At 45.1% G+C, this 115,343-nt stretch carries 104 protein-coding genes, 11 tRNA genes, 3 rRNA genes and 4 pseudogenes (2 of these 122 running past the window's edge); 24 read left to right on the plus strand and 98 right to left on the minus strand.

The window, feature by feature from the left end:
• On the plus strand, window positions 1-5 hold the final stretch of the coding sequence (gnpA, locus tag MWG26_RS17975) for a 1,3-beta-galactosyl-N-acetylhexosamine phosphorylase (protein ID WP_025656217.1). 2,149 nt of this gene lie to the left of the window's left edge; the window shows 5 of its 2,154 coding nt (coding positions 2,150-2,154); its start codon lies beyond the left edge, outside the window; the stop codon is at window positions 3-5.
• Between the two features lie 195 nt (window positions 6-200).
• On the opposite strand, the gene MWG26_RS17980 is transcribed toward gnpA, so the two are convergent.
• From MWG26_RS17980 to hypB, 7 genes are all read right to left on the minus strand, one after another.
• Window positions 201-1,325, minus strand: a complete 1,125-nt coding sequence (locus tag MWG26_RS17980) for an aldo/keto reductase (RefSeq protein ID WP_025656216.1) — start codon at window positions 1,323-1,325, stop codon at window positions 201-203.
• A 90-nt stretch (window positions 1,326-1,415) separates the two neighbouring features.
• Entirely contained in the window at window positions 1,416-1,796 is a 381-nt protein-coding gene (locus MWG26_RS17985; protein ID WP_025656215.1) for a hypothetical protein, read from the minus strand.
• A 347-nt stretch (window positions 1,797-2,143) separates the two neighbouring features.
• Window positions 2,144-2,983: a tyrosine-type recombinase/integrase gene (locus tag MWG26_RS17990; RefSeq protein WP_055155178.1), complete on the minus strand. Its 840-nt coding sequence runs from the start codon at window positions 2,981-2,983 to the stop codon at window positions 2,144-2,146.
• 110 nt (window positions 2,984-3,093) lie between these two features.
• Complete coding sequence (locus MWG26_RS17995) at window positions 3,094-4,146, minus strand: DUF5692 family protein (protein WP_025656213.1); 1,053 nt, start codon at window positions 4,144-4,146, stop codon at window positions 3,094-3,096.
• Between the two features lie 27 nt (window positions 4,147-4,173).
• The gene (locus MWG26_RS18000) at window positions 4,174-4,518 is read right to left on the minus strand and encodes a hydrogenase maturation nickel metallochaperone HypA (protein WP_055155177.1); all 345 of its coding nucleotides are present in this window, start codon (window positions 4,516-4,518) and stop codon (window positions 4,174-4,176) included.
• 28 nt (window positions 4,519-4,546) lie between these two features.
• Complete coding sequence (locus tag MWG26_RS18005; protein WP_025656212.1) at window positions 4,547-7,246, minus strand: FAD-dependent oxidoreductase; 2,700 nt, start codon at window positions 7,244-7,246, stop codon at window positions 4,547-4,549.
• A 2-nt stretch (window positions 7,247-7,248) separates the two neighbouring features.
• Entirely contained in the window at window positions 7,249-7,929 is a 681-nt protein-coding gene (gene hypB, locus MWG26_RS18010) for a hydrogenase nickel incorporation protein HypB (protein ID WP_025656211.1), read from the minus strand.
• A gap of 335 nt (window positions 7,930-8,264) precedes the next feature.
• On the opposite strand from hypB, the gene MWG26_RS18015 reads away from it, so the two are divergent.
• From MWG26_RS18015 to MWG26_RS18025, 3 genes are read left to right on the plus strand one after another with little or no spacing between them, the layout of a single operon-like run.
• Window positions 8,265-8,648, plus strand: coding sequence for a GntR family transcriptional regulator (locus MWG26_RS18015; protein WP_025656210.1), 384 nt, complete (start codon window positions 8,265-8,267; stop codon window positions 8,646-8,648).
• Window positions 8,629-9,489, plus strand: a complete 861-nt coding sequence (locus MWG26_RS18020) for an ABC transporter ATP-binding protein (protein WP_025656209.1) — start codon at window positions 8,629-8,631, stop codon at window positions 9,487-9,489. Before MWG26_RS18015 ends, MWG26_RS18020 begins: the two co-directional genes overlap by 20 nt.
• Before the next feature lies 1 nt (window position 9,490).
• On the plus strand, window positions 9,491-10,222 hold the full coding sequence (locus MWG26_RS18025; protein WP_025656208.1) for a hypothetical protein: 732 nt from the start codon (window positions 9,491-9,493) through the stop codon (window positions 10,220-10,222).
• A gap of 117 nt (window positions 10,223-10,339) precedes the next feature.
• Here MWG26_RS18025 and MWG26_RS18030 read toward each other — a convergent pair whose 3' ends face one another.
• From MWG26_RS18030 to MWG26_RS23070, 7 genes and pseudogenes are all read right to left on the minus strand, one after another.
• Window positions 10,340-11,377 (minus strand): uroporphyrinogen decarboxylase family protein, encoded by a 1,038-nt coding sequence (locus tag MWG26_RS18030; RefSeq protein WP_025656207.1) that lies wholly within the window; start codon window positions 11,375-11,377, stop codon window positions 10,340-10,342.
• 348 nt (window positions 11,378-11,725) lie between these two features.
• Window positions 11,726-12,352: a flavin reductase gene (locus MWG26_RS18035; RefSeq protein ID WP_055155175.1), complete on the minus strand. Its 627-nt coding sequence runs from the start codon at window positions 12,350-12,352 to the stop codon at window positions 11,726-11,728.
• Window positions 12,353-12,739: 387 nt separating this feature from the next.
• Window positions 12,740-14,335 (minus strand): hydroxylamine reductase, encoded by a 1,596-nt coding sequence (gene hcp, locus MWG26_RS18040; RefSeq protein WP_025656205.1) that lies wholly within the window; start codon window positions 14,333-14,335, stop codon window positions 12,740-12,742.
• Between the two features lie 25 nt (window positions 14,336-14,360).
• Entirely contained in the window at window positions 14,361-14,705 is a 345-nt protein-coding gene (locus MWG26_RS18045; protein WP_025656204.1) for a cupin domain-containing protein, read from the minus strand.
• A 383-nt stretch (window positions 14,706-15,088) separates the two neighbouring features.
• Window positions 15,089-18,589 (minus strand): ABC transporter ATP-binding protein, encoded by a 3,501-nt coding sequence (locus MWG26_RS18050; protein ID WP_240285504.1) that lies wholly within the window; start codon window positions 18,587-18,589, stop codon window positions 15,089-15,091.
• 443 nt (window positions 18,590-19,032) lie between these two features.
• On the minus strand, window positions 19,033-19,455 hold the full coding sequence (locus tag MWG26_RS18055) for a hypothetical protein (RefSeq protein WP_240285879.1): 423 nt from the start codon (window positions 19,453-19,455) through the stop codon (window positions 19,033-19,035).
• 692 nt (window positions 19,456-20,147) lie between these two features.
• Window positions 20,148-20,675 (minus strand): annotated as a pseudogene (locus tag MWG26_RS23070) (thioester domain-containing protein); the annotation flags it as partial.
• Between the two features lie 631 nt (window positions 20,676-21,306).
• Here MWG26_RS23070 and MWG26_RS18065 point away from each other — a divergent pair.
• Together MWG26_RS18065 and MWG26_RS18070 are read left to right on the plus strand one after the other, a co-directional pair.
• The gene (locus MWG26_RS18065) at window positions 21,307-23,124 is read left to right on the plus strand and encodes a reverse transcriptase domain-containing protein (protein ID WP_003504504.1); all 1,818 of its coding nucleotides are present in this window, start codon (window positions 21,307-21,309) and stop codon (window positions 23,122-23,124) included.
• Between the two features lie 224 nt (window positions 23,125-23,348).
• Entirely contained in the window at window positions 23,349-23,906 is a 558-nt protein-coding gene (locus MWG26_RS18070; protein ID WP_081733103.1) for a biotin transporter BioY, read from the plus strand.
• A gap of 457 nt (window positions 23,907-24,363) precedes the next feature.
• Here MWG26_RS18070 and MWG26_RS18075 read toward each other — a convergent pair whose 3' ends face one another.
• Complete coding sequence (locus tag MWG26_RS18075) at window positions 24,364-26,517, minus strand: Tex family protein (RefSeq protein WP_025656200.1); 2,154 nt, start codon at window positions 26,515-26,517, stop codon at window positions 24,364-24,366.
• 292 nt (window positions 26,518-26,809) lie between these two features.
• On the opposite strand from MWG26_RS18075, the gene MWG26_RS18080 reads away from it, so the two are divergent.
• Window positions 26,810-28,645 (plus strand): GBS Bsp-like repeat-containing protein, encoded by a 1,836-nt coding sequence (locus MWG26_RS18080; RefSeq protein ID WP_025656199.1) that lies wholly within the window; start codon window positions 26,810-26,812, stop codon window positions 28,643-28,645.
• A 100-nt stretch (window positions 28,646-28,745) separates the two neighbouring features.
• On the opposite strand, the gene MWG26_RS18085 is transcribed toward MWG26_RS18080, so the two are convergent.
• Window positions 28,746-29,105 (minus strand): YccF domain-containing protein, encoded by a 360-nt coding sequence (locus MWG26_RS18085; RefSeq protein ID WP_025656198.1) that lies wholly within the window; start codon window positions 29,103-29,105, stop codon window positions 28,746-28,748.
• Window positions 29,105-29,563 (minus strand): hypothetical protein, encoded by a 459-nt coding sequence (locus MWG26_RS18090; protein ID WP_025656197.1) that lies wholly within the window; start codon window positions 29,561-29,563, stop codon window positions 29,105-29,107. The genes MWG26_RS18085 and MWG26_RS18090 overlap by 1 nt, the downstream gene beginning before the upstream one ends.
• A gap of 1,311 nt (window positions 29,564-30,874) precedes the next feature.
• Between MWG26_RS18090 and MWG26_RS18095 the strand changes: the two genes are divergently transcribed.
• Complete coding sequence (locus MWG26_RS18095; protein WP_025656196.1) at window positions 30,875-31,801, plus strand: RluA family pseudouridine synthase; 927 nt, start codon at window positions 30,875-30,877, stop codon at window positions 31,799-31,801.
• On the opposite strand, the gene MWG26_RS18100 is transcribed toward MWG26_RS18095, so the two are convergent.
• Entirely contained in the window at window positions 31,698-32,636 is a 939-nt protein-coding gene (locus tag MWG26_RS18100) for an AraC family transcriptional regulator (RefSeq protein WP_025656195.1), read from the minus strand. The two genes, MWG26_RS18095 and MWG26_RS18100, sit on opposite strands and share 104 nt — an antisense overlap.
• 144 nt (window positions 32,637-32,780) lie before the next feature.
• Here MWG26_RS18100 and MWG26_RS18105 point away from each other — a divergent pair, with 144 nt between their 5' ends.
• Window positions 32,781-33,785: a uroporphyrinogen decarboxylase family protein gene (locus tag MWG26_RS18105; RefSeq protein WP_025656194.1), complete on the plus strand. Its 1,005-nt coding sequence runs from the start codon at window positions 32,781-32,783 to the stop codon at window positions 33,783-33,785.
• Window positions 33,786-33,880: 95 nt separating this feature from the next.
• Here MWG26_RS18105 and MWG26_RS18110 read toward each other — a convergent pair whose 3' ends face one another.
• The 4 genes from MWG26_RS18110 to MWG26_RS18130 form a co-directional block, all read right to left on the minus strand.
• A complete protein-coding gene (locus MWG26_RS18110; RefSeq protein WP_330639586.1) occupies window positions 33,881-34,948 on the minus strand; it encodes an ABC transporter permease in 1,068 nt (355 codons plus the stop codon).
• A gap of 73 nt (window positions 34,949-35,021) precedes the next feature.
• On the minus strand, window positions 35,022-35,891 hold the full coding sequence (locus MWG26_RS18120; protein WP_117441357.1) for a helix-turn-helix transcriptional regulator: 870 nt from the start codon (window positions 35,889-35,891) through the stop codon (window positions 35,022-35,024).
• A 4-nt stretch (window positions 35,892-35,895) separates the two neighbouring features.
• Entirely contained in the window at window positions 35,896-38,259 is a 2,364-nt protein-coding gene (locus MWG26_RS18125; RefSeq protein ID WP_049915669.1) for a hypothetical protein, read from the minus strand.
• Window positions 38,260-38,708: 449 nt separating this feature from the next.
• The gene (locus MWG26_RS18130) at window positions 38,709-38,930 is read right to left on the minus strand and encodes a hypothetical protein (protein ID WP_025656190.1); all 222 of its coding nucleotides are present in this window, start codon (window positions 38,928-38,930) and stop codon (window positions 38,709-38,711) included.
• 399 nt (window positions 38,931-39,329) lie between these two features.
• Here MWG26_RS18130 and MWG26_RS18135 point away from each other — a divergent pair, with 399 nt between their 5' ends.
• The gene (locus tag MWG26_RS18135; protein WP_025656189.1) at window positions 39,330-39,593 is read left to right on the plus strand and encodes a site-specific integrase; all 264 of its coding nucleotides are present in this window, start codon (window positions 39,330-39,332) and stop codon (window positions 39,591-39,593) included.
• A gap of 390 nt (window positions 39,594-39,983) precedes the next feature.
• On the opposite strand, the gene ltrA is transcribed toward MWG26_RS18135, so the two are convergent.
• The 6 genes and pseudogenes from ltrA to MWG26_RS18170 form a co-directional block, all read right to left on the minus strand.
• Window positions 39,984-41,279: a group II intron reverse transcriptase/maturase gene (gene ltrA, locus MWG26_RS18140; RefSeq protein ID WP_117441356.1), complete on the minus strand. Its 1,296-nt coding sequence runs from the start codon at window positions 41,277-41,279 to the stop codon at window positions 39,984-39,986.
• A gap of 491 nt (window positions 41,280-41,770) precedes the next feature.
• A pseudogene (locus MWG26_RS18145) lies at window positions 41,771-41,992 on the minus strand (GNAT family N-acetyltransferase); the annotation flags it as partial.
• Between the two features lie 83 nt (window positions 41,993-42,075).
• On the minus strand, window positions 42,076-42,570 hold the full coding sequence (locus MWG26_RS18150; RefSeq protein WP_008981870.1) for an HD domain-containing protein: 495 nt from the start codon (window positions 42,568-42,570) through the stop codon (window positions 42,076-42,078).
• A 162-nt stretch (window positions 42,571-42,732) separates the two neighbouring features.
• Window positions 42,733-43,428 carry a class I SAM-dependent methyltransferase gene (locus MWG26_RS18160; RefSeq protein ID WP_117441355.1) on the minus strand — a complete coding sequence of 232 codons (696 nt, stop codon included), beginning with the start codon at window positions 43,426-43,428 and terminating at the stop codon, window positions 42,733-42,735.
• 78 nt (window positions 43,429-43,506) lie between these two features.
• On the minus strand, window positions 43,507-43,830 hold the full coding sequence (locus MWG26_RS18165) for a hypothetical protein (protein WP_004613237.1): 324 nt from the start codon (window positions 43,828-43,830) through the stop codon (window positions 43,507-43,509).
• A gap of 153 nt (window positions 43,831-43,983) precedes the next feature.
• A complete protein-coding gene (locus MWG26_RS18170) occupies window positions 43,984-44,199 on the minus strand; it encodes a helix-turn-helix domain-containing protein (RefSeq protein ID WP_025656187.1) in 216 nt (71 codons plus the stop codon).
• A 111-nt stretch (window positions 44,200-44,310) separates the two neighbouring features.
• On the opposite strand from MWG26_RS18170, the gene MWG26_RS18175 reads away from it, so the two are divergent.
• Complete coding sequence (locus tag MWG26_RS18175) at window positions 44,311-44,628, plus strand: hypothetical protein (RefSeq protein ID WP_025656186.1); 318 nt, start codon at window positions 44,311-44,313, stop codon at window positions 44,626-44,628.
• Window positions 44,629-44,786: 158 nt separating this feature from the next.
• Here MWG26_RS18175 and MWG26_RS18180 read toward each other — a convergent pair whose 3' ends face one another.
• The gene (locus MWG26_RS18180) at window positions 44,787-45,203 is read right to left on the minus strand and encodes a helix-turn-helix domain-containing protein (protein WP_005424130.1); all 417 of its coding nucleotides are present in this window, start codon (window positions 45,201-45,203) and stop codon (window positions 44,787-44,789) included.
• 159 nt (window positions 45,204-45,362) lie between these two features.
• Here MWG26_RS18180 and MWG26_RS18185 point away from each other — a divergent pair, with 159 nt between their 5' ends.
• The 4 genes from MWG26_RS18185 (at window position 45,363) to MWG26_RS18200 (ending at window position 47,908) form a co-directional block, all read left to right on the plus strand.
• Window positions 45,363-45,683, plus strand: a complete 321-nt coding sequence (locus MWG26_RS18185) for a hypothetical protein (RefSeq protein WP_117441354.1) — start codon at window positions 45,363-45,365, stop codon at window positions 45,681-45,683.
• Between the two features lie 142 nt (window positions 45,684-45,825).
• Window positions 45,826-46,659 (plus strand): rolling circle replication-associated protein, encoded by an 834-nt coding sequence (locus MWG26_RS18190; RefSeq protein WP_181969616.1) that lies wholly within the window; start codon window positions 45,826-45,828, stop codon window positions 46,657-46,659.
• 125 nt (window positions 46,660-46,784) lie between these two features.
• Entirely contained in the window at window positions 46,785-47,009 is a 225-nt protein-coding gene (locus tag MWG26_RS18195) for a hypothetical protein (RefSeq protein ID WP_240285505.1), read from the plus strand.
• A 68-nt stretch (window positions 47,010-47,077) separates the two neighbouring features.
• Window positions 47,078-47,908 (plus strand): tyrosine-type recombinase/integrase, encoded by an 831-nt coding sequence (locus tag MWG26_RS18200; protein ID WP_009243745.1) that lies wholly within the window; start codon window positions 47,078-47,080, stop codon window positions 47,906-47,908.
• Window positions 47,909-47,991: 83 nt separating this feature from the next.
• Here MWG26_RS18200 and MWG26_RS18205 read toward each other — a convergent pair.
• The 19 genes from MWG26_RS18205 to MWG26_RS18295 form a co-directional block, all read right to left on the minus strand.
• A tRNA-Leu gene (locus tag MWG26_RS18205) sits at window positions 47,992-48,077 on the minus strand.
• Window positions 48,078-48,085: 8 nt separating this feature from the next.
• Window positions 48,086-48,158, minus strand: a tRNA-Val gene (locus tag MWG26_RS18210).
• Between the two features lie 56 nt (window positions 48,159-48,214).
• Window positions 48,215-48,288, minus strand: a tRNA-Asp gene (locus MWG26_RS18215).
• A gap of 21 nt (window positions 48,289-48,309) precedes the next feature.
• Window positions 48,310-48,383 (minus strand) — tRNA-Ile (locus tag MWG26_RS18220).
• A 28-nt stretch (window positions 48,384-48,411) separates the two neighbouring features.
• Window positions 48,412-48,484: transfer RNA gene (locus MWG26_RS18225), tRNA-Thr, on the minus strand.
• A gap of 42 nt (window positions 48,485-48,526) precedes the next feature.
• Window positions 48,527-48,598, minus strand: a tRNA-Glu gene (locus tag MWG26_RS18230).
• Between the two features lie 56 nt (window positions 48,599-48,654).
• Window positions 48,655-48,726, minus strand: a tRNA-Asn gene (locus MWG26_RS18235).
• Window positions 48,727-48,800: 74 nt separating this feature from the next.
• Window positions 48,801-51,697: ribosomal RNA gene (locus MWG26_RS18240) — 23S ribosomal RNA — on the minus strand.
• A 327-nt stretch (window positions 51,698-52,024) separates the two neighbouring features.
• A tRNA-Ala gene (locus MWG26_RS18245) sits at window positions 52,025-52,097 on the minus strand.
• 33 nt (window positions 52,098-52,130) lie between these two features.
• Window positions 52,131-52,204, minus strand: a tRNA-Ile gene (locus MWG26_RS18250).
• Window positions 52,205-52,217: 13 nt separating this feature from the next.
• Window positions 52,218-52,335 (minus strand): 5S ribosomal RNA (gene rrf, locus MWG26_RS18255).
• A gap of 87 nt (window positions 52,336-52,422) precedes the next feature.
• Window positions 52,423-53,955, minus strand: a 16S ribosomal RNA gene (locus MWG26_RS18260).
• Together the 16S, 23S and 5S rRNA genes with 10 tRNA genes alongside form the textbook arrangement of a ribosomal RNA operon.
• Before the next feature lie 421 nt (window positions 53,956-54,376).
• Window positions 54,377-54,466 (minus strand) — tRNA-Ser (locus MWG26_RS18265).
• A 319-nt stretch (window positions 54,467-54,785) separates the two neighbouring features.
• Window positions 54,786-55,364, minus strand: coding sequence for an isopentenyl-diphosphate Delta-isomerase (gene idi, locus MWG26_RS18270; RefSeq protein WP_044926910.1), 579 nt, complete (start codon window positions 55,362-55,364; stop codon window positions 54,786-54,788).
• A 102-nt stretch (window positions 55,365-55,466) separates the two neighbouring features.
• Window positions 55,467-55,844 (minus strand): prenylated flavin chaperone LpdD, encoded by a 378-nt coding sequence (gene lpdD, locus MWG26_RS18275; protein ID WP_025656184.1) that lies wholly within the window; start codon window positions 55,842-55,844, stop codon window positions 55,467-55,469.
• Window positions 55,837-56,415, minus strand: a complete 579-nt coding sequence (locus MWG26_RS18280) for a UbiX family flavin prenyltransferase (protein WP_025656183.1) — start codon at window positions 56,413-56,415, stop codon at window positions 55,837-55,839. The genes lpdD and MWG26_RS18280 overlap by 8 nt, the downstream gene beginning before the upstream one ends.
• Window positions 56,416-56,570: 155 nt before the next feature.
• Window positions 56,571-57,953 carry an SLC13 family permease gene (locus tag MWG26_RS18285; RefSeq protein ID WP_025656182.1) on the minus strand — a complete coding sequence of 461 codons (1,383 nt, stop codon included), beginning with the start codon at window positions 57,951-57,953 and terminating at the stop codon, window positions 56,571-56,573.
• Window positions 57,954-58,090: 137 nt separating this feature from the next.
• On the minus strand, window positions 58,091-58,324 hold the full coding sequence (locus tag MWG26_RS18290) for a non-oxidative hydroxyarylic acid decarboxylases subunit D (protein WP_275891926.1): 234 nt from the start codon (window positions 58,322-58,324) through the stop codon (window positions 58,091-58,093).
• Window positions 58,325-58,357: 33 nt separating this feature from the next.
• The gene (locus MWG26_RS18295) at window positions 58,358-59,785 is read right to left on the minus strand and encodes a non-oxidative hydroxyarylic acid decarboxylases subunit C (RefSeq protein ID WP_025656180.1); all 1,428 of its coding nucleotides are present in this window, start codon (window positions 59,783-59,785) and stop codon (window positions 58,358-58,360) included.
• A 302-nt stretch (window positions 59,786-60,087) separates the two neighbouring features.
• Here MWG26_RS18295 and MWG26_RS18300 point away from each other — a divergent pair, with 302 nt between their 5' ends.
• Window positions 60,088-60,993: a LysR family transcriptional regulator gene (locus MWG26_RS18300; RefSeq protein ID WP_117441332.1), complete on the plus strand. Its 906-nt coding sequence runs from the start codon at window positions 60,088-60,090 to the stop codon at window positions 60,991-60,993.
• 183 nt (window positions 60,994-61,176) lie between these two features.
• Here the strand turns inward: MWG26_RS18300 and MWG26_RS18305 are convergent.
• The 15 genes from MWG26_RS18305 to MWG26_RS18375 all read right to left on the minus strand — a co-directional run bounded on the left by MWG26_RS18305 (window position 61,177) and on the right by MWG26_RS18375 (window position 74,189).
• Window positions 61,177-61,262, minus strand: a tRNA-Ser gene (locus MWG26_RS18305).
• 100 nt (window positions 61,263-61,362) lie between these two features.
• Entirely contained in the window at window positions 61,363-62,073 is a 711-nt protein-coding gene (ispD, locus tag MWG26_RS18310) for a 2-C-methyl-D-erythritol 4-phosphate cytidylyltransferase (protein WP_025656178.1), read from the minus strand.
• Between the two features lie 58 nt (window positions 62,074-62,131).
• Complete coding sequence (gene tsaD / locus MWG26_RS18315) at window positions 62,132-63,160, minus strand: tRNA (adenosine(37)-N6)-threonylcarbamoyltransferase complex transferase subunit TsaD (protein ID WP_025656177.1); 1,029 nt, start codon at window positions 63,158-63,160, stop codon at window positions 62,132-62,134.
• A 23-nt stretch (window positions 63,161-63,183) separates the two neighbouring features.
• Window positions 63,184-64,101: a ribonuclease Z gene (locus tag MWG26_RS18320; protein ID WP_025656176.1), complete on the minus strand. Its 918-nt coding sequence runs from the start codon at window positions 64,099-64,101 to the stop codon at window positions 63,184-63,186.
• 1 nt (window position 64,102) lies between these two features.
• Window positions 64,103-64,336 (minus strand): hypothetical protein, encoded by a 234-nt coding sequence (locus tag MWG26_RS18325; protein WP_025656175.1) that lies wholly within the window; start codon window positions 64,334-64,336, stop codon window positions 64,103-64,105.
• Window positions 64,337-64,584: 248 nt separating this feature from the next.
• Window positions 64,585-65,769, minus strand: a complete 1,185-nt coding sequence (locus MWG26_RS18330) for a bifunctional tRNA (adenosine(37)-N6)-threonylcarbamoyltransferase complex dimerization subunit type 1 TsaB/ribosomal protein alanine acetyltransferase RimI (protein ID WP_025656174.1) — start codon at window positions 65,767-65,769, stop codon at window positions 64,585-64,587.
• A gap of 98 nt (window positions 65,770-65,867) precedes the next feature.
• Window positions 65,868-66,293, minus strand: coding sequence for a tRNA (adenosine(37)-N6)-threonylcarbamoyltransferase complex ATPase subunit type 1 TsaE (gene tsaE / locus MWG26_RS18335; protein WP_025656173.1), 426 nt, complete (start codon window positions 66,291-66,293; stop codon window positions 65,868-65,870).
• Window positions 66,294-66,312: 19 nt separating this feature from the next.
• Window positions 66,313-66,819 carry a YcxB family protein gene (locus MWG26_RS18340; RefSeq protein WP_025656172.1) on the minus strand — a complete coding sequence of 169 codons (507 nt, stop codon included), beginning with the start codon at window positions 66,817-66,819 and terminating at the stop codon, window positions 66,313-66,315.
• 21 nt (window positions 66,820-66,840) lie between these two features.
• The gene (locus MWG26_RS18345; RefSeq protein ID WP_025656171.1) at window positions 66,841-68,019 is read right to left on the minus strand and encodes a phosphoribosylaminoimidazolecarboxamide formyltransferase; all 1,179 of its coding nucleotides are present in this window, start codon (window positions 68,017-68,019) and stop codon (window positions 66,841-66,843) included.
• Between the two features lie 15 nt (window positions 68,020-68,034).
• On the minus strand, window positions 68,035-68,748 hold the full coding sequence (locus MWG26_RS18350; RefSeq protein WP_117441333.1) for an IMP cyclohydrolase: 714 nt from the start codon (window positions 68,746-68,748) through the stop codon (window positions 68,035-68,037).
• 81 nt (window positions 68,749-68,829) lie between these two features.
• Window positions 68,830-70,146 (minus strand): hemolysin family protein, encoded by a 1,317-nt coding sequence (locus MWG26_RS18355; RefSeq protein WP_025656169.1) that lies wholly within the window; start codon window positions 70,144-70,146, stop codon window positions 68,830-68,832.
• A 216-nt stretch (window positions 70,147-70,362) separates the two neighbouring features.
• Window positions 70,363-71,763, minus strand: a complete 1,401-nt coding sequence (locus tag MWG26_RS18360) for a hypothetical protein (RefSeq protein ID WP_025656168.1) — start codon at window positions 71,761-71,763, stop codon at window positions 70,363-70,365.
• Window positions 71,764-71,784: 21 nt separating this feature from the next.
• The gene (locus MWG26_RS18365; RefSeq protein WP_025656167.1) at window positions 71,785-72,186 is read right to left on the minus strand and encodes a GntR family transcriptional regulator; all 402 of its coding nucleotides are present in this window, start codon (window positions 72,184-72,186) and stop codon (window positions 71,785-71,787) included.
• Window positions 72,187-72,444: 258 nt separating this feature from the next.
• Window positions 72,445-72,942: a CarD family transcriptional regulator gene (locus MWG26_RS18370; protein ID WP_025656166.1), complete on the minus strand. Its 498-nt coding sequence runs from the start codon at window positions 72,940-72,942 to the stop codon at window positions 72,445-72,447.
• A 257-nt stretch (window positions 72,943-73,199) separates the two neighbouring features.
• Window positions 73,200-74,189, minus strand: coding sequence for an AraC family transcriptional regulator (locus tag MWG26_RS18375; RefSeq protein WP_025656165.1), 990 nt, complete (start codon window positions 74,187-74,189; stop codon window positions 73,200-73,202).
• A gap of 160 nt (window positions 74,190-74,349) precedes the next feature.
• Between MWG26_RS18375 and MWG26_RS18380 the strand changes: the two genes are divergently transcribed.
• Entirely contained in the window at window positions 74,350-74,610 is a 261-nt protein-coding gene (locus MWG26_RS18380) for a hypothetical protein (protein WP_025656164.1), read from the plus strand.
• A gap of 199 nt (window positions 74,611-74,809) precedes the next feature.
• Here MWG26_RS18380 and rpsI read toward each other — a convergent pair whose 3' ends face one another.
• Both rpsI and rplM read right to left on the minus strand, forming a co-directional pair.
• A complete protein-coding gene (gene rpsI / locus MWG26_RS18385; RefSeq protein ID WP_025656163.1) occupies window positions 74,810-75,202 on the minus strand; it encodes a 30S ribosomal protein S9 in 393 nt (130 codons plus the stop codon).
• A gap of 26 nt (window positions 75,203-75,228) precedes the next feature.
• A complete protein-coding gene (gene rplM / locus MWG26_RS18390; protein ID WP_025656162.1) occupies window positions 75,229-75,657 on the minus strand; it encodes a 50S ribosomal protein L13 in 429 nt (142 codons plus the stop codon).
• A gap of 413 nt (window positions 75,658-76,070) precedes the next feature.
• Here rplM and MWG26_RS18395 point away from each other — a divergent pair, with 413 nt between their 5' ends.
• Window positions 76,071-77,381 (plus strand): alpha-amylase family glycosyl hydrolase, encoded by a 1,311-nt coding sequence (locus tag MWG26_RS18395; RefSeq protein WP_025656161.1) that lies wholly within the window; start codon window positions 76,071-76,073, stop codon window positions 77,379-77,381.
• A gap of 243 nt (window positions 77,382-77,624) precedes the next feature.
• Here MWG26_RS18395 and MWG26_RS18400 read toward each other — a convergent pair whose 3' ends face one another.
• From MWG26_RS18400 to MWG26_RS18515, 25 genes and pseudogenes are all read right to left on the minus strand, one after another.
• Window positions 77,625-78,134: a flavin reductase family protein gene (locus tag MWG26_RS18400; protein ID WP_025656159.1), complete on the minus strand. Its 510-nt coding sequence runs from the start codon at window positions 78,132-78,134 to the stop codon at window positions 77,625-77,627.
• 50 nt (window positions 78,135-78,184) lie between these two features.
• Complete coding sequence (gene tyrS / locus MWG26_RS18405) at window positions 78,185-79,408, minus strand: tyrosine--tRNA ligase (RefSeq protein ID WP_117441093.1); 1,224 nt, start codon at window positions 79,406-79,408, stop codon at window positions 78,185-78,187.
• 561 nt (window positions 79,409-79,969) lie between these two features.
• A pseudogene (locus MWG26_RS18410) lies at window positions 79,970-80,898 on the minus strand (2-hydroxyacyl-CoA dehydratase); the annotation flags it as partial.
• Between the two features lies 1 nt (window position 80,899).
• Window positions 80,900-81,232, minus strand: a pseudogene (locus MWG26_RS18415) (BadF/BadG/BcrA/BcrD ATPase family protein); the annotation flags it as partial.
• Between the two features lie 36 nt (window positions 81,233-81,268).
• Window positions 81,269-81,502, minus strand: coding sequence for a group II intron maturase-specific domain-containing protein (locus tag MWG26_RS23080; RefSeq protein WP_081733100.1), 234 nt, complete (start codon window positions 81,500-81,502; stop codon window positions 81,269-81,271).
• Window positions 81,503-81,553: 51 nt separating this feature from the next.
• Window positions 81,554-83,335, minus strand: coding sequence for a glycoside hydrolase family 2 protein (locus MWG26_RS18425; RefSeq protein WP_117441094.1), 1,782 nt, complete (start codon window positions 83,333-83,335; stop codon window positions 81,554-81,556).
• Between the two features lie 22 nt (window positions 83,336-83,357).
• Entirely contained in the window at window positions 83,358-85,997 is a 2,640-nt protein-coding gene (locus MWG26_RS18430; RefSeq protein WP_117441095.1) for a GH116 family glycosyl-hydrolase, read from the minus strand.
• A 22-nt stretch (window positions 85,998-86,019) separates the two neighbouring features.
• On the minus strand, window positions 86,020-86,862 hold the full coding sequence (locus MWG26_RS18435) for a carbohydrate ABC transporter permease (RefSeq protein WP_025656156.1): 843 nt from the start codon (window positions 86,860-86,862) through the stop codon (window positions 86,020-86,022).
• A gap of 12 nt (window positions 86,863-86,874) precedes the next feature.
• Window positions 86,875-87,786, minus strand: coding sequence for a carbohydrate ABC transporter permease (locus MWG26_RS18440; protein WP_025656155.1), 912 nt, complete (start codon window positions 87,784-87,786; stop codon window positions 86,875-86,877).
• 151 nt (window positions 87,787-87,937) lie between these two features.
• Entirely contained in the window at window positions 87,938-89,242 is a 1,305-nt protein-coding gene (locus MWG26_RS18445) for an extracellular solute-binding protein (protein ID WP_025656154.1), read from the minus strand.
• A 454-nt stretch (window positions 89,243-89,696) separates the two neighbouring features.
• Complete coding sequence (locus MWG26_RS18450) at window positions 89,697-90,617, minus strand: ArsR/SmtB family transcription factor (protein WP_025656153.1); 921 nt, start codon at window positions 90,615-90,617, stop codon at window positions 89,697-89,699.
• 93 nt (window positions 90,618-90,710) lie between these two features.
• Complete coding sequence (locus tag MWG26_RS22950) at window positions 90,711-90,923, minus strand: hypothetical protein (RefSeq protein ID WP_330641670.1); 213 nt, start codon at window positions 90,921-90,923, stop codon at window positions 90,711-90,713.
• Complete coding sequence (locus MWG26_RS23085; RefSeq protein WP_081733095.1) at window positions 90,895-91,287, minus strand: transposase; 393 nt, start codon at window positions 91,285-91,287, stop codon at window positions 90,895-90,897. The genes MWG26_RS22950 and MWG26_RS23085 overlap by 29 nt, the downstream gene beginning before the upstream one ends.
• A 269-nt stretch (window positions 91,288-91,556) precedes the next feature.
• A complete protein-coding gene (nagE, locus tag MWG26_RS18460) occupies window positions 91,557-92,996 on the minus strand; it encodes an N-acetylglucosamine-specific PTS transporter subunit IIBC (RefSeq protein ID WP_025656152.1) in 1,440 nt (479 codons plus the stop codon).
• Window positions 92,997-93,088: 92 nt separating this feature from the next.
• Window positions 93,089-93,574, minus strand: a complete 486-nt coding sequence (locus MWG26_RS18465; RefSeq protein WP_025656151.1) for a PTS sugar transporter subunit IIA — start codon at window positions 93,572-93,574, stop codon at window positions 93,089-93,091.
• Window positions 93,575-93,588: 14 nt separating this feature from the next.
• Window positions 93,589-94,425, minus strand: coding sequence for a BglG family transcription antiterminator LicT (licT, locus tag MWG26_RS18470; RefSeq protein WP_025656150.1), 837 nt, complete (start codon window positions 94,423-94,425; stop codon window positions 93,589-93,591).
• A gap of 371 nt (window positions 94,426-94,796) precedes the next feature.
• Window positions 94,797-95,837 carry a hypothetical protein gene (locus MWG26_RS18475; RefSeq protein ID WP_025656149.1) on the minus strand — a complete coding sequence of 347 codons (1,041 nt, stop codon included), beginning with the start codon at window positions 95,835-95,837 and terminating at the stop codon, window positions 94,797-94,799.
• Complete coding sequence (gene nagA / locus MWG26_RS18480; protein ID WP_025656148.1) at window positions 95,834-96,952, minus strand: N-acetylglucosamine-6-phosphate deacetylase; 1,119 nt, start codon at window positions 96,950-96,952, stop codon at window positions 95,834-95,836. Before nagA ends, MWG26_RS18475 begins: the two co-directional genes overlap by 4 nt.
• 91 nt (window positions 96,953-97,043) lie before the next feature.
• Entirely contained in the window at window positions 97,044-97,775 is a 732-nt protein-coding gene (gene nagB / locus MWG26_RS18485; RefSeq protein WP_025656147.1) for a glucosamine-6-phosphate deaminase, read from the minus strand.
• Window positions 97,776-98,224: 449 nt separating this feature from the next.
• Complete coding sequence (locus tag MWG26_RS18490; protein WP_025656145.1) at window positions 98,225-99,118, minus strand: ROK family protein; 894 nt, start codon at window positions 99,116-99,118, stop codon at window positions 98,225-98,227.
• Window positions 99,119-99,165: 47 nt separating this feature from the next.
• Window positions 99,166-99,864 carry an N-acetylmannosamine-6-phosphate 2-epimerase gene (locus MWG26_RS18495; RefSeq protein ID WP_025656144.1) on the minus strand — a complete coding sequence of 233 codons (699 nt, stop codon included), beginning with the start codon at window positions 99,862-99,864 and terminating at the stop codon, window positions 99,166-99,168.
• 2 nt (window positions 99,865-99,866) lie between these two features.
• Window positions 99,867-100,496 (minus strand): SGNH/GDSL hydrolase family protein, encoded by a 630-nt coding sequence (locus MWG26_RS18500; RefSeq protein ID WP_117441096.1) that lies wholly within the window; start codon window positions 100,494-100,496, stop codon window positions 99,867-99,869.
• Between the two features lie 21 nt (window positions 100,497-100,517).
• Window positions 100,518-101,393, minus strand: a complete 876-nt coding sequence (locus MWG26_RS18505) for a carbohydrate ABC transporter permease (RefSeq protein WP_025656143.1) — start codon at window positions 101,391-101,393, stop codon at window positions 100,518-100,520.
• The gene (locus MWG26_RS18510) at window positions 101,393-102,307 is read right to left on the minus strand and encodes a carbohydrate ABC transporter permease (protein WP_025656142.1); all 915 of its coding nucleotides are present in this window, start codon (window positions 102,305-102,307) and stop codon (window positions 101,393-101,395) included. Before MWG26_RS18510 ends, MWG26_RS18505 begins: the two co-directional genes overlap by 1 nt.
• Before the next feature lie 92 nt (window positions 102,308-102,399).
• Window positions 102,400-103,713, minus strand: coding sequence for an ABC transporter substrate-binding protein (locus tag MWG26_RS18515; protein WP_025656141.1), 1,314 nt, complete (start codon window positions 103,711-103,713; stop codon window positions 102,400-102,402).
• A gap of 499 nt (window positions 103,714-104,212) precedes the next feature.
• Here MWG26_RS18515 and MWG26_RS18520 point away from each other — a divergent pair, with 499 nt between their 5' ends.
• Entirely contained in the window at window positions 104,213-105,070 is an 858-nt protein-coding gene (locus MWG26_RS18520; RefSeq protein WP_025656140.1) for a MurR/RpiR family transcriptional regulator, read from the plus strand.
• 35 nt (window positions 105,071-105,105) lie between these two features.
• Here the strand turns inward: MWG26_RS18520 and truA are convergent, their stop codons facing one another.
• The 4 genes from truA to MWG26_RS18540 form a co-directional block, all read right to left on the minus strand.
• Window positions 105,106-105,882, minus strand: coding sequence for a tRNA pseudouridine(38-40) synthase TruA (truA, locus tag MWG26_RS18525; RefSeq protein WP_025656139.1), 777 nt, complete (start codon window positions 105,880-105,882; stop codon window positions 105,106-105,108).
• 130 nt (window positions 105,883-106,012) lie between these two features.
• Window positions 106,013-106,837 (minus strand): energy-coupling factor transporter transmembrane component T family protein, encoded by an 825-nt coding sequence (locus MWG26_RS18530; protein ID WP_117441097.1) that lies wholly within the window; start codon window positions 106,835-106,837, stop codon window positions 106,013-106,015.
• Window positions 106,830-107,678 carry an energy-coupling factor transporter ATPase gene (locus MWG26_RS18535; protein ID WP_025656137.1) on the minus strand — a complete coding sequence of 283 codons (849 nt, stop codon included), beginning with the start codon at window positions 107,676-107,678 and terminating at the stop codon, window positions 106,830-106,832. The genes MWG26_RS18530 and MWG26_RS18535 overlap by 8 nt, the downstream gene beginning before the upstream one ends.
• Entirely contained in the window at window positions 107,663-108,514 is an 852-nt protein-coding gene (locus MWG26_RS18540; protein ID WP_117441098.1) for an energy-coupling factor transporter ATPase, read from the minus strand. Before MWG26_RS18540 ends, MWG26_RS18535 begins: the two co-directional genes overlap by 16 nt.
• Window positions 108,515-108,724: 210 nt before the next feature.
• Between MWG26_RS18540 and MWG26_RS18545 the strand changes: the two genes are divergently transcribed.
• Entirely contained in the window at window positions 108,725-109,432 is a 708-nt protein-coding gene (locus MWG26_RS18545; protein ID WP_117441099.1) for a FadR/GntR family transcriptional regulator, read from the plus strand.
• Here MWG26_RS18545 and MWG26_RS18550 read toward each other — a convergent pair.
• The 4 genes from MWG26_RS18550 to MWG26_RS18565 all read right to left on the minus strand — a co-directional run bounded on the left by MWG26_RS18550 (window position 109,389) and on the right by MWG26_RS18565 (window position 112,476).
• Window positions 109,389-110,354 carry a DMT family transporter gene (locus MWG26_RS18550; RefSeq protein ID WP_025656136.1) on the minus strand — a complete coding sequence of 322 codons (966 nt, stop codon included), beginning with the start codon at window positions 110,352-110,354 and terminating at the stop codon, window positions 109,389-109,391. The two genes, MWG26_RS18545 and MWG26_RS18550, sit on opposite strands and share 44 nt — an antisense overlap.
• 6 nt (window positions 110,355-110,360) lie before the next feature.
• Window positions 110,361-110,879, minus strand: coding sequence for a peptidylprolyl isomerase (locus MWG26_RS18555; RefSeq protein ID WP_025656135.1), 519 nt, complete (start codon window positions 110,877-110,879; stop codon window positions 110,361-110,363).
• An 84-nt stretch (window positions 110,880-110,963) separates the two neighbouring features.
• Window positions 110,964-111,563 (minus strand): hypothetical protein, encoded by a 600-nt coding sequence (locus MWG26_RS18560; RefSeq protein WP_025656134.1) that lies wholly within the window; start codon window positions 111,561-111,563, stop codon window positions 110,964-110,966.
• 46 nt (window positions 111,564-111,609) lie between these two features.
• On the minus strand, window positions 111,610-112,476 hold the full coding sequence (locus MWG26_RS18565) for a DMT family transporter (RefSeq protein WP_025656133.1): 867 nt from the start codon (window positions 112,474-112,476) through the stop codon (window positions 111,610-111,612).
• A 220-nt stretch (window positions 112,477-112,696) separates the two neighbouring features.
• On the opposite strand from MWG26_RS18565, the gene MWG26_RS18570 reads away from it, so the two are divergent.
• The 4 genes from MWG26_RS18570 to MWG26_RS18585 all read left to right on the plus strand — a co-directional run.
• Entirely contained in the window at window positions 112,697-113,581 is an 885-nt protein-coding gene (locus MWG26_RS18570) for a hypothetical protein (protein ID WP_025656132.1), read from the plus strand.
• A 36-nt stretch (window positions 113,582-113,617) separates the two neighbouring features.
• Complete coding sequence (locus MWG26_RS18575; protein ID WP_025656131.1) at window positions 113,618-113,872, plus strand: helix-turn-helix domain-containing protein; 255 nt, start codon at window positions 113,618-113,620, stop codon at window positions 113,870-113,872.
• 216 nt (window positions 113,873-114,088) lie between these two features.
• The gene (locus tag MWG26_RS18580; protein ID WP_025656130.1) at window positions 114,089-115,201 is read left to right on the plus strand and encodes an ABC transporter ATP-binding protein; all 1,113 of its coding nucleotides are present in this window, start codon (window positions 114,089-114,091) and stop codon (window positions 115,199-115,201) included.
• Between the two features lie 87 nt (window positions 115,202-115,288).
• Window positions 115,289-115,343 carry the 5' end (the start) of a PucR family transcriptional regulator gene (locus MWG26_RS18585; protein WP_044926905.1) on the plus strand. Its footprint extends 854 nt past the window's final position, so the window shows 55 of its 909 coding nt (coding positions 1-55); the start codon lies at window positions 115,289-115,291; the stop codon falls past the right edge of the window.

Genomic DNA, 115,343 nt, shown 5'->3' on the forward strand with positions numbered 1-115,343 from the left:
TTTAAAATGCGGGGGATGTAGTACGCCTGACAGCAGCGGGGAGCGGGACCGGCCCTCAGCCGGGGGACGGTCCCGCTCCCCGCTGCTGTCAGGCTGGGCTTCTTCCAGACGGATGAGAAACCGCTTACGGAGGGGAAATTTGGTGGGAAAGGGGGATGGGATTGGGCTGTGGGGAAGCTTCTCTATCTCCTAATGTTTTTTTATGACTCAAATATGGCGGCGGCTTTTTTTAGTTCTTCTCGGATTTGGATGTGCTGCGGACAGACTTCTTCGCATTTTCCGCATTGGATGCATGCGGATGCTTTATTCCAGCCGTGGCCTTCTGTGCTCCATTGATAGGTACCTCCGGCGCTTTCTTTGTTGCCATAGGTTTTCAATAGATTTACTGCCTGGAATATTCCGTATATGGCGATATTCTCCGGGCAGCCTTTCATGCAGTATGCGCAGGCAGTACAGGGGACGGTTGGCAGCTTGCTAAGACCTTTTTGTACTTTCTGCACTGCTTCTCTTTCTTCCTCTGACAGCGGCCTGAACGCTTTCATGTATGAGAGGTTATCCTGCATCTGGCTGATGTTGGACATTCCGCTCAAGACTGTTATGATGCCTTCCAGAGACGCGGCATAGCGGATTGCCCATGAGGATACTGACGCGTCGGGATCGGCCGCCTTGAATATGTTCTCCAGATTTTCAGGAAGCGCTGACAGATTACCGCCTTTTACAGGCTCCATGATGATGATTTCTTTGCCGTGTTTTCTGGCTGTTTCATAGCACAGCCTTGATTCGATGGTCGGATTGTCCCAGTCCGCATAATTAATCTGAAGCTGTACAAAATCCATTTCCGGATGAGCCGTCAGGATCTCGTCCAGCAACGCCGCTTTATCGTGGAAAGAAAATCCGAGATTGCGGATCAGCCCCTGCGCTTTCTTTTCTGCAAGGAAATCCCAGATTCCAAAGTCATCAAAGGCCTGTGATCTATGTTCTCCCAGATTGTGGAGCAGGTAAAAGTCAAAATATCCTGCCCCGGTTCTCTTCAGAGAGGTGTCAAACATTGCTTTTGCCTCGTCTGCGTCCTTTGCATCCCAGGCCGGAAGCTTTGTCGCCAAAAGGAACTTATCTCTTGGATAGCGGTCAACGAGAGCCTCCTTGATTGCTGCTTCACTCTTGCCGTCCACGTATCCATAGGCTGTATCAAAATATGTAAATCCCGCCTCTAAAAACATATCCACCATCTGCTTCGTCTGTTCAATATCCACGTCCTCACCAATCATCGGAAGGCGCATCAGCCCAAAACCCAGTTTTGGTATATTGCCGTATCGGTTTTCCATTCCATGTTCCTCCATTTTGCTATTATTTTTTATACTTAGGCTATGGAAGAATTATATAATAATTCCATGAAAAAAAACAGACCCTCAGGCTCACTTTTGAAAAAGAACTGCTTCTTCGAAAAACTCCAGCCGTATCTCCTCAATCCACGGCTCATAACCAAATAGCCCCTGCCCGGCGTGTTCCGCCATCCCGATAAACAATTCCCCCGCAGTCTTGTTTGTCTTATATGTATGCAGCTCATAGTCCATCTCGGCGCCATATATTATAATGTATCCGTCCATGTCCGCCGTAACCTCAGTAATACAGGGCATGTAGATTTCTCCGGTACTCCCATTTTTTGCTGCCAGATAAACAACAATAAGTTCTGTATATTGTATTTCCGTTTTATGATCATCCTCAAAGAGGAGAAGCAGCGATTGATCCTGAAAAATAATGCTCAGAGGGGCTGCAATCAGTGTTCTTTTATTCATACCGGATCCTCCATCTCATCTTTCCCCATTACCTCAGAATCTATATTCTGTGGTAATTCATCCGCAATTAGGAACAGATTCTCTCCGATATGTCAAATGAAATGTGCTTCTTTTGAATTAAACAAGCATTTTAGACACACTGAAACAGACCTGTAGTAAGTGAATAATCACAGGTCTTGTTGTGGTTCAAACTACTTTTATCCAAGGCAGTTTATGATAAATTTTTTCGATATACTGTGCGTCTATAGATTATAATTGAATATTCAAGATTTTTCATATATAATAAAACCAACCAAATTTATGTAAACTTTTTTCTTTTTTACCACAGAATATAGATTCTGTGGTTTTTATATAATCAGCTGCATGCTGTCAAATATCCTGTCAAAATTTCTATAACTGGACGCAATATAAATCCTTGTTGTCTCAATAGAGGAATGCCCCAGAATATCAGCGAGATGGGAAAGATTCTTTTCCACCGCATAAAAACTTCTGGCAAACAGATGCCTTAAATTGTGGGGATATACTTTTTTCGGCTTTACGCCAGCATAGGCCGACAGGCGTTTCATCTCATGAAAAATATTAGAGCGGTCGACAGGTTTTCCATTTCTTGTTATAAACACACTTCCTGTACGGATATTCTGCTGATCCATATAGTCTTTCAGCTTGTTTTTCAATTCATTCGGGAGCAGAATCACCCGGTGTTTCCCTTTCATATCAATCTCCGCCCTCCCCTGCTGGACAGCATCTGCGGTAATATACTTCAGCTCACTGATTCTGATTCCGGTTGAGCATAAAGTAAGCAGAATATGGTACAGACGGATTTTGCCCCTTTCACGTGCGGACAACAGCAATGTTCTATACTCTTCCTCTCTTAATTCTTTTTCCTCCTCCACAAACGACTTTTTCTGTACTTTTATAAATCTCACACGGCATTCCGGCCTCCCTATGAAATCCAGAAAAGCATTCACCGCTGACAGCTTCACATTAATGGTCTGTGCCTTGTACTCCGGCTGCATTGCGGCCCGGTATTGCATCACCCTGCTTTTGGTAATATCACCGCCGTCCAGATAATCAAGAAAATTTCGGATTTCCTTGATATATTTTTTAATCGTAGCCAAAGATTTTTCATTCATCATTAAATTATTTTCGAATTCCCCTACTTTTTTAATAGATATTTTTTCTGTCATATGTTTTCCTCCTTTTTATATATTAAAATACATTTTTGACAGAAAAATATACATATAAAAAGCACCTGGAATAAAACTTCATCCAGGTGCCCTCTTTGGCTGATCTGTTTTTACTCGGCCAGCGCTTTTACCTCTTGATATTTTACTAAGTCTGAATACATTTCCCCTTTGTAAGGATTTTTCTTTGTCTTCTTAATCCGGTACAGCATATATACGAATACTGCCGCATTGGCAAGCAGAGCCAGCAGGCTCATAACAAATAAAAATGTGGTATTAGGCGCAGCGCTGGCTACCTGATAAATCCCCGCATCCTTTAATACCGTGAACCCGTCTGCGGCCAGAACCCCCTCCTGGATCGCCGCATCTGCAATCGCCTTGCTGGATGCGGAATGAACCAGCCATTTACTCGCATCCTGGAACGCCGGAAATGTCTGGGCAAACATGCACCACAGTGCCAGCGTATGTGCGCGGTGCTGCAGCCAGGCCCCTTTTCCCAGTGTAAAAGCACATACAGTGGGGGCCAGCAGCAGCGCAAATCCACAGTACCATGCATGGGTCGGCAGGCAATTGTATGTATAGGCAAAATTCCATAAATCATAGGCCACAATCCAGAACCACATCATATCCGGCCAGAGCATGTCGCGGCTGTTATCATTTGCCGTTTTCCTGCGGATACAAATCCCAAACCAGCCGGAAATTGTGATAATATTCAGTATACCCGCTATTCCGTTCATGATATTCCAGGAACCGCCGACATAATACTGTACCTGATTATTCATGTATTCAACCACCGGAGTTGCATACTGGCTGACCTGAAAATCTCTGGAACACGCCTCCAGAATATTGATCGCCAGAATCAACGGCGGAAAACAAAGCGCGATCTTGTTGTGCTGCAGCTTCTTTATATGGCGTATGCACCAGAATCCTATACATCCTGCCGTGGATGAATATACCTTTGCCAGATGGAACCAGTCCATATAGGAGGTATCTTTGAGCGCCGTCAGCCAGAGTACGGTCAGCACCACCGGCAGGATCACAAAGCATCCGAACCCCACCCATTTAAAGCGGCGGCTTAATTCATTTGCCGCAAACAGCGATATAAATACACCAATCCATACGAGCCAGACCAATATTGTCGGCACACTTTCTGTAAATACAAACATCATGAACTCTCCTTCCCTCTCATCGCCTTAACAGGCGGTAATTTCCTTTATATTAAATTCATTTCCGGCAGTCAGCCAGGTATCTTCTCCGCCGCAGTGCGGACACTGTTTTTTATATTTCAGTGTAGAAAAAGTCTTCTGGCAATCCCCGCAGATCGTTACCGCCGGTATTGTTTCTATTTTTAGCTCCGCTTCCTTCAGAAGTTCTGACCTTGCCCGAAAATATTTCCAGCAGTCCTCCAGATAATCCGGAATAACACCGCTCACTTCCCCGATCTCCAGTGTCACCGAAGCTACTTCCGTCAGTTTTTCTTCTTTGCCAATCTCCTCGATCGCGCGGACTACATGCGTGACAAGCCCCAGTTCGTGCATATCTCATCCCCTTCTTTCCATTATGCAGCTATTTCCTGTTGCGGATAATCTTAATCTGTCTTTTCGCCGCGTAGGGCAGAATTGCCTTCATCTTATCTTCACTCTTCATCATCCGGCTTGCCTCGGGAATTTCTCTGCTCAAATGGATCGCATCAAATTCACATTTTGTCGTACAGACACCACAGCCAATACACCGGTTCTCATCTACTATTGTGGCGCCGCATCCCAGGCACCGCGCAGTCTCTGCTTTTACCTGTTCTTCTGTAAACACAAGGCGCGTATCCCGGAAGGTAGATGCTGCTTTAACTCCGGCCTTATGCCCCGGCGCCTGGCGGCTGGCATGGTCATAGCTTTCCTCCGGAATATCCAGGTTTTTCTTATCCAGTTCTATAAATTCACGCCGATTCCGGCCGATTGTCAGACTCTGTCCGTCATGTACAAAACGGTGGATGGAGACCGCGCCTTCTTTTCCGGCCGCTATCGCATCGATTGCAAACTTTGGCCCGGTATACACATCTCCGCCAACAAAGATATCAGGCTCCGCTGTCTGATAGGTCAAAGGATCTGCCACAGCGCCGTTTCCACGTCCCAGTTCCACTTTAGTTCCGTCCAGAAGGCCTCCCCAGATAATGCTCTGCCCGATACTCAGCAGCACATTGTCACATTCTACTGTCATGCAGTCGTCCTCATCATATTGTGGATGAAAACGTCCTTCTGCATCTGTCACAGCCACGCATTTTTTGAAGACCACTCCGGTAACTTTTCCGTTCTCACCAAGTATTTCTTTTGGTCCCCAGCCGCAATTTACCGTGATTCCTTCTTCCTGTGCCTCTGCCACTTCATCTTCAGCGGCAGGCATGGAATCCCTTGCTTCCAGACAATACATCTGCGTTATAGATGCTCCTGCGCGCACTGCACTCCGCGCCACATCAACGGCTACATTGCCGCCGCCGACCACAACGGTCCGCCCGGACAACTGTACCTTTTCATCCGTATTAACCCTGTGAAGGAAATCCACACCCGTCAAAACGCCTCTAAACTCTTCGCCCGGGATGCCGGCCCTGCGTCCTCCCTGACATCCAATGGCAAGGTAAAACGCCTGGTAGTCCTGTGCCCGCAGCTCTTCCAGTGTAATATCTTTTCCTACTTCTATACCGCATTTAAACTCGATTCCCATCTCATGCAGCACCGAGATCTCCGCATCTACCACCTCTTTTTCCAGCCTGAAGCCTGGGATTCCATGAGTCAGCATCCCTCCCGGCTGTCTGTGCTTTTCAAAGATGGTCACCGGATACCCCTTCTGAGCCAGGAAAAAAGCGCAGCTCATCCCGGCCGGTCCGGCGCCCACAACCGCGATCTTCTGCGGGTATGGCTTCCCGATCTGATTGACCATCGGCGGAATATAACGGGACTCTGCATTCAGTTCCTGCATGGCAATAAACTTCTTGACCTCATCGATTGCCACCGCCTGGTCGATCTCCCCGCGGGTGCAAGCATCTTCACAGCGGCGGTTGCAGATACTTCCGCATACTGCTGGGAATGGATTTTCTTTCTTAATCAGCTTAAGTGCATCCAGATACCTTCCCTGGGAAGCCATATTAATATAACCCTGCACGGCAATATGCGCCGGACAGTTCGTCTTGCACGGCGCTGTCCCCGTATCATAGCAGTTCATCTGATTATCATCTCTGTAATTTTCATTCCATTTCTCCGGCCCCCACTTCACCGCATCCGGCAGTTCCTGCATCGGATAGGATACCGGCCCGCTCTTTGTACAGAGTTTCTGCCCCAGCCTGGCTGCACCGGACGGGCAATATTCCACACACTGGCCGCATGCCACACAGTTTTCGGTATTCACCCTGGCAATATAAGCGGAGCGGGACATATTCGGCGTGTTAAACAGCTGAGAGGTACGCAGCGCATAGCAGGAACAGACACAGCAGTTACAGATTGCAAAGATCTTATCTTCCCCATCGATATTAGTAATCTGGTGCACCAGGCCATTGTCCTCCGCCCTCTGCAGAATCTCCATGACCTCTGCTTCGTCAATATAGCGGCCCTTCCCTGTCTCTACAATGTAATCGGCCATATCTCCGACCCCAATGCACATATCATCCTCCAGGTGTCCGCAGCCTTCTCCCTGAATTCTGCGGGAACGGCGGCAGGAACAGGCGCCCACCGCATATTTCCCTTTATACTTCTGTACCCAGTGGGAAATATGTTCGACACTGACGGACTTCTGTTCCGTTGGTATGGCCTTTTCAACCGGAATGACGTGCATCCCAATTCCGGCGCCTCCCGGGGGCACCATAGGGGTTACCTTTTCCAGCGGCAGCCGGCTCATCTGCTCAAAAAATCTGGCGACCTCATGATGTTTCTCCACCTGCTCCAGATTCATGTTCATGAATTCCGCACAGCCAGGCACGAACATCGGCAGTATGTATTGTTTATGGCGGTCCGCATTTTCCCAGTTATACTCCAGCAGACCGATCACGCTCATCTCCTGCAGCAATTCTTCCGTCCGCTTTAGCGGTTTACCGCATTTCTTCGCAATCTCCTGTGCACTGGCCGGCTTTCTTACCTTCATCGCCAGAGCCACTTCCGCCATCTCATCCGTTACAACACAGGCGAGCCCCCAGTATTCTGGATCATCCACGGTCACTTTGTGGCCGATCCTGTCCGTTATCTTCTGACCTAATTTTAAGATCAATGCTCTCTCTTCCGCCATTGCTAACTCCTTTCCGCCTTCTGCCATGCCTTTACTTCTTCCCTGAGCCAATCGGCCCACGCCTCTGTTCCCTCCCCGGTGCGGGCACAAATTGGTATAATGATTGCATTCGGGTTTCTCTTTAAAATGTTCTTTCTGCATTGTTCCATATCAAAATCAAAATAGGGAAGCACATCTATCTTGTTGATCAGAACGACGTCGCAGATAGAAAACATCAGCGGATATTTCAACGGTTTGTCGTCTCCCTCAGGTACGCTTAGAATCATGGCATTCTTCACCGCTCCGGTATCAAATTCTGCCGGACAGACAAGATTCCCCACATTCTCAAGTACAACAAGGTCCAATTCGCCGCACTCAAGGCCCTCCAGCCCCTGTCGGGTCATATCTGCATCCAGATGGCACATCCCCCCTGTATGGAGCTGGATTGCTTTAACCCCAAGCTCAGAAATCGTTTCTGCATCTACATCAGAATCAATATCCGCCTCCATCACTCCGATCTTTAATTCGTTTTTCAGCTGTTCAATCGTCCTGCTAAGTGTAGTCGTCTTACCGGACCCCGGTGAAGACATCAGGTTTAGCAAAAACACCTTTTTTTCCTTCAGTTCTTTCCTCAATTGGGTTGCCCGTTTCTCATTATCCGCAAAAACACTCTGCTTAATTTCCAGAACCCTGAAATCTCCCATTCTCTTCTCTCCTTCGTTCATAATTGGTTGTACCACAATTTGTTATCTTTTTAACATTGTATCATCCCATATAATACATGTCAATTATACCCTTTATTTTTGTGCAATAAGCAACATATTCCCATTCATTTTAGTGCACATTCACCTAGGTTCACGCCTTTGGAATCTGGTATGACCACAGCCACTTTTTTTTATCCTTTGTACTCGCAGTTACTCTGTACTTTTTGTATTTTCAGTTTTTTTAAAATCTATTGACAGAAATTGCTTATTAGTATATATTAAAGATGCAAGGTAGTTTGTTACTCAAGTAACTAACTAATAAGGTGGTGATATTATTGAACATAAATCCAAATATAGATAAACCCATATTTGTTCAAATTGCAGAACAGTTAGAAGATTCCATATTTACAGGCGTGTTCCCAGAGGAAACAAAGATTCCTTCAACCAATGAAATCTCGGCACTTTTGAACATTAATCCACATACGGTTCTCAAAGGAATGAACATGCTGGTAGACGAAGAGATTATTTATAAAAGGAGAGGTCTTGGAATGTATGTAAAAGCAGGCGCAGTTAAAAACATCCGCAGAAAAAGGCAGGATCAATTTTACACGCAGTATATTGAGGCATTAATTAACGAGGCTGTCAAACTGCAGATGTCAAAAGAAGAAATTATCACATTGGTAGAAAAGGGGTATGAGAATGAATGCAATTCAAATTAAGGATGTCGTAAAACGATACAACAATGTCAACGCACTGGATCGGGTTTCTTTGTCCTTTGAATATGGTAAAATTTACGGATTTTTAGGAAGAAACGGAGCCGGCAAATCCACATTAATTAACATTATTTCCAACCGCATCTTCGCTGATGAGGGGGAAATTCTGATTGACGGTCTCCGTGCAAAAGAAAACATGGAAGTTCACGAAAAGATTTTTTGTATGAGTGAGATGGACTTATACGACACCAGCCTGAAAGTAATAGAACATTTTAAGTGGATAGACCGTTTTTATGATAGTTTTGACCTGGATCAGGCACGTCAGATTGCCGAAAAGTTTGGTCTTGATATTAATAAAAGATACAAAGCACTGTCGAAAGGTTATCAGTCCATCTTTAAACTTACGATTGCCCTTTCCCTCCATGTACCTTATGTGGTTTTTGATGAGCCTGTGCTGGGTCTGGACGCGAATCACCGGGAGTTGTTTTATGAATTATTACTGCAGGATTATGAAAACTATCAGAGAACGATTATTATAGCTACCCATCTTATAGAAGAGGTGGCAAACATCATCGAAGAAGTGGTACTAATCGACAAGGGCAGAGTGCTTCTGCAGGAAACCGTTGAAACTCTGATGAATAAAGGGTACTGTATTTCCGGCCTCGCCGGTGAAGTCGATGACTACTGTAAAGACAAAAACGTGATAGGATACGATGAACTTGGTAATTTGAAACTCGCTTATATACTGGGCGAAAAAGAACAGCTTCCTAAAAACAGTCACTTACAGATATCTAATATGAACCTGCAAAAACTATTCGTAAAGTTAACAGAGAAAGGGGGCCGATGATATGAAAAAATTAGGCACTGTTATCCGTTATGAATGTATGACATCGTTTAAATATATTTGGATCTTCTACGCAATTGAATATGCAGTTGTCGCGGCCGTTTTTGTCCTTTCTTATATTACAAACGGAAGCAGCGGCAAAATTGGTACGAACGGCTTAGAGTTTAATTCTTTTATCTATGTGGGTATCTTAGGGATCCTGGGGTTTAAAGAAGATTTTAAAATGCTGATACAGAATGGATTTACCAGAAAATATATATTTCTATCCACGTTTTCCCTGTTCGCTTTTATCTCGGGAATCATGTCGCTGGTTGATACAATCCTGGGAAATGCGCTTCATCACTGGTTTCATGATTATCACTCATTATTTGGCGGACTGTACGGATACGGGCATTCATACTTTTTGGGCTGGGTTTGGCTGTTTTTCGTATATATGCTTATCTGCTGTCTGTTTTACCTGGTAATCCTTATTATAAACAAGATCGGTAAAAAAATATCAGTATATGCTGGGATTACCCTCGGCCTCACAATTATTTTAATCATACCTGCTTTGATAAAATTTGTACTTCCAAAAGATTTAACTGACAGGATTGCCGCATTTGGCTTAAAGGCTTTTGGATTCATGACCGACGGTACAATAAACTTTATGTATCCTGTATTTATCTTTGTACTGGCAGCGTGTATTTTAAACCTCTGTTCATACTGTGTCATACGCAGAACAGAGCTTAAAGCATAAGCATCCTCTCATGCAACATGCAGTAATTGGGGAATAATATAGCCCATGACTGCTTAGACAGCCGCTATGGACGAATCCATAACGGCTGTTTTATATGCCACTCTCCCAGACCTTATTCTAGTATCTTCCATAGTCCTTTGCAATTTCTACCATTCTGTGCGCCCTTGCAAAATCGGCATTTGCAGGGTATTCACATCCCGTTGCAAGTATGAAGCCCCCTCCGGCTGACATTACGTCAATCGAATCTCTGCATTCCTGGTCCCAGTTTTCGTCAGTGCCGATTGCTGCACTTGCCGGAGTAACACACCCGATCAGGGTTGTTAGATTTCCGTATTTCTCTTTACATTCTTTAAAATCTTTACAATCATCCGGCGGATATAAGAAGGAAATCGCCGCGGGCTGCATACGCTCGATCTGAACATCAAAGTAGATTTTCTGCCCGCAATTGTGTATCATCACCAGCCCATTTTTATCTCTTACCACCTGGGCAAGCTCTTCCACCAGATCTCCCTCCAGCTCATTCCACATTTCCTTGCTCATGATAGAGCCTGAGGCAAAAAGGGTGTCTAACATGATGCCGTTCACTCCCGTATCCATCAGCGCCCTGCAGTAATCCTTTAAGGTCTCATTAATCTCGCCCGCGGCTTCATGCACCGCAGCCGGATCATCATAAAAATCCATATACATTTCCTGCTGGCTCCGCAGCATGGAGAGCGTACCCAGGGGACCAAATACAAATGCTATAATGGGGAATTCTCCTTTAGAGGCTTCTACCAATTTTCTGCATGTATCAATGTGCATCATCATACGTCTGGAGCTGTGGTAATCCACTTTCTTAATCCTGGCATAATCCTCAATCTCTTTCACTACGCAATGCTCAAAATCCGGATGCGCAGCTTCATTTTCCGGATAAATCAATTCCTGCCCCCATGCATCGCATTCAACGGAAAGATCAATCAACGTTACGATACAATCCAGATCAAACTCCTCTCTCGCTTTCAAGAGAGCATCCGCGCACAGCTGTGCATCGTTAGCCCATTCTCGGTAACTTACTCCTGTCAGTCTCCGGGAAGCCCCGCTGATGATAGGGTATACCGGCACCCTGTCTGCCTCCTCGTGATTCAAAGCTTTTACTACCCGTTCCATTGCATTCATTATAATTCCCTCCTGAAAGAATACTGTTCAATATACTGCTGTGTCATTGGCGCCCTGTTAATTCATACCAAAATTATAATATACTTCCGGATTTGTTTTTGTATTTTTTTAATATTTTTTATACTTTTTTAGTAGGAATTAAAAAATCTTATCTTAATGTTAATGCAAAATAGTAAGCCCATAGAATCCGGCTGTATAAATTCCAATGTTTTTTTAGTACTCCTTTTATAAGACAAAAATGGATGCCGCGTTTTCTCCCGCAGCATCCATTTTTTGTCTTATTCAGAATGTTTCTTTCAATTTCCAGATAAACGGGTGTCCGCCCTTGGTTTTAAGCTTAACTTTCTCTCACAGCTTCTCTAATTCTTCTTTCCCTCTCCCGCAGATTGGGCATTTGAAGTCTTCCGGTATGGTATCTGATTCCAGGATATACCCGCAGATTTTACAGCGGTATCCCTTTGCTTTTTCAGGCTCAGGGATATAACTGGATGCCTTTGGAGGTGTAACACCATTTTTCACAGTATGATAATATGCGTATGTCATAGGCTCTTCCGCACTCAGCACTTCTGCATCTACTACTTCTCCCAGGAATACAATATGTGTTCCCACGTCCATCGTATTTTTTACTTTGCAGCTGAACCTTGCCGCTGCCTGGCTGCACACATAAGGAATGCCATTGAGATCCGTCTTCGTCTCAAATTCCTCAAATTTATCCTTATCTTTGCCGCTCTGGAATCCGAATGCTCCAATCAGCTCCATTGTGGCTGATTGTGCAAGCGCGATCCCTGTAAAATACCCCGACTCCTGTATTAAACCGGCAGTATAATTTTCTTTGTTAATTGTCACCGTAACCTGCAGCGGTTCTGAAGTCACCTGGATCATTGTATTTACAACACAACCTCCGGCTTTTTCCCCATTTTTTGCCGAGATAATATAAAGGCCATAACTCATCTTCCAAAATGCTTTTGTATCCATAAACGCCCTCCTTTAATAATAGTAATTATTATTGATATTTAAAATATAACATATCTGCTAATATTTTACAATCCTTAAATGTAATTAATAATCTGCAAAAAACGGAGTAACATAATGATCGGAAATCCAAACGGATAAATTAAGAAATAAAAAAGGAGAGGCCGGAATCGCTTCCGGCCAAGGAAAATTATGAAAAAGAAAATTTATAATAAAAAGGTTATTGTCCCTTTACAATTAATAATATACCGCCTAAATGTGATAGTTATGTGAGGGATAATTTAACAAATTATGTACTTTTTTCGAAAAAATTATTAACAAGTTCAAAGAGGGCAGCTCAAAGGGGTCAGACCCCTTTGCATCGGGGTCTGACCCTTTTGTTTCTTTTGCTTATTCCCCCAAAATATCCTTCAAGTCGTTCTCCGGCGTAGTAATTGGAGCAATATTGTAGTGTTCCACCAGGTAATTCAGCACATTAGGAGATACAAAGGCCGGCAGCGTTGGTCCCAGCTTAATGTTCTGAATCCCCAGATGCAGCAGAGTCAGCAGGATACAAACCGCCTTCTGTTCATACCAGGAAAGCACCATCGAGAGCGGCAGCTCATTCACCTGGCATCCAAAAGCCTCTGACAAGGCCACCGCAACCTTAATCGCACTATAAGCATCGTTACACTGCCCCATATCCATCATTCTTGGCAGGCCCCCTATTGTTCCTAGGTCCAGGTCGTTAAACCGGTATTTGCCGCAGGCGAGTGTCAGGATCACCGTGTCCGCCGGAGTCTGCTTTACAAATTCAGTATAATAATTGCGTCCAGGACGTGCGCCGTCACAGCCGCCCACAAGGAAGAAGTGGCGGATGGCTCCGGCTTTTACGGCGTCAATTACCTGTCCTGCCACACTGAGCACCGTACCGTGGCCAAATCCAGTGGTCACACTCTTACCGCCGTTTATTCCTGTAAACTCCGTATCTGCCTCATATCCGCCAAGCGCCAGCGCTTTTTCGATCACAGGTGTAAAATCTTTATCGCTGCCAATATGAACCATTTCAGGATAAGACACGACTTCTGTTGTAAACACTCTGTCTGCATAACTTTCTTTTACCGGCATCAGACAGTTTGTAGTGTACAAGATCGGAGCCGGGATATCTGCAAATTCTTTCTGCTGGTTCTGCCATGCTGTGCCGAAGTTTCCTTTCAAATGAGGATACTTTTTCAGTTCCGGATATGCATGAGCCGGAAGCATTTCCCCGTGGGTATAAATGTGAATGCCCTTACCTGCAGTCTGTTCCAGCAGAAGCTTCAGATCCCAGAGGTCATGACCGGTAATCACGATGAACGGTCCTTTCTCCACTTTCATTGTCACCTCAACCGGCTGCGGTGTCCCAAAGGTCTCCGTATTGGCACGGTCAAGCAGCTCCATACAGGTCAGATTTACTTTGCCTGTCTCCATCACAACAGGGAGCAGTTCCTCCATGCCCCAGTCCTCACCCAGGATAGAAAGCGCTTTGATCATAAATTCGTTCACTTCCGCGTTCTCATATCCCAGAACCATCGCATGATAAGCATAGGCCGCCATTCCCCGGATCCCGAACAGAATCAGTGATTTGAGGGAACGGATATCCTCCTCTGCGTTCCAGATGCGGGACATATTAAAGCGGTCCGTATTACCGCACGGGGAACCGCAGGATGCGCATCCGGGCACAATCCGCCTTTTCTCTTCTTCTATACGGTCAATCATCTCCTGCAGAGTCTCGTCGTTAAAATTCACATTCGTTACCGTCGTAAAAAGCCCTTCCAGAATCAGACGGTCCGTCTGCTGTGTCTTGGGGTTATTTGAACAGGCACGCGCCAGAGCGATCAGTGCACCCGTCAGTTCGTCCTGCAGCTTCGCAGATGAAGCTGATTTGCCGCATACACCTGCCTTACCTGTACATCCTGTGCATCCTGCCGTCTGCTCACATTGAAAACAAAACATTTGATTATCCATTTTATATCCTCCTTTATATGGCTTTCTATATGGTCTTTTCGGGAAATACAACAGTCAAAAGCATCTTAAATGCTTCCGCAGCATAAACAGCATGCGGCTTATTTGCCGGCATAATCAGTGTCTCACCACCCTTACAGAAGTGTTCGCGCCCGTCTACCGTAAAGCGCCCTTCTCCTTCCAGCACCTGCACCATAGCATCTCCTTTAGATTCATGGGTGCTGATTTCCTCGCCTTTATCAAATGCAAACAATGTAACGCTGACATAATCATTCTGGGCCAGCGTTTTACTGACTATCTGCCCAGGCTGGGCATCCACCAGTTCCGTCAGTGACAATACAGTTTCATGGTCAATGTTTTTGATATGTTGCATTTTCTCTCCTTTCCGCTGCATCACAGCAGCAATACCCGATTCTTGATCTGTCCGGCAGCGCATGTTCCAAGGAACATACTCTGTCTCTTTCTGCAATGGAATGAATCTGAATCTTTACAGCATCCTTCCGGCTGTTCTGACCGGACGAACTTAATTCTAATCAATCACTCCTCCGCTGCTAAGTACAGTATAATGCAGGTATGCATTCAAGTATGTTGTTAAAACAACAAAAAAAAGAAAAGGCTGAATTTAATAAAAATGGTAACAGTTCAGGCCTGTCTGAACTGTTACCATAAATGGACAATCTGTCCTTCGCGCGCCTCGATTAAATATGCAGATCAACTGTATTTACTGCTGACCGCGCAATCTGCTTCAGTTAGGTTTTACTTCGCTAAACAAATTTCCCGCCCTCCGCGCTGCTCGTACAGTCTGTGGGATATGGAAATTACCGTTCTGTTTGTCGACGCTGCCCGGAGAGCCTCCAGTACTTTCTCTTCTGTGGCCGAATCCAGATTTGCAGTAATTTCATCCAACAGCAGAATTCTTGGATTGGCGGCTACGGCTCTGGCGATCGAAAGCAGCTGCATCTGTCCCTGCGAAAACAGGCCGGCGGTACACAGGGTATCATATCCGTTTTCCAGATCCATAACCGCCTCATGCATTCCCACCATATTAACCGCCCGCTCTATTTTCTCGCTGGTTATCCTGCTGTCTTTCAGGCTTATCTGCTCTGCCACGGTCCCCGGGATCAGCCGGAATGACTGCTCCACATAGCCAAAAATCCCCCTCTTTTGGGCATCCGAAATCTGGTCTGACGGTACCCCGTAGATGCGTACGTTTCCGTTCCACGGAAGGTACAATCCCAGCAGCAGCTTGAATACCGTGCTCTTTCCCACCCCGGTTCTTCCGGTCAATGTCACATTTTCTCCTGTATGAATCTCAAAACTATACTGGCGGAGAATTTCCCGCCCGTCCCCATACCCAAAGCTGACCGAATGAAACGCGGCTGCCGGGCTGCCTTCATCCAGAGACGCCGTCTTATTTTCCGGCATCCTGCGCCCCGGCTCATTTAGAAATTCATGAATGCGGCATACCCCTGCCACGGCAGACTGAATGTTCTGAATCTCCATCCCAATACTCTCCAACGGCTCAAATACCTTGCTGACATATGCAATCACTGCCACTGCTGTTCCAACAGACATTCCAAAAAGCTCCTGCATATTTCCGCCCATTGCAGCCAGAACCATCATAACCGCAATCAGAGCTGCCCTGATTGTAATGATAATCGGAGAATAAATGGAATCATAAAAATTGGATTTTTCTAATGCCTGGTATCCGGCCAGGATATATCTTCCATAACATATTTCCATATATTTTTCTTTGTGAAATGTATGGATCATCCTTATATTCCTGATCGTTTCCGGCACATGGCTGTTTGCCCTGCCCACCGCGGCCCTGTTGGCTAGCTGGGACTTCAGCATTCTTTTTTGAAATGCATGTGTAATTAAATATAAAATCGGTGACGCAAGCACCATAAGCATCCCAAGCCCCCGGCTCTTTATGAATATGACTGCCAGAATACTGACCACCCTGCAAATATCCACAACCATGCTGATAATGCCGGATGTAAACAAGGATTCCACCGTATCTACATCGTTTACAAATCTTGATGCCGTCACTCCCGGTTCTGTGTCTATAAGGTAGGATGCCGGCAGTATTGACAGCTTTCTGCACATCACACTTCTAAGTCCGTGGGTAACCTTCTGGCCGAAAACCGTGATCAGGCTTTCCTTTGCCGAATCAAAGATGCCTGCCGCCGCCAGCAGAAGAAAGTAAGCCGCCGCCAGCCCCGGCAGAACATCTGCGCCTCCTGCCAGCCGGTTTACAATCCGTTCCAGAAGCAGCGGGGGAAGGATGCCCGCAATGACAGTACCTGCCACTGCAAACACCAGTCCAATGGACAAAAACACGTGTTCCTTCACAATCCTTTTTACCGCCGAAAGGATATAATTCTGCTTCCCGCCATTCTTTTTCCCGGTCTGCCCCTCCTGAACCGGAGTCCCGTCCTTTTGCGCATCATTTAAGTTGTCTGTGCATTCTGCCTGTCTCTCTTCTCCTTCTATGAACGGCACGCTCTGTCCACTCTGCATTTGAAACAGATGCGCGTACTCCTCATTGGTCCGCATCAGAAGCCTGTGGTCAGAAACCGTACTTCTGCCCTCCCCGAGCCAGATTACCTGGTCCATCTGCGGAAACAGAGTCAGCCTGTGGGATAAAATCAATACGATACTATCCTTAGTGAGCGCCTTTAAATTCTGCATAATCTCACATTCCGTTTTTCTGTCAACCGCGGAAAACGGATCATCCAGTATAATGACCGGCTTTTTATGAAAAAGTGTCCGCGCAAGTGCAATCCGTGCCTGCTGCCCTCCGGAAAGCCTGACTCCGCCGCTACCCACCATGGTGTGAATCCCATCCGGCATCTTCGATACTTCCTGGTCCATACACACCGCCTTCAGGCAGCCACTGACATCCCCGGATTCTCCAAGCAGTATATTGTCCTCCACGGAAGCGCTCAAAAGTTCCGGCTCATGCCCCATATAAGCGGTCATCTTTCTTCCAGCCCTGGCAAGAGCCGACAGTTCCTTTCCATCCAGCCTGATACTTCCCTCATATGGATATTCACATAGAAACACTTTTCCCAGCGTGGACTTTCCACATGCCACGGATCCTGTTACCCCTATTATCTCGCCCGGGCATGCGGAAAAACTAATATCCTCCAGCACATATTTCCCATCCGGGTATGCAAATTTCATCCCCGAAACACAAAGCCGTACCGGCGATTCCGGCTCTGGTTCTATCTCATCCGGGATATCCTGCATATACGGTTTAATCCGTATCCATGATACCTGTGCCTTCTGAACCGCATTAAACAGCTTTGCCGCCCTCGAGGATTTAGATGCCAGTCTGGTGAAACAGGATAAAAATGTAGAAAATGCCGCAATATCCCAGGATGTCCATCCGCTGCCCAGCACATTTTTTGCGCCGAACCAGATAATGAAAATAATCCCTGCCATAGAAATGATTTTATAGAGGGGCTGCATCGCATTTTCCCATATATTGGCATACACTGCTTTCTTCTCGTAATCTCCCAGCCGATCCTCATACTCTGTATCCCTGCTTTTTTCCTGCCCATAAACCCTGTAAAGCACTGCATTGGATATCCGGTCAAGCGTTGCACCGTTCAGAACGCCCGCACTTTCCTTATATGCCGCTGCACTCCTTGATACCGTCTGTTTTAATGTTCCGGCCAGCCAGTATGCCGCCGGTGGAAACAAAATGGATATTATAGTCAGCCTCCAGTCGTATGAAAAAAGCATCGTCAGATAGGCAATCATGACAACACCGGTATCAAAAACCTCTGTCGTAAACTTTCGCATCCCTTCCACGCAAGTGTCCACATCTGCAATGGCCTTGGTCATAACAGCTCCCACATCCTCAGTGTCCAGTTCCGGCTTGCCCCTGTGCACAAGATTATGGTACAGCACCTGCTTCATATTCCGATTCACATGGTTAGCAAATCGTCTCACATAAAGCCGTTTGAGATAGCGCATTCCCTCCACCAGTAAAATAGAAGCAATATAGGACAAGGCCAGCATAACCATATCCTGAAACACCCGTTTCCCGCCGAGAATATCGCACAGATACTGCGCCAGCATTCCCTCAAACCAGGGGCCTGCAACCATCCCTGCATTGTAAATAATCCCGGATACGGCAACGGCAGCAAGAGTCCGCTTCTCCATTTTAAAATAGGATACAATACGCTCCGGCTTGTTGACCTTAAGCGCCTTATCTTCCATCTCTGTCCCACCTCTTTTTCTCAATCACGTTCCCTTCCTGTCTAACATTCAATGTGGCTTAGATGATACTACAACTGCCACGAAAAGGCAATATCAACCGGGTCCTTTATCTGCATTATATCCCGTTATATGACTAATTTAAACACTTCTGGCAAAACAGGGCAAGTTAAGCAGTTTCCAAGGGGGTGCCCACACTACAGTCGTCAGTGCCAGGCTGGCCTGACTACAGCTCGTTGCCCGCAAAAATAAAAGATCCGTATGCTTATTTTCTGAAGCCCGGCACTTAGCCGGTAAGCATACGGATCTCCATATTTTCTTTTCCTTTTACTAATACCGGTTATTCTTAATCATTTTTTCTTAGTTGAATCCTGCAAATCAGCCATATAGCGGCCCAGTTTTGTTTCCCCGGAAAGTAATTATCCTGACTGTTATATTCGCAGTCTCACTATTCTGCATTATGACCGTTTTTACTTGAACACTCTGATTTCAGCTGGCAGCACGGCGGACACAGAGGACATGACGGCTTCGGCGGGCATGGCGGCTCCGGCGGGCATGGCGGCTTCGGCGGGCATGGCGGCTTCGGCGGACATGGCGGCTCTGGCGGGCATGGCGGCTTCGGCGGGCATGGCGGCTCTGGCGGGCATGGCGGCTTCGGCGGGCATGGCGGCTCTGGCGGGCATGGCGGCTTCGGCGGACATGGCGGCTTCGGCGGACATGGCGGCTCTGGCGGGCATGGCGGCTTCGGCGGGCATGGCGGCTCTGGCGGGCATGGCGGCTTCGGCGGACATGGCGGCTCTGGCGGGCATGGCGGCTCCGGTGGATATGGCGGCCTGGATGGCCAGTATGGGTACCACCCCGGCGGCGGACACATAATTATATAGTTTGGCCATGGATACATGCCTCCCTGCCATAATCCGCTATTGCTGTTACTATTATTATTGTTGTTATTGTTATTATTATTGTTGTTATTAATACTAATGCCCGTCTGAGAGTGGGACTTCTTCTCCTTACTACGTGGTACAGAGGCACATACGCAGACAGATGCCTCTAAGTTTACCTGGACATCTTCGAACGTCGTACCTATAGGCTGGTAATTTTGCCCCGTACCCGTTGGATTCATCGTAACAACTCTTGTGACAGTTCCCGTAAATGAGGCGTGAACGGTAAAACATATATAGTCTCTAATAGTTCGGACTGCAATATAAAATTCCTCTCCAATTGAAGGTGCATCCATTTTATTCCCGCAAAAATCCATAAAAGATGCAGAGAATCCTTCCTGACAAACACAGATCGGCTCTACTGTTATCACCGGTTTTCCGGTAAATCCCGACTGCAGTATAAATGGGCCGATAAGAAGGCGCCCGCATACAGTTCTGACTTCATCCGGGCAGCCTTTAAAAACGAGATATGGTTCGTTAGAAACAGTCGGGATTGTCCCTGTATTGCAGCAGTCTATAGGATTATCCGTGCAGCATCCAGCTGTATTTGCGCTGACAGGCGGAGCCGGATTTGCCACAGCGTCTGCAAACTTCCCGGCCAGTTCCAGGAGCCGGAGCACTGCGGCACGAAGCCTGGCTGACTTCGGATGCTGTTCCGTGGATGAACATTCCAGAAAATTCACTTCATCCGGAGCAATCTGCCCCAAGAGCACCCATAGCGCCACCTGAACCGCCGCATAGGCATCATTATCATCGAGGACCGGACTTGCAGCATAATCTGTTCCCGTTAACTCAAAAGTCGCCTGTGCGCTCACAGCAGGATAGTTATTTGCCAGAATCCAAGCCAGCATCTGCTTTTGGCGCTCGGTAGCTGAAGTGAAAATAGTTTCAAATGGTGCGCTCCTATAAGGTACATCATTATATGGACCATCCGCAAATTTATCAAGGCAGTACGCCTTTTCCGTAACTCCATTAATAGTCCTTCGAAATTGAAAAATATTATTATGATCGGGTCTGTCCAACTGATATCTGGATGCGGAAGTGTACGGCAGTGCACAATAATTGCGCACCTCAGCGTCCCCAGTCGCAGTCCCTGTTAAGTCCGTACCTGAATAAATTATAAATGGACGTGATACAAGACGATTCGTTTCAGCATTATTACTTAAAGCCATGTTTCATTCTCCAGTAAAATCATTCTCACAATACAGTATGCTAAACCAGGTGCGCCCGTAAGGGCGGTATAAATCCTACCTTGAGCAAGTAGTAGGTAAAAGTATCAAGCGGCATTGTGCCGCAACCTATCATTCCCCGTCTTACCCCAAAAGGGAAACCGGAGGGCGACCATAGCATGACGGAGGACACGGGGCGCTGAAGCCTCAGAAGCGCCGGCGTGACGGAATGAAAATCCACGTATGAGGATGGAAGCTAGACTGCTTGAATGACAGCCTGAAATCGGGACCAAGAGCGTACCCCTGACGTAGAGAGGTTGTACTCGTCAGTGTTCCTGACAGTCGCATTGTTTGGCTATGCGGCTGCTGATACTCGGAGCAGGTTCAGCCACGGGAAAGTGGAAAAAGGCGAACGTCACATACCGACAACGTGGAACGCTTGTTTATACCGTACTAAACGGGGATTGCCTAAAGTGAAATGCCGAAAGGCTATGAAAACGCTGAAATGCGGGGTTCTGAATATTCACCATGGCAACAGAGTTCCCATAGTAGTCTGCGGACGGGAAAGCCGTCTACATGGCAAAGGGGAACAGTGAATCATTTTCAAAACAGAAAGGATGGTGTGTGAGACACTATGAGAAATCCGATTCATGTCTTGAAAAGCCTTGAAGAAAAGGCAAGTGTAAGTAACTACAAATATGAAAGATTATATCGCAACCTATACAATCCAGAGTTCTATCTCCTTGCATATGCGAACATTGCGAAATCGCAGGGGAGCATGACGCAGGGGGTAGACGGGCAGACGCTGGACAACATGAGCCTGCCGAGAATTAACCGGATTATTGAATCCATACGCAACAGGACATATCAGCCAAAGCCTGCAAAAAGAAAGTACATTCCTAAAAAGAACGGGAAACTTCGCCCGTTGGGAATCACTTCTACTGATGATAAGTTAGTGCAGGAAGTGGTCAGAATGATTCTTGAAGCAATCTATGAGCCGACATTCAGCAACAATTCACACGGTTTCAGACCAAAAAGAAGCTGTCACACGGCACTTACGCAAGTGAAGAAAAACTTCACAGGTGTTACATGGATTGTCGAGGGAGACATTAAGGCGTGCTTTGATAACTTCGACCATCATGTGTTGGTTGAATTACTGCGGAAAAGGATTTCAGACGAGGCTTTTATCGGTCTAATCTGGAAGTTCCTGAAAGCCGGATATATGGAACAATGGCAGTACAACTGCACCTACTCCGGTGTTCCGCAGGGCAGCGGTATCAGTCCGATATGTGCAAACATCTACCTCAGCGAACTGGACAACTATATGCAGGAATACAAAGAAAAGTATGATTGCGAGCCAGAACGCAGAAGGACGACCAGAGAATACGAGCGGGCGTCCCGGAGATACAGAAAGGCACGTAAAGCGTTAATGGGCGCAGAAAAATCAACTCCTGAACTGGTAAAAGAATTTAAGGATTCCAGAAGGAAGAAGATGAATCAGCACTATTACAATCCGTTTGAGGAAGGCTTCAAGAAAATCCAGTACAACCGTTACGCCGATGATTTTGTAATCGGCGTTATCGGCTCCAAAAAGGACGCAGAAAAAATCAAGGAAGATGTAAAAATCTTTCTCCAAGAAAAACTGCATTTGGAAATGTCCGAGGAAAAGACGAAAGTCACCCATTCCAGTAAGCCGGTACGCTATCTGGGGTACGATTTCAAAGTAATCCATTCCAAGAACATGAAGCGTTGTAAAAACGGCGACATGAAACGGGTGTGGTATGGAAAAGTATTCCTGTATATGCCGAAAGAAAAATGGATTAAAAAAGCGATGGAACGGGGAGCGATACAGGTGAAACGCAACAATGACACAGGCAAAGAAATGTGGCGGCCTATGCCAAGGAAAGACCTGATGAACCGCAGCGACGCAGAGATTGTGTCTACTTTCAATTCCGAAATTCGAGGGTTATATAACTTCTATCGGATAGCAGAAAACGTAGGCGCATTGCACAAGTATTACTACATGGTGCGGTACAGCATGTTAAAAACTCTGGCAGGAAAGCACAGAACGAATGTCAGTGTTATTAAGAAGCGGCACATGGTAAACGGAGTACTGAGAATCCCATACGATACAACTAAGGGACGTAAATACTGCGAATTTTACCATGATGGATTCAGAAAGCACAGCGACGGCTATGACAATGTGGCAGACGTTATGCCGAGTTATAGGAAATATGACAGCAGGCACACGATAGTAAACCGCATAAAAGCCGGAGTATGCGAGATTTGCGGGGAACATGCAGACTATTTATGTATGCACCACGTAAGAACGCTGAAATCGCTGAAAGGCAGGGATATATTTGAGCAGAAAATGCTGAAAATGAGAAGAAAATCTCTGGCTCTCTGCCCTGACTGCTTTGAACTCTTACACGAAACCAAAGAATCAAGGTGATTCATGGAAAGCCGGATACGCTGAGAGGTGTACGTCCGGTTTGGGAGGCGGCTCCCTGAAACCTACTGATGAAAGTCAGCAAGGCGCAGGGTGCCTACCTCATACAAAATGTTTCGCAAAATAAGACACTGTCCATATTGTTAACTATTTCATATTCTAAGTTGACATTCTATATAATTTCTTTTATACTAACAACATAAAATACAAAACGAGAGGAAAACATCATGGAAAATGCACCCATCCAAAAAACATTTATCACAACTAAACAGCTTACCCTCATCGGGGTAATGACAGCCGTAACATGCATACTGGGCCCCTTCACCATCCCTCTTCCCTTCAGTCCGGTTCCGATCTCCTTCACCAACCTGGCCGTCTATCTCACCGTCTACGTCCTCGGCATGAAATTTGGAACCATCAGCTTCATCACCTACCTCCTCCTGGGAGCAGTGGGCCTCCCCGTATTCTCCGCTTTCACCGGAGGAATCGGAAAGCTCGCCGGCCCCACCGGAGGCTACCTGATAGGCTTCATCTTCCTTGCCCTCATAGCCGGCTTCTTCATAGATCACTTCGCAGCCCGTCTCTCCTTCGCCCTCCTCGGAATGGTACTAGGAACCCTGGTCTGCTACGTCTTCGGAACCACCTGGCTTGCCCACCAAATGAACCTCGACTTTCCCGCCGCACTAGCCGCCGGAGTCATCCCCTACCTCCCCGGGGACCTGGTCAAAATCATAATAGCAACCCTCCTGGGCCCCAAACTAAGAGCCGCCACACTGCGCCAATAAATCCAATAACTGCCGTAAAACTCCCACTTATATTAAGAAATCAACTCTACATGTATCACCCCCGCCTTTAATCGGAAGCCTGTCCCAGGCGCCCGATTAAAGTCTCCCCGCCAATACCGTCCCCCATCTCATTCTCCGACAGCCTCCCGACTTGTTTCACCAGCGCAGTAAACGGATAACGGACTGGCTGGGGGAATGTATATGCTCTTTTGATATGCGGGCGTCTGCCTGAATGATTCTAAGAAAAAATACCACCGGGAATGTGGGAGGAAACATGATTCCGAATCATGTTTCCGGATGACCCAGCACGAGAAATTATCAAATTTCTCGCGCTGTGTCACCCGTGCCCACATTCCCGGCGGTATTTTTTCTTAGAATCACTCAGGCAGACGCCCACATATCAAAAGAGCATATACATTCCCCCAGCCAGCCCGTCTATCCATTTACGAAGCGTCCCTTAAGCCAGCCCCCGCATGGTAAGCTGTATCCTTTTTTTCTTTAGATCTACGCTCATCACCTTCACATCAACGATGTCTCCCACACTGACCGCTTCCAACGGATGTTTGATAAACCTGTCCGTGATCTGGGATATATGCACCAATCCGTCCTGATGTACTCCAATATCCACAAACACCCCAAAATCAATGACATTCCGAACAGTCCCTTTTAAAATCATTCCTTCTTTTAAGTCTTTCATATCCAGTACATCCGTGCGCAGAATCGGCTTTGGCATTTCTTCACGTGGATCGCGGGCCGGTTTTTCCAGCTCCTTCACAATATCCCGCAGTGTAATCTCTCCGATCCCCAGCTCATCAGCCAGTTGCTTATAGTCTTTGATTGTAAGAGAAAGCCCTGTCAGATTACCTCCGGTAATATCCTCCGGTTTAAATCCCTGTCTGGATAGCAGCTTTTCTGCGGCCGCATAGGATTCTGGATGAACCCCGGTCGCATCCAGGGGATTCCGCCCCTCCATAATACGCATAAATCCTGCGCACTGCTCATAAGCCTTGGGCCCCAGCTTCGCCACCTTGAGAAGCTCCTTCCGGTCCTTAAACCGGCCATTTTCTTCCCTGTAAACCACAATATTTTTCGCAGTGGCTGCTGTAATGCCAGATATATATGAAAGCAGCGGAGCAGATGCTGTATTCAAATCCACTCCCACCTTATTTACACAGTCTTCTACAACTCCATTCAGGGATTCGCCAAGCTTCTTCTGATTCATGTCATGCTGGTACTGCCCGACACCAATGGACTTAGGATCTATTTTTACCAGTTCCGCAAGGGGATCCTGGAGCCGCCTTGCTATAGACGCTGCACTTCTCTGGCCCACATCGAATTTTGGGAACTCTTCGGAAGCCAGTTTGCTCGCAGAATAAACCGAAGCACCTGCTTCATTTACAATAACATACTGCACGTTCTGCGGGATTTCCTTTAACAGCTCTACAATAAACTGTTCCGATTCCCTGGATGCCGTTCCGTTCCCTACGGAGATCAATGTAATATGATACTTTGCAATAATTTTTTTCAGTAAATCTTTGGATGCCTTAATCTTCTGCGGCGTTGTAGGAGCCGTCGGATAAATGACGGTTGTCCCAAGCACTTTCCCAGTCTCATCCACTACAGCCAGCTTGCATCCTGTACGGAAAGCAGGATCCCATCCCAGTACAACATGACCAGCAATCGGCGGCTGCATCAGAAGTTGATGGAGATTCTTTCCGAATACCTCTATCGCACCGTCCTCCGCCTTCTCTGTCAGCTCATTGCGGATCTCCCGTTCAATGGCCGGCGCAATCAGACGCTTATAGCTGTCTTCCACCGCATCCTTCAGCACCGGTGAGGTGTAAGGATTATTCTGGCGGATTGTTTTCTTTTCCAGATAGCGGATAATGTCTTCCTCTGGAGCTTCTATTTTCACTGTCAGTATTTTTTCTTTCTCACCGCGGTTTAATGCGAGTATGCGGTGTCCCACCAGTTTCGAAACCGGCTCCTCAAATTCATAATACATCTCATAGACTGACTCCGCCTCGGGATCCTTGGCCGAAGAAACCAGCTTTCCTTTCTGTGCCGTGATTTTTCGGATCCAGCTCCTGTAATCTGCTTCATCAGATATGGATTCCGCAATAATATCCTTTGCCCCTGCGATAGCTTCCTCTGCGGAGATGACTCCTTTCTCCTCAGAAATATATTTCTCGGCTGCCTTTTCCAGAGGTTCCTTAGCCTGCTGCAGCATAATCACTGCTGCCAGCGGCTCCAGCCCCTTCTCCTTTGCTATCGTGGCACGTGTTCTTCTCTTTGGCCGATACGGGCGGTACAAATCTTCCACTACCACCAGCGTCTCTGCCGCCAATATCTGCGCTTTTAGTTCCGCCGTCAGTTTTCCCTGCTCCTCTATACTGGATAGCACCTGTTCCTTTTTCTCTTCCAGATTCCGAAGATAAATCAATCTTTCGTGCAGCTTTCGCAGCTGCTCATCATCCAGCGAACCTGTTGCCTCTTTCCTGTATCTTGAAATAAAGGGAATGGTGTTTCCCTCATCAATTAAGTTAACCGCCGCATCCACCTGCCAGCGTTTTACTCCTAATTCCTCTGTCAGTTTCTGATTAATATCCATATAGTCCGTACCTCTCTTTTTACTCCTGCAGTTTGGCCTCAAAGAACCACAACTCTTTTTATTATACAGGAAAGACCGCCTTTTTTACAACATTTTCTCTTTCTTTTCACACCTTATTATGGAAAACTTCCGTAACAGTTCAGGACTTCCTGAACTGTTACAAACTTCCGGCAAAAACCACCAAAATTGGATATAATTTTTTAGCATTACTCCCCCACTAAATATCTTGCAACAAAATAGTTTACGCATTATAATAATAGAGGTTAATTTAAAAAGACAGAGGATGTGTAAAATGAAAAAAATACTATCAACGATAAAAAACTTCTTCCGTGGATTCGGAACACTGCTGGCAGTCATATTAAGCACGACTGCCACACTGCTTTGCTTCAGTATTATATGGATGTTCCAGACCTGGAGCAACCTGTCAATGGATGAACTCATGTACCATTTGACAGCCCCTCTGGAGGGTACTAATGAGAGTATGATTCAGGAGTACTTAAACTCCTGCGCAGTCCCTGCAATTCTAATTCTATTTCTCGTCGTAATTCTTTTTACCGGATTCAGAAAAAAGAAAAAAGTATACAATATCATCATGGCAATCTGTATTATTGTACCTCTGCTCGCAGCAGGAACGTCTGTCAGCTATGCCTGGGACAATCTGGATGTTGGAACCTATGTAGCGGATCAAGGGGTTTACTCCTCATTTATCGATGACAACTACATCGATCCCAGAGATACGGAGATTACTTTTCCTGAGCAAAAAAGGAATTTGATATACATATTTTTGGAATCTATGGAAACAACCTATGCAGACAAAGAAAATGGGGGGGCATTTGAACAAAATGTAATTCCTGAATTAACGTCACTGGCACAGGAAAACGAAGATTTTTCGGGAATTTCATCTGAGTTAAACGGCGGATATGCAATGCCTGGCGCTACATGGACTATTGCGGCGATGTTCTCACAGTCATCAGGTATCCCACTAAGTATATCTATTGAGTCTAATTCCATGGACACACAGAACTCATTTTTTGCTAATACAATAACTCTGGGGGACATTTTGGAACAGGAGGGCTATTCTCAGACCTTAATGATAGGCTCTGATGCCGTTTTTGGGGGCAGGCAGCTGTACTATACCGAACATGGCAATTTCGACATTCTAGATTATGAATATGCAAAAAAAGCCGGCTGGATTCCCGAAGATTACCGTGTATGGTGGGGATATGAAGATCATAAACTATTTCAGTTCGCAGAGGATAAACTGCTGGAACTTTCAGAGCAGGATACTCCTTTTAATTTAACACTGCTAACTGTTGACACCCATTTTGAAGATGGTTTTCCATGTGAAGTCTGCCCAGATACATTTGGTGACGATCAATATGCAAATGTTATGGCCTGCTCCAGCAAACAGGTAGCTGATTTTGTTTCCTGGATTCAGAATCAAAGTTTTTACGAAAATACAACAATCGTGATTGCCGGTGACCATCCTACAATGGACAGTGATTTCTGCCAGGATATTGACGACAGTTATACCCGTAAGGTCTATACAACCTATATTAACCCCGCAGTACAGAATACGACTTCAGATACACGCAACTACACTACATTTGATAATTTTCCAACGACCCTTGCCAGCATAGGTGCTACAATTAACGGAGACCGTTTAGGCCTTGGTACAAATCTTTTCTCCGAAAAGCCGACATTGACCGAACGCTTCGGAGTTGATACCATGAAAAAAGAGCTTTCCCGTAAGTCTCAGTTAATGGAAGAACTTGCTGACCTGGATGAAAGCAAACCCGAACTCCTGATCAGAGAAGGAAAGGCTCCAAAAGCCGCAGTCAGTATCGGCGAGTATGATTATAATTTAAATACCTTCCCCGTCAATGTAAGCAATCTTGAGAATGTTCCAGATGGCGTCGAATCCATGCTGGCTGCCATATGGACTGAGGAAGACCAAAACGATCTGCAGTGGATTCCAATGGATCAACAAGAGGACGGAAGCTATCATATCGATGTGGACATATCAACATACAACTATAAAACTGGCGACTACCAGGTACATATATATATGAGAGATGTTCATGGCGATCTGTACTTTATGACTCAGACAACTGCATTTATTAACTAAGAAAAGTGGGCAAGTGTCTCATCCCTGAGGCCTCTTGCCCACTTTTCGTACCACCGCAATGAGGATTAGCCCTATTATTAGGCCCTATCACGGTCTTTTCTTAATAAACTTCCGATCCGAACGGCATCAGCGCCAGCTTTGCAAGTTTAAATTGCTGCATGCCAAACGGAATTCCTACAATTGTCACACAGAGCAGTGCCCCGATCACCGCGGACTCAATGGCCAGCGGAATCCCTGATACAATCATCCAGATAATATTTAAAAGCATAGATCCTGCGCCGCCGCCATAGTGTACTTCTTTCCCAAATGGGAAAAAGCTCAGAGCCGCGAACTTAAAGCACTGCATTCCAACAGGCATTCCCACAATCGTAATGCACCACAGGCATCCTGCAAACGCCCAGCTCAGACCACTGATAAATCCTCCAAATATAAACCATAATACATTTCCTATACATCCCATTAACGTTCGGCCTCCTTTCCAAGCATCAGCTGTTTTTCCCATTTCTGCAGGTTTTCTACCATTCCTTCCACCTGCGGAATTGCGTTCTCTAATTCTTCCTTTGCATCGTTTATCCTCGACTGGACCAGCCAGTCAGCGATAATACCATCGAAGAAGAAGTCGGCAAATGTAAGGAAATCCGAGATTTCTACGCCCAGATGATATGGTAGCTCCACATCTTTCAATTCACACTGGAATATCTGAAGCTGAAACTTTGCATCCTGTAGTTTTTCCTGGGCGTCATCCAGCTTGGAGTGTTTGATCATATCTACAAAAAGACCTCCACCAAGCATATCCCATACTCCCCAGTTTCCGGCGCTGCTTAAAGTCTCTTTAGCCGCCTTCATGCTGTTCAGAGCCTTCTTTCCTGCGATAATCGCCTCATTCATCTCCACTACATTTTCCTTTTCTCTCATCATTAGAATCTCCTTTCTGGTGCCCTTTTTATGCAGCAGATAGTTCATCATCTATAACGGTCCACGGGAACAGCGGATTGTATCCTTGAAACCTTATGTCTTATAAAAGTAAAAAAGACCTTTATATACGACATATCTGCCGCAATAAAAGTCTTGCACATCTCATTTGATACGGATACCTCTCGATATCGTGTGACGATTTCAAACCCACCTCTCGGTGTTCGGCTACTCCCTTTTACTTGCTTGTTAAGAATATAACATGTTTCCCTAATATTGTCAACGAAGCACCTAAATTCTTTTCTTAAGATTTCTTTAGAAATCGGAATTTAGTCGGCAAGCTTTAGACTTGTCGACGGACGGGGACGCTTCATGACAGGGAGGCCGGGAAGGCGCTGGGGCTGTATATGCCGTTGCGATATGCACCCATGCTGCTAAGTGATTCTAGAACAGCCGATGCCGGATAGACGGGTACGCTGAACACATCACGGGAAATCTGATGATTTCCCGCGCTGGGTTCAGCAAAAACTTGATTTGGAGATCAAGTTTTTCCCCGCCTATCCGGAATCGGCTGTTCAAGAATCACTAAGCGCACTCCAGCATATCGCAACGGCATATACAGCCCCAGCACCTCCCCGGCCTCCCTGTCATAAAGCTGGCTCATCCAATCGGCAGGAAAGCTCGCCAACCGGGTGGGATCCCGGACCGGAGCAGCGGATGTGGATTGGCTATGCGTATCTTTTCATCTTCAAGATGTGTATTGAATTATTTTGATACTGGAACCGTATCCCATTGTTTATGTACACCTACTGGGGACATAATAGTCCCACCAATTCAATACCATACGCTGCCCCCGTTTGAGGCCCCACCTTAGAAACGAGCTTTTTCCTGCCGGTTGGATGCGCCAGCTCCATGAAGGGATAGCTGAAAGCCTCCCGGAGAACATCCATGTCCTTTCAAAAACGCTCAAAGCGGACCTTAGAAATTCTTGGTGGGAAACAGCCCTGAAAATGGAGAGATTTTTGGATTCCGAATCCAAAAATCAGCTGACCCAGCGCGAGAAATCATCGGATTTCTCGTGATGTGTCAGTGGTGCTCCATTTTCAGGGCTGTTTCCCGCCTAGAATTTCTTAGGTCCGCGGCCGCGTTTTTGAAAGGACATGGATGTTCTCCGGGAGGCTTTCGGCTATCCCTTTATGGAGCATCCCCATCCGCGCCGAGACTAAAGCTCGCCACTAAATCCTGATTTATAGTGCATTTTTCTTTCGGACTTGCTATACTATATCGGTAAGCTTAAAGATAAACAGGAGTACATCTATGGACAGAATGTTAAACTATACCATTCAGAAAGACGAAGACGGTCTCCGCGTGGAACAATTTCTCCGCAGACGTGGATATTCCAGGCAGAATCTGGTCGAATTAAAGAAAATGCCCCGGAGTATTCTTGTCAATGGCGGCCCGCGCCGCCTGAATGAGATACTTACTGATATGGATACACTAACCGTGCATATCCAGGAACACATCTCCTCCCTGCAGATCCCTCCTGTTCGACTTCCCCTGGATATTATTTACGAGGATGAGGATATCATTGTCATTAATAAACCGGCCGGCATGCCTGTACACCCGTCAATCAATAACTATACCAATACTCTGGCAAACGGGCTGGCGTGGTATTATCAGGAACAAGGGAAACCTTTTATCTTCCGCTGCACCAATCGGCTTGACAGAGATACTTCGGGACTGACCATTATAGCAAAGCATATGCTCAGCTCTAATATCTTATCCAGAATGACCGTCCGCCATGAAATCAGGCGGGAATACCTGGCTATTGTACGTGGGAGCGTACAGCCGGCGGAGGGAACGATCTCCGCGCCTCTTTCCAGAAAGCCTGGTTCTGTTATTGAAAGAACCGTTGATTTTGATCATGGCGAAAGAGCAGTTACCCATTATCATGTGGTGGAAGAAACAAATGGGCACAGCCTCGTCTCACTTTTATTAGAGACAGGCCGTACCCATCAGATCCGCATTCATATGAAGTATCTTGGTTTTCCTCTTATAGGCGACTATTTGTATAATCCCGATATGGAGTATATGCAAAGGCAGGCCCTGCATTCCTGCCGTCTGGCCTTAAACCATCCGATTACCGGGGAAAAACTGGAGTTTCGTGCACCGCTTCCTGAGGACATGCAGAGTGTGTTTCCTCTATTTCGCTCCGGATTCTCTTCCTGTACACCAGTGGTGTGATCCCATAGCGTTTTGCAAACACACGTATAAAGTATGAAACATCCTGGTATCCGGTCCGCTCGCTAATCTCAGAAATGCTCCAATCCTGCTCAGCCAGCATGCGGGCCGCGTATTCAGTCCGCTTCAGATTCAGATACTGTGTAACCGTGTACCCTGTATGCATTTTAAAGTAATGCATAAAATAATACCTATTGTATCCCGTAAACTGTGCCAGCCGCTCGACTGACAGCGGTTCACTGTAATGCTCTTCAATAAACCGGATCAGCCTTTTCATCTGTTCTATCTCTTTGATTGTGCTGCAGCCTGCCGATTCCCGGTAATGCTTCGCTTCAAACAATGCCGCCAGCATCTGTGTCAGATACCCCTTGATATATAATTCATATCCATCGTCCTGTTTGTTCCACTTCTCCAGAACTTGATCAAATAAGATCGCCGTTTCCCTGTAAAGCGGAGTGCCTGGTTCGATAATTGGTATGATCTTTATTGTCTGATTAAGCATGGGGGAAAGATAACGTTTGGCAATTTTATCTTTCAAACTTCCCATCATCATTTCGACATCCGCCAGTATCACTTTACAAATCAACGGATTCGTTTCTGCTCCGATACCACCGTGAAGGCTGCTGGGAGAAACTACAATTAAATCCCCTTTTACCGTTTTATAGTCCTTCAGGTCTATAGTCAGTACCCCCTCCCCCTCCAACACATAGATAAACTCTATATACTGATGCCAGTGCAGGAGCAGACGGTGTTCCTGTATATCTACCGTATTATCAAGAACTGATACTGCCAGTTCGAAAGAATTATAATTTCGTTCCTCTTTTATTGCCCCCCTCATTGCTTCGCCCCTCCGCACATTTATCTGATTTTTAGCCACTTTAATACGAGAATTTTCTCTTGAACACTATTATAATCAAATTATACCGGTAATGCAATTTGATTCCCTTTTTTCTGTATTCTATTTCCTATATTGGAGGCTGTTATGAACTCATATGAACGTGTATTTGCAAGATTAAATGGAGAACCTGTTGACCGTATTCCCAACCTCTGCCTTGTCATGACTTTCGCGGCGCACGAGATTGAGGTTCCGTACAGACAGTTTATAACGGACTACCGGCTTCTCGCTGAAGGAATGCTCAGATGCTGTGAAAAATACCATTTGGACGTGTTGAGTGTCTGCTCCGATCCCATGCGTGAAGCAAGCGGATTCGGTGCAGAGGTTGTCTACCCCGAAAACGATGTGCCATACAGCCCGGTTCCTCTGCTCTCAGGCTGTCAGGATATCTCCCGTCTGAAAGTAAAAGCTCCTGCTTCCAGCAGACGTATGAATGACCGGTTGGAGGCGGTGCGGCTTCTAAAACACCGCAGCGGAGGCGAGATCCCAATTGTAGGCTGGGTGGAGGGTGCACTTGCAGAAAGTTGTGATTTGATGGAAATCTCCAGCTGCCTGTGCGAAATGCTGGATGAACCGGAAGCAATGCATGAGCTTCTGGCAATCTGCCTGGAGCAGAGCATCCTGTTTGCCCTGGAGCAGTTGAATGCGGGAGCCGACATCATTGGCATCGGTGATGCCGCATCGTCTCTCATTGGCCCTGATCTCTATCGCGAATTTGCCCTTCCATATCAACAGAAACTTATTTCTGAGATTCACAGGGCAGGGGGAAAGGCAAAACTGCATATCTGCGGGGACATTACCCCTGTACTGCATCTGGCTGCACAGACAGGGGCCGATATTATTGACCTCGATCATATGGTAGATCTTAAAAAAGCGTGTGGCATATTTCCTGAAACCAGCTGCCCAAACGGCAACTTTGACCCTGTGCAGATCCTGCTTCAGGGAGATATCAATTCAGTAGGCCATGCGGTAAGGGAATGTCTGGCGTGTGCCGGCATGCACCGCACAATGATTTCCGCCGGATGTGAGGTGCCTGCCTTTACACCGCCTGATAATTTGAGAGAAGTCCATCATGTACTTTCCACATACTAATAAGATCCCCCGAAAGAATTTTATGATTGTTTTATACTAGTATAAGACAAGCTAAATACCTAACTGTTTCGCTGGCCTGATTTTTATGATAATTCTTATGCATTTTTTCTCTGATATACGGAAAGCCCCGCATATAGTAAAAACCATGCTGTACAATGGATTGTTAGGATTAGTATATCGTTCATCACTGTTGTTGTTTTCCCAATTGACCAATTCATAATCCCCTCAAAAGCAGCCTGTGAGGGCATGATATAGCAAACTGCGGTTAGAGCCGGATCGCTGATTCCGAGAAGAAAGTGCAGGATGGGTATGGCGATAAATAGCAGCATTACGATTTTAATATAAACTACGCCAACCATCAGCCCATCCGAAAACCGGCCGATAAACAGGCCGATAAGTGCAGCCACAAACGAGGAGAGGACAATCAGCACCAGCATGAGAACTGCATTTTGCAGGGAAAGCCGAAAGCAAATACAGGCAGTAATGATTGAGGATAAGCAGCCACAAATAAATCCAACCGTAACCTTCTGCATAATATAACGGCTTCGGGCCATGGGTAAGATTTCGTTGACAAGTGCCACGCCATCCTCTTTTTCAGAAATCATATTCATAGCATTGAAGGTACATCCCATAAACATTGCGACAATTAATATCGTGGTGATAAACATGTCCTGATACCCAGCCATGATATCGGGGCGTTCTAAGATCTGTATCTCTGCCTGGCCTGCTGATTCCCGCAATTTGATCAGTGCCGGAAGTGTTTCAGCGGTTTGCCGGAATATATCCAGTTCGTCACCGGATAGTAATGTTTTGATGCTATTTCCCGCTGCTTCCACACCAATCAGGTTTGTAGAGGGCTCATTGACCCCCTGAATCAGCTCTTCCTCAGTCGGATAAACTGTCACTGCGCCATACCGTTCCAGCGGGCTAAAAGGCTTCGTCATATAATCATCTGCGCCAAACTCATACCCCCTTAGCTTATCATCATCGCTGCTCTTTGCCGTAAGCATGATAATCGGCAGGCTGCTCATCTGTCTGGCTGTCCTGCAGACGGAAAATCCATCCAGATGGGGAATCATCACATCTAATATCATAAGATCCACTGCCTGATTCTTTAAGACTACCAGGGCATCTACGTCTATCTTTCCCTGAAGACCGTGAATAGTAAATCAAAGCAGTAAATCAAAGAAGACATCGGCAGACCATTTTAGTTCCTGTTTTTGTGTAACTCCTGTCTTATGTCTTCTCCTCATACTTCTTTCTATAATTCCTTGGAGACATTCCCATATGTTTCTTAAAGCAATTAGAAAAATATATCTCCGAACTGAAACCGACCAGTTTTGAAATCTTCTTGATGTCATAATCTGACCGGATCAGATACTGTCTGGCATATTCCATCCGTATCTCCAGTAAAACATCCAAAGGAGTTTTTCCGAATGTTTCTTTCATTGCCTTAGCAAGATAATTGCTGTGCAGATGGAACTGTTCCTCCAGGTGTTGGTTGGTGATCGGCTGCTCTATGTTATTTTCCAAGTAGATCTGAATCTGTTCCGCCAACAGCGTCAGCCGGTCTTTATGGATCCCGGTATTCTCAACAAATCTTAAAAACCGTAAAAACCGTTCTTCTGTTTTCCATATGTCATTTCCATGTTCCTGGATAGTACTGTCCAGGATGTTCTGAAACAGTTCAAACAGAAGACCGGGTTCTTTGATCGCTGCATATTTGGGCAGGTGTAATGTGTATGAGCATTGGTGGTAATGCTGGTCGGGGATTGGCAGCCTTGAAACGAATCTGCTGGCCCTCTGTCCCTGCTTCCACTGCGCAGTGGTATAAAAATGCAGCCAGTAAAACCCGGTCTCCTCCTGGCATGGCTGCCATGAATAATGGTGCCTGTCCGGCAGCAAAATAAACATTTCATTTTCCCTGATCTCATACCGCTCATTCTCTTCTGCCAGAAACAGACAGCCCTTTTCTACAACGATCAGATCAAAATAGCCCAGGTTCCTCCTGTCTACATGGCTCTGCCCTTTCCTCATGGTGCGGTAGTTTCCCTCTATAAAGTCCGGAAATGGTGGAATTGAAATGGAAATAATGTCGCCGGCCATATGCTTATCCCCTTTCTTTTTTCAAAATAATGCTTCTCAGGTCTTTTTTATCCTCTATCTGGATTATACCATTTCCTGAGATAAAATAAAATTCTTTACTGTATGGGGCAAAGCTTGTAATCTGATACTCGGTTTCGTTCTCTTCATAACTTCCATTGATTACGTGGATGGAGTTTCCTTTTTCCATAATGAAAGTCTTATCCCCGAAATTCTCCAGATATGCGGCCATTTCTTCGCCCATATCCCAGTCCGGGGACTGGCTGTCATTTTCAAAAAGCCTGGAAAAAATACCGCCGTTCTTATAAAATGTGGATTGGCCGAACCGTGCCCTGGAAAGATCCGGGCGGTTGATATGAGGGCCTGCCACTGCATATGTGGAAGCCGCCATTCCTTTTTCTAATGGAGAAGTTGCCGTGGCGTGCGTGTCATAACAGTACAGGATGCCTGCCGTGGCCCTATAGCTTGCTTCCAGATATCTTGTATCCTTCAGATACAAAAAAACTTTATATGCTGCCGCAGCTGTAACCCCACCCCAAAGGGAATGGATCATATACGTCAGCGCTTCCCACCAGCGATCCGGGTTCTGGGCCCTGAAATCATTGGAATAGCCAATATTGGCCAAAAGGAGTTCCCCATAGCGCCTGGTACTCTCCCCTCTGTTGCTTTCACATAGAGCGCCTGCTGTCGGACCAAAGCCTGCGTTATCATAAAAGTGCTCCGTGATTGCGGCTTTATAAGTTACCGCCTCCTTTTCCACCCTGTCCATGACCTGTTCCCATAAAGATTGTATCTTTGCATATTTCTCTGTCATGCCTTTTACTTTCAGTTTATCCAGCAATTGATTGGAATACAGGAAATATACGCCTAACATCTGTGATTCTTCTTTTCCACGCTCCTCCTGATGCAGATCGGGGTTCACCCTTAACTCAAAAACGTCCGCCGCCCATTCCAGGTACGTACCTGCATCATGCAGTGCAAGAACCTCATCCCCAAACTCGGATAACAGATAAAACAGATGGCTAATATATTCAAAATCCATACAGCGGTAAAAATCACCATAAAGTTTACGAGGTTTTCTAAAATTTCCGTCTACAAACCATTTTTTACGGACATAATTTACCGCGCAGTTTTCCACTTTCCTAACCTGTCCAACATCCGGCGTACCGAACAGATTTTTCTTCAGAACCAGATTTGCTTTTCCAAGAGATTCCCCTTGATTGGAAATCGGCTCGAAAGCATAAGGAGGTTGCCCATTTTCGTCATGGTAAAGGCTGCTGCAAATATATTCCACGCGTTCTTCAATCACCGTTTCTATCCTGTCCATCACATTCATTACCACAAAGTCTTCTGTACCGTCAGAAAGCGTTATAACTACTTTGTGCTCCCCCATTGCCTCAGGCTTGAAAAAAAGACCGTATTGCCTCTTTTTCTCCGTTTCCCGTATCGGGATTGTAAGTTTCTTTACGATTCCATCATTTTTGTAAAGAGCATCTGCTGCTATTACATCCACCCCCTCTGGTACTCTTACGGATACCCTTGCGTTTTCTCCAATAATATTTAGGGGCGTGTACTCCAGCTTGGGATGTTTCCATTTCAGCCCTTTGTTATAAAAATCCTCGGGACTTTGATTCGTATCGATCACGTACTCCCATACCTTATTTTCGCCTGCTTCAAGGACAAATCCGTCCTTTTCGTATATCCAGTCATGATTTTCAAACTTATCCGGATATCCGCCTGCAAGATACAATTTATGGAACAACATGCCGTCTAAAGAAGGGGACACATTTTCGAAAAACAAATTCCGATAATCACAATAAGTACCGATTGATTTTGCCCTTCCCTTTACCTGATAAAATCCGAGATTCTCTCCCAATCCATCCCTTCGCACTGCACTTAGTTTCGTATAGTCCGTTGAAACAGACGGGAAGACTGCGGCAGAATTATGTATATTCCTAAGCACATTTTTATCCCGAAACATCACATAGGCAAAGGATACCCATACACCGAACTCTTCGATCTTAATCTCTTTTTCCGTCAGGTTCTTTAGCTGTATGGACCAGAAAAGCGCCTCCTTATCCTTTCCCAGGTCATAAGCCATCTTCACCTGAAATCCTTTGGCATTAAAGGTAACTGTTATCTTATCTTTTTCTTCCTCTATGATGGACATGAGCGCGTTACTGCCCTCCTTTTTACCATCCACAACAATGTCAAAATAACCAAACAGTTTGTCCGCATCCTGATAATCTGCCTGCTGTAAATAACTGTCTTCTATCACCCAGTTCATCTGATGTGGATCATCTTTTATGACTAATGCAGATACATAACCTTCTTTTTCCACTGACATCCTCAGTTTTTTATTTTCTATCATAAGTAATCCGCTCCTTTCTTATGTAAATTTAACACTTCAGTTCTTGCCTTTCTACATGAAATCCCAATCAAAACTTAATAAATTTCACACTCTTTGTTCCTGATGATTCTCTCATAAAAATAATATGTGCACATTCGACAAAAAGCATTTGACATATTTACCTTGTATTTATATCCTGTCTGCGATCTTATTTTTCTAAACACTTTCATTCCATTTTAAGCTTCTATTCTCCTATTTATCAGTTAGTATATATCCAATCTAGAAAGCAAAAGGCACCTCAATCCTGCTACTTACAAAGGATTGAGGTGCCTTACACAAATGCCGCAGACCGGAATTGAACCGTTTCAAATAATCACAAATACTGATAGAAAGGGGCTTTGAAGACTTCATCACGGTCTCGATGTTCAAAAAGTGTTCAAATATTTCCACCCTCAAACTGGGATTTGTATTTAACCTTCTATGGTACCATCACAATCATCTTCATCAGAATCAATTGTTTCTCCACAGTTAGTACATGCCCATTCATCATCCCAATACATAACACCACCACAGTTTGGACAATTCTTAAACGGTCTTTCGCTCGTATCTCTTACTAATTCGCCAGAACAATATGGACATTTTGAGTATTCGGATTCATCGTAAACTTCATCACACCAAGGACACATTTGCATGGTTATCACCTCCTATACATACAAAAATTATATCATGCGTTATAAAAATACAATAGAGAAATGTGATTTACCAAATATACAAATTCTAGTTTGTCCAGTTTCCACTACTCACAGTATAATTCTATTTTATAAAAATGCACAAGCAAAAAAGGCATGAGAGACTTCCTTATCTCTGCATACCCCTTTATTCACTCCATGCCATTAACAGCAACACTCCACTATTCTTTTACATAGATAATTAATTCTCCCTTTTATCTGTTTATCCGTGTAGGCGAGACTAAGGCAATACGCTGGGAAGATATTGATTATGACAACAGAATCGTTTATTTACATAGACAGGCCACCTGTGAACGTACACTAAACGATGATTTATCCTTTTCCTAAAGAAAAGTAAAAGTAGTGAATCAGATGAAAGGGAATACTTCTCATGGTTTTCGCAAGCAATACCTGACAGATGAAGCAATAAAAATTTTTCACAAAGTAAAAGAATTAAACCCAAACGGAGCATATGTTTTTGAACCAGACGGCAAAATTATGACTACAGATAGCTTTAACCGTCGTTTAAAGAAGCTGGCGTTCTTTATCATTCGAGTCATAAAATCCGCTTCTACAACGCTTCAACTGCTTTTGAAGGAAACAATCTCACAACCCTCAGTTATTTAATGGGGCATAGTGAAACAGCGCCAACACTTCACTACCTACGGAACGTCAACAAAGGGAAAAATGATGTACTTGCTTTTCAAAAACTTGGTATTTCATCATAAAGTGTTCAAAGGTGTTCAAACTTTTAGACACAAAAAAATAAGAGAAACTCTGTAAATCCAACATTTCTCTCACTTTTACTTAATGCCGCAGACCGGAATCGAACCGTTTTACTTAATCTCAAATACTGATAGAAAGGGGCTTTGAAGACTTCATCACGGTTGCGGTGTTCAAAAAGTGTTCAAACGTTTGTTGCATACAGTCGAGTAGACTAAGACCTCTCAATCTTAGCCCCTCACAGATCCGTACGTGCGGCTTTCCCGCATACGGCTCCTCATAGTAACATTCACTTTAATATAAGCAATAGTACGTTTTAGGCTTTGCTAATGGATAATACTTGAGCATTTCCACAAATCCATTCCATGTGTATGCCCGTCTACAACCTCTCCGATTCATGGCTTTGAATAGAAACTGTTGTACTCTATGCAGGAATGTTGTTATCTTCCGAAAATTCCATGTAACACCATAATACCGATAGTGTCCGATTAGCTTCACATTCAATTCCTTGATTATCTCTCGCATCGGTCGATTTCGATTATCATAAATCCAATTCTTATAGGCTCTGACCTTTTGCTCAAACTTCTTTCTTGAAGTCTGTACTTTTGGTGCGAAACCTCCTTTTCGGTTTTTGCTACAGTAGAAAGTAAATCCCAGAAAGTCAAATGTTTCCGGTTTATGTTCTCCTCTTGCCCTGCGATTCTGCTCTGCAAATCTTCCAAATTCAATCAGTCTGCTTTTACTACTCTCAAGTTCCAGACCAAACTTTTCCATTCGTTCTTTTAACTCTTTATAGTATCTTTCAGCTTCTGACTTATATTGAAATCCTGCAACGAAATCATCCGCAAAGTTGACAAGAAAACACTCTCCCTGCATTTCCTTCTTCACTACAAGTTTGAACCACAGCGTCAGCACATGATGCATGTATATATTCGCAAGCATCGGACTCATTACGGAGCCTTGTGCCGAACCTTCCTCTGTTGGTTCAAATTTACCTTGTTCCATTATTCCCGCTTTAAGATATTTACGTATCAGCCACAGTAAGTTCTTATCCTGTATGTTCCATTCGAGAAACTTCATCATCCACTCATGGTCGATATGGTCAAAGAACCCTTTGATGTCAGCATCTACGATATAACTGATTTTCCCATAACTTATCCGTTGATATACCTCTTTTATCGCTTCGTGACAACCTCTGTTCGGTCTGAATCCATACATACAGTTTAGGAATCTTGGCTCATAAATAGTACCCAATATTTTCTTCACTGCCATTTGTACAATCTTATCCTCATAAGAAGCTATCCCTAATGGTCTTTTCTTTCCATTTGCTTTGGGAATGTATACCCTCAGCGATGGAAGTGGATTAAAGGATTTGTTTTTCAGCCTTTGTACTAAATCCTTGATATTTCTGTCAAGGTTCTTCCCATACTCATCTTTGGTTACCTTGTCGATTCCGACTGCTTTGCTCCCATCTAATTCCTTATGACATTGCTTTAGCATATCTTCATTTATCAAATGGTACACTGATGTAAATATAGGATGTTTTGATTTTGCCGATATCTCAGCTATTCTTACTAATTTCGTTTCCATTATTTCCTCCGTCCCTGAGTACGGATAATGTGTCCTCAGTAAGACCTTTACTATGCAATCCCCTTCCCTCCATCGGCATTACCCGATTTCTACAGTACTATGAGATTGTCCGACTACCTGCCATTCATTTGAAGTCCTCCGTTTTCAGTTGTGACTTCATACTCTTTTTCGAGAAACGGCAGGTTCTCCCCAGTTGATGTGTATTCACAATGTAAAACATGATTGGTTCTCTGACTCCGCAGTGCCACATAACACTCGCCATATCGCATTACATGATATTGTCTTCCGCACCAGTTAAGACGTCGACCGACTGAAGTTAACATTTCGAAGCTCAATCACTATTCAACCCTGCTTTCTTGCTGTCTACGCTTGTCAGATGCGTTACCGACATCATCCCAAGACTCGCTATTATCTGGTTGGCTAAACCTTGGATAAACCGGATTCCCACCGGCTTGACTACACACCCTTAGCTGGGCGCACAACTGGAATTTCTATTTGTGTTGCCATGTCATTACATAATCTTTTTCTCCGGTAGCCTCATCTAAGCCACTATGCTGAATCTCAAATCCTTCTCTCTTATAAAAAGATATTGCCCGTGCGTTCTTTTGGTATACGTTCAAGTACAACTTATTCCTTTTATCCTTTGCATAATTCAGCAGAATTTTACCTATACCCTGCGATTGCATTTCACCAGAAACAAAAATGCCCTCAACATATTCATCATTTAACCCTAGGGTTAAACTTAACTACTATTTTTTCTTTGCGATATAAAATACATAACTGTAATAATCTACTACTAATCTAAAATAAAGCGATTATAAGCTATCCTTTTTCCTGTGTTTGTTTTAAAGTTTTCATCTATACACTTTTTTATCTTTTCCTGTTCTTTTTCTTTATCCATAACCGTTAAATTTTCAAGCAAATCAGCTTCCCATTGTATTTGAAAATCAAGTCCATCAATTTTAGATGGAGTATGATGATTGCCTATTATAAAGCATATTCTATCAATATTTTTGTTATAACCTACCTTTTTTAATATTTCTTTCGCTACTTCTGGTCCTTCCTTTTCTTGATAGACACCATCAATAGAACCGTATTTTTTTTGTGCTTCAACCGCACCAATATCATGTAGTATAGCAATAATACTGATGAATTCTTTTTCTTCCTCTCCGATATTTTCTCCTTTCATTATATCTTCTGCATTTTTCAAAACTTTGAGAGTATGCTCTATGCCAAAAGGAATTTCTTTGAATACTTCTTTCATCTCTATAATAATTTTTTCTTTAAACATAAATTACCTCCATTTATACCTTATAGGTGTTTTAGTTCTATCTATCCACTTTTTTGTTCGCCGATACAATCAGCATCATGGGACGGCGCATTTCATCCTGCATCCCCGGAATATCCATCATTTAAGTTTTTTTACAATTACAGGAAATGGCAAATCTACTATCTACTTCTCAATTTTTATGGCTCTGACAATGATAATATCCGGGATTTCTTTATTAAAATAGCATTCTTCGTAAAATCCGTCTATGACAAATCCGGTATCAAAACACAGATTAAAAATATCCTGTAAAGAACGATGATAATAACATTGTTTTTGCGGCTGTCCTTCAATCGCAATATCGTAATAGCTGTGCGGCGTCATATATTTTTCTGTGAGCGTTACAAAACAGGGGTGCTGTGTCGCAAATACAAATACTCCGTTATCCTCAAGCAATTTATAAACAGAGGTAAAAAGCGGCTTAATATCGGTAATATCCATGACCGCCATATTGGAGACTGCTTTTGTAAACGGCCTATTTCTTTTTAATGCCATCAGACTTGTTTCATTCGTGGCGTCTGCTACACAAAACTCAATGTGATCAGCATACCGTTTTTGGCGCTTTTTTGCCAGTTCCACCATTTTCTCACTATAATCAAAAGCCAAAACAGAGACAGCTTTTTCTGCAAGATATGCAGAATAATTTCCATTTCCACAGGCAACATCTAAAATATAGTCTGTTGGATCAGGATTTAGAAGCTCTGTTACTTTGAGGCGGACAACTTCTCTGTGAAAATCATTTGATTCATCCCCCATTGCACAATCCCAAAATTCAGCGTTTTGATTCCAAATTGCTTTACTTTCTTCCTTTGAATACTGCATAATATCCTCTTTCACCTCGCTGTAAACTTCCGATTTTTCGTTCTCTGCGACTTCCCAATAAAAGGGAATTTGACTTGCCTATTTTCTTAAAATCTCATGTGGAGCTTCTATTTCATTTGCCAAGGTATGCTCTGTTAATTCTGACATCAATTTCAATTTTTTATTAATCAATGGTCGCATACAATTAGGAACATGTTCCTGATGCGCTCTGTGGATTGCTACACATTCCTTACAGTTTCCGTGATAACGACAGGCTTTCAGGCAAGGACAGTGATCTTTGTCTTTATACTCCTTACGAAATTCCGCTGCAAATTCTTCTTGCAGTCTCAGCCCCTCGACACGGTTTCCCTTATGAAATTCTACCATTGCATCCAGTTCTTTCTGGTTCCCTTCAATCTTCATGTTATTATAGCGCCTCCATTTCAACTATTCCTCATTTTCTGATAAATACCGATTTGTCTGTTTCATGTTATACACAGTATAATTCCATTTTATAAAATATTCAATTAAAAAGGTATGCGAATATTTTTTATTTCCGCATACCCATTTATCACTTTATTCTTTTACATATCGAATTAACTCACCAATTTCACATTCAAAATAGTTGCATAGTTTACAGATTAAATTTGCGTCCAGTCTTTGAAATTCATTTCTGCAATATCTATTGAAATTTGACCTCGGTATGTCAAGTTCCTTACAAATCGTATTCTTACTGATACCTTTTTCTTGTAACAGTTCTTCTATCCTTAATTCTAAATGTCCATAGTTCATGTTCTGCACCTCTACATAAAGTATATTTATTAAATCTTTATGTAGTAATTCACTATATAGTGAGGTACTATATAGTTATCCCTCTACTAATAACACGAAAGAGGTATGTACATGAAAAAGAAAATCATAGCACCAATCACAATACTCTGTTTACTGACCATTCTCTACAATTATCTCAGACTGCCGGACTACCATATTACTAACAGCATGTCCTTTAGCAGTGCAGATACCAGAGATACTGAATTGACTGTAATTGTTTACAAATGTTGGGGAATTGATGGAGTAATCAAAGACATTGAAAACGAACATAACAAAATTAACGGTACACCTACCACCTTGGAAATCAACCTCTATTATCCAACTTATTACTTGCACAATAATAGCAAGCCGTTCCGAACTGTAACCATTGAATATAATAAAAAGGAATAGCACTCTATTACTGCTTTTGAAGTAGTATCGGCTATTCCCTCTCCTTATATTCTTTTGTTCGTATTTTCGCAAACTAACGTTCCGCAAGGATGCCCAGTGCGACGGTTCCTAACAGGGCGGCGGGTCGACTGGGCAAGTGGTCGGCTGAGAAGCATTTTCTACTCAACGACATATTTAACGTTTGATTCTCTCCGTCCCTCATATTTCTCCTGTGCCAACAGTTTATCAAGAAATTCTGACACTTCTTCCATGTCTTCACTGTCTATCAAATCCAGTTTTATCAATACATCAAGGTCTGTCTGATTCTTCGGTTGTATTGAGATCGGCTGAGATGTATCCACAACCACTTTCAACTGTTTTGTCTTATTTGCTGTTTCAATATCCGTAGTTAATCCCATAACGTGGCTTTTACTCACGCCGAATATCTGTGATAATTTTTCCCATATAGATTCATCTCTCGGCGTTCCGTTTCCATTTTCATAGTTCGTAAGCATACTTTGTGAAATGCCTAATTCTTTTGCAAGTTCCGCAACGGTTATATTCTTTTCTTTCCGCAATTCTTTTATTTTATTCATAGCGAACCTCCTTTATAAGCACATTATATTTCATCAAATTTTCTCTGTCAATCTTTTTATCGGATATTCAGATATTTTCTATTGACATTCTGCAATGCTTGTTTTATCATAAGATTATCTTAATATCTGATAATCAGATATTTATAAGGAGGTGAAACGATGATTAGAGGAAATGACTTTATTTTAAATCCAGACAAACTGCAAGAGGAATTTCAGTTAGTAGAAGTTTCTGACTGGGTAGACTTTTCTACAAAAGAAAAATTAGGATTCTACTATACAGTTCTTCTTCCAAAATTAAAGTTTGAAAAAGTCAAAGTAGGCATTAAAGCTAACACAGCGATTGTTACCAACGAAGAACTTGAACAAAAAGGGCAGATTCCAGTCTCATTTGATGGATTACATACTTGGGCTAGTCTCTATAATGGACGTCTTTCTGTCAAAGCAGAAGCTTCCAATATCAGAAAAGTGGGAATAAAATAATTTCCCTATTATGTCAGCCAGTCAGTACCGGACAATGTCATAGGTGCTGAACTGGCTGACCTCTATACTTGATATATAAAACAACATCTTCCGAAAATAATCGGAACATTCATTACAAAAATTGGGATATGAGGTGAGATTCGTGAGCAAAACAAAAGAGTGTTTTGCATACAATACGAAAATCATTGAAACTCCTACTACAAAAGAAGTATATATTTACGAAAACCCTATTTTTATTCACTCGAAAGAAAAGGCAGATTTAACAGACACAAGTAACCGAAAAAAATTTGATGAAATGTCAGCTCATAAGCAATATGACAGTTTAAAACGCAAGCAGAAGCATTACGAACAGGCTCGTTGGGATATTGCCCGTATTGTTGACTGCAACTTTGATAACAGAACAAAATTTGTAACGCTGACATTTAAAGAAAACATTCAGGAAATCCTGATAACTAACCGAGAATTTAAGTATTTTATCCAGCGATTAAATTATTATTTGTACCATACCAAAACCCAGTTATTAAAATACCTTGCAACGTGGGAGAAACAGAAGCGTGGAGCAATCCATTATCATGTTATTTTCTTTGATTTTCCGTATATAGCAAAAGAAAAATTACAGAATTTATGGTCACATGGATTTATTAAAATCAATCGCATTGATGTAGACAGCAAAGAAAACAGAGGTCGTTATCTTAGCAAGTATTTTGGAAAAGACCTTGATTTGAAAGAACATAAGAAAAAAGCCTTTTTTAAATCTCAAAATCTGAAAGTTCCACACGAAACAAAAGTCATGCTGACCGAAGACATTTTACATGACTTACAAAAAGAAAATATCGTCTTTCAGAAAGAATACACAAGGCAAATTTACGATACCAACGCTTTCTTATCTACTGGTTCATGCTTAAAGGACAGCAGTGTTATCTACATCAAAATTAAAAAAGAAAATCCTTGCGTAAAGGGGGAATCTTATGGATAATCCCGTTACGTTTTCAGATATAACATTATTGAATACGTTAGCCACCTGTGCTAACATGACCACAGATGAAGTCTTCAAAGATTTTAAAATTATGGCAAATAAAAAAATCTTGGAGAATCACAAATATGAAATTTATTACTAGGAATCAGAAAAAAGCTGGCGTACTTATTTACCCGATGAAACCAAACCTAACAAACGCCGTCCTGTCAAGAGGAAGAGTAAAGAGAACCTTGAAAAAGAAATCATCAGATTTTATATCGAAAAGCAGAAAGCTGAAAACCGTCAGAATGTCACACTGGAAGAATTATACGCTGAATGGCTTTTGTATAAAAGAGACTATACTTCCGTAAAAGCAAAGACAATTCAAGAATATGTATCTGAATGGAATAGATTTTTCAAAGATACAGAACTTGTTAAAATGAAGATAGGCGAAATCAAACCAATCACGCTTATCCGCTTTTTCAGAGAAGCTACAAAAGACCGACAGTTCACGCACAAGCGAGTCAGTAATGCCCGTTCTGTTTTGAATGGAATCATGAGTTATGCGATCGAAGAAGAAATTATATCACATAATCCTGTCTCTGATGTGAATTTCAAACAGTTTACCTATAAGCCAGTAGAAGTACAAAGTGACAATGTATTTTCCCGTGATGATACGCATAAGTTATTAAATTATCTTCGGTGTATCATAGAGCCATATTCTCTTGCAATACAGTTATCTTTCTATCTGTTTATCCGTGTTGGAGAAACAAAAGCTATCCGTTGGGAAGATATTGACTACAATAATAGGCTTGTATATCTTCACAGACAGGCGACCTGTGAACGTACATTGAATGATGATTTAACATTCTCAAGCCGAAAAGTAAAAGTAGTAAATCAAATGAAAGGAAATACTTCTCATGGATTCCGTAAACAGTTCCTTACAGACGAAGCACTTAAAATTCTTCACAAAGCAAAGGAATTAAATCCAAATGGAATATATGTCTTTGAACCCAACGGCGAGATTATGACAACAGACAGCTTTAACCGCCGTTTGAAGAAATATTGCAAAGAAGCCGGTGTTCCTTATCATTCCAGTCATAAAATCCGCTTTTACAATGCTTCAACAGCTTTTGACGGAAATAATCTTACAACCCTTAGTTATTTAATGGGACATAGTGAGACAGCTACAACATTGCATTACTTGCGGAATGTCAATAAGAGGAAGAATGACAGGCTTGCTTTTCAGAATCTTGGTATTTCATCATAAAGTGTTCAAAGGTGTTCAAACTTTTAGAAACAAAAAAATAAGAGAAACGCTGTAAATTCAACGTTTCTCCTACTTTTCACTAATGCCGCAGACCGGAATCGAACCGGTACGGGTATCACTACCCACGGGATTTTAAGTCCCGGGCGTCTGCCAGTTCCGCCACTGCGGCATAATATATGGGACCTATAGGGCTCGAACCTATGACCCTCTGCTTGTAAGGCAGATGCTCTCCCAGCTGAGCTAAGATCCCATAATATTTACTTGTACATCGGAGATAATTATAACTCTTTTTCACTCTAATGTCAACGACCCAGAAGAGACTCGAACTCTCGACCTCCGCCGTGACAGGGCGGCGCTCTAACCAACTGAGCCACTGGGCCTTATTAATTTCTTTAAAATAGTGGACCTTCGGGGACTCGAACCCAGGACCGATCGGTTATGAGCCGATTGCTCTAACCAACTGAGCTAAAGGTCCACGTGTATTATGTCCCAAAAAGGAACAAAGCCGATGATCGGACTCGAACCGATAACCTGCTGATTACAAATCAGCTGCTCTGCCAATTGAGCCACATCGGCATAAATAAAATACTGACCAAACATTAAATGTCCGGTATAAAATGACTCCTACGGGAATCGAACCCGTGTTACCGCCGTGAAAGGGCGATGTCTTAACCGCTTGACCAAGGAGCCGCATAAAATCATATATAAAATTTTATAGACCGTAAGTAGTGCTCACGGTCTACAAGCTCCCCGAGTTGGGCTCGAACCAACGACCCTTCGGTTAACAGCCGAATGCTCTACCACTGAGCTATCGAGGAATATGATACTATATCTGTGTACCTTCAAAACTGCATACAAAGAATTAAATCCATCCATTATCCTATCACCTTGCTTGGTTATGCCCTCGACCTATTAGTAACAGTCAGCTCCATGTGTTGCCACACTTCCACCTCTGCCCTATCTACCTCGTCGTCTTCAAGGGGTCTTACTAACTTGACGTTATGGGATATCTCATCTTGAGGGGGGCTTCACGCTTAGATGCCTTCAGCGTTTATCCCTTCCCGGCTTGGCTACTCTGCTATGCTCTTGGCAGAACAACAGATACACCAGCGGCCAGTCCAACCCGGTCCTCTCGTACTAAGGTCAGCTCCTCTCAAATATCCTACGCCCACGCCGGATAGGGACCGAACTGTCTCACGACGTTCTGAACCCAGCTCGCGTACCGCTTTAATGGGCGAACAGCCCAACCCTTGGGACCTACTTCAGCCCCAGGATGCGATGAGCCGACATCGAGGTGCCAAACCACTCCGTCGATGTGAACTCTTGGGAGTGATAAGCCTGTTATCCCCAGGGTAGCTTTTATCCGTTGAGCGATGGCAATCCCACTTTATACCACCGGATCACTAAGTCCTACTTTCGTACCTGCTCCACCCGTCGGTGTCGCAGTCAAGCCTTCTTCTGCCTTTGCACTCTGCGAATGGTTTCCAACCATTCTGAGAAGACCTTTGAGCGCCTCCGATACCCTTTCGGAGGCGACCGCCCCAGTCAAACTCCCCACCTGACATTGTCCCCCAGCCGGATCACGGCTGATGGTTAGAAACCCAATACTGCAAGGGTGGTATCCCAACAGCGGCTCCCTTACGACTGGCGTCATAAGTTCTCAGCCTCCCACCTATCCTGTACATGCAATACCGAATCCCAGTATCAAGCTGGAGTAAAGCTCCATGGGGTCTTTCCGTCCTGGCGCAGGTAACCAGCATCTTCACTGGTACTTCAATTTCACCGGGTGCATTGTTGAGACAGTGCCCAAATCATTACGCCTTTCGTGCGGGTCGGAACTTACCCGACAAGGAATTTCGCTACCTTAGGACCGTTATAGTTACGGCCGCCGTTTACTGGGGCTTAAGTTCAAAGCTTCGCTTGCGCTAACCTCTCCCCTTAACCTTCCAGCACCGGGCAGGCGTCAGCCCATATACCTCACCTTTCGGTTTTGCATAGACCTGTGTTTTTGCTAAACAGTTGCTTGGGCCAATTCTCTGCGGCCTCTCGCGAGGCACCCCTTCTCCCGAAGTTACGGGGTCATTTTGCCGAGTTCCTTAACAATGCTTCTCCCGTCGGCCTTAGGATTCTCTCCTCATCCACCTGTGTCGGTTTACGGTACGGGTTTTAACTGAACAATAGCGGCTTTTCTTGGCAGCTAGCTCACGCACTTCGCTACTTTAGTTCGCTCCGCATCACGTCTTCGGATTGCATACCGGATTTGCCTGATATGCTCCTACCACGCTTGCACCGGATTTTCCACTTCCGGCTTGCGCTTTCTCTCTGCGTCCCCACAGTTCTGTCAGTTAAAAGTACAGGAATTTCAACCTGTTGTCCATCGACTACGTCTTTCGACCTCGCCTTAGGCCCCGACTTACCCAGAGCAGATCAGCTTTACTCTGGAAACCTTAGATATTCGGCCGGAAGGATTCCCACCTTCCTCTCGCTACTCATTCCGGCATTCTCTCTTCTTAACACTCCACTGCTCCTTACGGTACAGCTTCGCCGCAGTTAAGAATGCTCCTCTACCAATTGACATTCATCAATTCCTAAGCTTCGGCAGTGTGTTTCAGCCCCGGACATTTTCGGCGCAGGACCTCTCGACTAGTGAGCTATTACGCACTCTTTCAATGGATGGCTGCTTCTGAGCCAACATCCTAGTTGTCTTCGAAATCCCACATCCTTTTCCACTTAACACACATTTTGGGACCTTAGCTGTAGGTCTGGGCTCTTTCCCTTTTGACCATCCAACTTATCTCGGACAGTCTGACTCCCATACATCATCTACACGGCATTCGGAGTTTGATATTCTTTGGTAAGCTTTGACGCCCCCTAGGAAATTCAGTGCTCTACCTCCGCAAGACTTGAGTATGAGGCTAGCCCTAAAGCTATTTCGAGGAGAACCAGCTATCTCCGGGTTCGATTGGAATTTCTCCCCTATCCACACCTCATCCCCACCCTTTTCAACGGATGTGGGTTCGGTCCTCCATTGCCTTTTACGGCAACTTCAACCTGGACATGGATAGATCACCCGGTTTCGGGTCTACTCCGACTGACTATATTCGCCCTATTCAGACTTGGTTTCCCTTCGGCTCCGGGCCTTCGGCCCTTAACCTCGCCAGCCAGCGTAACTCGCCGGACCGTTCTACAAAAAGTACGCGGTTGCACATATAAAGTGCTCCCACAGTTTGTAAACATATGGTTTCAGGTTCTCTTTCACTCCCCTCCCGGGGTCCTTTTCACCTTTCCTTCACAGTACTATGCGCTATCGGTCACTAAGGAGTATTTAGCCTTACGGGGTGGTCCCCGCTTCTTCCCACAAGGTTTCTCGTGTCTCGTGGTACTCTGGATACCGCCATGTCATGTTGGATTTTGCTTACGGGGCTTTCACCCTCTCTGGCCAGCTTTCCCAAAACTGTTCTGCTATCTTCCATGAATCAATTATGCGGTCCGAACCCCAGGGTGCACGCACCCTGGTTTGGGCTCTTCCGGTTTCGCTCGCCGCTACTTCCGGAATCACATGTTGTTTTCTCTTCCTCCGGCTACTTAGATGTTTCAGTTCACCGGGTTCCCTTCCTTAACTTATGGATTGGGTTAAGGATACTGGAGGTCTGCTCCAGTGGGTTTCCCCATTCAGAAATCTCCGGATCGATGGGTATTTGCCCCTCCCCGAAGCTTATCGCAGCTTATCACGTCTTTCATCGGCTCTTAGTGCCAAGGCATCCACCATACGCTCTTATTAGCATAACCAACTTGCCTTCTCTCACGGGTTGGAGATCGGGCGACACATATCTAGCGTGATATGCGTTGGCAATAGGTTCCTCTTATTGAACTGCTAATGTTCAATAAAATTCAATTTTTTCCGTTCGTTTTTTTCGAACTAGTTAATGTTGTTAACATTAACTCGGATGTCTTGATTAATATCTTATCGAATGACATTTAATATGAATATCTTATTGAATGTCTTTCAATAAGCATAAGATATTTAATCTGTTATATTATCGCTTATCTGTAATAATATAACTTTTCTTTGTATGCAATTTTCAAGGTACACATTTGATTCTTTGCAGAATCAAGTGGAGAATACGAGATTCGAACTCGTGACCTCCTGCTTGCAAGGCAGGCGCTCTCCCAACTGAGCTAATCCCCCATAATTTCAATACCATATTTTATTGTTTAGATATGGGCTTAAGTGGACTCGAACCACCGACCTCACGCTTATCAGGCGTGCGCTCTAACCGGCTGAGCTATAAGCCCATATTCTTTTTAAATTTGGCGGCCACCTACTCTCCCACATCGTCTCCAATGCAGTACCATCGGCCGTCTGGGTCTTAACCATCGTGTTCGGGATGGGAACGGGTGTTTCCCCCAGGCGCATCGCCACCAAAATATTTCGTTATGTGAGCATGCCCTTGCAGGCACTCTCTTGATAACTAAACAATAGACAACATACTCTTTACTTCTTTCTTCCTTAGAAAGGAGGTGATCCAGCCGCACCTTCCGATACGGCTACCTTGTTACGACTTCACCCCAGTTATCGGTCCCACCTTCGGCAGCTCCCTCCTTACGGTTGGGTCACTGACTTCGGGCGTTACCAACTCCCATGGTGTGACGGGCGGTGTGTACAAGACCCGGGAACGTATTCACCGCGACATTCTGATTCGCGATTACTAGCGATTCCAGCTTCATGTAGTCGAGTTGCAGACTACAATCCGAACTGAGACGTTATTTTTGGGATTTGCTCCACCTCGCGGCTTCGCCTCCCTTTGTTTACGCCATTGTAGCACGTGTGTAGCCCTGCTCATAAGGGGCATGATGATTTGACGTCATCCCCACCTTCCTCCAGGTTATCCCTGGCAGTCTCTCTAGAGTGCCCGGCCAAACCGCTGGCTACTAAAGATAAGGGTTGCGCTCGTTGCGGGACTTAACCCAACATCTCACGACACGAGCTGACGACAACCATGCACCACCTGTCTCCCCTGTCCCGAAGGAAAGGCACCATTACGCGCCGGTCAGGGGGATGTCAAGAGCAGGTAAGGTTCTTCGCGTTGCTTCGAATTAAACCACATGCTCCACCGCTTGTGCGGGTCCCCGTCAATTCCTTTGAGTTTCATTCTTGCGAACGTACTCCCCAGGTGGCATACTTATTGCGTTTGCTGCGGCACCGAATGGCTTTGCCACCCGACACCTAGTATGCATCGTTTACGGCGTGGACTACCAGGGTATCTAATCCTGTTTGCTCCCCACGCTTTCGAGCCTCAACGTCAGTCATCGTCCAGTAAGCCGCCTTCGCCACTGGTGTTCCTCCTAATATCTACGCATTTCACCGCTACACTAGGAATTCCACTTACCTCTCCGACACTCTAGTTACATAGTTTCCAATGCAGTCCCGGGGTTGAGCCCCGGGTTTTCACATCAGACTTACATAACCGTCTACGCTCCCTTTACACCCAGTAAATCCGGATAACGCTTGCCCCCTACGTATTACCGCGGCTGCTGGCACGTAGTTAGCCGGGGCTTCTTAGTCAGGTACCGTCATTTTCTTCCCTGCTGATAGAAGTTTACATACCGAAATACTTCATCCTTCACGCGGCGTCGCTGCATCAGGGTTTCCCCCATTGTGCAATATTCCCCACTGCTGCCTCCCGTAGGAGTTTGGGCCGTGTCTCAGTCCCAATGTGGCCGGTCACCCTCTCAGGTCGGCTACTGATCGTCGCCTTGGTAAGCCGTTACCTTACCAACTAGCTAATCAGACGCGGGTCCATCTCATACCACCGGAGTTTTTCCCACTGTACCATGCGGTACCGTGGTCTTATGCGGTATTAGCAGTCATTTCTAACTGTTATCCCCCTGTATGAGGCAGGTTACCCACGCGTTACTCACCCGTCCGCCGCTCAGTCACAAAACCTTTCATTCCGAAGAAATCAAAGTAAAGTGCTTCGCTCGACTTGCATGTGTTAAGCACGCCGCCAGCGTTCATCCTGAGCCAGGATCAAACTCTCGTTAAAAGTGTTTGTATCCGGGTCAGAATTAACTACTAGCTAATTCTATCCCTTTTTACTGTTCTTACCACCGAGATTAATCTCAGTGATGGGTGCATCATTATGATGCTGTTCTTAAAAATTTTCTCTATAAGAAATTTTCAAGGGTTTGTTGTCTATTGTTTAATTATCAAGGTGCTTTGTTCTTTTTAAGCGAACTTCCATATTTTACCATGTCCGTCTTGCTTTGTCAAGAACTTTTTTATTTTTCTTTATTTCTGTTTGCCTGTCCTCTCTCGAGTCAGCTTAAATATATTAGCATTTTCTGTACCAGTTTGTCAAGACATTTTTTAAAACTTTTTTACAAAATTTTCATTCTTTCTTAACATACTCAGATATGCCGTTCTGTAACTGCCGAAACCATGTTTCGCCATGTAAACAGAACAAACGGAGAAGGAGGGATTTGAACCCTCGCGCCGCTACTAACGACCTACTCCCTTTCCAGGGGAGCCCCTTCGGCCAGCTTGGGTACTTCTCCAAAACGTCCGCTATTAAATATACACGAAACCAGCCCTCTTGTCTAGTCCTTTTCTATCTTTTTTTAATTTTCTTCTTTTTACATTTTATGCGATAATTTTCAGACATTTTATGTCATATATATTGAGGCTCTCGCCGTCATACTCTTTTAGCCGAAATTCTGGCCGGACGTTTGATTAAATACACAAACCGTGAGTACACCTCCTTCTAAATCAGGGCATTTTCGTAAGATGTTCCTAACAGCCGGACGTTCAGCTATATATAGAACCCGTGGACAACAGGGCATGATTTTGCTCCTGCTTATATGCCGCCTCTGCCTGTCATTGCTTATTCACGTATTCCATGACCGCTTTCAGCGCAATCATAAACCAGGGCGTATAAAGCTCCGGATTTTCTTGGATATCAGACATGAGATCTTTCATTTTCACCCATCTTACCGTTTCCACTTCCTCTGGATTTTCTGTCCAGCCGCCCCTGTACTCTCCTGCCAGCACATGGTCAAATTCAAACTCAGTCAATCCGTTTTCAAATGTATAGCGATAGACAAAGGACTGGATTTCCTCCAGATCCGCGGTTTTTATTCCCAGCTCTTCCTGAAGACGCCTGCAGGCTGCCTGATATACACTCTCCCCCATTCTCGGATGTGAACAGCAGGTATTGGTCCATAAACCGCCGCAGTGATATTTTTCTTTTGCACGCTTCTGCAGCAATATTTCGTCATCCTTAAACAGAAATACGGAAAACGCCCGGTGAAGACGCCCCTCTTCATGGGCTCTCATTTTTTCCATACATCCAAGTTTTTGGTCATTCATGTCCACCAGGATAACCTGTTCCTGCAGGATTTCGTCCTGAGCCCGCTCCGTTCCTTCCTGTAATCTGATCCGCTGTTTCCCTTCCATAAGCCTCTCCATTCCACCGCTTCTATAATGGCGGTTCATTATCGTAAAATATTTTATCTATATCTTATCACATTACAATGGCTGGTGCCAGTCAGCTATTTCTTAAAAACAGATCTTCTTTAACAATTTTTCAAGGAGTACACCACAGTTTTTCTTCACTAGGCTGATCTGATCCGGAGTGATGTCGTCTACATGAATTCCGCATCCGCAGATCACAGTGCAGCTCTTTCTTTTTGCCAGGCTCTCGGCAAACCATCTGGCTATGTCTTCATCTTTATGCCCGGTTCCATTGATTACACTGGAGGTAACTCCAATGCCCTCACCGGTCAGACTCGGCCTAGCTATCGCCATAACCACGCTTCCGATGTGCGGTGTGTCTCCGCCATAAACCGCCAGTGAGTAATCTTTTCCCATCTCAACCACATCACAATGCACATAATATCCGTTAAATAACTCTTGTCTGAGTACGCTGTCATTCATCCTGCATTCCTACCTTTCCTTTCCACGGAACAAATTTATCATAGGAAATCCCAAACTGTGCCAAAATCTTACCTACGATATGGTTGATCTGGTCATCAATCGTCTTTGGCCCATTATAAAAAGTCAGCACCGGGGGAACAATTGTGCATCCTGCATCCGCCGCTTCTTTCATATTCCTTAGCTGAATGCGGTTCAGCGGCATTTCCCTCGGAACCAATATAACTTTGCGCCCCTCTTTCAAGCAGACATCTGCTGCACGGATAATCAGCGTATCCGCATAGCCAGCTGCAATTCCCGCAAGTGTCTTCATACTGCAGGGCATGACAATCATGCCTTCTGTAACAAAAGAACCGCTGGATATAGATGCTGCCATATTTCTTTCATCGTGAACTACATCAGCAAGGGCAAGCAGCTTCTCCATGCGGATTTCGCTCTCCAGTTCCCATGTTGCTTTTGCACCGCTGCTCAATACTAAATGTATCTTACATCCCTCTACACTTTTCAGCGCCTGCATCAAATAGTAACTCATCTCTACACCTGTTGCACCTGTTACTCCAACAATGATTCTCATACCTCTACTTCCTCCCTTTTTTAATATCCTGCTTCTTTTATAGAAATAGGTCGGAAACTTTTCAAGAAGTTCCGGCCTATATCATATTTATAAAATTTATCCCTTTAGTTCCGGCTCTTTTTTTTGAACACGGATTTCCAGCGCAGGTTCCTGTCTTATACCAGGCCGACTATATTCCACCAGAGTACTTCCACTAATACAAGAATAAATACCACTACGGTCAGCGGAACGCCAAGCCGGATTGTTTCCTTTTGTGTATACATTCCGTTTTCTTCCCCCTGTCCTACTAACATGTTCAGGTGATGGAACGGAAGTATATAGTGTGATGCGATTGCCATATACACGATCAGGGCTGTCACAAGCGGCGGAATTCCCATAGGCTGTGTAAAGATCAGCACAGATGGGATCACAACACCCATAACTGCGATAACCGACCCCATAAACATATGTACCACCATGGAGATCAGCGCAATCAGCAATGCTAATACGAAAAGGTTGCTTGGCAGATGCTCAGGCAAAATGGTGTTTGCGATCCATGTATTCATACCGGTCGCTCCGCCCACCGTGCCGATTGCCATAGCAGATGTAAGGAATACCAACACATGTACCGGAACCTGTCCCCAGGACTTCACGGTTAGAACTTCTCCGATAAGCGGGAGGCTCATGCACATTGCAACGCCCATTGTTACCCAGCCGATGTCGATTCCGTGAATCGAGTCAGTCATCCACAGTATAATTGCAATTACCAGCCATATTGCAGTCCTTTTCTCCAGCTTGCTCATTGGACCCTGAGCCTTTTGTTTTTCTTCAATTTCCTGGAGATTTATCGTTACCGGCTGTGATGGTTTGAATAAAATCAGAATCAGAACCAGTGTAATTACAGATGCGACAATCGCCGGAATCCCCATATACTGGAACCATCCAATCCAGCCCACACTTACACTATCGCCTGCATAGGAGGCTGCCAGTGGATTGATGACACTGTCACCGGTCAGGAAGATCAAAGATACCGGCACCGATGCCGCGAATACAGTGAAACCGATTTTAACTGCATCTACTTTCGGGATCTTAGCACTTTGAATCACAACTGCCATAACTGACATAATCAGGAACGCTCTCGGCCATGGATGTGGTATCAGTACACTCATGATAAACGTCAGCACAAAAATCGAAATAATAATACCGTTGTAAGACCGCACAAATTTCTTGATAAATGCATACGCAATACGTTCGCCAAGACCGGAGTCCTTTACCGCTCCCGCAATCATATATGCCCCCATAACAAGCCACATGGTAGAGGAACCATACCATGATTTAAACACAAGATCGGGTGTCGCAACCTTGCACACAATCAGCATAATCAGATAAAAACCACCTACAAAGCCCGACTGCGCTACATTTGTTGCCCACCATACTACGGTCATTAAACTTAATGCCAGACATCTCTGACCTTCTGGTTCAATTCCGGATAATGGTAAAAGCATAATTACAACCGCTACTGCAATACCCGCCAGAAAGCCTATGACTTTCTTGTTCATTAGTAGACCCCCTTTTACTCATTTAATTTTTTATTTAACTATTCTTGTAACTTTATATCATGTTCAGCCATATTTACCAGAAGGCCTGTTCTGGTAATGGAACAGGCCCTCTCGTCATTTGATCTCAAAACACTTTATTAATCAAGCGGTGGTACCGGCGGAATAACCTGTAATTCCGGGATCTCTTCCGGATTTAATTTGAATTTTTCATGAATATCAGGATTTTCTGTTGATCTCCATGAATAGACACAAGTTTCACACACGTATACTTCCCATGCATCTCCAACCGGAGATTTTACCATTACTCTTATTTTGTCACTACCACAACGTGGACAAGTCATATCTTCTACCTCCTTCAATATTGCAGACATCCGCTCCTGCAGATGATTTGCATGCCTTTTGTCTTATTTGAATAATTCGCGAAGTTTTTCTTCCCACTCACCTGTTTTTGCCGGCGGCTCAAGAAGCTCTACCGCACGCGGATTCGGCTCTGGTGCTACTGGTGTTGTCGCATCAATAATCATCTTTGTGTGCATACCTGCCGGATAAGACGAAGGATCAAGAGGCATACCAGGACAATTCGGTATGATGGCAACATCTTTGTCTGGTTTTACTCTCGATGCCATTGCCCACATAACCTGCTCCAGATTAAATGGATCCACATATTCATCTACAACAATTACAATTTTTGTATAAGGCATGCCATGCGGTGTAGATAACAGACGGAATGCAATACCTTTTCCATATCCTCCATAACGGCATTTGGTAGAAATAATTGCGATATGACCATGCATATACATTGCGTTTAATGCGACCAGTTCCGGGAATCCTTCTTTAATCTGTTTATATAAAGGTACGGAAGTATTCAGTGCCATCAGATAATCTATTTCTGTCCAAGGGATACCAAGATACAGATTCTCAAAAATCGGATCCGTTCGGTGTGTAATATGCTCAATCTTTACAACACACTGATTACGTGCTCCTGAGTATGAGCCGGGGAACTCACCGAATGGTCCTTCCACTTCACGTACGCGGGGTTCAATATAACCTTCCAGAATGACCTCACTTCCTGCCGGAACATAGAGGTGATCACTCAAATCAGCTTTTACAATGTCGATCGGCACTCCATCCTGAAGCGCACCTACAAACTCATATTCATTTTGCGTATATCCTACCGGTGTGGAAGCCATAAAGGTTACCAGCGGGTTATTGCCAAGCGCAATTGCAATCGGCACTTTCTCATTTTTACGCTCAGCCTTTTCCAGCTGCACTGCGATATCATGCATAGCCAGGGCCTGAATGCCAATTCTGTCTTTATCTTTCACCTGAATACGGTATGTACCTACATTCATCTTGTCGAAATTGCCCGGATCTTCCGGATCAGCAGTTACAACCGATGCCTTGGAGATAAAGAAACCGCTGTCCTGATCATTGATTCTGTAAAGTGGGAGGACTTCAAACAGGTTAATATCTTTATCCACTACATTTTCCTTACATGGAGCCGCGTCTCTTTCTACAATATTGGGCGGTACCGGGAATTTATCCCATCTGCGGTTCAGTTCAAAAAACTGTTCCTTAACCGGTGTGTCTTTTGGCATGCCCATCATTAAAGCATGATTTGGCCATGAACCGTGAACGTTTGTTACTACCTTCCCTTTATAACCATTGATGTTTTCGAATAATACAGCCGGCCCGTTTTTGATATTTGCTGCCGCACGTCCTGCAGATGCAATATCTGGCTCAGGCATCACTTCTTCTTTCACTCGTACCAGTTGACCTTCTTCCTCCAGGGTCGCCAGAAATTCCCTTAAGTCTTTGTATACTTTTGCCACGCCTTTTCCTCCTTACCTATTCGCTGATTAATTTAGAAGCCTCTTGTTACATTTTGTTAATTTAGTCCAACAAAGCGCTTTTGTTTACGAGTTAATTATAGGTTTTTTCAACTGCAAAACGCAATTCACATTTCTCCCGAGTATTATTCCATAATGGAATTGCAGGTTCATCAACGCATTTAGTATAATATTTAACAAATGAGATGTGCTCTGGATTACCCAACCTATAATTCAGGAATATCATGTCGAAATCCGAATAGACTATAAAATAAAATCCCGCATGAATCACGGAGGTGTGGTATATGACCCTTTCACAGATCATGTATTTTCTCGCAGTTGTAAAGTATAAAACCTTTACACAGGCAAGCGACGAACTGTACATATCCCAATCTTCTTTGTCCAAACAAATTAAAGCTCTGGAATTGGAACTTGGACACACCCTTTTTATTAGAGAGGCCAAAGAAAACTCTTTGACTCCCGCGGGTGAACGCTTTTTGGAATATGCAACTAAATTTTCTAAAGATTATTCCTCCATGATGTCTGACCTAAATCAGATGAATGGCAATTTGTCCAAGACGGCTTTAATTTTAGGGGTACTCCCCATTATCAACGAATATAGCCTGAACAACGATATTGTTTTTTTCCAAAAGCTCATTGGCTCCTCCAATATCTATATAAATCTGCTGGAACGGGAACAGGAAGAATTGCAGAATATGATGCAGTTCGGGCAGATTGATGCTGCGATCCTCCGCACAGACTCTTTTGACTTGTCCAAATATGAATATGTCACCTATTTGGAGGAAGAACTGGTTCTTATATATCCTGATAAGATGGAGCACTTGAATAAAGAGTATGTTACATTAGAGGAGATCGCCGACCATCCGCTCATTTCCTTTGATGAGTCTTCCTCACTCCACACCACCATCAAGCAATTATTCCATGAAAGAAACCTATATCCTAGATTTTCTTACCTTTATAAGCATCATGAACAGATCCTGTCTATGGTAAATGCGAATTTTGGCGTTGCCGTTATACCGGGCAATTTAGTGTCCGCCACAGTGTTTCCAAACATCAGGGTGGCTCATTTTAAGAAACCTATCAAATCGAAGATCTGCCTTGTACGTCCAAAAAAAGTGCCGTCATCGGAGCCTTTGAATCTGCTCTTCAAGTATTTTGAATCTACTTATCAAGATATGGACAAGGATTAATTTTCTAAAATATCATACATGCAATGCCGTCTTACATAAAAAAGCCCCTGCATCAATAACCGTTCCGTCTCGAACCGTTCATTGATGCAGAGTCTTCTTTTATTTTTATCTTAACCGACAGTTTTTATGAAAAAAAATAGCAGAACCGATAACCTTACCGGATTCCACTACCCTTAGCTAAAACGGAGAGGGTGGGATTCGAACCCACGCGCCCTTGCGGACAAACGGTTTTCAAGACCGCCTCGTTATGACCACTTCGATACCTCTCCAGTCTCTTACCTGCACCTGCAGAATAAGTTCAATTGTATTGTCAGCTTTCGCGACATTGGATATTGTAGCATATTTATGAAATATATGTCAATAACTTTTTTATAATTTTTCACTGCGTCTTTTCAGAAACACCTCAGCCATCTCCAGGTCTTCAGGAGTTGTGATCTTTATGTTCTCATAGGAACCATAAACCAACCTGATGGGATACCGCAGCATCTGCTCCACAACCATAGCATCATCCGTCACATTGATATAGCTTTCCCTCATCAGCATAGAATATGCACCTCTTACTAAATGATTTTCAAAAACCTGGGGAGTCTGCACCATCCACAGCTTGCTTCTGTCCGGCGTCGTTTCTACATTACCGTGTTCATCTGCCATCTTGATGGTATCTTTTACAGGCATGCCGACTACACAGGCCTTGTGCTCCTGTACTTCCTCGTAAGCCCTCTCGATGATTCCACGGTCCACAAACGGACGGGCTCCGTCGTGAATAAAGACATAACCATGTTCCTCCAGTTCCTGAAGGCCGTTCCAGACAGAATGATAGCGTTCCGCGCCTCCGTGCATGATCCTGCTTACTTTTGTAAAATGATACGGATTGACGATGTTCTCCCTGCAGTATTCTTCTTCCCCTGCTCCCGTTATCAGAAAAACCTCGTCAATAAGCGGTGAATCTTCGAAAGCTTTCAGAGAATAATAGAGTACCGGACGGTCCCCAAGCAGCAGATACTGCTTGTGTACTTTTGTTCCCATTCTCTTTCCCTGCCCTGCCGCCAGTACAATGGCGGTACAATGTGTTTTCCCCATATACACCTCATTCGTTACCGCGTACCCTTTTTGGGTGTGCACATGAATCCTCTCTCCCCTAACGTTCCCCCAGTTTCAGATTCGGCACCGCATTCAAATCCCAGCCATGCCTGGTCCCCGCCAGATATTCATAATAGGCGGCGGCCCCAATCATAGCGGCATTATCCGTACAGTAGATCGGGGAGGGATAATAAAATTCGATTCCCCGCTTATCACAGGCTTCCTTCATTCCTTCCCTGAGGGCGCTGTTGGATGCCACACCGCCGGCAATAGCAAACTTGTTCATGCTGTATTCTTCCACCGCGTTCATAGAGTTTTCCACCAGCACATCCACGACAGCTTTCTGGAAAGAGGCCGCAATATCTGCCGGATTGTAGGTCTGTCCTTTCATCTGGCAGCCATTGATATAATTCAGAACCGCGGATTTCAGGCCGCTGAAACTGAAATCATAAGGTGCGCCCTCTATATGAGCTCTTGGAAATTTAACTGCATCCGGATCCCCTTCTTTTGCCAGCCGGTCAATCTTCGGCCCTCCCGGGTAACCCAGGCCGATGGCCCTCGCTACCTTATCATAGGCCTCTCCTGCCGCATCGTCCCTCGTACGTCCTAAAATATTATATTTACCATATTCTTTTACGCAGACAAGATGCGTATGCCCGCCCGACACAACCAGGCATAAAAACGGCGGTTCCAGGCTGTGATGTTCAATATAATTCGCAGAAATATGCCCTTCTATATGGTGTACGCCGATCAGAGGAAGCTTCTTTGCATAGGCGATTGCCTTAGCCTCCGCCACTCCCACCAGAAGAGCGCCCACAAGTCCAGGGCCGTATGTCACTCCAACCGCATCGATATCATCCAGCGTCATATTGGCGTCCTTCAAAGCCTGTTCTATTACCTGATTGATCTTCTCAATATGCTTTCTGGATGCAATCTCGGGCACCACACCGCCATACAGCTTATGAAGCTCAATCTGGGATGAAATCACATTCGACAGCACTTCACGGCCATTGTTTACAACCGCAGCCGCAGTTTCATCGCAAGAACTCTCAATTGCAAGTATATTAATATTTCGAATTTCTTTCATAAATATGCCTCCTATTACCCGCTTCAAGGCTGATTCTCAGAAAATGCCAGTTCCGCAGACATTCTGTCCTTACCGGGCTTCGCCGCCGGAAAGATCTTTCTTACATCATCCATATACTCTTCCGGCCTGGTAAGGGATGGACTGTAGTGCGTCAGCCAAAGTTCCCTCACCTGCGCTTCCCTGGCCAGTTGTGCCGCCTCATAGAAGGTCATATGCTTATATTCTATCGCTTTTGCAGCTTTATCTTTTTCTCCGTACATCCCTTCACATATAAACAGATCCGAATCCTTTGCATTTTCCCGGATGGACTCCGTCGGTCTTGTATCTGTTGTATAAGTAACTTTAATCCCTTTACGCGGAGCGCCCAGAACCATATCGGGCGTCAGAATCCTTCCGTCCAGTTCCACGGTCTCTCCCTTTTGCAGCGGATTCCAGCATTGCATCGGTATACCCTGCGCCTTCGCTCTTTCTATGTCAAACTTTCCGGCCCTGTCGATCTCCAGTGTATATCCGTAGCAGAGTACATTATGGTTCACACGGAATGCCTTCAGACGATAACCGTTCATCTCAAATATCTGCTGTGTCCCTTCTATTTCTAAAAAACGAATCGGAAACGGAAGCTCAGGCGCTATGACTCTCAGCGCATTCACAACCCTTTCCAGTCCTTTAGGGCCAATCAGAGTAAGGGGTTCCCTCCGGTCTGCATTTCCCATCGTGAGAAGCAGTCCCGGAAGCCCGCTGATATGGTCGCCGTGATAATGTGTAAAACAAATGACGTCAATCGGCTTAAAACTCCAGCCTTTTTCTTTGATCGCAATCTGTGTCCCTTCTCCGCAGTCTATCAGCAGGCTGCTGCCGTTAAATCTCGTCATCAGGGCAGTCAGCCACCGATAAGGAAGCGGCATCATGCCGCCGCTCCCGAGTAAACATACATCTAACATATTATCCCTCTATTTCTGCCGGTATCTGAAATGATGCAAGGAGCTCATCATAGCAGGATTCACATAAATCAAAAGAATGTCTCTCTCCATCCTTATTCGAAAAGTATCCCCATGTATGATCAACACTCAGGATGCCTTCCTCCGCATGCCCATTTACGACCGGTATTTCTTTTCCACATTTATTGCAGATAATTTTATTTACTTCTTTTGTCTCTTTTACTTGATACTGGCGCATACAAATTCCTCCTGTGCTGTGTAAATTCCACTTTTGTTACGCCTTCATTATATCGGCTTTTGAGCTAATTTCATACTGGGAAGTGCTTCCTCAATTACCGTTACTGTACACACTCTTCGTGTGCGCACAGTAACGGCATCTGCACATTAAAAGTCGCCTGCGGCGAGGTGCAGATGCCCCGGCCTCATCACTTTATAGGCTCCGATGCCGTGCAGCAAGGTGCACGGCACGGTCTGAACACCGACCAATTACCTGCCAAGTTTCCTGCTCATCAATACAGCATCTTCCTTCGGGGCATCGTAAAAATTCTGCCTGATGCCATCCTCCACAAACCCCTCCTCTTCATAGAAGGAGCGTGCCGCCGCGTTGCTCTCCCGCACATCCAGAAGTATTTTATTGATTTTTCTTTCTTCACATATATTTTCCAATTTCAGCATCAGATGGCTGCCTGCCCCTTGCCGCCTGGATTCTTTCTCCACTGCAATGCGGACAATCTCCGCTTCTCCCGCAGCCTCGTAAACCAGCATATATCCTATAAGCCTTCCCGCCTTTTCTGCTGCTATACAGATTGTCTGCGGTTGATTGATGGTGTCCAGCACACTTGTCTCACTCCAGGGATCCGAAAATATCTGCCGCTCCATCTCAGCTGCAGCAGCCGCATCCTCTGCTCTAAGATACCGGACGATCAGCTCGGCCTGTTTTTCCCGCTCTGCACGTTCCCGTTCGGCCTGCGATACCCGGAGATACTCCGGCTGATGCTCCCCGGCAGTCTCCATCTTTCCGGCCTTGTAATACTGGATCCCCAGGGCCCCTACTGCTGCTGCACGCTGGCGGCTCATATAGGGCGGTGCAAAGGAATACGGCACCTGAATATACTTATCGATCACATCTCTGTGCACAGGTACACCGTCCCCCAGGAACACCACCGGCCTTCCATACGCATTCAGACGGCGCAGTAGTTCGTCTATCGATACAGCCATCTGCATCTTAAGCACCTGAAAGCAGGGTTCCACCCAATTGGTGCCCTCTTTCCTGCCCGCTTTTTTTGAAAATGTATAGATTCCGGTATATACCTGATTTCTGCGCGCGTCCATAATCGGACATATGAGGTCCTCACATCCGTAGACCTGATATGCCAGGCCGTCCACCGTAGGAATGTGCAGCAAGGGTTTGTCCAGTGCAAGCCCCAGCCCTTTCGCCGTTGCGGATCCGATACGCAGGCCCGTAAAAGAGCCCGGCCCGCCCGCCACTGCGATTGCATCTATGGAAGCAAGATCCAGTTCCACCATCTTTACCACTTCATCAATCATAGGCAGAAGCGTCTGTGAATGGGTCTTTTTATAATCAATCGTATATTCCGCTATGGTCCTGTCCTCCTCCACTACCGCCACCGTGGCGGTCAGCCCGGAGCTGTCAATTGCCAATACCCGCATGTCATACTTCCTCTCTATTCTATAAAGGGGTAACAGTTCAGGCAGGCCTGAACTGTTACATAAAGGGGCCAGCACCCGTCTGCCCCCGTTTGTTATCCCTACATCTCTTCGATCGTTATTCTGCGATATTCAAATCCCTGTTCCAGATCTTTTTCTATAATCACTTCCGTACGATTTTCCGGGAGGATCTCTTCAATCAGGCCGGCCCACTCGATCAGAGAGACGCCCTGGCCCATAATATAATCCTCGTATCCCACTTCATCCATCTCCTCCACATCACCGATGCGGTAGACATCAAAATGGTAAAACGGCAGACGGCCTTCCCCGTATTCCTGAACGATTGTAAAAGTAGGGCTGCACACAGGCTCCTCAATCCCAAGCCCTTTCGCAAATCCCTGGGTAAATACGGTCTTGCCCACACCAAGATCGCCGGTCAGAGTATACACCTGTCCCGGCTTCGCCTTCTGCCCCAGCCTGACGCCGATTTGAAATGTCTGTTCGGGACTTCTTGATTCCAGTACCATATTCTCCCCTCTTTCATGCTTAATTTACCTGCCGGATCCGAACCTTGTCTGGCGGCATGTGGGTAGAGATCATCTCCGCTGCAGCCGCCCATTTCTCTCCGATCTGATTTCTTGGAAAGATAACGGCACGGCTTTTATCCATATACAGCACAAGCGCCTGCCCTGTGGAAACCGCCCGCTGAAAATCCTGCCAGGGGTTCTCGTTTTCCCGGTCTTCCTGTATCACTTTGACACCGCTGTCAGTAAGCTCATAACACAAAGGCTTTTTAAATACGGGCGTATTCTCCACCCGGCGTTTTGCGCGTATCCTGAGCATAACCGGCGGATACGCAAATATAAGCGCTGCGATGAAAAATAACAGCACCGCACCCGCAGTCTTCCCAGACTCCGCCTGCTTCAGCCCCGTCGCCAAAATCACGGTACCAAAAACTACCTCCAGTATCCCGGACAGCTGCGTATAATTATGATGCAGCATAAAACTATACATTGCCTGCGGCGTCATTCGTATCTCAAATCTGACTGACATAGCCCATCCTTTCAAACGATTCTAATGATGGAACAGACGCAGTCCTGTAAATGCCATCGCCATCTGATGCCTGTTGCATGCCTCGATTACATTGTCGTCTCTCACTGATCCACCCGGCTGCGCTACGTACTTTACGCCGCTCTTGTAAGCGCGCTCGATATTATCACCAAAGGGGAAGAAGGCATCAGAACCAAGCGCCACACCAGTGAGCTTATCAAGCCATTCGCGCTTCTCTTCCCTGGTAAATACTTCTGGTTTTTCCTTAAATGTATTCTCCCAGACGCCGTCGGCTAGGACATCCATATATTCCTCTCCAATGTACAGATCAATGGCATTGTCTCTGTCTGCACGCCTGATATCGTCTTTAAAGGGCAGCTCCAGTACCTTCGGGCACTGACGCAGCCACCAGTTGTCTGCTTTTTGTCCCGCCAGTCTTGTACAGTGGATCCGGGACTGCTGCCCTGCCCCGATGCCAATTGCCTGCCCGTCTTTTACATAGCATACGGAGTTGGACTGTGTATACTTCAACGTAATCATAGAAATCGCCAGATCCATTTTGGCCGGTTCCGGAATGTCTTTATTCTCTGTTACTACATTCGCAAAGAATTCATCATCAATCATCAGTTCATTTCTGCCTTGCTCAAAAGTAATTCCAAATACCTCTTTACGCTCCAACGGAGCCGGAACGTAGTTCGGATCAATCTCGATAACATTATAATTGCCATTTTTTTTCTGCTTTAAAATCTCAAGAGCTTCCGGCTCATATCCGGGTGCAATTACACCGTCTGACACTTCTCTCTTAATCAGCCTCGCGGTGTCCGCATCGCAGACATCAGACAGGGAAATAAAATCGCCAAAAGAGGACATCCTGTCGGCTCCCCTCGCTCTCGCATATGCACATGCCAGAGGGGACAGCTTCCCCAGGTCTTCTACCCAATAAATCTTAGCCAGTGTTTCATCCAAAGGAAGCCCTACCGCAGCCCCTGCCGGAGACACATGTTTAAATGAGGTGGCAGCCGGCAGGCCGGTAGCCTTCTTCAATTCACTAACCAGCTGCCAGCCATTGAACGCATCCAGAAAGTTAATATAACCCGGGCGTCCGCAAAGTACCTTGATCGGCAGTTCGCTGCCATCCTCCATATAGATTCTGGACGGCTTCTGATTCGGGTTACAGCCATATTTCAATTCTAATTCATTCATTATATCCTTCGCTCCTTATTGATTCTTATTTACAATCTTCGTCTCGTATTTCCCGGTCTCGATATCTATATAGCGTACAAAAAGAGAAACCTTGTTGTCCTCATTCAGACTGTTCCACAAAAGCTCCGTGAAGCATTCGATATCATCTGGAACAGATATCAGCTTTGGCTCTCCCTCAAAACTCGGCAGAGGATTTCCATCACACATGTATGTATGGATAAAATGTCCTTCTCCCGCCAGATGATTTTCATACGCGAATGTATACCTGCTGCAGCTCTCTGGATTCCCATTGCTGCTCTTTAAGATAGACATTGCATAATTATATCTGCCGTTTTCCAGGTGCATAATCCCGGAAATACGGGGTGTATAGTTAGGGCCATCCGGCTCAAATTCTCTTGAGCGCAGACTCTGCTCAAATGTCATCTGCCTGTCCATGCCTTCATATATGGTGTCCGTCTGATCCCCGTTTGTTACGATCGTTTTATTGCCCAGTACACGAACCGGTGCATAAATAATAAGGCTTGGGTCTGTCAGTTTGGAAGGGTCGAACGCCTGTGTCCTGATTCCTTCCCCATCTTCCACAAAGATGCGGTTGCGGCTGTTCTCGCTTCTACCCATAATGAAATAAGCAGTCACGGCTTTTTTGCCGTCTTCACTCTTCCCAATGATAATACCTCTCCCGGGATACGAGTTATTCTTTAATTCCTGCTCGATTGATAACATTTTCATAAGATGGCTCTCCTTTGAATTTCATGATTATTTCGCTGTATACAGACTTATTATACCCGCGAACTCGCGTAAGTTCAATAACTAAGCTGAGTTTTTTCTCATGCGCACTTTGCTGATCCGGTTCCCCTTCATCTCCTCAATAGAAAATTCCACCTGGTCTGCCGCAATTGTCTCCCGGCTCTCCTTACCCGGAATATACCCCAGTTGTTCAATCAGATATCCTGACAGGGTGTCATAATTCTCTGTAACCAGCTTCAGTCCCATCTCTTCGTTCAGGTCATCTATGAGAATCCCGCCATCCAACATATATTCATTTTCATTCAGCGGAATAATCTCCTGGACAACTTCCTCATATTCCTCGCTGATTTCTCCCATAATCTCTTCAACCAGGTCTTCCACCGTAACAATTCCTGAAAAACCGCCGTATTCATCTACCAATACAGCCATGTGCTTTCTGGACTTCTGAAGGTCGCGGAACAGTTCATCCGCATCCTTTGTATCGGGCACGAAATAGGGCTTACGAACCACTTTCCTGATATCCAGGCCGTCCCAGCCATTCTTACACACTTCGATCATCACGTCCTTGATATGAAGAATTCCGATGATATTATCTATATTCCCCTCATACACAGGGATTCTGGAGTGTCTGGATTCCAGAATTTCATCTGCCAGAGTCGCAAAGGGCTCCTCCACATCCAGCACATACACGTCCCGTCTCGGCACCATAACTTCCCGGGCCGTCCTGTCGTCAAATGAAAATACAGAATTGATCATCTCCCGCTCTTCATCCTCAAAAGTACCATTTTCATTTCCCATCTTCAATAGGGCTTTGATCTCTTCTTCTGTCACAGCCTCTTCCTGATCCTCCGTTTTCAGCCTGAGCAGCCGCAGGACAGCTTTCGTCGATACAGACAATAGCTTAATAAATGGTGAAAGTATCTTAGAAATATAGTGGATGGGCATAACCGTCACCATACAGAACGCCTCCGCCTTCTGCAGTGCAATCCTTTTGGGCACAAGCTCACCAAACACAAGGTTAAAGAACATCAAAAGCAGAGTCACGCCATTTCTGGCAATCGCCATACTGTACGGTACATTCATGTTCTCAAGCCATGCTGCAAGCGTAGGCGCAATCCCCGCCGCCGCAGATGCACTGGAATAAAATCCGGCAAATGTTATCGCTACCTGAATCGTTGAAAGAAACTTCGTAGAATCCTCAAAGAGGCTTTGGATCACGACTGCCTTTTTATTCCCCTCCTCCGCAAGGCTCCTGATCCTGTTCTTATTCACAGAGACCACGGCCATCTCGGCACCGGCAAAAAAAGCATTCATGAGCGTGAAAAATAATAAGAGTAACAGTTGAAATAAAATCGTGTTCCCGTCAGGGTCTGAGTCCATAGTAAAAAATAATCCTCCTAATAATAATTTTTTACGCCTGTGGCGTTTACATTCCGGAAAGAGGCTCCCCTCTTTACAGAATGTTTTTAGATGGAGTATAGCATGAAGCAGGCTATTTGGCAATACCGAAATCTTTATAAAAACTTACTTTCGCTTGTAGATGGGCGGGGAACGCTTTATGACAGGGAGGACGGGGAGGTGCTGGGACTCCCGAGCCTAAAACTCATTCACCAACTCCCAATACCAACGTTCAGTTTCGCTTTTTTCCTGGCTATTTATCAGTACCGTATATTGTGGAAGTTCTATTTTTAAAATCGGAGAATAGCCGCGGTAAATATACATCCGGAACTCTCCCTGCTTTTTCTCCCTAAATTTACCGACAAGCTGGCGTTCGTCTCCGAGGCCGTTCGTCCTTGTAAAATCCCCATCAGGCATTGAATCCAGCAGTTCTATCCCTTTTATCTCATCCCGTTTAAACGAAATAGGAGCCATAGGGGATGAGACACTGATATCATCGCCGTTAACCACCAGGTATCTGGGGGTAAAATCCATCTTCAGAAATACCATCAGTATTATGATAAAGGTAATAAGAACAAAACTTATAGTCCCAAAAGTAAGGACCTTTCCTCCTGTCCGGCCCATATTCGTAGTGTAATTGGAAGTACAATACCGATCCGGCACCCATACTCTTGGATCATTCGGATTATAATACCATCCACTTTTCCAGTATATATCGTCATCCACATATAGTGGATGCTGGTCTTCCTTTATGATATCTTTCTTTTTCCATCTGAGGTATAGAAATGCAGCCAGGATCAGGATTCCCATGATACACTGAACCACTATGTACCATAGGATGTTTGCCGGCGTAAAGGCCCGCAGCCGTACTCCCGAGTAAATCACGGTCCCGATAGCCAGCAGATTCAAATAATTACTGATCATCCAGATACCTGACCAGACTCTCTTGACAAGCCGGTTCACTTTCAAGTTGATCTTTGTGCTGCTGCTGTAAACCTCATTTCTTCTGCGCACTGACCACAAATGCATCCCGGTAAAGAACAACGCTGATACAATGGCGGCTCCTGTAACCCCCCACATTTCCGGCGCCTTTGCAAGAGTTTCCCGGACAGGCTGGATAAAAACCAAAACCCCTGCTGCCGCAAAAACAGGAAGATTCCACCAAATAGAGAAGGGAAGTCTGTCATTCTCTGCAGAAACATTCGTATCTACCACAACAATCTTACTGCCAGATGCTCCCTGCCATCCCCGTTCCATCTTAAGATCATAAAGCTGCCTGTGGGCCGCATTAAGCAGTCCCATGGCGCCTGCTGTTAGTTCAATCAGCCAGACGCTCCATACAAGGATAAAAATGGAGAGATACCAAAAATTCAGGAAACAAACCGCTGCCGACAACAGCAGGTTCACTGCATAAAACCATTTTGTCCTGCGCCTGTGTTTCTCCATCAGTGCTTCTACTTCCTGTTCATGCAGGGCATAGGATGGTATATGAACCCCCAGCAGCATTCCTTCACTGTAGGTTCTCCGGTGTCCATAAACCGCCATGAATATTACTGTTATAAATATATCCGTAAATAAAAAAATTAGAAAAACAGCCATGCAGCCTCCTTCTCAGACTTTCTATCCCTCTGTTGCCGTTTCATATTCCTGCAAATGCAGCTCCGAAAACATCTTTTCGCAGAGGGATAAGAACTCCTGCTGATTCATCCCTTTCAATTTTGCCTCCGCCGTCAGTAGCTCCAATTCCTCTTCCAGCTTCTCATGGAATACGCCGTCCGCACCCTGTACCGGCCGCACCACAGCTCCATGCCGTCTGTCAATCTCAATAAACCCTTCTGCTTTTAGTACCTGATACGCTTTATTCACCGTCATCGTATTTATTCCCGCGTCTCCTGCAAGCTGCCGCACAGTTGGAAGCCTCTCCCCAACCCTTAGTTCCCCTCTTCCAATGCCCAGCACAATCTGATTGCGCAGCTGCACATATATAGGAATATCTCCGGACATATCCAGTTTTAGAATCACAATATCACCTCCTCGAAAATTATTTTTATGTTACACGCTTCTATTTGTATTATTTATTATAATACAAATAATACATAAGTCAACCATGTTTATCTTAAACACTTATATATTTGGTCCAAATGGCTTTTATTGCCCCCCTGCGAGATATACGGACGGGATGGCGGCAAAAAACCGGGATAGGTTCTATATATACTGAACCTATCCCGGCTATCCCGGCGGCATCCCCCTCTTTTTCAGACAGACGCCCTTCTAATTCATTCACTCATCTTCCAGTGCACAATTCTTTGCCTCTTGTATATAGTGTTCCACCTTATTCTGCGGTATCCCCAGCGCATACCCCAGTTCGCTGTACAGCGCATGCTCAATCAACTGCTGGTATTTCTTATCAATACTGGTTATGCTGCCTCTGCTCAGCGTTCTTTTATGGAGTGTCTTCAGTACTTTTACCCAATCTTTTGGTCTATTGCCGGAGATACAGTCTTTGTATTCACGCTCCCTCAGCTTTTCATTCTGGATCCAGAGCACATCAATCTCATCCAATTTATGGATCAGTTCGATCGCCTCGTCTCTGCTCACCGGTTTCCTGATATTTTCCCTATCTTCTGTCGGCACATATGCCCGCTCTCTTGAATCCTCCAAAGACTGCAGGGTATAATACTTTTTTCTGCGGTCCACAAAGCTAAAATTCAAAGTTCCTACATCTTCTACCTTAAACATCCCTTTGCACTTATAAACTACTACTTCACCCGGATTCATTCTTTACGCTTCCTCTTTCTTTCCAAATCTACTGCAGGTACACTCTGACTATAATAATTAGTATTTAAGAAAGGCCGGTACATCATCTGTAACGGCCTGTTCTCAGCTTCTATATTTTGATTATAGCATATTTTCCGGCTTTTTGTAAGGCTTTTCACTCCTATCCGATAAATTTCATGAATTTGTTTCAAAAATCCCCTACAGATCTTTGTGTATTCTGCACAGTCAGGGCCATGAATCGCCAGATATATGGCTCCTTACCGACCTTCTCCTGCCTGTATCTGTTTCCGGTATTCTTTCGGGGTCATCTGCACCGATTCTTTAAATATCCTGAAAAAATGGCTGGGGCTTGAATACCCACAGGCCTCGGATACCTGATAGACGGTAAGCCCGGTATCGGCCAGAAGGTGCATGGCCTCATTCAGCCTGGCCTCCTTCATGATATCACGGCAATTTCTACCAGTGTGCTTCTTTATATATCCAGTGAGATAGTTGGCATTGTATCCCAGGCCCGCTGCCATTTCCTCCAGGGTCTGCTGCATACAGTGTTCCCGTACATACTGAAGCACTTTCCCCGCCTTTCTGTCCATGCCATAGTAACTGTACCGGCCACGCTTCACAAGACTGTCAAGAAGCAAAAGAAGCCAAGCTTCGAGTGCAAAAGTCTGATGGAATCCCGCCTGCGTGTACTCTTCGACCATATTGTTCATGAATATCGGAATATTTTTGCTGTATCCGGTAGAAAAGAACATGTATTTTTCTTTGCCCGGATTATCATATCTCAAAAATTCCGAGATTGGATTTTTATCCATCACAAACTCCCGCAATGTCCGCCCAAAGAGTTTATCCTTAATACAGACATTTACGATAAGCGTCTCCGGATTTACACAATGGATTGCCTGAAGCGCATATTTGTTCAACAATACAATATCTCCCTGGGACATGTAAAGCTCTACGCCATCGATCTCATTCAACAGCTCCCCCTGGCATACATAGCACAATTCAAAAAAATCATGATTATGCAGCGGAAAATCCTCTGTCACCTCATGTCCCAATATGTAAATATTCTCCCGTTCGGGAAATCCGGATGCAAGTTTTTGAATATCGTGGATAAAATAATGTTCCTCCAGCTCGTTATAGTTGTGCTTAAGCAGCTCCTGTGGAAGGATAACTTTATGCTCTCTCTGCGGTTCTCCCCGGCGGTTTTTTACAACAGCCAGGGACTCCGCCATTTTATTCTGCCGCATATGTGCCTCCTCCGTGAACTTTATACTGCGCCTGTGTCTTTTTTCCGCCCCAATTGAAATATGAGAAAATCACACATTAACGTGTAATTACTCCCTGTTCTGATCACTCATTTTACCATATAATATTGGTATAAGCAATGAAACTAAGGAGGTGGCGGGTGTGAAAACATATGTGATTCATTTAGATACTGTGCAAAATTTAAAAGACTATCTGTATATGCTGGGAAGTTTTTCTTTTACAGGAATTGTTGCAACAGACTGTGCCAATGTCCAGCCAGAAGACATTCTCTCTCTGTTCGACCGCTGCAGCGACGGCACATTTGTACTGATGGTTCAGGGCTGTGAAGAGCAGGTGCTGGAAAGCATGGAGAAATATTTAGAAGATTGCGGTCTTGTCTGCCATAATAAAAAAACTGCATGAACTGAATGACCGATCAACTGGGGATTTTTTTAACTGCAAAAGGAATAGATCATAAGTCATTAAATCCCTAAAATATATAGTTACATTATAACATCTCCTCTCAAAAAACCAATACTTTTAATCATTAAAAAACTCCCCAAGACGGAAGTCCTGAGGAGTTGTAAAATCTTTTTGAAATTGTACGTGTTGAAACGTATGCTTATCTCTTACTGAACTGTGGTGCTCTACGAGCTGCTTTGAGACCGTATTTCTTACGTTCTTTCATACGTGGATCACGTGTCAGGTAACCAGCTGACTTCAGAATCGGTCTGTAGTCCGGATCTGCTTCAAGAAGTGCTCTTGAAATACCATGACGGATTGCTCCTGCCTGTCCTGTATATCCGCCTCCATGTACATTAACCAGTACATCAAATTTGTCGCTTGTTGATGTTGCTACAAGCGGCTGGCGAACAACGACCTTCAATGTCTCCAGTCCTAAATAATCGTCAATGTCTCTTTTATTTATAGTGATCTTACCTGTTCCAGGTACAAGATATACTCTTGCGATAGATTTTTTTCTTCTTCCTGTTCCGTAATATTTTGCGTTAGCCACTGTAATGTCCTCCTTTCAACCTTTCCTTAAAATGTTAATACTTCTGGTTTCTGAGCCTGCTGTTTGTGCTCTGGGCCAGCGTATACATGAAGTTTGTTCATCATCGTTCTACCTAAAGGTCCTTTTGGAAGCATTCCTTTTACAGCCAGTTCAATGACCTGCTCCGGCTTCTTGTCCATCATCTCTGCCAGTGTAGTCTCTCTCATGCCGCCTACGTATTCAGAGTGGTTATAATATATCTTCTGCTGTAACTTCTTACCTGTTACCTTTACCTTCTCTGCATTTACAACTACAACGTAGTCGCCTGTATCAACATGTGGTGTGAATTCTGGTTTGTTCTTACCTCTTAAAACTTTTGCAATCTCAGATGCAAGGCGTCCTAAAGTACATCCTTCAGCGTCAACCACATACCATTTTCTTTCAATCTTGTCTGGGTTAGCCATATAAGTCTTCATGGGTGTTCCTCCTATCATAATCATATCATATAACTTAACTTGCTTAATTTTTTATATGAAATCAGCGCACTCCGGGGCTTTGGTGTATGCTGTTTCTCCTTTTTTCATGCTGTTCTATTATAGTATGTTAGCATCCCGTTGTCAACATTTTTTTCTTTTTCCACGATAAAATCCACGATAAAATTGTAATAAAAAAAGTAATAAAGCCATGAAATTTCAGCCCCCCTAAAGGCTCCCCGTAATGCAAGCCCTGCATCTCTTGCAGGGCTTGCATTACGGGACGCCCTTTGGATAGATCTTCTTTTAATTTTAAGTACTATTAAAATGCATTATTTTTACCCGGATTTATGATATACTAAAAAAGTATACTTATTATACAAACATAAAAAAATTTTAGAAAGCAGGTGGAATTTATGTGGGCTTATAATGAAACTTTCTATCAAATATATCCGATTGGATTTTGTGACGCCCCCGTCCATAATGACGGTATCACAGTACCCCGTATACGTAAGATTGCAAAGTGGGGAGGATATCTCCAGGAGCTTGGAATAGGATCCATTATTCTGAATCCGATTTTTGAATCCGATAATCACGGATATGATACCCGGGATTTTAAAAAAGTAGACTGCCGCCTCGGCACGAATGAAGATTTTAAATACGTATGTGAAACGCTGCACTCCCATGATGTCAAAATCATGCTGGATGGGGTCTTCAACCATGTAGGCCGCGGTTTTTGGGCATTTCAGGATGTACAGGAAAAGAAATGGGAATCTCCGTACAAGGACTGGTTTCTCATTAATTTTGACGGCAACAGCGGTTATAACGATGGCTTTTGGTATGAGGGCTGGGAAGGCCATTTCGAGCTGGTTAAGCTGAATCTGCAAAATCCTGCAGTCACAGATTACCTGCTGGATTGTGTCCGATTCTGGATTGAAGAATTCGGCATTGACGGACTGCGCCTCGATGTTGCTTACAGCCTGGACCACAACTTTATGAGACGTCTCCGCGCATTCTGCGAAGAGCTCAAACCAGGATTTGCCCTGATTGGAGAAGTGCTCTTTGGCGACTATAACCTGATCGTCAATGACGAAATGCTGCACAGCTGTACCAATTATGAATGCTACAAGGGCATCTATTCCAGCTTTAACAGCATGAATCTCTTTGAAATCGCCCATTCACTCAACCGCCAGTACGGCCCGGAACAGTGGTGCATATACAGGGGCAAGCATCTGATGAACTTCGTAGATAATCACGATGTCACCCGAATTGCCAGTATTTTAACGAATAAAGAACATATCATCCCTGCTTATGGCATCCTATTCGGCATGCCAGGCATCCCTTGCCTCTATTATGGAAGCGAATGGGGAGAAGAGGGGATAAAGGCCCCGGACAACGATTACGCTTTGCGCCCTTCATTTGACGAACCAAAGCCGAACAACCTGACAGCCTACATCCGTACCCTAATCACACTCCGCAGAGAAAGCGATGCCCTATGTAACGGCGGATACCATAACGTAGTCATCACAAACCACCAGCTGATCTTTGAGCGGAAATCAAAAAAAGAAAAAATCCTGGTAGCAATCAACGCCTCCGCTTCCGACTTCACCGCAGAAAACGGAGAACTGCGGGGAGATTATACAGATCTCATAACAGGCAGAGAAGGCACATTAAACGGCCGACTTGATATGAAGCCTTATAGTGTACAGTATTTGAGGGTTGGGTAGAAGGGGCTCCCTCTTCGGTCCACTGCCCCCGCCTTTATGCACCTCCCCCGGAGGTGCATAATGTCCCGGCCGGATGCGCCAGCTTTAAGGAATCGGGGAAAGACTTTTTTGAATGCGTCTTTTGCGGTGTTACAACCGCTGCATCAAAATAAAAGCCAACATATGAATTGACGGCAGGGCCACCAGCCCTGCCGTCAAACCGACTTATACAGGAATGCATCGGCATTCCCATTTCCCCACACATCATACTTCCTTCACAAGCACCTTTAGGATTTCCGCCATGTACATGGTGTGATAGTCTTTCCCCGGATAGCATCTTGAATCATTTTCTTTCTCATCAAAATGTTCTGATGACATATCCTGATGATATTGTTTTTTGCAGACGAGTATCATATTTGCTTCTTCGAATGCGGTTGTCCCGTCCGTATAGTAGGGGGTCAGCCCTGCCTCTGCTTCTTTGTCGCAGTCTTTTCCGGACTTGCTGCCGCAGATGTTCAATGCTTTTCTGTATGATTCGTCGTAGAAGGACAGCGTAAACAACTCATTGGCATCCACAAATTCTTTTGTGTAACGCTGCGGGCGGATGTAGACGCTCACTACGTTTTTTCCCCACATAATCCCCATACCGCCCCAGCTGGCAGTCATGGTGTTGTGTTTCTCTTCATCCCCGGCGGTTACGAGCATCCACTCTTTCCCAATCTTTGTAAATGGATTAAACTGCAGTTCTTCTGCAGATACTTCTCTAAATCCCATCATCGATTACCCCCTGTATTTGTATTATATTATTTTTACTCAGGTTCTGCTTATTTTAATACCACTTTACGGAAGTTCTTTTTCCCCTTTTTCAGTATTACGCCTTCTCCTGACAATACATCTGCTGTAAATGACGCATGGATGTCTGTGATTTTTTCTCCGTCCACAGCGACCCCGCCCTGTTCTACCGCGCGTCTCGCCTCTGATTTGGAGGAAACAAGGCCGCTCTTTAAAAGCAGGGTGAGAATATCGGCAGTATTCTCTGTCAGATCCTCTGCAGTCAGTTCTGCCGTCGGCATTTCCGCCGCATTTCCCTGGCTGAAGAGGGCTCTTGCACTTTCCTGTGCCTTGTCTGCCTCCTCTTTGCCGTGTATCATCTGTGTCAGTTCGTATGCCAGTATTTCTTTCGCTTTGTTTAACTGACTGCCTTCCCATGAATCCATTGCGTCAATTTGTTCCAGAGGCAGGAACGTAAGCATACGGATGCACTTCAATACATCGGCGTCCGCAATGTTTCTCCAGTATTGGTAGAACTCGAACGGAGATGTTTTGTTTGGATCAAGCCACACAGCGCCCGACTGGGTTTTCCCCATTTTCTTTCCCTCTGAGTTCAGAAGCAGAGTAATGGTCATGGCGCTTGCATCTTTTCCAAGTTTTCTGCGGATGAGTTCTGTTCCCGCAAGCATATTTCCCCACTGGTCATCCCCGCCAAACTGCAGGTTACAGCCATATTTCTGGTATAAAGCATAAAAATCATATGCCTGCATAATCATATAGTTGAATTCCAGGAAGGTCAGGCCCTTCTCCATTCTCTGCTTATAGCACTCCGCAGCAAGCATCCGGTTTACGCTGAAATGAGACCCGACTTCCCGCAGAACTTCGATATAATTCAAGTCCAGAAGCCAGTCGGCATTATTTACCATCATTGCTTTTCCTTCAGAAAAATCGATGAAATTACTCATCTGTTTTTTGAAGCAGTCACAATTGTGCTGAATAATTTCCGGCGTCATCATCTGGCGCATATCGGATCTTCCGGATGGGTCACCGATCATCCCTGTGCCTCCCCCGATCAAAGCAATGGGCTTATTCCCCGCCATCTGCAGGCGTTTCATCAGGCAGAGCGCCATGAAATGCCCTACATGGAGGCTGTCTGCCGTGGGATCGAATCCGATATAAAATGTAGCCTTCCCATTATTGATTAATTCAGAAATCAATTTTTCGTCTGTTACCTGGGCAATCAGCCCTCTGGCCTGTAATTCTTCATACAGTGTCATTTTTTCATTCATCCTTTCTTTTGTGGTTCTGATAATAAGCGTGCAGGCGAAGAATTATATGCATTCTTGTGCACTCCGCATTTCACGCAAAAAGAGCCCTCCATCCAAAAGGACGAGGGCTCATAAAACTCGTGGTACCACCTTTATTCGCAGACGATTCGCATCCCCTGCCTCAGTGAGTATATCCTGCACACATAGCGACCGCTTGATCCGTCCTGCATACCGTGCATAATTACTCAGTGCAATAACGTGCACCACCCCGTCACAGCCTACTTGCATACCCGCCTGCTGTACAGCGGATAACTCCAATGCTTTTGGTGTGAAGCTCCGAGATGTATTCATAACCAATCGTGTCGCGCGCCTCTCATCAGCCGGCAGCTTTCTGTTTTCTCCGAATCAGCTATTACTTGTTCTCTTCATCGCTTTTTTCATATCTGTTGCAATCTTATCTTATTCTTCTGAATTTGTCAAGGCGGAAATTTGAGTTTTGGAGGACGCGAAATAAAGGGAGCGCGGACATCATGCCAAATACGCATATGACGTTTCGATAGGCGAATACGCTTAAAGCATTTCAATAAATGCCGCCAGCCTTGTATTGAGCTGTCCCAGGTCAGCCATAGAATAATCCGTTTCTACACTGATATAGGGCTTCCCCTTTCCATTTACAAATTTGCGTATCCCCATGGATTCCACGCTGTATGTATGACAGGCCTGCAGGATCACTTCTACCACGCCGTCTACTTTAAACTCTTCCATAAGTCGTCCCAAAAGTTCCAGACGGTTTGGATTCGGAGTCATAACTGAACACCCGATATCCAGATATCTTCTGGCAAGCGTCTCATAGATATCCTCGGCTTCCTTCCCACGTTCCTGCCTTCTCCATATTCCCTTATGATCTTTTCTGTCAGCGCATCCACTTCTCCCGGGATTGCTTTTTTATCAAACTTAAAGGTACTGCCATACATAACATGAAACAGATCCTGCCCGCTGATGGGCGCCGGATCATTTGCCATCACACTGTACAGCCCCTTTATGGATCTTCTGACCTCATTCATAACCCGCACAGCTTCTCTTAGCTTTTCATCCGTTATTTTAACTTCAAATTTTTCCTCCAGATATTCCTTCACGCGGATAATTTCGTTCTTCCACAGCCTGAGCCCGTCTTCTGACTGGCGGTTTGGAAGTTCCATCAGATAGACCGGTTTAATTTCCGACATATACTCATGCATCTTTTTCTTACCGTCACAGGTAGTCTCTCCCACAACCACATCAGAAAAATAGAAAAACGGACATTTATCGGTCTTTGCAAATCCATAACTAGACTTGATCAGCGGACACAGATTTTTCGGCAAATCTTTTTCCGCCTCGGAAATGGTCTCGTCAGATGTGGAACAAAGCCCTACAACTGCCGCCCCCATAGCCATGGCGATCTCCTGGGGAAAATAGGTACAGTAACCCCCAACTACAGGTATCCCCTTTTCCTTCAGCTCTAGAGCTGATCGGCAGCGCCGTCCCCTGTGCAGCCAGCTCAAACAGTTCATCCAGCGCTATCCCCAGCCGGTTAGCCATAATCTCCAGAAACTTGCCCGTTCCTGCCGAGCATTTATCATTCATAAGAAAATCTGTCACGGCTCCATTTTGAATCCGGATCACTTTTGTATCCTGTCCGCCCACATCAATCCCATCTTCTTCCAGGCGAGCCTGAATCACCCCTGCCGTCTCCCGTCCGCTCCATCCTGTGGGCATCACAAACTGCTGCGCCTTCTCCCCCCGCACCACCACCTTAGACGCGCTGGACCCAATATCAATTCCAACATAATTCATCCTAAAAACTCCTGTCTTTATACTCTCCTACTAATGCTAACATGTACTCCCATAAAAGTCATATCGCTTTTTTGTATGTATGGGGGGATTTATTGATGGGGTCGATGAAGGGAGGACACCTGATTGGGGAGGGGATTGTGCGACGGCGGGGGAGCCTGCATATCGGAAATAGTTGATCCACCCATTTGTGTATTTCCTTAGTTTCTCTTCCCTTTCCGAGTTGCCCCACTTGTTCCCTCTGGTTGTAAGTTCCCTTAGGCGGTTTTTCATCTTATCCACGGATTTCGGGTGTACTCTCAGCCAGCATTTCCCTTTATTTCACTATTCAACCGTGTCCACTTTCCTCAGGTTAATCTCCCTTATAATCTCAGGCTCAATCTTATAGTTTCGTTCAATATCCATCAGACCATTGATTTCCTGTTGGATATCCGTCACTTGAGTATAGCAGTATCCACAGGAATACGGAAGTTTTTTCATAGCAGTCGTGATATCATCAAACCGCTTGATAAATTCTTCTTTCGAGTTCACTTTATTGCCATACCCCCAGCCCTGTTCACCATTGTCGAAAGCAATACCCCCAAATTCACTGATTATGATGGGTTGCCCCTTATATATATAACCGTTTGCAAAGGCAGATTTTCGATTGCAATGATATATCCTAGTGTCCATAAGTTCATCTTTGTGAGCTAGATATCTGTGAAGAAAATCCTCTCCCTTTTCTTCATAATCATGAAGCGTAATAATATCTGATACGGTATGTTCCCATCCATCATTGACAATGACTGGGCGCCCCTTGTCAAGGCTTTTTGTAAGGTGATAGATCATCTCTGTAAAATGTTGCTGCATCGGTTCTGTCTCTACTGACGGGACTCCCCAGGATTCATTCACCGGTGTCCACGTGATGATAGATGGGTGATTATAATTCTGCCTTACAATATCACTCCACTCTTTCATGAACAATACCACGGAATCATCCGTATAGGTATAATTAGACGGTGCTTCACCCCAGACTAACATTCCCATCACATCACACCAGTAAAGAAATCTCTCATCCTCAGTCTTTTGATGCTTTCGGATACCATTGTATCCAAGATTCTGCACCTTCTTAATATCTGTCACAAGTGCTTCTTCATCCGGAGGTGTAAGGTGACTTTCCTTCCAATATCCCTGATCCAAAATCAACCGTTGGTAAAGTGGTTCTCCATTCAGGAGGATGTTCGGGCCATCGATGCGAATTTCTCTCATTCCAAAATATGATCCCACTTCATCCAAAAGTTCAGTCCCTTCGTATACCCGGAACTCGATATCATATAAATTTGGTTCCTCCGGTGACCATTTATAAAATCCCCACTCCGTGTCTGCATTATGGATTCCTCGTAAATCCAATTGCATCCTTACAATGTCTTCATCCACCATTGCCCGGCATCTTGCGACAAGAGTATCCTTGAAAAAAGCGGCCGCTTCCACGTCCAGATTTCTTCCTTTGGCTCCCTCCAACATACATTCTATCTCCAGAGTTCCCTTTTCGAGATCCGGTGTCATCTTTACATGTTCCAATCTGCTTTCCGGCACCATTTCCATCCATACAGATTTCCAGATACCGGTTGTTTGGACATACCAACATCCGAAATTCTTTGGCAGCCATCTTTGTTTTCCCCTGGGCTGACGCGGATCCAAACTGTCCTCCACTCTGACTGTCACTATGTTCTCACCGTCTGCCAATACAGAGGTCATATCAAAGCTGAACCGTGTATATCCACCCTTGTGCTGCCCCAGACATTCTCCATTGACCCAGACCTTTGTAGTGAAATCACTTCCCTCAAAATGGAGTATTGCCCGCTGATTTTTCATAGCCTTTTTATCAATTTCAAAAGTCCTTCTATACCACACATAATTATGTACCGACTCATCACCGATACCACTTTTCTCTGTCTCATATGTGAACGGAACCTGGATTTTTCTCTGAGCATCAAACGTCTGATACCACTTTTCTATCTCACCGCGGTTCTCGTCGTCAAAGCGAAACCCCCACTCCCCACTAAGGTCCACCCAGTTATCCCGTACAAATTGTGGCCTTGGGTAGTTTTTTTTATAACATTTCATCTCTCTTCTAGTCTCCTTCTAGTTATCTGTCAAACCACACTTCCAGCGTTTCTTCTTTATGAATGGTAACCGGTTCTTCCAATAGGATTTCAACACCTTTTACTCCCTTTTCTACAGAGAATTGCAAGTTTTCCCCCCCACAAGAGATGCCGCATATATCTTCATATTGTTCTGGAAGCCCGAATCTCTGGATGGTGACAAGTCCATACTCCACTTCTAGCTTTGTTCCCTCTGCTGACAGTTCAAAGAGTCCCCAGCCAGAATCCATACTGAAGAAAGAAGCAAACCTTTCCTGTTCTAATTTCGGATAGAAAGCTATCCTTTGCTGCCCCATATCTACCTCATACCCACTCACCGCAGGTACCAACGAAAAACTTGCCATGCTTCTCGCATAATTGCTTCCACATTCAAATTCATTCCACGGGTTGCGCTGCTCTCCATCGAACCGGTCACGGATATCCTTCACGATCTCAAACCCTTCTTCAAGGAGTCCTTCCTGAATCATATGGGCCGCTGCCTGATATTCCAGACCACAGAACACTTCATCTGCATAAGTAAGTGGTACGGAAGGCTTCGGTGCTCCGTCCGGCCACCCACATATCTTCAAATAGCGGTCGTCATCCAACGCATAGATCCGTCCTGCATTAAATGTATTCCTTGCATCTAGGACACGGTTGTACTTATAGATGGAGCGCAGCGCGCTTTTCGTCTTTTCTTCCTCAAAGATTTCACCCAGACCGCACAGATTCGCATGCCACTGTGCCAGTACCTGATCCGTTGCACACCCGTTTGCCACCTGATATTTAATTTCCTCTGTTTCTTTATTCCAGTATGCATCGATTGCTGTATAGCCATCGATTGAGAGCATCTTGTCGTATTTTTTCAGCAAAGTCATATCCTTTAAATCCACATCCTGCTGGAAATACTCTCCATTAAAAAGAATCTTGTTGCAAAACTTCTTTCCATTTTCAAAAAGACGCAGATACAATACTTTTTCCTCTTCGTATCCTAATACTTCGGCAATATTTGCTCCGGCTTTCAGCGCGCCAAGATAAAATCCGTTCAGCCAGCTGCTTGGACCAAAAAGCTCCATGTCCATAGTATGATGCTGCCGTCCCTCGAGGATACCATCCTGATTCTCGTCCCATCGGTCCAGATTCGTCTCCGCCCATGCAAACTCTATACTCTTTTTAATCGGAATCCAATTCTTAGAAAGCCACTCTTTGTCACCACATAGAAGATAGTCTCTCCACGCCTTCATCACACCGCCCATCTGGCCATCCACACACGGTCTGAATCCATCCCGCTCCCGGCCAAGAGGCAGCATCAAACGAAACGACATTCCACCGTCCTCTCTCTGATTATAGGCAAAGTCTACATCCCTCATACTTCTCTCCAACTTCGGGAAGAGATACGGCAGTGCATACGCATAATTCCATACATGAGTGCAGCTTCCCTCACAGATTCCTTCTGTTAGTCCGCTTCCCTCAAACCCGTAGAATTCACCATTTTCCAATCTAAGGCAGGTTGCGGTCTTCAAAATAGACATATTTGCAGAGACTGCCTCCAAACAAAAATCCGGAAGTGATGTCTGATACAGTGTATCTTTGAAAAGCTTTGTGTCACGGTACAACCTGTCCCAGTTGCTGATCCCATAAACCGCACAATCCTTTGCGCTTCCCGTAAGCTTAGTGTAGTAATTCTGCCAGATGACTGGTGCCTCTGCTTTAGGCTCTGGATGCCATGTATTGGCACAATTCGGAAAATACCAGGTCAGAATGAAGCGGATTTTCTTTTTCTCCCCTGCCTCCAGCTCGCAGTGAGCCGCCAGTGTGGCATGCTCTTCTCCGTCCAGCACGTATGGTGTCCTGTCGTTCCCACGGATTGATGGATAGAATCGATTCTTAAGATGCCCGCCTTTCATCACGTCATGCCAGTACATTTCCAGACTGTCAAACCATTCTGCCCGATACCAATATTCCTGATAGCTGATATCCTCGTGATCCGTTGCAATACATAGGTTGCCCCACACCAAATCTTTTGTGTCTACCTTTTCACACTCTAACTGGATTCCGCTCATACTTCCCTCTTTTACAAAACTGTTCTTCCCCGTCCCGTAAGGAAGAGGGTTATTCAAAGTAAAAAAGGCTGTATAGTCCAGCCTATCAGAAGTTGGATTTTCGAATTCCACCTCAAAATGTGCTGCCGGCAGGGAAGAATCTTTGTCATTCAGAGGAATAAATGTACTGAATGCTGACAGCTTCACTCCTCCCGGGAAAGAAGCGTCCCGAAATTCCATCTCAGCGAACGGATATTCTCCTTTGAATTCCCATTCCTTAAAATGCGGAACTCCTGCCATCGTCCCTCTATATGGTCCCATGCCGTATCCGAATCCGCCATTCCCACGGGCTACGTTTCTTGTCTCTCCTCCTGTAGCACCGTCAATCCAGTCTCCCTGCAGAACACGAGCATCCAATACTTCCCCTTTCTTTTCTGCCCTGACCATGATATGTGTGAATCCATTAGATGTGTTTTTATAGGGATGATTGTAAATCTCCCAATCCTTCAGGCGCCCGTTGCCTGCCAGCCCGATACATCCGGCACCAATCCCTCCCAATGGGAATGAGATTTCCTTCGTTTTATGATTTCTATAACTTTTCATGTGAACCTCCAGCTATGTAATGTTATCCTTTCACTCCTGAAGAGAGTGATAAAGATTGTAGGAAATATTTTTGTGCAAAAATATATAATAAAAATGTCGGAATAATAGACACCACCGCTGCAGTCAGGATAGATGCCAGATAAAAGTTACCATATGCCCCCATCAAAAGCTGCAGTCCTGGGGTCAGCGGCATCTTCTGTACATCGTTGAAAACGATTGATGGCCAAAGAAGATCATTCCACTGGCTCGTAAATGTAAACAGAACCACCACAGTGACAACCGGCTTCATCATAGGCATAATAACTCGGGAATAGATAGTAAATTCTCCTGCGCCGTCAATCCGCGCCGCCTCATCAAAGTTCTTTGGTATCCCCAGCATAAATTGCCGCATCAGGAACATATTCGTCACTCCTGCCAATGAAGGCACGATCACAGCAGCCATCTTGTTCACCCAGCCGAACATATTTACAATCTGGTAAAGAGGGATTATATTCACAATCTGGGGGAAGAATGACAGTGCAAGCATACAGTAGAACACCTTGTCCCTTCCTTTCCATTCAATCCTCGTATATCCATAAGCTGCAAGAGAAAGCAGAATCACAGATCCTGCAGCGCTTACTGTCGAAATCACCAATGAGTTTACCAGCCATTTCAGCACCGGAGTATTCCCTGTACTAGTCAGTACATATTTGTAATTCTCGAGTGTCCATGTCTGGGGAATAAAATGAAAGTTTAAATCTTTGATTTCTATTTCACTTTTCAGGCTTGATAAAATGCCATAACAGATTGGCAGCACCCATATCAGGCAGATCAGCCCCACCAGCAGCCCGATTATAAACCGGCGAAGAGACGTCTTCTTTTTCATCGTCTTTCCCTCCTAATCTTCATTCCGTATCAGCTTAAACTGGAATATGGAAATAATTGCAATAAAAATACCCAGAATAACCGCCATTGCGGATGCTATTCCTGCAGCAGACTGTCCTGAACCAAACGCGATGTTCCGTATATGGTATACCAGTACCTTAACCGCCGGTGCCGTAGCCGGGTCTACCCTCGTCATGATCGTTGGCTGCCCATAAACATTAAAACTTCCGGCAACAGTGATTACCAGGGTATACAGTAATTGGAAGCGTATTGAAGGAAGTGTGATCTTGAAAAACTTTACGATTCCTCCGGCGCCATCAATTTCCGCTGCCTCATAAAGATCCTGCGATACCCCGCTCAGTGCCGCCTGATAAATAACCATGTTCGCCCCCATCGTCCACCAGACCGTCATAACCATCAAAGCGATCCAGGCATAGGGCATGGTCGTTGCCCAAGGAACCTTTGCCCCCATCATGGATGCAAGCCCAAAACGGCGATTCAAAAGCTGCATCCAGATTAATCCCACCGATGTGACAGAAAATAATGTTGGCAGATATAATACAGACTGGAAAAACTTCGATCCATATGGACGCAGATGCAATACAAGTGCAAACCCAAGTGGTACAACAATACACAAAGGAACATTCAAAACTACAAATAGCAGCGTATTCCTTATGCCTTCCATAAACTGCCGATTAAAGGTAGACTTACTATTCAGTAAAATTTCTTTATAATTTGCCAGCCCTACCCACTCCGGTGTGCCAATCATGTCCCAATTTGTGAACGAAATGTATATCCCGAACACGATAGGAATACAGACGAAAATGATAAAAAGTATCATATGTGGTACAATGAACGCATACTGCAGGAAGCTGCGCTTTTTCTTTCTGTTTTCCTTTATGCCCACTTCGTATTTCCCACTCATAGAAATTCCTCGCTCTATCACTTATTACAAAACAGTTACCTGATACCTCTCAAATGAAATAACTGCACGACCATACTCCGTGGATTGTGCAGTCACTTCACTTGTAATGTACTCGCGTGTCACCCTGGTATAACGCAAAAGTACAATTCTATTATTGCTGCTGGGCAATATTATCTACTGTCCTTTGCTGCACTTGTTCCAGCATCTCGCCAAGATCCATTCTTCCCCAGAGCGCTTCCATATGTACCTCGGATACAGCGTCGTCAGCAATTCCGCCGTATTTGTAGCTGCGGAAAGTAATGGTATCTTCTTCTGCCGGATCAGAAACATAGAAATATCCCGGCATTTCTTTAAACTCTGCCTCATCATCTGCACCTCTGGATGCCGGAACCTGACCACTTCGTGCCCATTCCATAGTATTTTCTCTTACAAAGTCAAGAAAATCTGCGATGACTACTTTCTTTTCGTCTGTTCTTTCCTCGCTCTTGAATAAGACGAACTGGTTTGAATTTGCAAAGTTAACGATCTTGTCTGGTGAGTATGCAATGGTGTTGGTCATTCCATAATCCAAATCTTCTGCCTTCCTTAGTGCATTGTAATCCCACACCCCTGTATGACAGAAAATAGACATATTGTTGATAAAGAGCTGCAAGTTATCATCACCGTCTTCACTTCCGCCTCCGGCTTCCTGAATCGCAATCAATGTCTCATAAGCTTTTTTCATCTCAGGACTGTTCAAATTTGGTGTCACGCCGTCTTCTTTAAAGATAAACCCACCTTCCTGTGCCGCCAAGGATAATGCCATCTCATAGGTAAAGAAGGAAACAGGAAGTGTAATGATGCCGTCTTTTTTTGCATCCGGAATAATCTCCATGATTTCGTCTACGGTAACCACATTGTCATCCAGCACGTTTGGTGCATATTTCTCTACTAACTCTTTGTTATATAAAAGTCCGGTCACTCCCATATCAAGAGGGATGGAATATTGTGTTCCGTCTATATTTCCTGTATTCCATACAGCATCTCGATAATTTTCTTTTTTAATCTCCGGCTTGCTTTCCAGAATCTCATCCATTGGTTCTAAAAGTCCCTGATCTACAAACATCGGCACACGTGCCACATCTACGATACAGAGATCAGGCACGCCTTCACCTGAATTCACAACTGTCGGAATCTTCTGGTACATATCTCCTCCGGCCATTGTAATATTATTGATCTTATACTCCGGATTTGTCTTATTGAACTCCTCAACCATCTTGTTCATATTATCCCCGTCAGGTCCGGTAAAAAAATTCCAAAAATCAATCTTTTTCCCGTCACTTATCTGGCTCTCTGTTTTTGTCCCATCCTTGTTCTCCGGGTCTGCCTTTTTTTCACCACCCGAACATGCAGTCAGACCGCACAACATAGCCATTGCCACCATGACAGAAACCGCACCTTTTAAATTTCTTTTCATACACTTTTCCTCCTTTTTAAATATCCTCTTTTATTTAGAACAGTTTTTTTGTTTCTTTAATTGTACATTACCACTATTTTGCATATATGTCAACATATTTATTGTTTATTTTATACTTTTTGTACAATATATCCCCTGTTATTCTATAATTAAAAACATATTTATTGTTTTAATTCGTTTTACACCTTTCTCTCAAGATCCTTGTTTCTATCATTTACTAGTGCACTGTCTCATTGATATTCAACCTAATAACTAGGCTAAATTTCCAGATTCAGTATGTAAAAAGCATAAGCGTAGCCCCACTACGCCTATGCTTTTTTACATACTGAATCTAAAAATTTATTCTGCGCTATTAAGATAAATCTCAATGTGCCAGTACACTAGCTTTCTTAATAATTTAAAAAATGCGTCCCCGCAATTGATACGAAAACGCACTTTTTATTAATATTATTAGTTAGTATTCAATCGTCATAACGATATCCTGTGCATAGTCTCCTGCTTTCCTGCCAAAAAAATTGAACCCGCCTACATATTTTGCATCCGGCTTGTTGCCAAACCGCACCGTAATATATGGCTTATTCTCGATCTCCATCCCTGCCAGGGCACTCTCTCCCACTTTCGTATCATTTACATAGCATGCATCACCATCTATGCTCCAGCTTACCAAAAGACCATATTGGGTATTCCCTTCCTTGATCCATTCTGGTGTAAGCCTCCCTCTGCGCTTTCCAAAATCACCTGGACTGGTCCATGTTCCACAATCTATGCCATTCATCCACAATGTAATGTCTGACTTCCAATCCTCACGATAATTAGGCGCTTCGGAACAAATCTCTGCCGATACCATAATCCGCTTTATCTCTTTGCCTTCGGGCACAAGGTTGGAAAAACGATATTCTACATATCCTGCTGAAGACCATAGAATCTGTGCATCTGCGCGCTCCGGAGAATAAAACATTTCAGGCTTGTCTTCATTCCCAATCATATCCCATTCGGTCCCAATTCCGCATGTCGGATAGATTTCACAATCGGTAAAAGCACCTACCGGCATACTGATTGTCTTTACCTTGCTTGTTTTATCTTCCAGACTGTGCAGGCGAATGGTCACCAAATCCCCTTTCCTGCTGCACACCTTCGCACTTCCTCTCTCACCGGGCTGCTGCTCGGTATTGATTAGTCCAGCCTCCTCTAATGTTTTTACATGAAGTCCTGCACTGGACGCAGGAAGTGAGAGCTTTTCTGCAATCTCTCTTACATTATAGCTATTGGTATAAAGTAATTTGATAATCTCGATACGAAGTGGCGAAGAAAGTGCTTTCGCTACTGTGCATAGCTTCTCCGGAGCATCTGCACTCAGTTCTATATATTTTGCCATATGGTCACCGCTTTTCTTTTTTTCATTCAATTCTTATTTCTTTAATTATAATAGCATCCTAAAAAATTGTCTAGCTCGTTTTCTCCCTGATTATCAATAACTAGTTTCCCGTGTGACATCTTTCAGCCACTTATAGCTTTTGTACCGCACCCAGGTAATCGTTACTTTAATCAGCTCTTCACACATCAATATCGTATACTTATCTGCATTTGCTTCGATTGTCGTACCATCAATAAAAATGGATTCATCAGAAACTTCTCCTATTTCATAAAGATAGTTACTGACTTCCACCATAATTTTTTTCAATTGGAGCAAAATGAATGGTACGAAATCGTGCGATTATAGCATGATCAGGCGCTGGTGCGTCCTCCAAAAGAAACATGAAATTGATGTCCCTGTGACATGCTGTTTCGATGTCGCGAAATGAGTAGAGTTTATTCATGTAAGCATATATCATAATCTTCAGCATCTGTCGTGGCGTTGCAGTATTTTTTCGAATTCGGAAATAAATCCTATATAAATCTGAAATACCCATCTCCTTTACGAATTGACTTAGTAGACGCACCGAATCATTATCTGGGATTATGCAATCAATATTTAGCGACAATTTTAGTTGATAAAAACTAGTTGCCAGAGTATAATTCTTTTGTAAGAGATTTTTTATTTGCATAAATATATTTTACACCTTTTGCCAGGCTTTCCGAAGCCTGGCAATTGTGTTTTTTGCATGAAAAAGGAGCTGTGCACTAATTACTTAGTGCGACAGCCCCAAACCGACCCGAAGTGAGAATTCATCAGAGTTCTCGCAAGTGTCGGCGGTGTTCAGTATGCCGGCTCCGATTTTGATTAGCGGCACTTATGCCCTAATTCCGCATCCAGAACAGGCATATTTCAATTCCACGCAGCGTCCCCCCATCCAAAACCCACCATCATCAAAACCTACTGACAGAGTTTCTTAAATTCGTCGGCTACGAATTGTACTTTTGTTCCTATGATGACCTGAACAGCATTTTTGCTCGGCCTGATTACGCCTGCAACGCCTGCTGATTTGATCATCTTTTCGTTTACTGCTGTATAATCTTTGATTTCAAGACGAAGTCTTGTGATACAGTTGTCAACGGATGTAACGTTTTCCTTGCCGCCTACGCCTTCCAGAATGATTTTCGCGATTTCTGTGAAGTTGTCATTGGAAAGCTGTACTTTTGCTTCATCTATATCATCGTCCTCACGTCCCGGTGTTTTCAGGTTGAACTTCACAATAACGATTCTGAAGACAATGTAGTAAACAACAGCTACAATAAGTCCGATTGGAATCAGGTACAGCGGGTTTTCTGCGAACGGAGCTTTGAAGCTCAGGAACCAGTCTACGAAGCCCGCACTGAAGTTGAAGCCCGCACGTACCGGCAGCAGGGCTACAATTGCCATAGAAATACCTGTTAACAGGGCGTGGATCGCGTAAAGCGCCGGTGCAAGGAACATGAATGCGAATTCCAGAGGTTCGGTAACACCTGTGAAGAAGGAAGATAATGCCGCTGCCATTAACAGACCTGCCGCAACTTTCTTCTTGTTTTCTTTTGCTGTGTGGTACATAGCCAGTGCAGCTGCCGGAAGACCGAACATCATTACCGGGAAGAAACCTGACATATACATACCTGTCTGGCCTAAGATACCGCCCTCCATTGTGCCCCAGAACTTACCGATATCATTGATGCCGGCAACATCAAACCAAAATACGGAGTTCAGTGCGTGGTGCAGGCCGAACGGAATCAGCAGTCTGTTGAAGAAGCCGTAAATACCTGCTCCGATTGCTCCTGTGCTCATGATAGCCTCACCAAATGCTACGAGTGCTCCATAAATTACCGGCCATACAAAGTACAGTATGATAGTTGCTACGAGAGAAGCGCCTGCCGTTACAATCGCAACGCATCTCTTGCCGCTGAAGAATGACAGCGCATCGGGTAATTTAGTTGACTTAAATTTGTTGTAGCAAGCCGCTCCGATCAAACCACAGAGAATACCGATAAACTGTGTCTGTGTCTTTCCAAATGCGGCAGGAACAACTGCCTCTTCCACACCTTTGAACATTGCAACAACGGATGTGGATAACAGCGTTGTAATCATCAGCCATGAAACAAGTCCTGCAAGGCCTGCCGTACCATCATTGTCATCAGACATACCAACAGCAACACCGATTGCAAACAGAATCGCCATATTGTCGATCAAAGCTCCCCCAGCTTTCAGCAAGAATGCTGCGACAATGTTGTTGGCCCCCCAGCCTGACGGGTCAATCCAATAACCAATTCCCATCAGAATAGCCGCTACCGGAAGACATGCAACCGGAAGCATCAAGGATTTACCTAGTCTTTGTAAATACTTCATGTTTTTCCTCCTTCTTGAATCCCTTTGATTGATATAATCCCATTTATTTTAAACCGGCGCGCTGCCGGATAAAATACGCCCCGCTATGCGGCTTATTTTTCTACTACAGAAAGAACGTCGTCCCCTGCTGCTACCTGTTTATCAGCCATTGCCTCCACAGATGCATAGTCTCCGGTGTTACAGATCAGCATCGGAGTTATGATATCGTATCCGGCTGCTTTAACTTTCTCCAGATCCACCGTCAGAAGAAGGTCGCCTTTTTTCACTTTGTCACCGGCTTTCACATGGCCCTCAAAGCCTTCTCCCTTCATTTTCACCGTGTCGAGGCCTACATGGATCAGAACCTCTGCACCGTACTCTGTTGTCAAGCTGACAGCATGAAGTGTGTCGAATACCATTCCGATTTCACCATCGGCCGGTGCATAGATTTTGCCCTCTGAAGGAATCACTGCAACGCCTTTACCTAGAATCTCCTCGGCGAATGTAGGATCATTTACCTCTTTAATCGAAACAGCCCTGCCCGCTGCAGGTGCTCCCAACATATGCTTTAAATCTTTTTTCTTTAAAAAATGAAACATCTTTCTTCCTCCTTTTATTCTTCTGCCATCGTGACTCTCCGGATATGGATGGCCAGATACATAATTTCTTCTCCGGATATCTTACTGTTTGTTGCATCTTCTATATAATCTGCAACTTTTCTGCTGCACGCATATTCTCTTGGATATTTGGTCATCATCATCTCCGCCAGCTCGCTTTCCTCATTGGGAAGCAGTTCTTTTCGATATACTCTCTGTAAAAGGAACTTCACATGAGTGACAAATCTTTCATAGTGGAGCGAATCTTCATCAAACTCCATATTCAGTTCACTCTTGACAATATCGAGTATATCTTTCATCAGATTTGGAAAGTTCAGGGCGTCCCTGATGTCCGTTCCGTACTCTGCATTTACAAAATGAAGCGCTATGAAACCGGCCTCGTCATCCGGCAGTGCAATATGAAGTCTCTCCCAGATCATATCCACCGCATATTTCCCCAGCTGGTACTCCTGCTGATAAAATCTTTTAATCTCCCAGAGAAGCGCATTTTCAGGTTTGATCCCCTGCGTAAACCGCTCAATCGCAAAATTGATATGGTCTGTCAGTGTAACGTATATGCTTTGGTTCAGCTTTAATTTGAGGTGCTTCTTCGCATGAGAGATAATGTCGTTAGATATCTGCGCATGCTCCAGAGGCATATTTGCAAGCAGCTCCTTGAACTGATCCGCTAAACTCTGGCTCTTGATGCGAAAGATTTTTTCAATCTTCTGCTCCGCCACCTCCCGCCCGGGCTTTGTGCCAAAGCCTATGCCGCGTCCCATAATGACAACTTCTTTTCCCGTATCATCATAGGCGGAAACTATGTTATTATTTATAACCTTTTCAATTACCATAATAGCCCTGCATTCCTTTTTAACAAATTTTCTGCTTACCTGTTTATTGTTGCCAGTTTTTTCAGATTACTATTAGGTTCTCATAAGACATTTCTGGAAGAAATCCCTTAGAAACTAGTCTGCATTGTAACTGTTCGGAACAGATACGGCGGATTTTACAAAACAAAAAAAACCAAACCCTATAAACATGACCTTTTGATCCGTTTATAAAATCTGGTTTTGCCTGCCAAACAGTAACAATCCATTACTATTCATTTGATGTTTAAACTATAACAAAATTATTCACAGTTGTCAACCGTTTGCAGTGAAGTAATTTATAATTTGGTTATAATGTTTATATTTTTTTAATATTTTCGTGCAAATCTACCAAATCAATCATATATGAAGTATTCCACAAATTTCATATGATTCATGGCTTCCTGCTGCGTCAGATACTTTTGGTCTCCCAGATCGGAGCCTTTTGCCCCGCTGGCATCCACATAGATTGTCTGACCGTTCATATCTACTGCACAGAATACATAACTCTGCTGGATACTCCGGCTTTTATTCCACATCCCAAGCACAACGTGTGATTCCATTCCTGCCCTGCCGCATAATTCGGACAAGATCTTTGCGTACCCCAGCGAAGTCGCTTTATTCCTGGTAACTGCCGAGAGGCTGTTATAAATGTAAACACCGTCAAACACTTCCTCCATCGAAGAGACAGAGGATGCTTCCTCCTCTATGCCGGACGCAAAGGACATATTCTCATCCAGCCAGGACAAAAAATAATCCACCGTCTTTTTCTCCCCATAGTCTGCCGGAAGTTCTTTCATAATGCTGTCCAGAATTTCCTCTGTTTCATTCTGCGTCTGTACGATCTCCGAGACCTTTTCCTCCGAGTTCACCGACAGGCCTTCCTGAACCGCCGCCAGATTCTGTACCTTTCCGTCTTCCCCGTATTCACCTGCCCGGTTAATCCCCTCTGCACAGGATAAGAACAGAATGGCCTTACGAATCACCTTATCCTTCACTGTCGTCAGGTCGGATTCTTTATATTTCACATAGATGTCTTCTTCCGTCATAGGAATGTCATAGAAGCCGTAAAAATAATTGTACCCTTCATCTTCCAGCGCCGTCGTTACCCGCAGGTATTCCGGCCCGCTCATGGCCTCCGGAAATGTCACCACTCCGCCCTCCATGCGGTCGAGCTTTTCTCTCATCAGATCATATACCGCCGCTTCTTTTGCCGTCAGCTGGTCATAATAGAACGTAGATACCACTTCTCCGCTATTACGCGGCTCATCCTTCAGCTTTGTCGCCGTGGCATTAGAAAGTGTAATCTGCCGCTGCCAGTAAGCCAGAATCACGAGAAATATAATCGCTAACCCTGCAATAAAGACCGCCTTCTGATGCTTTCGGATAAAATTCATGCTTGTTTTCTCCCATTTACATAAACAGCTTTTACATTCAGATCCTGGTCTAAAAGAACTAAATCCGCCGCTTTTCCTGGTGTAATACTGCCGCATGTATTATAGATGCCGATTTCCTTTGCCGGGTTCATGGTTGCACATGCAACCGCATCCTCCAACGGAATCTCCATCTGCTGCACTGCCACTTTCAGGCAGCCCATCAGATCCGTAGCCGAACCTGCTATTGTGCCGTCCGCTAGGGTTGCTTTCGGTCCTTTTACATATACGTCCTGACCGCCCAGGGTGTACTCTCCATCCGTAAGCCCTGTTGCCCGCATACTGTCACTGATTAGAATGACCCGCTCCGCGCCGAACATGGCAAATGTGGCACGCACTACAGAAGGATGGATATGAACCCCGTCACAGATCAGTTCCACATGACAGTCCCCGTCATCCCTGGCCGCACCAATAACTCCCGGATCACGGTGGTTGAGAGGCGGCATCGCATTGTAGAGATGTGTAACATGGCTTGCGCCCTTTTCCAAAGCCTCGGCCGCAGTATCATAATCCGCTGTGGTATGCGCAATCGATACGACCACTTCATCCTTTACCTTCTCTATAAACTCCATTGCCCCGTCATTTTCCGGCGCAATGTCTACCAGCTTAATCAGTCCGCCGGACTCTTTCTGAAGCTGATCAAACAATGCCTTATCACAGTTACGGATATGCTCTGCTGCCTGGGCCCCTTTTTTCTTCTCGCTGATAAACGGCCCTTCCATGTTGATGCCCACCAGCTTCGCACCGCTTCCGCCTTCGTAGGAGGCCGCTGTCTTCATGATCTTATGAAGCTCTTCCTCGGCCAGGGTCATTGTCGCAGGACAGATTGAAGTGACACCGATGGACGCCTCATATTCAGCCATATGCCTTATTGCATCCACGCTGGCATCGCAGAAGTCGTCTCCCACACAGCCGTGAAAATGAATATCCACGAGTCCCGGGATTGCAAAACAGCCCTCTCCGTCGATCACTTCACTTCCTCCTTCTCCAGGAGCAGCGAACCTATCACCGTTTATTACGACCTCGCCCGGAGTGAATGTCTGATCTTCTCCGAAAACATGAACATTTTTAATAATCATATTTACCTTCTTTCTTCCCCGCCTGCAATGCCCGGCCGCTGTACTTCCAGATACTGCGTCTGCAGCGCCGGCCTGCTGCCGGCATTGTAAGCTATCTTGGGATCTTAGATAATGCTGCTGCGTCTGCAACAACCGTAACATCGGGATGCATCTGCAGAATGGATGCCGGAACTGCAGGTGTTACATCGCCGTAGAATGCCTTTGCCACAATCTCTGCCTTATCCTCTCCGCTTGCTACTACCAGAATCTTTCTGGCGCGCATAATGGTCCCGATACCCATAGTATACGCCTGTCTCGGCACATCATCCACAGATGCGAAGAAACGTTTATTTGCTTCGATTGTGCTTTCTGTCAGATCCACACAGTGGGTCTCTTTGTCAAACACTTCCGCCGGTTCATTGAACCCGATGTGCCCGTTGTGCCCAAGGCCGAGAAGCTGTAAATCCACCCCGCCCAATGATTCAATCAGTTCTTCATATCTTCTGCATTCTTTGCCGGAGTCTGGTTCCATGCCGTTCGGTACATTGGTGCGCGCCGGATCAATATTGATACGGTCAAACAGATGTTTATGCATGAAATAGTAATAGCTCTGGTCATTTTCTCTGTCAAGTCCTTTATATTCATCCAGGTTCGCCGTGGATACTCCTGAAAAATCCAGGTCTCCTGCCTCGTACATCTCCACCAGACGGTCATATGCGCCGATCGGTGTAGATCCTGTTGCCAGCCCCAGTACGCATTCTGGCTTCAGAACAACCTGTGCGGCAATGATACCGGCTGCCTTTCTGCTCATATCGGCATAATCTTTTGCTTCGATAATTCTCATAGTTTTTTTCCTCCACTATCACTTATTTGATTCCGGTTCTATTATATACCGCTGCCTGCTTCCTGCACAAGCAGGAACTCAAAAATTAGAGTTTCGCTTGCAAAACCCGCACCTGCTGCGGCCGCACAGCGGTTTCTGCTCCTTACGCTGCAGTGCACATCCCGCCGGGAGGGCTTTTTATCGAATAGAAAAGTGCTGAACACCTTCCTACTTCGATAAAAAAACCAGATTTTCAGAGTATAAAGGTAGCCCTTATCCTCCGAAAATCTGGTTTTGCCTTCTTTAAGTAACAACCCAGTCTTTTAGATTACCCTTATACTAACAAACTGCTGACCGATTGTCAAGCATGATCATCATGAACATTTTGACAGTATAACGGTATCGCTTTTATAAACCTTGACCAGAATATACAGCCGCCGTAAGGCAAAGACTCAGCAGCCCAGCAGGGCTTAACTGCATTCCTGCCGCCGCATTTGAAAGTGATAAAAAGCGCCCAGCATCCCCGCGTCATTGCGCTGTTTTGCGAATTCCAACCTGGTTTTTTCAAAGATAACTGGTTTTAAAAACCTCCGGAGCTGATTCGTAACCAATGGTTTCAGATACGCTTCCTGGGCCGCAATGCCGCCGCCCAGAACCACGACCTCAGGATTCATTACATAACAGATATTGGCTATCCCTTCCCCGAGAATCTCGGCCATATGTTCAATTGAGGCTATACAGACCGCATCCCCGCGACCGGCCTCTTCAAAAATGCGGATTCCCGGCCAGACTTTCGGATCCTCCTGTTTTTTCTCTGCTACATTTTTGCTCAGTATGCTGCTGGCTCCCAGCGTCTGGAAATCACTGCCGTACATGTTCATATATCCAATCTCGCAGGCACTGCTGCTGAACCCATGGAAGACCTTCCCGTCAATCAGAATACATCCGCCTATGCCTGTTCCCAGTGTCAGGCAGACTGCCACCCGACTGCCGGAGGCCGCTCCGTTCTTATACTCCGCCAGCCCCGCACAGTTCACATCGTTCTCAACCTCGCAGGGGATGCCGTATGTTTCTTCGAGCACCTTTTTAAACGGTGTTCCTGTGTAATGGGGGATGAGCTCTCCCGAATAAAAGATCTCTCCTTTTTCACAGTCCACCATACCCGCTGTGGAGATGCAGATACCGGATATCTCCTGTTTCTCCCGGTACAGATCGATGATCCGCCCTGCCTTCTCCAATATTGCAGCCGCGCCCCGGTGAGCTTCCGTATCTATGCTGCTCTTTTCCAATATTCTGCCTTCTTCATCCAGCAGACCATATTTGATAGATGTACCGCCTATATCAATGCTTATGTAGTATCTCATGCTCTCACCCCGCAGTACCAGTACAGCGTTTCTAATATAACTGAACCCTATACCTGCCTATTTTTTAATGCTTCCACGAACTGCTTTGTAATAATCTGCGGCCTGGTAATGGCGCTGCCTACTACCACACTGTAAACCCCCAGATCCATCACTCTGCGCACTTTTTCCGGCGTATTGATATTCCCTTCCGCTATAACCTCGTGGGAAACACTGCGCATAATCTCTTTGATAATCGCAAAGTCATCAGACTCGATCTTCAGGCCCCGGCTCTGCTTTGTATATCCTACCAGGGTTGTACCGATAAAGTCAAATCCCATCCGGTCCGCATGCAGTGCTTCCTCCACCGTGGAACAGTCTGCCATCAGCAGCTGGCTTGGATAGGCACTGCGTACTTCCTGATAGAATTCCTCCAGAGTCTTCCCCTGCGGCCTCAGCGAACTTGTCGCGTCCAGGGCTATAATCTCGGGCCCCACTGCCATCAATTCTTCGATCTCACGCATCGTAGGCGTAATATACACTTCGCTGTCCGCATAGTCTCTCTTCACGATTCCTATGATCGGCAGGTCAACATTCTTTTTTATCTCCGTGATATCTTCCTTCGTATTCGCCCTGATTCCTGCTGCGCCGCCTTCTTTCGCCGCCGCGGCCATCCTGCCCATAATATAGGAGGAGTGCAGCGGTTCTTCAGGAAGAGCCTGACACGAAACGATCAGCCTTCCCTTCATTTGTTCGATTCCCTTATTCAATGTCACACCTTCTCTCTGATAAATTTCGCCAGCATTTCAGCCAGTCTGCTATGGCTTTGGGCGTCAAGATGCATGTAATCAATCTGATTCATCGTGACGATATCCGCAGTATCTATAAAATCACATCCGCATAATTCTGCGCAGATTTTATATTCCGCCGCCAGCTTCTCCGACTTTTCACTGCATATTCCCATCTCCCCCGCCACAGGTGAAGTCTCACAAGCCTTTTCGATCGGCCCGGGAGCCAGCAGGAGGATCTGCTGATTTTCACGCCACGCATCCGTATGTTTTGCTTTCATTATAAGACGCTTCATCCCGTCTGCAATATTCTTTGGTGTCGCTGAAAAACGCTCCTTACAGTCATTTGTCCCCAGCATAATTATCAAATAATCTATGGGAGAATGGGACATCAGGCACGGATTTAGATAAGCCAGTCCATTCATTCCCTCATTGAGCGGATCATCAAATACTGCAGTCCTTCCGCAGAGTCCTTCTTCTATTACCGTATATTCCTCTCCCAGCAGTTCCCGGAGCCGGCCGGTCCATCGGATCTCATCCGGAAACCTTCCATCCGACACTGCATCATATCCCCAGGTATTCGAATCTCCGAAACAAACAATTCTTTTCCTCATGGTTCCGCCTTTCCAATCTCGTTATCCTTTTACCGCTCCCATTGCAAGGCCCTGCACGAAATTCTTTTGTGCCGCCCATACGATCAGCAGTACTGGTACCAGCGTGATTACAGCTGTAACCGCCATTGGCCCCCATTCCAGTCCGCGGTCCGTGATAAAACCGGCAATGACTACCGGCAGTGTCTTGGATTTATTTACACTCAGGATTACGGCAAATAAAAATTCATTCCATGCCCCAATAAATGCCAGGATCCCAGAAGCAATGATACCTGGTTTCGTAATCGGAAAAATGATATAGAAAAATCGTTTTGTGAATCCACACCCGTCCAGCATGGCCGATTCCTCCAATTCATTGGGAAGCTGTTCAAAAAATCCCATCATCAGCCAGATGACAAGGGGCAGGTTGAAGCTTGTGTTCATAATAATCAGAGCCGTCTTCGTATCAATCAGATGCAGAGTTCTCATTACCAGATACACCGGTATCGCCGTCGCAATGGCGGGATACATTTTCTGGATCATAAACCACAGACCAAAATACTTCCTCGCCTTTTTACCGATTGACCCGCGCGCGACAGAGTATGCAGCCATACTTCCAAGAAGCACGGATATAACTGTGGATACTGCCGCAACAACAAATGTATTTAAAAAGTGCATTGCAAGCTGGTCTTTTCCAAAGACACTCTCATAGCTCTCCATGGTCAGCTGATTAGGAATCAGTACGGGAGGGCTGGCCAGATAGTCTGCCTTCACTTTAAATGAACTGGTCAGAAGCCAGTATAATGGAAAGAGGATCAGTATCATGCTGACGACAATCAAAACTACCCGAACCGGCTTTCCGGCAAAATTTCCGATAATATTGTCAATGGTTGGCAGCTTTCTGTGTTTTTTTCTATTCATCACAAGTTCTCCTCCATTCTGTCTCTCAACCTCAGGAATCCCATCGTTACCACTGTCATCACAACTACAAAAATGATGGCAAGAGATGCGGAGTATCCTGCATCAAAGAATTTGAGCCCCTGTTTGTATATGTAGTTCGGCAGCATCTCTGTTGCACTGCCGGGGCCTCCGTTTGTCATAACATAAACCGTATCAAATACTTTGAATGCGTCTACGAACCTGAGCATTACGACAACAGTCAGTACCGGACTCATCATCGGCAGAACAATCTTTCTGAAAATCTGGCCGTTGGTCGCGCCGTCTACAGAAGCAGCCTCCAGACAGTCTGACGGCAGCGCTTTCAGTCCGGCTGCACAGATAATCGTTACCCAGGGAACCAACTGCCATACATTCACCAGTATTACAGAGAGCATGGCCGTATTTGGAGTGCTCAGCCAGGTAATACTGGGAATCCCAAGGAAGCTCAGGAAGTAGTTAATAATCCCGGTGGAGGAATCCAGCATCATACGCCACAGTGTACCGACAGCCACCGGAGCCATAATCATGGGGATCAGGAAAATAGAGGTACAGATCCTTGCCCACATCTTGTCGGAACAGAGAGCCATGGCCAGAAACAGACCGATCACTACCTCCAGTGCCACCGATACAACTGCGAACAGCAGAGTATTTCCAGTACTTGTAAGCAATGTGGGGTCACTGAACATCTTGATATAATTGCCGAATCCGATAAATTCCGGCACCGCATTCGGCAGGTTCAGTTTCAACCTGAAAAAACTTAGATACAGGGAATACAGCAGGGGAAGCAGCGCAGTAATCCCCAGAAAAATCATGGTAGGAACCAGGAACATCCATGATGCAAACTTATCGCCTCTGCTCTTTCGGATCACAGGAGCGGCACTTTTCGTTCTTTTCATCTTAGCCATGCTTTATTTTCAGTCCTTTCTTGAAAGAAGATTACCTGCAGGTTATAAATCCGCAGGTAATCTATTCCGCAATTTTATAGTAATTACAGATTATAGTTCTTTGTACCTTCTTCAGGCGGTGCATTCTTCAATGCATCTTCTATACCTTTTTTCATTTTGCTGACAGCCGTTTCAAGATCTATCTGATCTGACATATATTCGCTGACAACGGTGTTGAGCATGGTATCTACTTCTGTTGAAGCCGGAATTCTCCACCACAGGTTTGCTGTATCCAGAGCTTCTCTTACAGTATCCATATAGGTGCCTTTGATGCCGTCCTGCTCCCAGAATGCTTTTCTCGGTGACAGGATGCCATAGTCTTCATAGAATTGATTCTGCTTTTCAGCACTCGTGTACATCTTGACCCACTCCCAGGCAAGTTCCTGATTCTTGGAGCTTGCAGGTATAGATAAATCCCATGCACTCAGCAGAGTGGTTCCGGTCTTGTCATAAGGAATGGTTCCCAGCGCCCATTTTCCAACTACTTTGGACTGTGACTCATCATCAGCTGCCTGTACAAGTCCCAAGGTGGGCCATGTCTCGCACACAGCTGCTTTGCCATCCAGGAATGCCTTGATTGACTCTTCTGTTCCCCAGGATAAGATAGCTGGATCCGCATAGTTCTGAATCTCTTTCAGATGTTCCAGCGCCTCTCTTGTCTCGGGTGAGTCAATGGTTACGTTCCAGTCCTCATCCGCCCAGGATCCGCCCATGGACCAGAGCACATAGTCAAACACACCGCCAAGCTGGCCGGTCGTAGCAGATACGGAAATACCATATACGCCCTCATCCGGTTTGGTCTGTGCCTTTGCAGCTTCTCTGTACTTCTCCCATGTATCCGGGATGCCGTCCGGCATCAGATCTGTCCTGTAAGCAAAAAGCTGTGGAGTGCTTGCGTTTGGAATTCCTGTGATTTTACCCTGCCAGCTACCGGAGTTCTCCAGAACCTTTTCGATAAATTCATCCATATCGTAGTTATCTTTTTCTATAAAATCAGTGAGTTCCGTCAGGTATGGTGCAAATTCTCCGTCCCACTGGCTGGCAACATCGATCACATCGTATGAGCCTGTTCCGCTGGTCAGATCCAGCAGCGCCTTTTCATGCAGAGTGGTATAAGGGAAGTCAACCACCTCTACCGTTGCACCCGTCTGCTCTTCGAATTCATCCACCATGGACTTGGCTGCATCTGCATATACACTTGACATATACAGAACCGTCAGCTTTTCTCCTGCGTATGGCTTGCCGCTGCCGTCCTTTGAAGCGGACGTATCTTCCTTCGCTTTTCCTCCGCCGCAGCCTGCCAGCATCCCTGCAACCATCGCCGTACACAATAAGACACTTACAATCTTCTTTTTCATGTTTTTCCTCCTTCACCCTTTGATATCGCAGATATTTTTGAAAGAAATTTTTTTATTTTATTTTTAATGAACTATTTTTTTCAAATCCGCGATATTGTTTTTACTTGTTGAAATAATTTTATCATTCACCATTCTTATTGTCAACAGTACATAATCAACAGTTTTTAAGGTATCTTTTTGGTTCTTTTAACCAATAAATTGTTTTTTTAACTGTTTTATAACTTTAAAAATAAAATAAAAATTTTTTCTTTTTTCATTTTTTATACGAGTTTATTGATATTGTTTTGACATCTTTTTAGCCATTCTTGACGATTGACAGGAAATTTTTTTTAATGTAAAATATTACTATACCCAAAGGGCATCCCGTAACTCATGCCCTGCGGGCGGGTCTGCAGCTAAGCTGCAGAATAAGGTTTAAAAAATGCGCAGATTACTGCATACCTGCCCCGGGAATGTAATGCAAGATACTCCCGGGTATCACTATGAGGGAGGTTTCACAATGGCTACCACGAATCTTATGACCGAAATCACAAGCAGATATTCCAAAATGACTAAAGCAGAAAAGAAAGTCGCTGATTTTGTACTGTCTTCCCCCCAGACCGCTCTGAGCTCAACTATCACCGATCTTTCCAAGCTCTGCGATGTCGGGGAGACTAGTGTATTCCGTTTCTGCCGTACACTGTCATTAAAAGGGTATCAGGATTTCAAACTCTCATTGGCGCTCAGCACTTCCACCCCCGAATCCCTCTCTAAAAAGGAACTGATCGACGTGGCGGACACTGACAATTGCAAGGATACTGCCGCCAGAGTTCTCCAGGCATATAATGTTGCACTGGACCAGGCATTTGAGACGCTAAACTTCAACGCAATCCCAAAGGTCGTGGACCTCATGTTGTCTGCCAGGAGCATCAACCTGTTTGGATTCGGCGGTTCCGGGACAAGCGCCAGCGAAGCCCGCAACAAGTTTATGAAAATACTGCCCAATGTCATCTACAACTCAGACGCACATATGCAGCTGACACAGGCCGCCCTTCTTGGAGAAGGGGATCTTGCCGTCATTTTCTGTAATTCCGGCATCACCAAGGATTGTATTGAGATTGCAAGGATATGCCACAGCGCCAGGGCATCCGTCGTGTTTATTACCATGTTTCTTAAGACGCCCGCCGCCCAGTATTCCAATATCCTCCTGCTATGCGGAGCCAACGAAGGGCCAATGGAAGGCGGTTCGATTGCCGCAAAGACGGCCCAGCTCTTTTTAATCGATATCTTATATGCCGAAGTTTATAAAAAACTGGGCGACAAAGCGTTGGAAAATAAGAAAAAGACATCTCAGATCATTACAGAAAAGATGATGTAGACACAAAAACGACGTTATTCCATAAAACATCTTTATTATGGAATAACGCCATTTTTATTTTTTCGGGAATCCCTTTGGACATACTCTATCCCCACCAGGATCAGCCCGTGAGGCGGGGCAGTAACTCCAGCCGCCTGCCGGTCCTTCGCTTCCAGAATATCCTTCACCTGATCCGGCGTGTAGAATCCGCGCCCGACTCTCAGCAGCGTCCCCACTATAATCCGCACCATGTTATAGAGAAATCCATTTCCGCGGATCCTTATCGTAAGTTCCTCCCCATTTTCCAGAATATCCAGATCATATACGGTACGCACAGTATCCTCTACGTTGGTCCTGACGTTGCAGAAACTTGCAAAGTCGTGTTCGCCAAGCAGATACCCCGCCGCCCTGCGCATATTTTCCAAATCCAGGCTGTAGGACACAAAATATGTCATCCGTCTTCTGATGGGGTCCGGCACCCTTGTATTGAGAATATGGTACTCATAAGTTTTAACAGTATCACAGTACCTCGGATGCCAGTCAGCTGGTACTTCCTCGGATTTTACAATCACGATGTCCTCCGGCATACGCCGGTTCAGTGCGTAAGCCAGCCTGTCGGGCGGGATCGTCGTATACGTATCAAAAACGGCCACATTCCCCCGCGCATGCACTCCCGAATCCGTCCGGCTGGCGCCGATGACCCGGATCTCCTCGCCTGTCAGCTTTGATAGTTTTTTATTCAATACTTCCTCTATCGTAATTCCGTTCGGCTGAATCTGCCAGCCGCAGTAATTTGTGCCGTCATAGGCAACTGTCAGTTTGATCCGTTTCATAGTCCCTCACCAAATACCCGTAAAAATTGGCCTTATATTAATCCATATCCGCGAACCGTACAAGAGTCTTCCGCCTCTCATGCCACGGCGCGCATTGCACCAAACCGCTTTCTATCCGGGAACTGCGTTTTTAAAAAATCCATATGTGGAACGGCACATAGCGCCCCACAATAAATACCAATACCATGTACAAAATTGTGATAATATATCCCGCCCGGTCCCTGCCTTTGTATACCAGGGGCTTCATCTTGGTTCTTCCTTCCCCGCCATGGTAGCATCTGGATTCCATGGCCATAGCCAGATCATTTGCCCGCCTGAATGCAGATACAAACAAAGGAACCAAAATGGGAATCATGGCTTTTGCTTTCTGGATCATATTGCCGCTGTCCAAGTCCGCCCCCCTGGCCATCTGCGCTTTCATAATCTTATCCGTCTCCTCCAGAAGAATGGGTATGAAACGCAGGGCAATCGACATCATCATCGCTACCTCGTGAACCGGCACCCTGATCTTATTCAGCGGATGCAGCAGCTTTTCAATCCCGTCCGTCAGGGAGTTTGGCGTTGTGGTAAACGTCATAATGGACGATCCCATGATCAGGTAAATCAAGCGGATCGCCGTATATACAGAGGTCTCAAGCCCCTTTTCCGTAATATGGAAAATCCAGAAATGCACCAGCTCTGCGCCGCCCCTTGTCAGGAAAAGGTTAAACAGTACCGTAATCAAAAGCAGAATCATGATAGGTTTCAAACCTTTCACAATAAATTTAAACGGTACCCCGCTCGTGTAAATAACCGCGCCTAAAAATAAGGTTGCAACCACATAACCCAGAATGCTCCTCTGAATAAAAAGGGATATCAGAAATAAAAGCGTACATACAATCTTCACCCTTGGATCCAGTCTGTGGATTGCACTTTTAGCCGGATAATATTGTCCGATTGTAATATCTCTAACCATGAATACTCCTCATTATCTCTTCTGCTGCTTCGTCCACTGTTGTTGCATCCGTACGCACGTTCATACCTTTCGCTTTCAGGGCGTGCATAATATAGGTCACCTGGGGGGCCGCAAGCCCGACTTCTTCCAGTTCCCGGTAATGGGCAAACACGTCTTTCGGCTTCCCGTCAAACATTTTTGCGCCCTCATTCATCACAATAATCCTGCCCACATATCTGGCAATATCCTCCATGCTGTGAGACACGAGAATTACGGTCATATTGGTATTCTTGTGCAGATAATCGATCTGATCTAGAATATCGTCCCGCCCTTTTGGATCCAGACCTGCCGTCGGCTCATCCAGCACCAGGACACTGGGCCGCATAGCCAGTACGCCTGCTATGGCCGCCCGCCGCTTCTGTCCCCCAGAGAGCTCAAAGGGCGACTGATGGTAGTATTCTTCCGGAAAGCCAACCAGCTCCAGGGCTTCTTTTGCGCGCTCCTCACAGACCTCTTTCGCCAGCCCCTGGTTCTTGGGGCCAAAGCATACATCGCTGAGAACATCCACCTCAAAAAGCTGATGCTCCGGATACTGGAAGACCAGCCCCACCTGATTCCGAAGTTCCTTCATGTTGTATCCTTCGTCATAGATATTCTTCCCGTCAAAATACAGCGCACCGCTGCCGGCTTTTATCAGACCGTTAAAATGCTGGATCAGTGTGGATTTGCCGGAACCGGTATGCCCGATAATCCCCACAAACTCTCCCTGACGAATCTCCAGGCTGATATCTTTGAGCGCCTGCTTTTCGTAAGCTGTTCCCGGGCTGTATACGTAATTGATATGTTCTAACCTAATTGACATAATGCTTCCACCAGCTCCTCTGTCCGTAATATTCCGGAAGGAATCTTTAGCCCCTTCTTTTTGAGCGCCTCTGCCAGCATCGTTACCTGCGGCACGTCCAGCCTGTACTTTTTCAGTTCGTCCCCCCGGCTGAATATCTCCCGGGGCGTCCCATGCATTACAACATGCCCCCTGTCCATCACATATACCTGGTCTGCATCAATCACTTCCTCCATGTAATGGGTTATCAGAATAACGGTCACCTTTTTTCTTCTGCGCAGTTCCTGTACCGTCCGGATGACTTCTTTTCTTCCGTTAGGGTCCAGCATCGCGGTAGGCTCATCCAGAACAATGCATTTGGGTTCCATGGCGATCACGCCCGCGATTGCTACACGCTGTTTCTGCCCGCCGGACAGCTTATTCGGAGAATGTTTCCTGTATTCCAGCATACCGACCGCCTTTAGGCTGTCCTCTACCCTTTTCCAGATCTCATCTGTAGGTACACCCAGGTTCTCCGGACCGAATCCCACATCCTCTTCTACTACAGTACCGATGATCTGGTTGTCCGGATTCTGGAACACCATTCCCGCCGCCTGTCGGACGTTCCACAGCTCCAGCGGGTCCTTCGTGTCTCTTCCATCCACCCATATCGTTCCTCCCGAGGGAACCAGGATCGCATTCATGTGCTTCGCCAGCGTGGACTTTCCGGAACCGTTGTGTCCTAGAATGGCAACAAAGTCCCCCGGGGCAATGTCAATATCCACGCCGTCGACCGCGCGGTTCATGCCAATGACATTGCCTTCTTCATCCCGCTTCTCGTATTCATAAATCAGTTTTTCTGACCGGACCATCTTCATATATGGATAACGCCTCCATTTTAACGTATTTACTGCTCACTATTGTACGGTAAGAACTGGCTTTTTGCAAGGTGCAGTTTTGGTTGCTGATAGCAGGCCACCGCCAATTTATAACCATTCAGGCAAGTCTGAACGGTTACGCCAATTTTCTTGTTTTTGAATTCATTCTATATTATAATATGCACAAAGAAGATGCCGGGAGGAAAATGTATGGAATTTCAGAAAATCAGTTCCCCGTCTCTCCGTGACCTTTTCGTGGAGCAGCTGGAACATCTTATTTTATCCGGGAAATTAAAAATCGGCGAAAAGCTGCCGCCGGAACGACAGCTGGCCGAGATGATGCAGGTCAGCCGCGCCGTAGTAAACAGCGGGCTCGGGGAGCTGGAAAGAAAAGGCTTTTTGAATGTAAAGCCAAGAGTGGGAACTTTCGTGGCAGACTACCGCCGTAAAGGTACTTTGGACACGCTTCTTTCCATTATGAAGTACAACGGCGGAAAAATACGCAACGAAGAAATCCGCTCGATCCTGGAGGTCCGTATCGCGTTGGATACACTGGTTGCACAGCTGTGTATCGACAGGATTACCGAGGACGAGATCCAGCTCCTCCGAGATAAGATTGAACAGATCAAAGACGCACAGTCTATAGGCGAGGCCTCACAGGCTGCGTTTGAATTTCAGCATGAGTTTGCCCTTCTCTCCCACAACACGCTCATCCCGCTGATTTTCCAGTCCTTCCGCGCACCCGTGTTCACACTGTGGGAGCGCTTCTGTACACTTTATGGGATTCCCATCCTGTATGAAAACAATTATAAGCTCTGGACCTTCATCCGGGACAGAGACACCCAGGGCGCAGTCAACTGGATCCAGGACTCCGTCAGGGAGAGTATCGATGGGAACCGGACGCTGTATTACGATTAATTTTACTGCTGTTGACAATAAGTATCCCAATACTGACGAGGAGCAGGGCGGAAAGGTTTTTAAACGTTACAATCTGCTCTCCAAGGAAGAGACCGGACAACGCCACCCCGAATACCGGGATGGTAAAACCGTATATGGCCACTTTGCCCACCGGGTTATATTTAAGCAGCAGAGTCCAAAGGCTGAATGCAGCCGTGGAAATAAGCGCCATATAGACCAGAAGCACTGTGGATTTCACAGTAAAGCCATCTACATGACCGCCAAGGGCGAGCCCTATTGCAATAAGGAGAACGCTCCCGAATAAAATCTGATAAGCGGTAATTGTCATTGGACTTTCTCTGTCAGATATTGTTTTCAATATAACCGTGCTGATTCCATAAGCAACGGTACAGATAAATACCATGCCCTCGCCCATCAGCGAAAATCCATCCCCCCAGGCGCCGGGCGACAGGTTGATCACGATGACTCCTGCTAGTCCGAGAGCACAGCCTGCCCCTTTTTTCCACGTCATCTTTTCATCTTTTAGTATAAAATGTGCCGCTGCGATTGATACAAACGCATTGGACGCATTGATAATAGAACCTTTCGTGCCGGTCGTATGCGCAAGTCCCACATAAAAAAAGAAATACTGCACGGTTGTCTGCAGGATTCCCTGTCGCAAGATACAAGGGATTGATGACTTTTTCATCGTCAGGAGCCGTTTCTCCAGGATACATCCTATCACAAATGTGAGCACTCCAGAGAGGAAGAACCGGTAGCCAGCAAATAAGATCTGGCTCCCGGTTCCTTCTATTCCAAACCACCCATACCCCACTTTGATACAAGGAAAAGCGCTTCCCCATAGCGCGCAGCAAATTAACGCAAGGATGCAGATCACCGCCGGATTCTGCAGCTTTGCTGCCTTCTGTGGTTTCTTTTCCATATTCCTCTACACTCTTTCCGGTTCTTCGTACTCAACTCCGAAAGTCTCTACCGTTACTTTCTTCATAACCTGTGCTTCCAGAGGCTTATCACTGTAATCTGTAGCTGTCTCTGCGATCTTTTCCACAACATCCATCCCCTCAGTCAGTTCTCCGAATGCAGCGTATGCTCCATCCAGAAATGGTGAACGCCTGTGCATGATAAAGAACTGGGATCCTGCTGAATCCGGGTGCTGCGCACGTGCCATGGAGAGAACTCCCGGTGAATGCGGCAGGTCATTCAAAAAGCCGTTCTGTGTGAATTCGCCTTTGATTCTATATCCCGGGCCGCCCATGCCTGTCCCGTCCGGGCATCCTCCCTGAATCATAAATCCGCTGATTACACGGTGGAAAGTCAGTCCGTCATAAAATCCTTTTTTCACAAGAGATATAAAGTTATTCACAGTATTTGGGGCGATGTTTGGATATAATTTTGCCTTCATAATGTCCCCGTTTTCCATTTCAAATGTTACGATTGGATTTTCCATAATATCAACTCCTCTTTTCTATAAAAAAATAATTATCTTTATTGTAGCGGATTACAGTGCATTCGTCAATCAGCCATAGGTATACTATTCCATATACCTGATCAGGCCGCCCTTTTCCTCATACCCCGTATCCCACAGATCCTTCAGCGAAAATGTGCTGGCCTCCCCGTATGTGGCCACCGTGATAAGCAGATCCCCTTCTTTCTCTTCGTATCCAAAACACAGAAACCAGTGCCATACAAAGTCTTTGTATATTGGGTCTTTGTGCCTGAGCATCAGATACGGCACAGGGAATCCGGCGTCAATCTGCCCTTTTATAAAATCTGCTGCTTCTGCAAAGGTATGGCTGCCGTCAAAGCCTGACATCTTAAGCCTTGTATCACCGCAGTCCCGCAGATATTTTTCAAATCCTTCTATAAACATGGACAGCTTTTTAACACCGCCCACCCGCGGCCTGATGTATGGTTTCATTTTCATGGAAAACTGGATGTACTCCTCTTTGGTCAGATTTTCCACATCAAACGGATATAAGTGTTTTTTCCCCTGATACATTGCGAAATAAATGCAGCTGTCGCAGGCAGTAGCCGCCGCGCAGCCGCCAACATGCATCACTACATTGGTAAACCAGTCCTGGTCCCCTCCTACCTCGCCGTCTATCATAAAATAGTCTAATAATTTCTTCATCCTTACCTCCAAAGTACTCTGCCGTCAAGTTCATGTTGTTTTGCCGTTACTTTGTCCGGCACCTGGCTGATGCAAATGTAGAATAAAATACTACGCCAAGTATAATCACGCCGCCGGCAAGCTCTTTTATCCCCGGCTTTTCTCCCAGGAACAAAAACGCCGCCAATATGCCGTAGACCGATTCCAGCCCGGATATAATACCTGCCGTCTGCACTTTCACCGTTCCCAGTCCGTCAATATACATAGTATGTGCCACGGCGGTGAATACTACTCCCAGCAGAAGAAGCACCAGAATATCTTTCCCGTTGACCGCGGGTTTCAGCAAAAAGGCCGAAGGAAGCAATACTATGCCTGCCGTGGCCTGTTCATAGAATGCCGTAAGGCTGCTTGTATATTTCTCCATGAACATCCGGTTCATTAACGATAATACCGCATAGGACAAGCTGCCGGTCATCCCCCAGACTACGCCCTGCGTCATGGTATTTTCCAGCCGGAATTCCGGTACAATAAACAAAACCCCGCACAGCATAATAAAAGCAGAAACCACACTGGAAAGCCGCAGCTTTTCCCGAAAGAGAACCGGCTCCAAAAACGTAACAAATAACGGAAACGTTGAGAATGTCAGCGTCCCAACGGCAACCGTAGACGTCTGTATCGACTGCATAAAAGTGGTCCAGTGTACAGCCAATACAATCCCCGCCGTAATCATCAACAGGAAATCCCTGCCCGAAAGGAGTCGCAGACATTCCTTTTTTATCTTCAGCAGAAACAACAAAAACAAAGAGGAGAATATGACTCTCCCCAGTACGATAATCACTGCCGGCAGATCCACCCACTTCGCAAAAAGGCCTGCCAGGCCGAATAAAAGCACTGCAATATGTATCGATGCAAGACCATTCTTCCGGTTTTCCATCCCCATTTCCGCCTTTCCCTATATCTTTCTCGATCTTTTAGATCGTAACACCGACTATGTTATCAAACAAAATATAGTATAGCATAAACCGCGGCGGCTTCAAAGGGGTCAGACCCCTTTGAACTTTTTCTTGCATTTTCACTGTTTTTGTTGTATATTTAAATCGTAAGTAGTAAGTAATAAGTAGTAACTTAATACACGGTAAAAAAGGAGGGGTCTTATGTCAGAATTAACTTTACAAGAACGTTTTGCCCTTATTGCACTTAACGCCCAGGACAGCCTGCATATGACGACAGCTAAAAAAGCCGCCCTGCGCTGTATCGCAGCAGCGGAGATTTTAGAGAAGTATTTGGATGCTGTCTGGCCGGACCAGGATACTTTGGAACAGGAATTAAAATCTGCTGCAGATGGTTCTTCCCGTATACTCAAACAGACCGAGAAAGAGATCAAGGCTATACTGGCTGAAAAGAATCTGCTGACCGAGATTCCTAATCTTCTGGCTAGTGATTTATTTTATGTAACTGCCGGAGTTAATATTTTTGAATACTGCAGCAATGTGGCGGAATACACACGGCAAACAGAGGGCATGCGCGCGGAACTTATGGAAGACGGTAATGTTACTGATGATGTCATCTGCCTGTTTTGGCTGCTGCGCGAAAGCGGATGCTTTTATGATCTCTTTACCCGCGCGGAGCAGGGTTACCTTGCCACACGGATCAACCAGCTGTATCTGGATTCGCACTTAGCAAAGCAATTATTCCCCATCCAGACCCGTCACGCATTTGAAGCCTTCAGCCAAAAATTTCTGAAGAAAAAGGAGGAAATTTTTACAACGCCCTTTGGAACCGGACTTTTGTTCGCCTGCCCGTTTTTCGAGCGCTCCCAGTCCATCTTCATTGAGGCTGACGCCTGGTTCTCCGGCAATGATAAGCGGCTGGAATGTGTCATCCGCCGGCTGGAAGATAAGGGACACGAGGTGCATGTCCTGCGCGCCGGGACCGTGCCGCTCCTGAAAGTGGATAATTTCCATTATGAGTGCATTCCCACACAGATTGTGGTAAAAGCCCCCGTCCAGGGCGTCCGTCTGCGTCGTTATGTCATGTAGCCGCCCGTACATTAAGAAAAGTAAGGAGAGATTCTAATGTCAAGACAACGTTCTATGGAAACTATACTTGCATCTGAATACGTCTCCATCGGTGAGCTCGTCCGTATCACCGGTGTGCGTTACAGCACCCTGAAGTATTATACCGAGGAAGGCATGCTGCCCTTCGAACAGGCCGAGGAAAACCTGACCCGCCGCTTTCCCCGTGAAAATGCAGTAAGACAGATCGAACGTATCCGGAGCTTTCGTCTGCAGGGGCTTTCCATCCCCGAAATAAAGGAACAGCTGGGTTGATGTGCTGACTGTGCTGTACATGCCTGGGGGGTATGAACCGTAACACAGCTGGATGGATTTAATGCCTATGGTCGAAATGTACACATTTTTTAAATTTTTTTGGTCACTCGTGACATTGTCCATTTTGTTTTTTTTTATTATACTGAATTCAGAAAGCAAGGAAATGCTGTTTTAATCTAAAATACAACGAAACAATATTTTAAGGAGGCTGTACAAATGGCAAGTTTATCATTAAAGGGAATTCAGAAAGTATATCCAAATGGATTTCAGGCAGTAAAAGATTTCAACCTTGAGATTGAAGATAGAGAATTTATCATCTTCGTAGGACCATCAGGATGCGGAAAGTCCACGACACTTCGTATGATCGCAGGTCTGGAAGATATTTCAGGCGGTACTCTTGAAATCGACGGAAAAGTTATGAATGACGTTGAGCCTAAAGACCGCGATATCGCGATGGTATTCCAGAACTACGCTCTGTATCCGCATATGACTGTATACGATAACATGGCGTTCGGTCTGAAACTTCGTAAGATGCCGAAAGACGAGATAGACAAGAAAGTTCGTGAGGCTGCCAGAATCCTTGACCTGGAAAAATTACTCGACCGTAAGCCAAAGGCTCTGTCAGGCGGTCAGAGACAGCGTGTTGCTATGGGACGTGCTATCGTTCGTAATCCTAAGGTATTCCTGATGGATGAGCCGCTCTCCAACCTGGATGCGAAACTGAGAGTCCAGATGCGTATCGAGATTTCCAAGCTTCATGAAAATCTGAAAGCTACAATCATCTACGTAACACATGACCAGACAGAGGCTATGACACTGGGAACCAGAATTGTTGTTATGAAAGACGGCGTTGTTCAGCAGGTAGATACACCTCAGAATCTTTACAATACACCTTGCAACCTGTTTGTTGCCGGATTTATCGGTTCTCCGCAGATGAACTTTATGGATGCAGTTGTAAATGTAGCAGGCAGTGATGTTACACTGACCGTTGGCGAGCATGTACTCAAGGTACCTGCTTCCAAGAAAAAAGCTCTGATCGATGGCGGCTATAACGGCAAGACAGTAATCCTGGGCATCCGTCCGGAGGACGTACATGATTCAGAGGCATTTATCGCAAGCTCACCTGACAGCGTAATTAAATCCAAGATTAAAGTATACGAGCTGCTCGGCGCAGAAGTATATCTGTATTTTGACGTAGAAGGCACTCAGATGACAGCCCGCGTTAATCCGCGCACAACACTGAGAAATGGTGATGATGCTGTATTCGCACTGGATATGGAAAAGATTCACGTATTCGATAAAGATACAGAGTTGACGATTTCCAACTAATGCTTTAGAATAATATTATAATAATTAAGAGAGGGGCTGTACTATAAAAGTGCAGCCTCTTCAATTCTATCTATACGAGGGATGATTATGGAGAACACACCAGAGCTTGTAAAAGCTTTGTCCGAACTAAAAAGAATAACCG

The organism is Faecalicatena contorta (assembly GCF_022835095.1).
GTDB classification, from domain to species: domain Bacteria; phylum Bacillota; class Clostridia; order Lachnospirales; family Lachnospiraceae; genus Faecalicatena; species Faecalicatena contorta.

Coding starts and splice junctions, on each gene's coding strand:
- MWG26_RS17980 (WP_025656216.1), bottom strand. CDS start 1,325: ATGGAAAACCGATACGGCAATATACCAAAACTGGGTTTTGGGCTGATG.
- MWG26_RS17985 (WP_025656215.1), bottom strand. CDS start 1,796: ATGAATAAAAGAACACTGATTGCAGCCCCTCTGAGCATTATTTTTCAG.
- MWG26_RS17990 (WP_055155178.1), bottom strand. CDS start 2,983: ATGACAGAAAAAATATCTATTAAAAAAGTAGGGGAATTCGAAAATAAT.
- MWG26_RS17995 (WP_025656213.1), bottom strand. CDS start 4,146: ATGTTTGTATTTACAGAAAGTGTGCCGACAATATTGGTCTGGCTCGTA.
- MWG26_RS18000 (WP_055155177.1), bottom strand. CDS start 4,518: ATGCACGAACTGGGGCTTGTCACGCATGTAGTCCGCGCGATCGAGGAG.
- MWG26_RS18005 (WP_025656212.1), bottom strand. CDS start 7,246: ATGGCGGAAGAGAGAGCATTGATCTTAAAATTAGGTCAGAAGATAACG.
- hypB (WP_025656211.1), bottom strand. CDS start 7,929: ATGGGAGATTTCAGGGTTCTGGAAATTAAGCAGAGTGTTTTTGCGGAT.
- MWG26_RS18020 (WP_025656209.1), top strand. CDS start 8,629: ATGAATGCAATTCAAATTAAGGATGTCGTAAAACGATACAACAATGTC.
- MWG26_RS18025 (WP_025656208.1), top strand. CDS start 9,491: ATGAAAAAATTAGGCACTGTTATCCGTTATGAATGTATGACATCGTTT.
- MWG26_RS18030 (WP_025656207.1), bottom strand. CDS start 11,377: ATGAATGCAATGGAACGGGTAGTAAAAGCTTTGAATCACGAGGAGGCA.
- MWG26_RS18035 (WP_055155175.1), bottom strand. CDS start 12,352: ATGGATACAAAAGCATTTTGGAAGATGAGTTATGGCCTTTATATTATC.
- hcp (WP_025656205.1), bottom strand. CDS start 14,335: ATGGATAATCAAATGTTTTGTTTTCAATGTGAGCAGACGGCAGGATGC.
- MWG26_RS18045 (WP_025656204.1), bottom strand. CDS start 14,705: ATGCAACATATCAAAAACATTGACCATGAAACTGTATTGTCACTGACG.
- MWG26_RS18055 (WP_240285879.1), bottom strand. CDS start 19,455: ATGGCCAAACTATATAATTATGTGTCCGCCGCCGGGGTGGTACCCATA.
- MWG26_RS18065 (WP_003504504.1), top strand. CDS start 21,307: ATGAGAAATCCGATTCATGTCTTGAAAAGCCTTGAAGAAAAGGCAAGT.
- MWG26_RS18070 (WP_081733103.1), top strand. CDS start 23,349: ATGGAAAATGCACCCATCCAAAAAACATTTATCACAACTAAACAGCTT.
- MWG26_RS18075 (WP_025656200.1), bottom strand. CDS start 26,517: ATGGATATTAATCAGAAACTGACAGAGGAATTAGGAGTAAAACGCTGG.
- MWG26_RS18080 (WP_025656199.1), top strand. CDS start 26,810: ATGAAAAAAATACTATCAACGATAAAAAACTTCTTCCGTGGATTCGGA.
- MWG26_RS18085 (WP_025656198.1), bottom strand. CDS start 29,105: ATGGGATGTATAGGAAATGTATTATGGTTTATATTTGGAGGATTTATC.
- MWG26_RS18090 (WP_025656197.1), bottom strand. CDS start 29,563: ATGATGAGAGAAAAGGAAAATGTAGTGGAGATGAATGAGGCGATTATC.
- MWG26_RS18095 (WP_025656196.1), top strand. CDS start 30,875: ATGGACAGAATGTTAAACTATACCATTCAGAAAGACGAAGACGGTCTC.
- MWG26_RS18100 (WP_025656195.1), bottom strand. CDS start 32,636: ATGAGGGGGGCAATAAAAGAGGAACGAAATTATAATTCTTTCGAACTG.
- MWG26_RS18105 (WP_025656194.1), top strand. CDS start 32,781: ATGAACTCATATGAACGTGTATTTGCAAGATTAAATGGAGAACCTGTT.
- MWG26_RS18120 (WP_117441357.1), bottom strand. CDS start 35,891: ATGGCCGGCGACATTATTTCCATTTCAATTCCACCATTTCCGGACTTT.
- MWG26_RS18125 (WP_049915669.1), bottom strand. CDS start 38,259: ATGATAGAAAATAAAAAACTGAGGATGTCAGTGGAAAAAGAAGGTTAT.
- MWG26_RS18130 (WP_025656190.1), bottom strand. CDS start 38,930: ATGCAAATGTGTCCTTGGTGTGATGAAGTTTACGATGAATCCGAATAC.
- ltrA (WP_117441356.1), bottom strand. CDS start 41,279: ATGGAAACGAAATTAGTAAGAATAGCTGAGATATCGGCAAAATCAAAA.
- MWG26_RS18150 (WP_008981870.1), bottom strand. CDS start 42,570: ATGTTTAAAGAAAAAATTATTATAGAGATGAAAGAAGTATTCAAAGAA.
- MWG26_RS18160 (WP_117441355.1), bottom strand. CDS start 43,428: ATGCAGTATTCAAAGGAAGAAAGTAAAGCAATTTGGAATCAAAACGCT.
- MWG26_RS18165 (WP_004613237.1), bottom strand. CDS start 43,830: ATGAAGATTGAAGGGAACCAGAAAGAACTGGATGCAATGGTAGAATTT.
- MWG26_RS18170 (WP_025656187.1), bottom strand. CDS start 44,199: ATGAACTATGGACATTTAGAATTAAGGATAGAAGAACTGTTACAAGAA.
- MWG26_RS18175 (WP_025656186.1), top strand. CDS start 44,311: ATGAAAAAGAAAATCATAGCACCAATCACAATACTCTGTTTACTGACC.
- MWG26_RS18180 (WP_005424130.1), bottom strand. CDS start 45,203: ATGAATAAAATAAAAGAATTGCGGAAAGAAAAGAATATAACCGTTGCG.
- MWG26_RS18185 (WP_117441354.1), top strand. CDS start 45,363: ATGATTAGAGGAAATGACTTTATTTTAAATCCAGACAAACTGCAAGAG.
- MWG26_RS18195 (WP_240285505.1), top strand. CDS start 46,785: ATGAAATTTATTACTAGGAATCAGAAAAAAGCTGGCGTACTTATTTAC.
- MWG26_RS18200 (WP_009243745.1), top strand. CDS start 47,078: ATGAAGATAGGCGAAATCAAACCAATCACGCTTATCCGCTTTTTCAGA.
- idi (WP_044926910.1), bottom strand. CDS start 55,364: ATGGAAGGGAAACAGCGGATCAGATTACAGGAAGGAACGGAGCGGGCT.
- lpdD (WP_025656184.1), bottom strand. CDS start 55,844: ATGAATGACAGCGTACTCAGACAAGAGTTATTTAACGGATATTATGTG.
- MWG26_RS18280 (WP_025656183.1), bottom strand. CDS start 56,415: ATGAGAATCATTGTTGGAGTAACAGGTGCAACAGGTGTAGAGATGAGT.
- MWG26_RS18285 (WP_025656182.1), bottom strand. CDS start 57,953: ATGAACAAGAAAGTCATAGGCTTTCTGGCGGGTATTGCAGTAGCGGTT.
- MWG26_RS18290 (WP_275891926.1), bottom strand. CDS start 58,324: ATGTCTGCAATATTGAAGGAGGTAGAAGATATGACTTGTCCACGTTGT.
- MWG26_RS18300 (WP_117441332.1), top strand. CDS start 60,088: ATGACCCTTTCACAGATCATGTATTTTCTCGCAGTTGTAAAGTATAAA.
- ispD (WP_025656178.1), bottom strand. CDS start 62,073: ATGGGGAAAACACATTGTACCGCCATTGTACTGGCGGCAGGGCAGGGA.
- tsaD (WP_025656177.1), bottom strand. CDS start 63,160: ATGAAAGAAATTCGAAATATTAATATACTTGCAATTGAGAGTTCTTGC.
- MWG26_RS18320 (WP_025656176.1), bottom strand. CDS start 64,101: ATGTTAGATGTATGTTTACTCGGGAGCGGCGGCATGATGCCGCTTCCT.
- MWG26_RS18325 (WP_025656175.1), bottom strand. CDS start 64,336: ATGCGCCAGTATCAAGTAAAAGAGACAAAAGAAGTAAATAAAATTATC.
- MWG26_RS18330 (WP_025656174.1), bottom strand. CDS start 65,769: ATGCGGGTATTGGCAATTGACAGCTCCGGGCTGACCGCCACGGTGGCG.
- tsaE (WP_025656173.1), bottom strand. CDS start 66,293: ATGGTACTGGAATCAAGAAGTCCCGAACAGACATTTCAAATCGGCGTC.
- MWG26_RS18340 (WP_025656172.1), bottom strand. CDS start 66,819: ATGTCAGTCAGATTTGAGATACGAATGACGCCGCAGGCAATGTATAGT.
- MWG26_RS18345 (WP_025656171.1), bottom strand. CDS start 68,019: ATGAATGAATTAGAATTGAAATATGGCTGTAACCCGAATCAGAAGCCG.
- MWG26_RS18350 (WP_117441333.1), bottom strand. CDS start 68,748: ATGAAAATGTTATCAATCGAGCAGGAATTAAAGAATAACTCGTATCCC.
- MWG26_RS18355 (WP_025656169.1), bottom strand. CDS start 70,146: ATGGACTCAGACCCTGACGGGAACACGATTTTATTTCAACTGTTACTC.
- MWG26_RS18360 (WP_025656168.1), bottom strand. CDS start 71,763: ATGGCTGTTTTTCTAATTTTTTTATTTACGGATATATTTATAACAGTA.
- MWG26_RS18370 (WP_025656166.1), bottom strand. CDS start 72,942: ATGAATCCGGGTGAAGTAGTAGTTTATAAGTGCAAAGGGATGTTTAAG.
- MWG26_RS18375 (WP_025656165.1), bottom strand. CDS start 74,189: ATGCGGCAGAATAAAATGGCGGAGTCCCTGGCTGTTGTAAAAAACCGC.
- rplM (WP_025656162.1), bottom strand. CDS start 75,657: ATGAAGACTTATATGGCTAACCCAGACAAGATTGAAAGAAAATGGTAT.
- MWG26_RS18395 (WP_025656161.1), top strand. CDS start 76,071: ATGTGGGCTTATAATGAAACTTTCTATCAAATATATCCGATTGGATTT.
- MWG26_RS18400 (WP_025656159.1), bottom strand. CDS start 78,134: ATGGGATTTAGAGAAGTATCTGCAGAAGAACTGCAGTTTAATCCATTT.
- tyrS (WP_117441093.1), bottom strand. CDS start 79,408: ATGACACTGTATGAAGAATTACAGGCCAGAGGGCTGATTGCCCAGGTA.
- MWG26_RS23080 (WP_081733100.1), bottom strand. CDS start 81,502: ATGAAAAACCGCCTAAGGGAACTTACAACCAGAGGGAACAAGTGGGGC.
- MWG26_RS18425 (WP_117441094.1), bottom strand. CDS start 83,335: ATGAAATGTTATAAAAAAAACTACCCAAGGCCACAATTTGTACGGGAT.
- MWG26_RS18430 (WP_117441095.1), bottom strand. CDS start 85,997: ATGAAAAGTTATAGAAATCATAAAACGAAGGAAATCTCATTCCCATTG.
- MWG26_RS18435 (WP_025656156.1), bottom strand. CDS start 86,862: ATGAAAAAGAAGACGTCTCTTCGCCGGTTTATAATCGGGCTGCTGGTG.
- MWG26_RS18440 (WP_025656155.1), bottom strand. CDS start 87,786: ATGAGTGGGAAATACGAAGTGGGCATAAAGGAAAACAGAAAGAAAAAG.
- MWG26_RS18445 (WP_025656154.1), bottom strand. CDS start 89,242: ATGAAAAGAAATTTAAAAGGTGCGGTTTCTGTCATGGTGGCAATGGCT.
- MWG26_RS18450 (WP_025656153.1), bottom strand. CDS start 90,617: ATGGCAAAATATATAGAACTGAGTGCAGATGCTCCGGAGAAGCTATGC.
- MWG26_RS23085 (WP_081733095.1), bottom strand. CDS start 91,287: ATGCAAATAAAAAATCTCTTACAAAAGAATTATACTCTGGCAACTAGT.
- nagE (WP_025656152.1), bottom strand. CDS start 92,996: ATGAAGTATTTACAAAGACTAGGTAAATCCTTGATGCTTCCGGTTGCA.
- MWG26_RS18465 (WP_025656151.1), bottom strand. CDS start 93,574: ATGTTTCATTTTTTAAAGAAAAAAGATTTAAAGCATATGTTGGGAGCA.
- licT (WP_025656150.1), bottom strand. CDS start 94,425: ATGGTAATTGAAAAGGTTATAAATAATAACATAGTTTCCGCCTATGAT.
- MWG26_RS18475 (WP_025656149.1), bottom strand. CDS start 95,837: ATGAATTTTATCCGAAAGCATCAGAAGGCGGTCTTTATTGCAGGGTTA.
- nagA (WP_025656148.1), bottom strand. CDS start 96,952: ATGATTATTAAAAATGTTCATGTTTTCGGAGAAGATCAGACATTCACT.
- nagB (WP_025656147.1), bottom strand. CDS start 97,775: ATGAGAATTATCGAAGCAAAAGATTATGCCGATATGAGCAGAAAGGCA.
- MWG26_RS18490 (WP_025656145.1), bottom strand. CDS start 99,118: ATGAGATACTACATAAGCATTGATATAGGCGGTACATCTATCAAATAT.
- MWG26_RS18500 (WP_117441096.1), bottom strand. CDS start 100,496: ATGAGGAAAAGAATTGTTTGTTTCGGAGATTCGAATACCTGGGGATAT.
- MWG26_RS18505 (WP_025656143.1), bottom strand. CDS start 101,393: ATGAATAGAAAAAAACACAGAAAGCTGCCAACCATTGACAATATTATC.
- MWG26_RS18510 (WP_025656142.1), bottom strand. CDS start 102,307: ATGAAAAGAACGAAAAGTGCCGCTCCTGTGATCCGAAAGAGCAGAGGC.
- MWG26_RS18515 (WP_025656141.1), bottom strand. CDS start 103,713: ATGAAAAAGAAGATTGTAAGTGTCTTATTGTGTACGGCGATGGTTGCA.
- MWG26_RS18520 (WP_025656140.1), top strand. CDS start 104,213: ATGGCTACCACGAATCTTATGACCGAAATCACAAGCAGATATTCCAAA.
- truA (WP_025656139.1), bottom strand. CDS start 105,882: ATGAAACGGATCAAACTGACAGTTGCCTATGACGGCACAAATTACTGC.
- MWG26_RS18530 (WP_117441097.1), bottom strand. CDS start 106,837: ATGGTTAGAGATATTACAATCGGACAATATTATCCGGCTAAAAGTGCA.
- MWG26_RS18535 (WP_025656137.1), bottom strand. CDS start 107,678: ATGTCAATTAGGTTAGAACATATCAATTACGTATACAGCCCGGGAACA.
- MWG26_RS18540 (WP_117441098.1), bottom strand. CDS start 108,514: ATGAAGATGGTCCGGTCAGAAAAACTGATTTATGAATACGAGAAGCGG.
- MWG26_RS18545 (WP_117441099.1), top strand. CDS start 108,725: ATGGAATTTCAGAAAATCAGTTCCCCGTCTCTCCGTGACCTTTTCGTG.
- MWG26_RS18550 (WP_025656136.1), bottom strand. CDS start 110,354: ATGGAAAAGAAACCACAGAAGGCAGCAAAGCTGCAGAATCCGGCGGTG.
- MWG26_RS18555 (WP_025656135.1), bottom strand. CDS start 110,879: ATGGAAAATCCAATCGTAACATTTGAAATGGAAAACGGGGACATTATG.
- MWG26_RS18560 (WP_025656134.1), bottom strand. CDS start 111,563: ATGAAGAAATTATTAGACTATTTTATGATAGACGGCGAGGTAGGAGGG.
- MWG26_RS18565 (WP_025656133.1), bottom strand. CDS start 112,476: ATGGAAAACCGGAAGAATGGTCTTGCATCGATACATATTGCAGTGCTT.
- MWG26_RS18570 (WP_025656132.1), top strand. CDS start 112,697: ATGTCAGAATTAACTTTACAAGAACGTTTTGCCCTTATTGCACTTAAC.
- MWG26_RS18575 (WP_025656131.1), top strand. CDS start 113,618: ATGTCAAGACAACGTTCTATGGAAACTATACTTGCATCTGAATACGTC.
- MWG26_RS18580 (WP_025656130.1), top strand. CDS start 114,089: ATGGCAAGTTTATCATTAAAGGGAATTCAGAAAGTATATCCAAATGGA.